At 67.8% G+C, this 112,042-nt stretch carries 108 protein-coding genes, 2 tRNA genes and 6 pseudogenes (2 of these 116 running past the window's edge); 71 read left to right on the forward strand and 45 right to left on the reverse strand.

All coding sequences use genetic code 11. From position 1 onward, the window contains the following. The 7 genes from ACWPN3_RS19810 to ACWPN3_RS19840 form a co-directional block, all read right to left on the reverse strand. On the reverse strand, window positions 1-9 hold the beginning of the coding sequence (locus tag ACWPN3_RS19810; protein ID WP_492240887.1) for an urease accessory protein UreE. Its footprint begins 474 nt before the window's first position; the window shows 9 of its 483 coding nt (coding positions 1-9); the start codon lies at window positions 7-9; its stop codon lies beyond the left edge, outside the window. Beyond that, a complete protein-coding gene (gene murI / locus ACWPN3_RS19815) occupies window positions 9-851 on the reverse strand; it encodes a glutamate racemase (protein ID WP_492240888.1) in 843 nt (280 codons plus the stop codon). The genes ACWPN3_RS19810 and murI overlap by 1 nt, the downstream gene beginning before the upstream one ends. A gap of 145 nt (window positions 852-996) precedes the next feature. Beyond that, the gene (ureC, locus tag ACWPN3_RS19820) at window positions 997-2,706 is read right to left on the reverse strand and encodes an urease subunit alpha (protein WP_492240889.1); all 1,710 of its coding nucleotides are present in this window, start codon (window positions 2,704-2,706) and stop codon (window positions 997-999) included. A 26-nt stretch (window positions 2,707-2,732) separates the two neighbouring features. After that, window positions 2,733-3,038, reverse strand: a complete 306-nt coding sequence (locus ACWPN3_RS19825; RefSeq protein ID WP_109096155.1) for an urease subunit beta — start codon at window positions 3,036-3,038, stop codon at window positions 2,733-2,735. A 13-nt stretch (window positions 3,039-3,051) separates the two neighbouring features. After that, window positions 3,052-3,354: an urease subunit gamma gene (locus ACWPN3_RS19830; protein WP_014248459.1), complete on the reverse strand. Its 303-nt coding sequence runs from the start codon at window positions 3,352-3,354 to the stop codon at window positions 3,052-3,054. Window positions 3,355-3,477: 123 nt separating this feature from the next. Next, entirely contained in the window at window positions 3,478-4,359 is an 882-nt protein-coding gene (locus tag ACWPN3_RS19835; protein WP_492241388.1) for an urease accessory protein UreD, read from the reverse strand. 81 nt (window positions 4,360-4,440) lie between these two features. Beyond that, complete coding sequence (locus ACWPN3_RS19840) at window positions 4,441-5,094, reverse strand: LuxR C-terminal-related transcriptional regulator (protein ID WP_247872799.1); 654 nt, start codon at window positions 5,092-5,094, stop codon at window positions 4,441-4,443. A gap of 457 nt (window positions 5,095-5,551) precedes the next feature. On the opposite strand from ACWPN3_RS19840, the gene ACWPN3_RS19845 reads away from it, so the two are divergent. After that, window positions 5,552-6,220 (forward strand): LuxR C-terminal-related transcriptional regulator, encoded by a 669-nt coding sequence (locus ACWPN3_RS19845; protein ID WP_109096158.1) that lies wholly within the window; start codon window positions 5,552-5,554, stop codon window positions 6,218-6,220. A 105-nt stretch (window positions 6,221-6,325) separates the two neighbouring features. On the opposite strand, the gene ACWPN3_RS19850 is transcribed toward ACWPN3_RS19845, so the two are convergent. Further along, on the reverse strand, window positions 6,326-6,898 hold the full coding sequence (locus ACWPN3_RS19850; RefSeq protein WP_492240892.1) for a type 1 glutamine amidotransferase domain-containing protein: 573 nt from the start codon (window positions 6,896-6,898) through the stop codon (window positions 6,326-6,328). A 132-nt stretch (window positions 6,899-7,030) separates the two neighbouring features. On the opposite strand from ACWPN3_RS19850, the gene ACWPN3_RS19855 reads away from it, so the two are divergent. Then, on the forward strand, window positions 7,031-7,387 hold the full coding sequence (locus tag ACWPN3_RS19855) for a hypothetical protein (RefSeq protein ID WP_109452382.1): 357 nt from the start codon (window positions 7,031-7,033) through the stop codon (window positions 7,385-7,387). 31 nt (window positions 7,388-7,418) lie between these two features. Here the strand turns inward: ACWPN3_RS19855 and ACWPN3_RS19860 are convergent, their stop codons facing one another. The 3 genes from ACWPN3_RS19860 to dcd all read right to left on the reverse strand — a co-directional run bounded on the left by ACWPN3_RS19860 (window position 7,419) and on the right by dcd (window position 9,852). Then, window positions 7,419-7,784, reverse strand: coding sequence for a DUF2948 family protein (locus ACWPN3_RS19860; RefSeq protein ID WP_492261695.1), 366 nt, complete (start codon window positions 7,782-7,784; stop codon window positions 7,419-7,421). A 169-nt stretch (window positions 7,785-7,953) separates the two neighbouring features. Continuing rightward, window positions 7,954-9,246, reverse strand: a complete 1,293-nt coding sequence (murA, locus tag ACWPN3_RS19865) for a UDP-N-acetylglucosamine 1-carboxyvinyltransferase (protein WP_492240893.1) — start codon at window positions 9,244-9,246, stop codon at window positions 7,954-7,956. A gap of 51 nt (window positions 9,247-9,297) precedes the next feature. Then, window positions 9,298-9,852 (reverse strand): dCTP deaminase, encoded by a 555-nt coding sequence (gene dcd, locus ACWPN3_RS19870; protein WP_109096161.1) that lies wholly within the window; start codon window positions 9,850-9,852, stop codon window positions 9,298-9,300. 165 nt (window positions 9,853-10,017) lie between these two features. Between dcd and ACWPN3_RS19875 the strand changes: the two are divergent. Continuing rightward, window positions 10,018-10,320: pseudogene (locus ACWPN3_RS19875) on the forward strand (GNAT family N-acetyltransferase); the annotation flags it as partial. Window positions 10,321-10,517: 197 nt separating this feature from the next. On the opposite strand, the gene ACWPN3_RS19880 reads toward ACWPN3_RS19875, so the two are convergent. Beyond that, a complete protein-coding gene (locus tag ACWPN3_RS19880; protein WP_492240894.1) occupies window positions 10,518-10,664 on the reverse strand; it encodes a hypothetical protein in 147 nt (48 codons plus the stop codon). Between the two features lie 22 nt (window positions 10,665-10,686). Beyond that, window positions 10,687-11,025: a hypothetical protein gene (locus tag ACWPN3_RS19885; RefSeq protein ID WP_109096163.1), complete on the reverse strand. Its 339-nt coding sequence runs from the start codon at window positions 11,023-11,025 to the stop codon at window positions 10,687-10,689. A 167-nt stretch (window positions 11,026-11,192) separates the two neighbouring features. On the opposite strand from ACWPN3_RS19885, the gene ACWPN3_RS19890 reads away from it, so the two are divergent. The 3 genes from ACWPN3_RS19890 to ACWPN3_RS19900 are packed head-to-tail and all read left to right on the forward strand — an operon-like array spanning window position 11,193 to window position 14,055. Further along, window positions 11,193-12,176: an NAD-dependent epimerase/dehydratase family protein gene (locus ACWPN3_RS19890; protein WP_492261696.1), complete on the forward strand. Its 984-nt coding sequence runs from the start codon at window positions 11,193-11,195 to the stop codon at window positions 12,174-12,176. 30 nt (window positions 12,177-12,206) lie between these two features. Beyond that, window positions 12,207-13,211, forward strand: coding sequence for an MraY family glycosyltransferase (locus ACWPN3_RS19895; RefSeq protein ID WP_492261697.1), 1,005 nt, complete (start codon window positions 12,207-12,209; stop codon window positions 13,209-13,211). A gap of 4 nt (window positions 13,212-13,215) precedes the next feature. Next, window positions 13,216-14,055 carry a glycosyltransferase family 2 protein gene (locus ACWPN3_RS19900; RefSeq protein ID WP_492240896.1) on the forward strand — a complete coding sequence of 280 codons (840 nt, stop codon included), beginning with the start codon at window positions 13,216-13,218 and terminating at the stop codon, window positions 14,053-14,055. Here ACWPN3_RS19900 and ACWPN3_RS19905 read toward each other — a convergent pair. Then, complete coding sequence (locus ACWPN3_RS19905; RefSeq protein ID WP_492240897.1) at window positions 14,017-15,066, reverse strand: glycosyltransferase family 2 protein; 1,050 nt, start codon at window positions 15,064-15,066, stop codon at window positions 14,017-14,019. The genes ACWPN3_RS19900 and ACWPN3_RS19905 overlap by 39 nt on opposite strands. Before the next feature lie 172 nt (window positions 15,067-15,238). On the opposite strand from ACWPN3_RS19905, the gene ACWPN3_RS19910 reads away from it, so the two are divergent. From ACWPN3_RS19910 to egtB, 10 genes are all read left to right on the forward strand, one after another. After that, window positions 15,239-16,183: a UDP-glucose 4-epimerase family protein gene (locus ACWPN3_RS19910; protein WP_492240898.1), complete on the forward strand. Its 945-nt coding sequence runs from the start codon at window positions 15,239-15,241 to the stop codon at window positions 16,181-16,183. 77 nt (window positions 16,184-16,260) lie between these two features. After that, window positions 16,261-18,195 carry a polysaccharide biosynthesis protein gene (locus tag ACWPN3_RS19915; protein ID WP_492240899.1) on the forward strand — a complete coding sequence of 645 codons (1,935 nt, stop codon included), beginning with the start codon at window positions 16,261-16,263 and terminating at the stop codon, window positions 18,193-18,195. Between the two features lie 161 nt (window positions 18,196-18,356). After that, a tRNA-Thr gene (locus ACWPN3_RS19920) sits at window positions 18,357-18,431 on the forward strand. A 36-nt stretch (window positions 18,432-18,467) separates the two neighbouring features. Beyond that, a tRNA-Thr gene (locus ACWPN3_RS19925) sits at window positions 18,468-18,542 on the forward strand. A gap of 133 nt (window positions 18,543-18,675) precedes the next feature. Beyond that, window positions 18,676-19,755, forward strand: a complete 1,080-nt coding sequence (aroC, locus tag ACWPN3_RS19930; RefSeq protein WP_492240900.1) for a chorismate synthase — start codon at window positions 18,676-18,678, stop codon at window positions 19,753-19,755. A gap of 7 nt (window positions 19,756-19,762) precedes the next feature. Further along, the gene (locus ACWPN3_RS19935) at window positions 19,763-20,344 is read left to right on the forward strand and encodes a hypothetical protein (RefSeq protein WP_492240901.1); all 582 of its coding nucleotides are present in this window, start codon (window positions 19,763-19,765) and stop codon (window positions 20,342-20,344) included. A gap of 64 nt (window positions 20,345-20,408) precedes the next feature. Continuing rightward, window positions 20,409-22,559, forward strand: a complete 2,151-nt coding sequence (gene rnr / locus ACWPN3_RS19940) for a ribonuclease R (RefSeq protein ID WP_492240902.1) — start codon at window positions 20,409-20,411, stop codon at window positions 22,557-22,559. Window positions 22,560-22,950: 391 nt separating this feature from the next. Next, window positions 22,951-24,519 carry a S41 family peptidase gene (locus tag ACWPN3_RS19945; protein WP_247872801.1) on the forward strand — a complete coding sequence of 523 codons (1,569 nt, stop codon included), beginning with the start codon at window positions 22,951-22,953 and terminating at the stop codon, window positions 24,517-24,519. Window positions 24,520-24,676: 157 nt separating this feature from the next. After that, a complete protein-coding gene (gene rpmG / locus ACWPN3_RS19950) occupies window positions 24,677-24,844 on the forward strand; it encodes a 50S ribosomal protein L33 (protein WP_012974790.1) in 168 nt (55 codons plus the stop codon). Window positions 24,845-25,073: 229 nt separating this feature from the next. Beyond that, a complete protein-coding gene (gene egtB / locus ACWPN3_RS19955; protein ID WP_492240903.1) occupies window positions 25,074-26,447 on the forward strand; it encodes an ergothioneine biosynthesis protein EgtB in 1,374 nt (457 codons plus the stop codon). Here egtB and ACWPN3_RS19960 read toward each other — a convergent pair. Continuing rightward, entirely contained in the window at window positions 26,371-27,756 is a 1,386-nt protein-coding gene (locus tag ACWPN3_RS19960) for a 3'-5' exonuclease (protein ID WP_492240904.1), read from the reverse strand. The genes egtB and ACWPN3_RS19960 overlap by 77 nt on opposite strands. Window positions 27,757-28,349: 593 nt before the next feature. Here ACWPN3_RS19960 and ACWPN3_RS19965 point away from each other — a divergent pair. The 9 genes from ACWPN3_RS19965 to ACWPN3_RS20005 all read left to right on the forward strand — a co-directional run bounded on the left by ACWPN3_RS19965 (window position 28,350) and on the right by ACWPN3_RS20005 (window position 37,307). Then, entirely contained in the window at window positions 28,350-28,799 is a 450-nt protein-coding gene (locus ACWPN3_RS19965) for a pilus assembly protein TadG-related protein (protein ID WP_098739305.1), read from the forward strand. Window positions 28,800-28,922: 123 nt separating this feature from the next. Next, window positions 28,923-29,318: a CidA/LrgA family protein gene (locus tag ACWPN3_RS19970; protein ID WP_492240905.1), complete on the forward strand. Its 396-nt coding sequence runs from the start codon at window positions 28,923-28,925 to the stop codon at window positions 29,316-29,318. Continuing rightward, window positions 29,315-30,037 carry an LrgB family protein gene (locus ACWPN3_RS19975; protein WP_098739303.1) on the forward strand — a complete coding sequence of 241 codons (723 nt, stop codon included), beginning with the start codon at window positions 29,315-29,317 and terminating at the stop codon, window positions 30,035-30,037. The genes ACWPN3_RS19970 and ACWPN3_RS19975 overlap by 4 nt, the downstream gene beginning before the upstream one ends. Window positions 30,038-30,463: 426 nt before the next feature. Further along, complete coding sequence (gene leuA / locus ACWPN3_RS19980; protein WP_492240906.1) at window positions 30,464-32,173, forward strand: 2-isopropylmalate synthase; 1,710 nt, start codon at window positions 30,464-30,466, stop codon at window positions 32,171-32,173. Between the two features lie 128 nt (window positions 32,174-32,301). After that, window positions 32,302-33,288 carry an ADP-glyceromanno-heptose 6-epimerase gene (rfaD, locus tag ACWPN3_RS19985; RefSeq protein WP_492240907.1) on the forward strand — a complete coding sequence of 329 codons (987 nt, stop codon included), beginning with the start codon at window positions 32,302-32,304 and terminating at the stop codon, window positions 33,286-33,288. A gap of 11 nt (window positions 33,289-33,299) precedes the next feature. Further along, a complete protein-coding gene (lgt, locus tag ACWPN3_RS19990) occupies window positions 33,300-34,121 on the forward strand; it encodes a prolipoprotein diacylglyceryl transferase (RefSeq protein ID WP_492240908.1) in 822 nt (273 codons plus the stop codon). Window positions 34,122-34,125: 4 nt separating this feature from the next. After that, complete coding sequence (locus ACWPN3_RS19995; RefSeq protein WP_492240909.1) at window positions 34,126-35,259, forward strand: class I SAM-dependent methyltransferase; 1,134 nt, start codon at window positions 34,126-34,128, stop codon at window positions 35,257-35,259. A 142-nt stretch (window positions 35,260-35,401) separates the two neighbouring features. Continuing rightward, a complete protein-coding gene (gene pgeF, locus ACWPN3_RS20000) occupies window positions 35,402-36,169 on the forward strand; it encodes a peptidoglycan editing factor PgeF (protein ID WP_109096180.1) in 768 nt (255 codons plus the stop codon). A gap of 202 nt (window positions 36,170-36,371) precedes the next feature. Next, entirely contained in the window at window positions 36,372-37,307 is a 936-nt protein-coding gene (locus tag ACWPN3_RS20005; protein ID WP_063635101.1) for a ribose-phosphate pyrophosphokinase, read from the forward strand. Between the two features lie 128 nt (window positions 37,308-37,435). Here ACWPN3_RS20005 and ACWPN3_RS20010 read toward each other — a convergent pair whose 3' ends face one another. After that, window positions 37,436-37,645, reverse strand: coding sequence for a helix-turn-helix domain-containing protein (locus ACWPN3_RS20010; RefSeq protein ID WP_492240911.1), 210 nt, complete (start codon window positions 37,643-37,645; stop codon window positions 37,436-37,438). Window positions 37,646-37,747: 102 nt separating this feature from the next. Here ACWPN3_RS20010 and ACWPN3_RS20015 point away from each other — a divergent pair, with 102 nt between their 5' ends. After that, entirely contained in the window at window positions 37,748-38,407 is a 660-nt protein-coding gene (locus ACWPN3_RS20015; protein ID WP_492261895.1) for an XRE family transcriptional regulator, read from the forward strand. A gap of 120 nt (window positions 38,408-38,527) precedes the next feature. Further along, complete coding sequence (locus ACWPN3_RS20020) at window positions 38,528-38,815, forward strand: hypothetical protein (RefSeq protein ID WP_492240913.1); 288 nt, start codon at window positions 38,528-38,530, stop codon at window positions 38,813-38,815. 6 nt (window positions 38,816-38,821) lie between these two features. Here ACWPN3_RS20020 and ACWPN3_RS20025 read toward each other — a convergent pair whose 3' ends face one another. Next, a complete protein-coding gene (locus tag ACWPN3_RS20025) occupies window positions 38,822-39,211 on the reverse strand; it encodes a carboxymuconolactone decarboxylase family protein (protein ID WP_492240914.1) in 390 nt (129 codons plus the stop codon). A gap of 290 nt (window positions 39,212-39,501) precedes the next feature. Between ACWPN3_RS20025 and ACWPN3_RS20030 the strand changes: the two genes are divergently transcribed. After that, window positions 39,502-40,296 (forward strand): TorD/DmsD family molecular chaperone, encoded by a 795-nt coding sequence (locus ACWPN3_RS20030; RefSeq protein ID WP_492261698.1) that lies wholly within the window; start codon window positions 39,502-39,504, stop codon window positions 40,294-40,296. Between the two features lie 170 nt (window positions 40,297-40,466). Continuing rightward, window positions 40,467-42,635 (forward strand): hybrid sensor histidine kinase/response regulator, encoded by a 2,169-nt coding sequence (locus ACWPN3_RS20035; RefSeq protein WP_492240916.1) that lies wholly within the window; start codon window positions 40,467-40,469, stop codon window positions 42,633-42,635. On the opposite strand, the gene ACWPN3_RS20040 is transcribed toward ACWPN3_RS20035, so the two are convergent. Together ACWPN3_RS20040 and ACWPN3_RS20045 are read right to left on the reverse strand one after the other, a co-directional pair. Then, entirely contained in the window at window positions 42,628-42,879 is a 252-nt protein-coding gene (locus ACWPN3_RS20040; RefSeq protein ID WP_109096187.1) for a hypothetical protein, read from the reverse strand. The genes ACWPN3_RS20035 and ACWPN3_RS20040 overlap by 8 nt on opposite strands. A 174-nt stretch (window positions 42,880-43,053) precedes the next feature. Continuing rightward, window positions 43,054-43,278: an SMc00767 family acetate metabolism repressor gene (locus ACWPN3_RS20045; protein ID WP_042443767.1), complete on the reverse strand. Its 225-nt coding sequence runs from the start codon at window positions 43,276-43,278 to the stop codon at window positions 43,054-43,056. Between the two features lie 382 nt (window positions 43,279-43,660). Here ACWPN3_RS20045 and ACWPN3_RS20050 point away from each other — a divergent pair, with 382 nt between their 5' ends. Then, window positions 43,661-44,029: a hypothetical protein gene (locus ACWPN3_RS20050; protein WP_247872806.1), complete on the forward strand. Its 369-nt coding sequence runs from the start codon at window positions 43,661-43,663 to the stop codon at window positions 44,027-44,029. Between the two features lie 4 nt (window positions 44,030-44,033). Here ACWPN3_RS20050 and ACWPN3_RS20055 read toward each other — a convergent pair whose 3' ends face one another. The 3 genes from ACWPN3_RS20055 to ACWPN3_RS20065 are packed head-to-tail and all read right to left on the reverse strand — an operon-like array spanning window position 44,034 to window position 46,707. Then, window positions 44,034-44,981, reverse strand: a complete 948-nt coding sequence (locus tag ACWPN3_RS20055; protein ID WP_492261699.1) for an ABC transporter ATP-binding protein — start codon at window positions 44,979-44,981, stop codon at window positions 44,034-44,036. Beyond that, window positions 44,978-45,973 carry an HlyD family secretion protein gene (locus ACWPN3_RS20060; RefSeq protein WP_492240918.1) on the reverse strand — a complete coding sequence of 332 codons (996 nt, stop codon included), beginning with the start codon at window positions 45,971-45,973 and terminating at the stop codon, window positions 44,978-44,980. The genes ACWPN3_RS20055 and ACWPN3_RS20060 overlap by 4 nt, the downstream gene beginning before the upstream one ends. Then, complete coding sequence (locus ACWPN3_RS20065; RefSeq protein WP_492240919.1) at window positions 45,970-46,707, reverse strand: TetR/AcrR family transcriptional regulator; 738 nt, start codon at window positions 46,705-46,707, stop codon at window positions 45,970-45,972. Before ACWPN3_RS20065 ends, ACWPN3_RS20060 begins: the two co-directional genes overlap by 4 nt. A 463-nt stretch (window positions 46,708-47,170) precedes the next feature. Between ACWPN3_RS20065 and nifA the strand changes: the two genes are divergently transcribed. The 16 genes and pseudogenes from nifA to ACWPN3_RS20145 all read left to right on the forward strand — a co-directional run bounded on the left by nifA (window position 47,171) and on the right by ACWPN3_RS20145 (window position 59,110). After that, window positions 47,171-48,982, forward strand: a complete 1,812-nt coding sequence (gene nifA, locus ACWPN3_RS20070) for a nif-specific transcriptional activator NifA (RefSeq protein ID WP_492261700.1) — start codon at window positions 47,171-47,173, stop codon at window positions 48,980-48,982. Window positions 48,983-49,105: 123 nt separating this feature from the next. Further along, window positions 49,106-50,002, forward strand: a complete 897-nt coding sequence (locus ACWPN3_RS20075; RefSeq protein ID WP_492240921.1) for an adenylate/guanylate cyclase domain-containing protein — start codon at window positions 49,106-49,108, stop codon at window positions 50,000-50,002. 184 nt (window positions 50,003-50,186) lie between these two features. After that, entirely contained in the window at window positions 50,187-51,752 is a 1,566-nt protein-coding gene (gene nifB, locus ACWPN3_RS20080; protein WP_492240922.1) for a nitrogenase cofactor biosynthesis protein NifB, read from the forward strand. A 46-nt stretch (window positions 51,753-51,798) separates the two neighbouring features. Continuing rightward, window positions 51,799-51,990 (forward strand): 4Fe-4S dicluster domain-containing protein, encoded by a 192-nt coding sequence (locus ACWPN3_RS20085; RefSeq protein ID WP_014248512.1) that lies wholly within the window; start codon window positions 51,799-51,801, stop codon window positions 51,988-51,990. A 52-nt stretch (window positions 51,991-52,042) separates the two neighbouring features. Next, a complete protein-coding gene (locus ACWPN3_RS20090) occupies window positions 52,043-52,570 on the forward strand; it encodes a hypothetical protein (protein WP_492240923.1) in 528 nt (175 codons plus the stop codon). After that, the gene (locus ACWPN3_RS20095) at window positions 52,567-53,391 is read left to right on the forward strand and encodes a 4Fe4S-binding leucine-rich repeat protein (protein ID WP_492261701.1); all 825 of its coding nucleotides are present in this window, start codon (window positions 52,567-52,569) and stop codon (window positions 53,389-53,391) included. Before ACWPN3_RS20090 ends, ACWPN3_RS20095 begins: the two co-directional genes overlap by 4 nt. Before the next feature lie 29 nt (window positions 53,392-53,420). After that, window positions 53,421-53,747 (forward strand): nitrogen fixation protein NifZ, encoded by a 327-nt coding sequence (locus tag ACWPN3_RS20100; RefSeq protein WP_492240925.1) that lies wholly within the window; start codon window positions 53,421-53,423, stop codon window positions 53,745-53,747. Between the two features lie 58 nt (window positions 53,748-53,805). Further along, the gene (locus tag ACWPN3_RS20105) at window positions 53,806-54,111 is read left to right on the forward strand and encodes a nitrogen fixation protein NifZ (protein WP_492240926.1); all 306 of its coding nucleotides are present in this window, start codon (window positions 53,806-53,808) and stop codon (window positions 54,109-54,111) included. A gap of 74 nt (window positions 54,112-54,185) precedes the next feature. Then, window positions 54,186-54,521, forward strand: a pseudogene (locus ACWPN3_RS20110) (aminotransferase class V-fold PLP-dependent enzyme); the annotation flags it as partial. A gap of 79 nt (window positions 54,522-54,600) precedes the next feature. After that, a pseudogene (locus tag ACWPN3_RS20115) lies at window positions 54,601-54,822 on the forward strand (aminotransferase class V-fold PLP-dependent enzyme); the annotation flags it as partial. A 73-nt stretch (window positions 54,823-54,895) separates the two neighbouring features. Further along, on the forward strand, window positions 54,896-55,279 hold the full coding sequence (locus ACWPN3_RS20120; protein WP_492261702.1) for an aminotransferase class V-fold PLP-dependent enzyme: 384 nt from the start codon (window positions 54,896-54,898) through the stop codon (window positions 55,277-55,279). Window positions 55,280-55,314: 35 nt separating this feature from the next. Next, window positions 55,315-55,524, forward strand: coding sequence for a putative nitrogen fixation protein NifT (nifT, locus tag ACWPN3_RS20125; protein WP_098739281.1), 210 nt, complete (start codon window positions 55,315-55,317; stop codon window positions 55,522-55,524). A 5-nt stretch (window positions 55,525-55,529) separates the two neighbouring features. Continuing rightward, the gene (locus ACWPN3_RS20130) at window positions 55,530-55,814 is read left to right on the forward strand and encodes a hypothetical protein (protein WP_492240928.1); all 285 of its coding nucleotides are present in this window, start codon (window positions 55,530-55,532) and stop codon (window positions 55,812-55,814) included. Beyond that, complete coding sequence (locus ACWPN3_RS20135) at window positions 55,815-57,026, forward strand: DegT/DnrJ/EryC1/StrS family aminotransferase (RefSeq protein WP_492240929.1); 1,212 nt, start codon at window positions 55,815-55,817, stop codon at window positions 57,024-57,026. It abuts the gene before it with no gap. Window positions 57,027-57,049: 23 nt separating this feature from the next. Continuing rightward, the gene (locus ACWPN3_RS20140; RefSeq protein ID WP_492240930.1) at window positions 57,050-57,937 is read left to right on the forward strand and encodes an SIR2 family protein; all 888 of its coding nucleotides are present in this window, start codon (window positions 57,050-57,052) and stop codon (window positions 57,935-57,937) included. A 117-nt stretch (window positions 57,938-58,054) separates the two neighbouring features. After that, window positions 58,055-59,110: a lipid A deacylase LpxR family protein gene (locus tag ACWPN3_RS20145; protein ID WP_109096651.1), complete on the forward strand. Its 1,056-nt coding sequence runs from the start codon at window positions 58,055-58,057 to the stop codon at window positions 59,108-59,110. Window positions 59,111-59,114: 4 nt separating this feature from the next. Here the strand turns inward: ACWPN3_RS20145 and ACWPN3_RS20150 are convergent, their stop codons facing one another. Further along, window positions 59,115-59,759, reverse strand: coding sequence for a DUF4337 domain-containing protein (locus tag ACWPN3_RS20150; protein ID WP_492240931.1), 645 nt, complete (start codon window positions 59,757-59,759; stop codon window positions 59,115-59,117). Between the two features lie 220 nt (window positions 59,760-59,979). Between ACWPN3_RS20150 and ACWPN3_RS20155 the strand changes: the two genes are divergently transcribed. From ACWPN3_RS20155 to ACWPN3_RS20200, 10 genes are all read left to right on the forward strand, one after another. After that, window positions 59,980-60,546: a septation protein A gene (locus ACWPN3_RS20155; RefSeq protein WP_109047266.1), complete on the forward strand. Its 567-nt coding sequence runs from the start codon at window positions 59,980-59,982 to the stop codon at window positions 60,544-60,546. A gap of 119 nt (window positions 60,547-60,665) precedes the next feature. Beyond that, window positions 60,666-60,974: a twin-arginine translocase TatA/TatE family subunit gene (locus tag ACWPN3_RS20160; protein WP_109096649.1), complete on the forward strand. Its 309-nt coding sequence runs from the start codon at window positions 60,666-60,668 to the stop codon at window positions 60,972-60,974. A 182-nt stretch (window positions 60,975-61,156) separates the two neighbouring features. After that, on the forward strand, window positions 61,157-62,269 hold the full coding sequence (locus ACWPN3_RS20165) for an SPOR domain-containing protein (protein WP_492240932.1): 1,113 nt from the start codon (window positions 61,157-61,159) through the stop codon (window positions 62,267-62,269). 261 nt (window positions 62,270-62,530) lie between these two features. Then, window positions 62,531-62,929: a response regulator transcription factor gene (locus ACWPN3_RS20170; protein WP_109096647.1), complete on the forward strand. Its 399-nt coding sequence runs from the start codon at window positions 62,531-62,533 to the stop codon at window positions 62,927-62,929. Further along, a complete protein-coding gene (locus ACWPN3_RS20175) occupies window positions 62,926-65,178 on the forward strand; it encodes a 3'-5' exonuclease (RefSeq protein WP_492240933.1) in 2,253 nt (750 codons plus the stop codon). The genes ACWPN3_RS20170 and ACWPN3_RS20175 overlap by 4 nt, the downstream gene beginning before the upstream one ends. After that, window positions 65,175-65,399 carry a hypothetical protein gene (locus tag ACWPN3_RS20180; RefSeq protein ID WP_492240934.1) on the forward strand — a complete coding sequence of 75 codons (225 nt, stop codon included), beginning with the start codon at window positions 65,175-65,177 and terminating at the stop codon, window positions 65,397-65,399. The genes ACWPN3_RS20175 and ACWPN3_RS20180 overlap by 4 nt, the downstream gene beginning before the upstream one ends. Before the next feature lie 9 nt (window positions 65,400-65,408). Then, on the forward strand, window positions 65,409-68,213 hold the full coding sequence (locus tag ACWPN3_RS20185) for an ATP-binding protein (RefSeq protein ID WP_492261703.1): 2,805 nt from the start codon (window positions 65,409-65,411) through the stop codon (window positions 68,211-68,213). 264 nt (window positions 68,214-68,477) lie between these two features. Beyond that, window positions 68,478-70,142, forward strand: a complete 1,665-nt coding sequence (locus tag ACWPN3_RS20190) for a PAS domain-containing sensor histidine kinase (RefSeq protein WP_492240936.1) — start codon at window positions 68,478-68,480, stop codon at window positions 70,140-70,142. A 52-nt stretch (window positions 70,143-70,194) separates the two neighbouring features. After that, window positions 70,195-71,916 (forward strand): PAS-domain containing protein, encoded by a 1,722-nt coding sequence (locus ACWPN3_RS20195; protein ID WP_492261704.1) that lies wholly within the window; start codon window positions 70,195-70,197, stop codon window positions 71,914-71,916. Further along, entirely contained in the window at window positions 71,913-72,308 is a 396-nt protein-coding gene (locus tag ACWPN3_RS20200; protein ID WP_492261705.1) for a response regulator, read from the forward strand. Before ACWPN3_RS20195 ends, ACWPN3_RS20200 begins: the two co-directional genes overlap by 4 nt. Window positions 72,309-72,417: 109 nt before the next feature. On the opposite strand, the gene moeB is transcribed toward ACWPN3_RS20200, so the two are convergent. From moeB to ACWPN3_RS20230, 6 genes are all read right to left on the reverse strand, one after another. Beyond that, a complete protein-coding gene (gene moeB / locus ACWPN3_RS20205) occupies window positions 72,418-73,575 on the reverse strand; it encodes a molybdopterin-synthase adenylyltransferase MoeB (protein WP_492240938.1) in 1,158 nt (385 codons plus the stop codon). 13 nt (window positions 73,576-73,588) lie between these two features. Next, window positions 73,589-73,873, reverse strand: coding sequence for a MoaD/ThiS family protein (locus ACWPN3_RS20210; RefSeq protein WP_247872849.1), 285 nt, complete (start codon window positions 73,871-73,873; stop codon window positions 73,589-73,591). After that, window positions 73,870-75,291, reverse strand: a complete 1,422-nt coding sequence (locus ACWPN3_RS20215; protein ID WP_492240939.1) for a TfuA-like protein — start codon at window positions 75,289-75,291, stop codon at window positions 73,870-73,872. The genes ACWPN3_RS20210 and ACWPN3_RS20215 overlap by 4 nt, the downstream gene beginning before the upstream one ends. Next, window positions 75,288-76,604, reverse strand: a complete 1,317-nt coding sequence (locus ACWPN3_RS20220) for a YcaO-like family protein (RefSeq protein ID WP_109096639.1) — start codon at window positions 76,602-76,604, stop codon at window positions 75,288-75,290. The genes ACWPN3_RS20215 and ACWPN3_RS20220 overlap by 4 nt, the downstream gene beginning before the upstream one ends. 129 nt (window positions 76,605-76,733) lie before the next feature. Next, window positions 76,734-78,071 (reverse strand): hypothetical protein, encoded by a 1,338-nt coding sequence (locus ACWPN3_RS20225; RefSeq protein ID WP_492240940.1) that lies wholly within the window; start codon window positions 78,069-78,071, stop codon window positions 76,734-76,736. A 183-nt stretch (window positions 78,072-78,254) separates the two neighbouring features. After that, a complete protein-coding gene (locus ACWPN3_RS20230; RefSeq protein ID WP_492261706.1) occupies window positions 78,255-78,800 on the reverse strand; it encodes a GNAT family N-acetyltransferase in 546 nt (181 codons plus the stop codon). Between the two features lie 361 nt (window positions 78,801-79,161). Between ACWPN3_RS20230 and ACWPN3_RS20235 the strand changes: the two genes are divergently transcribed. The 4 genes from ACWPN3_RS20235 to glyS all read left to right on the forward strand — a co-directional run bounded on the left by ACWPN3_RS20235 (window position 79,162) and on the right by glyS (window position 83,190). Then, on the forward strand, window positions 79,162-79,611 hold the full coding sequence (locus ACWPN3_RS20235) for a hypothetical protein (RefSeq protein WP_109445826.1): 450 nt from the start codon (window positions 79,162-79,164) through the stop codon (window positions 79,609-79,611). Window positions 79,612-79,743: 132 nt separating this feature from the next. Continuing rightward, entirely contained in the window at window positions 79,744-80,043 is a 300-nt protein-coding gene (locus ACWPN3_RS20240) for a hypothetical protein (protein ID WP_247873374.1), read from the forward strand. Window positions 80,044-80,186: 143 nt separating this feature from the next. Continuing rightward, window positions 80,187-81,083 carry a glycine--tRNA ligase subunit alpha gene (locus ACWPN3_RS20245; protein ID WP_492240942.1) on the forward strand — a complete coding sequence of 299 codons (897 nt, stop codon included), beginning with the start codon at window positions 80,187-80,189 and terminating at the stop codon, window positions 81,081-81,083. Between the two features lie 4 nt (window positions 81,084-81,087). Further along, window positions 81,088-83,190, forward strand: a complete 2,103-nt coding sequence (gene glyS, locus ACWPN3_RS20250) for a glycine--tRNA ligase subunit beta (protein ID WP_492240943.1) — start codon at window positions 81,088-81,090, stop codon at window positions 83,188-83,190. Between the two features lie 31 nt (window positions 83,191-83,221). Here glyS and ACWPN3_RS20255 read toward each other — a convergent pair whose 3' ends face one another. Together ACWPN3_RS20255 and ACWPN3_RS20260 are read right to left on the reverse strand one after the other, a co-directional pair. Further along, window positions 83,222-83,860 (reverse strand): chemotaxis protein, encoded by a 639-nt coding sequence (locus ACWPN3_RS20255; protein ID WP_492240944.1) that lies wholly within the window; start codon window positions 83,858-83,860, stop codon window positions 83,222-83,224. Between the two features lie 5 nt (window positions 83,861-83,865). Further along, window positions 83,866-84,225, reverse strand: coding sequence for a response regulator (locus tag ACWPN3_RS20260; protein ID WP_109445820.1), 360 nt, complete (start codon window positions 84,223-84,225; stop codon window positions 83,866-83,868). A 128-nt stretch (window positions 84,226-84,353) separates the two neighbouring features. On the opposite strand from ACWPN3_RS20260, the gene ACWPN3_RS20265 reads away from it, so the two are divergent. The 3 genes from ACWPN3_RS20265 to ACWPN3_RS20275 all read left to right on the forward strand — a co-directional run bounded on the left by ACWPN3_RS20265 (window position 84,354) and on the right by ACWPN3_RS20275 (window position 86,226). Next, window positions 84,354-84,854, forward strand: a complete 501-nt coding sequence (locus tag ACWPN3_RS20265; protein WP_492240945.1) for a putative toxin-antitoxin system toxin component, PIN family — start codon at window positions 84,354-84,356, stop codon at window positions 84,852-84,854. A gap of 133 nt (window positions 84,855-84,987) precedes the next feature. After that, complete coding sequence (locus ACWPN3_RS20270) at window positions 84,988-85,446, forward strand: hypothetical protein (protein WP_492240946.1); 459 nt, start codon at window positions 84,988-84,990, stop codon at window positions 85,444-85,446. 240 nt (window positions 85,447-85,686) lie between these two features. Further along, window positions 85,687-86,226 (forward strand): DedA family protein, encoded by a 540-nt coding sequence (locus ACWPN3_RS20275; RefSeq protein WP_492240947.1) that lies wholly within the window; start codon window positions 85,687-85,689, stop codon window positions 86,224-86,226. A gap of 86 nt (window positions 86,227-86,312) precedes the next feature. Here the strand turns inward: ACWPN3_RS20275 and ACWPN3_RS20280 are convergent, their stop codons facing one another. From ACWPN3_RS20280 to gltX, 10 genes and pseudogenes are all read right to left on the reverse strand, one after another. Continuing rightward, a complete protein-coding gene (locus ACWPN3_RS20280) occupies window positions 86,313-87,533 on the reverse strand; it encodes an HD domain-containing phosphohydrolase (protein WP_492240948.1) in 1,221 nt (406 codons plus the stop codon). 123 nt (window positions 87,534-87,656) lie between these two features. Then, the gene (locus tag ACWPN3_RS20285; RefSeq protein WP_109445814.1) at window positions 87,657-88,892 is read right to left on the reverse strand and encodes an SLC13 family permease; all 1,236 of its coding nucleotides are present in this window, start codon (window positions 88,890-88,892) and stop codon (window positions 87,657-87,659) included. 22 nt (window positions 88,893-88,914) lie between these two features. Then, window positions 88,915-89,739, reverse strand: a complete 825-nt coding sequence (locus ACWPN3_RS20290) for an MBL fold metallo-hydrolase (protein WP_492261707.1) — start codon at window positions 89,737-89,739, stop codon at window positions 88,915-88,917. A 218-nt stretch (window positions 89,740-89,957) separates the two neighbouring features. Further along, window positions 89,958-92,183, reverse strand: a complete 2,226-nt coding sequence (gene purL, locus ACWPN3_RS20295; RefSeq protein WP_109445810.1) for a phosphoribosylformylglycinamidine synthase subunit PurL — start codon at window positions 92,181-92,183, stop codon at window positions 89,958-89,960. Continuing rightward, window positions 92,180-92,869, reverse strand: coding sequence for a phosphoribosylformylglycinamidine synthase subunit PurQ (gene purQ, locus ACWPN3_RS20300; RefSeq protein ID WP_492240949.1), 690 nt, complete (start codon window positions 92,867-92,869; stop codon window positions 92,180-92,182). The genes purL and purQ overlap by 4 nt, the downstream gene beginning before the upstream one ends. Before the next feature lie 112 nt (window positions 92,870-92,981). Next, window positions 92,982-94,208 carry an ammonium transporter gene (locus ACWPN3_RS20305; protein WP_492240950.1) on the reverse strand — a complete coding sequence of 409 codons (1,227 nt, stop codon included), beginning with the start codon at window positions 94,206-94,208 and terminating at the stop codon, window positions 92,982-92,984. 214 nt (window positions 94,209-94,422) lie between these two features. Next, on the reverse strand, window positions 94,423-95,793 hold the full coding sequence (locus ACWPN3_RS20310; protein ID WP_109445806.1) for a TldD/PmbA family protein: 1,371 nt from the start codon (window positions 95,791-95,793) through the stop codon (window positions 94,423-94,425). A gap of 120 nt (window positions 95,794-95,913) precedes the next feature. Next, a complete protein-coding gene (locus tag ACWPN3_RS20315) occupies window positions 95,914-96,345 on the reverse strand; it encodes a DoxX family protein (protein WP_492240951.1) in 432 nt (143 codons plus the stop codon). A gap of 174 nt (window positions 96,346-96,519) precedes the next feature. Next, entirely contained in the window at window positions 96,520-97,896 is a 1,377-nt protein-coding gene (cysS, locus tag ACWPN3_RS20320) for a cysteine--tRNA ligase (protein ID WP_492240952.1), read from the reverse strand. A gap of 28 nt (window positions 97,897-97,924) precedes the next feature. Then, a pseudogene (gene gltX, locus ACWPN3_RS20325) lies at window positions 97,925-99,269 on the reverse strand (glutamate--tRNA ligase). A 180-nt stretch (window positions 99,270-99,449) separates the two neighbouring features. On the opposite strand from gltX, the gene elbB reads away from it, so the two are divergent. Beyond that, window positions 99,450-100,118, forward strand: coding sequence for an isoprenoid biosynthesis glyoxalase ElbB (gene elbB / locus ACWPN3_RS20330; protein WP_492240953.1), 669 nt, complete (start codon window positions 99,450-99,452; stop codon window positions 100,116-100,118). 135 nt (window positions 100,119-100,253) lie between these two features. Further along, complete coding sequence (locus ACWPN3_RS20335; RefSeq protein ID WP_109445798.1) at window positions 100,254-100,823, forward strand: hypothetical protein; 570 nt, start codon at window positions 100,254-100,256, stop codon at window positions 100,821-100,823. A gap of 216 nt (window positions 100,824-101,039) precedes the next feature. On the opposite strand, the gene nadE is transcribed toward ACWPN3_RS20335, so the two are convergent. Then, window positions 101,040-102,737, reverse strand: a complete 1,698-nt coding sequence (nadE, locus tag ACWPN3_RS20340; protein WP_492240954.1) for an NAD(+) synthase — start codon at window positions 102,735-102,737, stop codon at window positions 101,040-101,042. A gap of 264 nt (window positions 102,738-103,001) precedes the next feature. Here nadE and ACWPN3_RS20345 point away from each other — a divergent pair, with 264 nt between their 5' ends. Both ACWPN3_RS20345 and ACWPN3_RS20350 read left to right on the forward strand, forming a co-directional pair. Continuing rightward, window positions 103,002-104,006: a hypothetical protein gene (locus tag ACWPN3_RS20345; protein ID WP_247872936.1), complete on the forward strand. Its 1,005-nt coding sequence runs from the start codon at window positions 103,002-103,004 to the stop codon at window positions 104,004-104,006. Window positions 104,007-104,160: 154 nt separating this feature from the next. After that, window positions 104,161-104,571, forward strand: a complete 411-nt coding sequence (locus tag ACWPN3_RS20350; protein ID WP_109445792.1) for a nuclear transport factor 2 family protein — start codon at window positions 104,161-104,163, stop codon at window positions 104,569-104,571. A gap of 27 nt (window positions 104,572-104,598) precedes the next feature. Here ACWPN3_RS20350 and ACWPN3_RS20355 read toward each other — a convergent pair whose 3' ends face one another. From ACWPN3_RS20355 to ACWPN3_RS20365, 3 genes are all read right to left on the reverse strand, one after another. Next, complete coding sequence (locus ACWPN3_RS20355) at window positions 104,599-105,846, reverse strand: serine hydrolase domain-containing protein (RefSeq protein ID WP_492240955.1); 1,248 nt, start codon at window positions 105,844-105,846, stop codon at window positions 104,599-104,601. Between the two features lie 182 nt (window positions 105,847-106,028). Further along, on the reverse strand, window positions 106,029-107,771 hold the full coding sequence (locus ACWPN3_RS20360) for an ArnT family glycosyltransferase (protein ID WP_492240956.1): 1,743 nt from the start codon (window positions 107,769-107,771) through the stop codon (window positions 106,029-106,031). Further along, window positions 107,768-108,889, reverse strand: a complete 1,122-nt coding sequence (locus ACWPN3_RS20365) for a glycosyltransferase family 2 protein (protein ID WP_109445786.1) — start codon at window positions 108,887-108,889, stop codon at window positions 107,768-107,770. Before ACWPN3_RS20365 ends, ACWPN3_RS20360 begins: the two co-directional genes overlap by 4 nt. A 411-nt stretch (window positions 108,890-109,300) precedes the next feature. On the opposite strand from ACWPN3_RS20365, the gene ACWPN3_RS20370 reads away from it, so the two are divergent. The 4 genes and pseudogenes from ACWPN3_RS20370 to ACWPN3_RS20385 all read left to right on the forward strand — a co-directional run. Next, window positions 109,301-109,483, forward strand: a complete 183-nt coding sequence (locus ACWPN3_RS20370) for a Tar ligand binding domain-containing protein (RefSeq protein ID WP_492261708.1) — start codon at window positions 109,301-109,303, stop codon at window positions 109,481-109,483. Between the two features lie 8 nt (window positions 109,484-109,491). Beyond that, window positions 109,492-110,346: pseudogene (locus ACWPN3_RS20375) on the forward strand (methyl-accepting chemotaxis protein); the annotation flags it as partial. Between the two features lie 474 nt (window positions 110,347-110,820). Continuing rightward, window positions 110,821-111,310: pseudogene (locus ACWPN3_RS20380) on the forward strand (methyl-accepting chemotaxis protein); the annotation flags it as partial. Between the two features lie 160 nt (window positions 111,311-111,470). After that, on the forward strand, window positions 111,471-112,042 hold the 5' portion of the coding sequence (locus tag ACWPN3_RS20385; RefSeq protein WP_109445782.1) for an elongation factor P hydroxylase. 94 nt of this gene lie beyond the right edge of the window; only the first 572 of its 666 coding nucleotides appear in the window; its start codon is at window positions 111,471-111,473; its stop codon lies off the right edge, out of view.

The following is a 112,042-nucleotide window of genomic DNA, read 5'->3' on the forward strand; positions in this document are numbered from 1 at the left end:
ATCGGTCATCAGATAAGCCGTTCAAAGGGGGTCGGGTGGCCGAAGAAGCGGCCGGCCAGTTCGCTGACCAGCGCCGCGTCTCCGGTGGTGAAGAATTTCAGGCCACGCTCGGCCGGGTCAGGGCGGTATTCGGGGTGGCGGTCGAGATACTGCTCCAGCGAACGGGCGGTCAGCGTCGGCTGGCACAGCACTTCCACCCCCGGCGGCAGCGCACGGGCGAACAGGTGGCGGACCAGCGGGTAATGGGTGCAGCCCAGCACCACCGTGTCCAGCGGCTGGCTGCCCATCTTGTCCAGCAGGACGCGGACATAGCCGTTCACCGCCGGCTCGATCTCGTCGTCCGACGCGCCGCGTTCGATCAGCGGCACCAGATCGGGGCAGGCCTGCTGCACGACGCGGACGGACGGCGCCCGCTTGCCGATCTCCCGCGGGAAGGAGCCGGAGTTGACCGTCGCCGCGGTGGCGAAGATGCCGACGCTGCGCGGTTCGGCGAGATGGTCGGGCGGAACGGTGTCGATCATCCACGGCACGCGGGTGATCGCCTCCACCATCGGCACCAGCACGCCCAGCACGTTGCGGCCGGGATGGGCGGACGGCAGCCATTCCTGCTGGAGCCGGCGCAGCGCGACGGCCGCGGCGGTGTTGCAGGCGATGACGACCAGCCGGCAGCCCTGGGCGAACAGCCGGTCCATCCCGGCGATGGTCAGCCGGTAGATGTCGTCCTCGCTGCGCGGACCGTAGGGCGCGGCGGCATGGTCGCCGAGATAGACGAAGGGCCGACCGGGGGCCGCGTCCACCAGGGCGCGCAGCACCGTCAATCCGCCATGTCCTGAGTCGAATACACCGATCAACTGCTTGAGCCCTACCGAAAACCCCTTCTCCCCCCTGGGGAGAAGGTTGGGATGAGGGGGTTCGGCGCAGCCGAAAGAGTTCCGGCCTGCGCATCCCCCTCACCCTAACCCTGTCCCCAGCGGGGAGAGGGGATAAAAACGTGCTTCAGAACAGGAAATACCGCTGCGACATCGGCAGCACGTCCGCCGGTTCGCAGGTCAGCAGCTGTCCATCCGCCCGCACCTCGTAGGTTTCGGGGTCGACCTCGATGTGCGGGGTGGCGTCGTTGTGGATCATGTCCTTCTTGCCGACGGTGCGGGTGCCCTTGACGGCGATCAGTTCGCGGTGCAGGCCAAGCTGGCGGCCGACGTCCAGCTCCAGCGCCTTGGCGCTGACGAAGGTCACGCTGCTGGCCTGCATCGCCCGGCCGAAGGCGCCGAACATCGGGCGGTAATGCACCGGCTGCGGCGTCGGGATCGAGGCGTTGGGATCGCCCATCAGCGCGGCGGCGATGGTGCCGCACTTGATCACCATGTCCGGCTTCACCCCGAAGAAGGCAGGCGACCACACCACCAGATCGGCCAGCTTGCCGACCTCGACCGAGCCGACGACATGGCCGATGCCGTGCGACAGCGCCGGGTTGATGGTGTATTTGGCGATGTAGCGCTTGACCCGGAAATTGTCGTTGTCGCCGGTCTCCTGCGGCAGACGCCCGCGCTGGAGCTTCATCTTGTGCGCGGTCTGCCAGGTGCGGATCACCACCTCGCCCAGCCGGCCCATCGCCTGGCTGTCCGACGAGATCATGGAGAAGACACCCAGGTCGTGCAGGATGTCCTCCGCCGCGATGGTCTCGCGCCGGATGCGGCTTTCGGCGAAGGCGACGTCTTCCGGAATGCGCGGGCTGAGGTGATGGCACACCATCAGCATGTCGAGATGCTCGTCCACCGTGTTGATGGTGAAGGGCCGCGTCGGGTTGGTCGAGCTGGGCAGCACGTTGGCGAGGCTGGCCACCCGGATGATGTCCGGCGCATGTCCACCGCCCGCCCCTTCGGTGTGGAAGGTGTGGATGGTGCGGCCCTTGAATGCCGCGATGGTGTCCTCGACGAAACCCGATTCGTTCAGCGTGTCGGTGTGGATCGCCACCTGGACGTCCAGCTGGTCGGCCACCGTCAGGCAGGTGTCGATGGAGTCGGGCGTGGTGCCCCAATCCTCGTGCAGCTTCAGGCCGCAGGCGCCGGCGGCGATCTGCTCCAGCAGCGCGTCGGGACGGCTGGTGTTGCCCTTGCCGAAGAAGCCCAGGTTGATCGGCAGTCCTTCGGCGGCCTGGAGCATCCGCTCCATGTGCCACGGCCCCGGCGTGCAGGTGGTGGCCGAGGTGCCGGCGGCCGGGCCGGTGCCGCCGCCCAGCATGGTGGTGACGCCGCTGTTCAGCGCCTCGTCCACCTGCTGCGGGCAGATGAAATGGATGTGGGCGTCGATGCCGCCGGCAGTGACGATCTTGCCTTCGCCGGCGATCACCTCGGTGCCCGGACCGATGATGATGTCGACGCCGGGCTGGATGTCGGGGTTGCCGGCCTTGCCGATGGCGGCGATGCGCCCGCCGGTGATGCCGATGTCGGCCTTGACGATGCCCCAATGGTCGATGATCAGGGCGTTGGTGATGACGGTGTCGACGGCTCCCTGGTGACGCGAGCGCTGGCTTTGTCCCATGCCGTCGCGGATCACCTTGCCGCCGCCGAACTTCACCTCCTCGCCATAGACAGTGTGGTCGCGTTCGACCTCGACGATCAGGTCAGTGTCGGCCAGCCGGATGCGGTCACCGGTGGTCGGGCCATAGAGGGCCGCATATTCGGCCCGGTCGATGCGGTGCGCCATTGTCGTTCGCCCTTCCTGTCGGCCCGTCAGAGGGCGCCGTTGACCTTGCGGTTGAAGCCGATGACCACCCGGTCGCCGTCATAGGCGACCAGCGTCACGCGCCGGGTCTGGCCGGGCTCGAAGCGCACCGCCGTCCCGGCCGGAATGTCGAGCCGGAAACCCCTGGCCTGCTCGCGGTCGAAGGTCAGCGCGCTGTTGGTCTCGTAGAAATGGTAGTGCGAACCGACTTGGATCGGGCGGTCGCCGGCATTGGCGACGTCGAGTTCGACGGTGGCACGGCCGTCGTTCAGCACGATCTCGCCGGCCGCCGGGAAGATTTCACCGGGTTTCATCGGGCATCCCCTCTCAACGGATCGGCTGGTGGACGGTGACGAGCTTGGTACCGTCGGGGAAGGTCGCCTCGACCTGGATGTCGTGGATCATCTCGGGGATGCCCTCCATCACCTGATCGCGGGTCAGCACGGTGGCACCGTCCCGCATCAGTTCTGCCACCGTGCGGCCGTCTCGCGCACCCTCCACCACGTAATCGGTGATGAGGGCGACCGCCTCCGGGTGGTTCAGCTTGACGCCGCGCTCCAGCCGCCGCCGCGCCACCATCGCCGCCATCGCGACGAGCAGCTTGTCCTTCTCGCGCCCTGTCAGGTTCATCGGGGGATTGCCCTTTCGCCGCCCTGTTCGTTGCCGGCGATTATGCCACGCCGGGACGGCACGCCAAGTGCGTCGTATGACGTAGAGGGTTGAAAGTGCTGGCGCCAAAGCTCGGGCAGCGCCTCACACCTCCCACAGCCGCGGCAGGCGGGTGGGCAGACCCGCGGCTTCGGCGCGCAGGCCCGACCACAGCATCGCATAGGCGCGCCGCACGGTGCGGGCATCGCCGCCGAGGATGCGGACGATCAGCAGGCCGTCCAGCGCGGTGGCGCCGATGCGGGCGCCCTCGATCGGCTCGGCCAGTGCGCGGACCGCATCGAGGTGGCGGGCGGCGTCGGGAGCGGCATGGAGAAGGGTGGCGCAGGCGGCGGCGCCACCGAAGCCGGCGGGATGGGCCAGCGCCTCGGCGATGTCGTCGTCCAGATGCAGGGCGTCGGCCCAGACCAGGCGGCCGTCGCGGGCAACCTCCCAGGCGTCGCGGATCAGGCCGCGGGTGACCGTCTCGCCGAAGGCGGCGCGGCCGAAGACCAGCATCTCGCCGGCGATGGCGCGGCCGTCGCCCGACAAATCGATCCGGGTCAGGCGGCGCAGGCGGGAGCCTTCGAAGACGATGGCTTCCTGCGGCATCCATTCCAGCCAGCCGCCCTCCTCCACCGACAGGGCGGTGTCGATGCGGCAGTCTGCGCCGGTGGAGCGATAGACCTTCTCGGCCGCCTGGGTGGTGATCAGCGCCCTGGTGCCGGCCCCGACGGACAGGGCGATGTCCATGCGGTCGCCGCCGACCATTCCGCCCGAGGTTGTGGCGAGCACCGCGATGGGAAGGTCGTCCCGGCGCGGCGTCGGCATCAGCACCCGCAGCGGGTCATGGTGGTAAAGCGTCGCCAGCCGGGTCTCGCCGTGGCGATGCTCGAAGCGGACGGTGGCGGCGCCATGGACGGCGACCTTCTTTTCCTCGCGCGCCGTTTCTCCGCCCGCCGACTCTTCCGGCCTGTCGGCCACCGCCACCTGAACCAAGCGCCCGCTCCTGACTGGATCATAGGGTCGCCAGTCTGCCGGAAGCGGGGCCGTTCAGGCAATGCGGACTCTTCAGCCTTCTCCGGTGAAGCAGCCGTTGCGGGCGGCGACCACCGCCACCTGGGTGCGGTTGCGCACGCCGAGCTTCTGCATGATGGCGCGCACATGCACCTTTACCGTGCCTTCCAGCACGCCAAGGCCGCGGGCGATCTCCTTGTTGGAGTGGCCGGCCAGCAAAAGCTCGAACACGTCGCGCTGGCGGTCGGTCAGCCGGTCCAGGATGTCGTCGTTGCCGCGCGGCCCCTCGGCCAGCGCCCCGTTCAGCACGGCACGCGGCAGCGGCAGGAAGATGTCGCCGCTGAGCGCCAGCGAGATGGCATGCTCCAGCACCTCCGGCGGGCTGGTCTTCAGCACATAGCCGCGGGCGCCCATGCGAACGCTGTCGACGATGTCGGCCACCTCGTCGGAGTTGGTCAGGATCAGGACCGGTACCTCGCCCAGAGCCTCCTTCAGACGGCGCAGTCCGGCGATGGCACCACCGCCCGCGTCATCCTCATCCACGCGCGGCGGGCCGGGGTCGTATAGGACAAGGGCCAGCTCGGGAGTCTGGCGGCCGATGTTCAGCGCTTCATCCAACGACCCGGCCTCCAGCACGCGCGTCCCAGGACAGATCTCGCCGATGGACAGCGCGAAGCCATGGCGGACCATCGGCTGCTCGTCGACCACCAGAAAAATCCGCGTGGGATTGCCCGCGCTACGCGAACCACCGCGCGCTTGAAGCTCGAACTCCATCGTGTCCCCTTATTCTCAGCGGACCGCTCCTCAGTTAGGGCCAAGAACACCAAAAAGCCCCAATGGGAAAGCGGTTCATTCGCGCCGCTCCTTGGCGCAGCTACCCCTAAATATCGAATGAATGGATCTACGATCATTTTCACCGCAAATCCGATCTATTGGCTGTGACTTTCCTGTTCTCACCTTGCGCTGTTGGTTAATGAACCGTATAAATCATCGCAGCATGAAGCGTAAAGCCCGCTGTTCCGAACAATATTGTTCTAATTTTCTATGTTCGGAGTCCGTGCGGACCGGGCCAACCGGTCCGGTCCTTTTCCTGGACCTTCAGGCACGGAACAAAAGGGGGGATCGCCGCTGCCCGGAAAAAGGGCGGCTCAGCGGAGGATGATCGATGACGACATGGACTGTGATGCTGGTCGACCACGACCGGCTGTTTTCTGCGGCACTGGCAACGCTGATCGGCGGCGGCCCCTTCCGGGTCAGCACCCACGCGGCCAGCGCCGACGACGCGCTCGACCTGATTGCCGACGGCGAGGAACCCGACCTGATCGTGCTGGCGCTGCAGGATGGCATGCCGGAGGAGATTGCCGGCATCCGGAGGTTGCGTGACGGCACCTCCGCCCGGATTGCCGTGCTGGCCGATACCATCGCCGACCGCAGCCTGTCGCAGTCGCTGAAGGCCGGCGCCGACGCCTATCTGAACAAGAGCATGTCGAGCGAGAGCCTGCTGCGCTCCCTGCGGCTGGTGATGCTGGGCGAGGTGGTCTATCCCACCCATGTCGCCGGCCTGCTGATGGCCGCCGCCAACGAACGGCCGCAGCACAACCCCATCCCGATCACCATGCCGCCCAGCGGCGACCTGTCGAAGCGTGAGGTCCAGATCCTGCGTTGCCTGCTGGCCGGCCAGTCGAACAAGGCCATCGCGCGCAACCTGCACATCACCGAATCGACGGTGAAGATGCATTTCAAGAATGTGATGCGGAAGATCAACGCACAGAACCGGACGCAGGCCGCGGTGTGGGCCATCCAGAACGGCTTGTCGCCGCTGGTGACGGCGTAGGTTCTGGTTGGGGGAGGAATTCCCCCTCCCTTCCCATGTTTCGCATGGGCTCCTTCCCTCCCCCGCATCGCGGGAGAGGGATAGGCAGGGAGCAAATCTGCGCCCTTACTCCGCCGCGTGGCGATGACCGGCGTGGCGGCCTTCGCTGAACTCCTCGATCATCTTGCGGCAGAAGGCCGGAATGTCGTCCGGCTTGCGCGACGTAACCAGCCCGTGGTCGGTCACCACCTGCTCGTCCACCCAGCTGGCGCCGGCGTTGCGCAGGTCGGTCTGCAAGGACGGCCAGGAGGTCATGCGCTTGCCGCGCACGCCGCCGGCATCGATCAGCGTCCAGGGGCCGTGGCAGATCGCGGCGATGGGGCGGCCGGTCTCCACGAAGCTCTTCACGAATTCGATCGCCTTCGGCTCCAGCCGCAGCGAATCCGGGTTCATCACCCCGCCCGGCAGCAGCAGCCCGTCGTATCGTCCGGCATCGGCCTGATCGAGAGTCACGTCGACATCGACCATGTCGCCGCGGTCATGGTGATTCCACCCCTGGATCTGCCCGCTCTTGGGGGCGACCACATGAACGGTGGCGCCGGCATCGCGCAGCGCCTTCACCGGTTCGGTCAGTTCCACCTGTTCAAAGCCGTCGGTGGCGAGCACGGCAACGGTCTTTCCATCGAGTTTCTGGGCCATCGGGGCACGTCCTTCACTGAGGGTCATGCCGCACAAACCGGATTACCCCTGGATGGTTCCCTGGGAACCGTTCCGCAATTCCCATGTTGATTGTGACATACGAGACACACATCAGCGATGGGAGCCGAAATCATGAGGTTCCAGACCCTGTTGGCCGGCCTTGCGCTGGCGGCAACCCTGCCATTCGCCCATATCGAGTCGGCTCAGGCCGCGGATCCGCGCGGCGGCGACGACCTCGTCGGGCTCGAAGTGACCGGTCTGCTCGGCGAGGAGCTGGGCCAGATCGTTTCCGTTTCGCCCAGCGCCGACGGCAAGGACACCAGCATCCTGGTCGAGGCCAGCGGCATGCTGGATGTCGGCCACCGGTTCTTCACCGTCCGCCGCTCGCAGCTGTCGGCTGGCGAGGACGAGGACACGGTGACCTACAAGAAGACCGCGCAGGACGTGATTCGCCGTCTTCACACCGACACCCAGGTGGCGGAGCGCTGAACACCTGCGCTCCGGACCAGCCGCGAAGCGGTCAGGCCGGTTCGTCAGGGTGACAGGGTTTGCAGCCGGTGGGCCAGGGCTCGCCCAGATCCTCCACCATCACGCGCCAGGACGGCGCATCCAGCCGGACGCAGCCGCCGCCGGCGAAATGCAGGGCGACACCGCCCTCCACCGTCTCCATCGACAGCAGTTCCATGATGCGGCCGCGCTCCTTCAGGTCGAAGCCGCGCAGCTTGGCACCGGTGACCCCCTCTACCCGCAGGCCGCAATGGACCCGCTCGTAGGGGGCCAGATCGTCATCATCGGCGGACGGGCCGGGGCGCGGACTGTCGGCGGCCTCCCAGCGGAAGCGGTTGACGACCATGACGAACCGCTTCTCGTCGGGCTGAAAGCACATGTCGCCGACCGGCAGGATGGCGTCCTGCAGGCAGGCGGAGACGACCTTCAGAATCCTCCTCGTCTTCGGCGCGCAGGCGGATCGGGGTCATGGCTGGGGCCGTCATGTTCGGGGGCACCTCTCGGGAAAGGCCAACCTCAGGGGATGGCGGGAGGGGCGCCCCCGCCATTTACTCGTCGCCGCCGTGGATGCGCTCGATCTCCGCACCGCAGGCAGCCAGCTTCTCCTCCACCCGCTCATAGCCGCGGTCGAGGTGGTAGACGCGGTTGACCGTCGTCTCCCCCTCCGCCGCCAGCCCGGCGAGCACCAGCGACACCGAAGCGCGCAGGTCCGTCGCCATCACGGGCGCGCCGGTCAACCGCTCCACGCCGCGCACCAGTGCCGACGAGCCGTGGACCGTGATCCGCGCGCCCATGCGGGTCAGCTCCGGCGCGTGCATGAACCGGTTCTCGAAGATCGTTTCCGTGATCATCGCGGCCCCCGTCGCCGTGCACATCAGGGCCATCATCTGGGCCTGAAGGTCGGTGGGGAAGCCGGGGAACGGCTCGGTCATCACATCGACGCCATGCAGTTCACCGTTCGCGCGCGACACGCGGATCCCGTTCTCGATCTCCTCGAAGGCGACGCCGGCCGGAGCCAGCGCCTTGACCGCCGCTTTGATCAAATCGAGACGGGTGTTCATGATGTCAAGACGGCCACCGGTGATGGCGGCGGCCATGGCGTAGGTGCCGGTCTCGATGCGGTCGGCCACCACCATGTGGCGGGCGGCATGCAGCCGGTCGACACCCTCGATCACCAGTCGGTCGGTGCCGATGCCGATGATCTTCGCCCCCATCTTGACCAGGCATTCGGCGAGGTCGGTCACCTCCGGCTCGCGCGCGGCGTTGACGAGGATGGTGGTGCCCTTGGCGAGCGTGGCCGCCATCAGCAGGTTCTCGGTCGCACCGACCGACACCTTGGGGAAAACATATTCCGCACCGCGCAGACCGCCCGCCGGGGCCTTGGCGACGATGTAGCCGGCATCGATCCGGATGTCGGCGCCCATCGCCTCCAAACCCTTGATGTGCAGGTCCACCGGACGCGCGCCGATGGCGCAGCCGCCGGGCAGCGACACCTTGGCCTCGCCGCAGCGGGCCAGCAGCGGACCCAGCACCAGCACGCTGGCGCGCATCTTGCGCACCAGATCGTAGGGGGCGGTGGTGTTGGTGATGTCGCGCGCGGTGAAGTCCACGGCGCGGCCGGCGCAATCGCCGCCCGCCCCGGCCATGTGGATCGCCACGCCATGCTGCAGCAGCAGATTGCACAGCGTGTTGATGTCGGCCAGGATCGGCAGGTTGGTCAGCGTCAGCGTCTCGTCGGTGAGAAGAGACGCCGTCATCAGCGGCAGGGCGGCGTTCTTGGCGCCACCAACGGTGATGGAGCCGTTCAGCGGGCGGCCGCCGCGGATGCGGATCTTGTCCATGGACCTGTTTCTTTCGCGGATACGCTTTTGAAGGCGTTCAGAGAGGAGTGCTCAGAGCCGGGGCAGCGTGACGCCCTTCTGCCCCATGTATTTGCCGGACTTGTCGGCGTAGGACACCTCGCACACGCTGTCGCCCTTCAGGAACAGGAACTGGCACAGTCCCTCGTTCGCATAGACCTTGGCGGGCAGCGGGGTGGTGTTGGAGATCTCCAGCGTGACGTGCCCTTCCCACTCCGGCTCCAGCGGGGTGACGTTCACGATCAGGCCGCAGCGCGCATAAGTGCTCTTGCCCAGGCAGATGACCAGGACGTCGCGCGGGATGCGGAAATATTCCACCGTGCGGGCCAGCGCGAAGCTGTTCGGCGGGATGATGCAGACCTCGGTCTTGCGGTCGACGAAGCTCGAATCGTCGAAACGCTTCGGGTCGACGATGGCGTTGTCGACGTTGGTGAAAATCTTGAACTCGTCGGCGACCCGGGCGTCGTAGCCGTAGGACGACACGCCGTAGGAAATCACGCCTTCGCGCTTCTGGGTCTCGACGAAGGGCTCGATCATGCCCTTGGTCTCGGCCATCTCGCGGATCCAGCTGTCCGGCATGATGCCCATCGCGGGGGTACTCCTTGGCGTATCGATTGGATGGAGGGGTCGTTAAGGCTGGTTTGTAGCCGAGCACGCGGCGGCGCTCAAGGAAAGGTGGGCCGCTTGGCGCGCATGGACGGTTCTTTATCACGGCGCTGGTCTTCGCCGCCGCGGCGTCTAAGCTCGGCATCCATGAGCCAGAACTTCATCCTGTCCGTGACGGACACCCCCGCCCCGGCCGACCTGGCCGGAATCTACGAGGGCCTGCGCGCCTACAACGAGGCGTCGCTTGGCCGCGCCTATGACCGCCGCGATCTGGTGGTTGCCGCCCGCGACACGGACGGCGCGTTGAAGGGCGGACTGGTCGGCTACACCAACTGGGACTGGCTGTATGTCGACCTGTTGTGGGTGGACAACTCCACGCGAGGCAGCGGTCTCGGCGGCCGGTTGCTGGCCGCGGCGGAGGCGGAGGCCAAGGCCCGCGGCTGCCGCTGGTCGCGGCTCTACACCTACGATTTCCAGGCGCCCGGCTTCTACCCGAAGCAAGGCTACGAAGTCTGGGCGGAGATGGAGGGTTATCCGCCGGGGCACAGGCAGATTCTGGTTCAGGAAGGATTTGGCCTGAACGGTTTGGCCTGGGCGGAATCGTCCCTCCCCCCAAGCACGGGAGAGGGACGATTCCGGGAGAGGGACTACTCCCCCCGCTGCCGCGCCTGTTCCTTGCGCTTGCGCAGGTTCTCGCGCAGGCGGGCGGCAAGGCGTTCGTCGCGGCCCGATACCGCCGGCTTCGGCTTCACCGGGGCCGGCGGCGGGGCCGAGGTTTCGGCGGTGTCGTCCATCGGCGCGGCTCCACCCCGGATGTCAGTGGTCGGAATGGTGCAGGATCTGGTCGCGCAGCCCGGTGTCGTACTCGACGCCGGCAGCCGTCAGGATCGCGGCGGCGGGCGTGCGCTTCACGATGCCCTTGCGCTCCAGGATGGTCCAGACCGCGTCGTTCTGCAGGCCGGTGGCGTCCTTGGCGGCGACCACGGCATGGCCGAGATGGAAATGGTTGCCGTGGGCATGCGGCAGCGAGGTGATCTGGAAACCACCCTCCTCGTCCTCGGCCGGCTTGTTCTCCAGGCGGGCGATCTCCTGCAGCAGGGTCAGGGTGCGCAGCTGCAGCGGGTTCAGGTTCAGCGGATTCTTCTTCGGGGGCATCGATCGTCCCATCGGTCCTGATGTGTCGCGGTCGCGCAGTAGACCGGCAGGGCGGATGGGCTGTCAAGCGTGCGAACCGGTCACCGGAGGCCCGTGGATGGAGGCTGGCGCGCCAACCGCCGCTGGGGCATAAGACCGACGGACTATCTTCATAAGGGTGTCGGACCATGACCATCCTCGTCACCGGGGCCGCCGGCTTCATCGGATCGCATGTCGCGGCTGCGCTGCTGGACCGCGGGGAGAGCGTTCTCGGCATCGACAACCTGAACGGCTATTACGCGGTGGCGCTGAAGGAGGCGCGGCTGGCCCGGTTGACCGGCCGCGACGGATTCCGTTTCATCAAGGCCGACATCTCCGACCGCGCGACGGTGGAGGGTCTGTGGCCGCAGCTCAATGATGTGACCGGCGTCGTCCATCTGGCAGCACAACCGGGCGTACGTTACTCCATCGAGAACCCCTATGCCTATGTCGACGCCAACGTCACCGGTCAGGTGACGCTGCTGGAGGCGGCGCGGCGCATGCCGGGCTTGCGGCATTTCGTCTATGCGTCGACCTCGTCGGTCTATGGCGCCAACCGCAAGATGCCCTTCTCGGTGGAGGACCGCGTCGACAGCCCGGTCTCGGTCTATGCCGCCACCAAGAAGGCGGCGGAAATGCTGGCCTTCACCTACAGCCATCTCTATCAGCTGCCGATGACCGGTCTGCGCTTCTTCACGGTCTACGGTCCGTGGAGCCGCCCGGACATGGCGACATGGCTGTTCGCCGACGCCATCACCGCCGGCCGGCCGATCCGCGTCTTCAACGACGGCAAGATGAAGCGCGATTTCACCTACATCGATGACATCGTCGCCGGCGTGCTGGCCGCCCTCGACCGCCCCGCCCCGGTGGATGCGGAAACCGGCGCCCCGCACCGCGTCTTCAACCTCGGCAACAACCGCTGCGAGGAATTGATGCGCTTCATCGGCGTGCTGGAGCAGGCTTTGGGCCGCGAGGCGGTGAAGGTGATGGAGCCCATGCAGGCCGGTGACGTGCACGAGACCGCCGCCGACATCGAATTGAGTTGCCAACTGCTTGGCTTCGAGCCCAAGACCCCCATTGAGATCGGCCTGCCCCGCTTCGTGGAGTGGTACAAGGGCTACCACAAGCTCTGACCGTCCCTTTCCTCCACCATCCGAGCCACCATGACCTCCACCGCCTATTCGACCGCGCTGATCGGTGTCTTCCTGCTGTGTCTGGCCGTCGGCTGGTATCTGTCGACGCGGGTGCTGCGCTATCTCCTCGCCAGCAGCATCCTGGACATCCCGAACGAACGGTCGAGCCATCAGGCCCCCACCCCGCGCGGCGGCGGATGGGCGGTGATGCTGACCGTGGTGCCGGTCTTCGCCATCGCTGGACTCGTCCTGGGGCGGCCGCTGGAGACCGGGGCCGTTCTACTGGGCACGCTGGCCCTGATGGGAGTGTCGTGGATGGACGACCGGCGCACCTTGTCGCCGCTGCTGCGGCTGGCGGTGCAGGCGCTGGCGGTGGCATTTGGGCTGCTGGCGCTGCCTGCCGACCAACTGGTCTGGCAGGGCTGGCTGCCCTGGGGCCTGGACCGGGCGGCGACTGCCTTTCTGTGGCTGTGGTTCGTCAATCTCTACAATTTCATGGACGGCATCGACGGGCTGGCCGGCAGCGAGACCATCCTGATCGGCGGCGGCGTTGCGCTGGTGTCGCTGGTCATGGGCGATTTCGGCCTGACCGGGGTTGCCGGGGCGGCGCTGGCCGGAGCCGCGGCAGGCTTCCTGACCCACAACTGGCGGCCGGCGCGCATGTTCATGGGGGATGTCGGCAGCATCCCGCTCGGCCATATCCTCGCCTTTCTTCTCACCTCGCTGGCGGCGCGCGGCGACTGGGCGGCGGCGCTGATCCTGCCGGCCTATTACCTGACCGACGCCACCATCACGCTGCTGCGCCGCCTGCTGCGCGGCGAGAAGATTCGGCAGGCCCACCGCGAGCATTTCTATCAGAAGGCCGCCAAGGGCGTGGGCCGGCACGACCGTGTGGTGTTGACGATCATCGCCTACAGCCTCGTCCTGGTCGCCGCAGCACTGGCCGCCGGCAGCTTTGGCGCCTGGACGTTGGCACCGGGGGCGGTCGCCGTCGCACTGCTGCTGGCGACGCTGACTCGCATGGCGAAGGCGTGATCCGATGAGCAGCGCTTTCCTTGACCTGTCCGTTGTCCTCTACCATCCCGATCCGGAACTGCTGGCCCGCTCGCTCGACACCATTGGTGCCGCCGCCGACCGGCTGGCGCAGGGAGCCGGCGTACGGACCCGGCTGTGGATCGTCGACAATGGCGCGCCGGAGGGTAGCGACTCAGGCCCCAACCCATTCAAGGCGCTGCTCGACCGCTATGCGGAGACCGGCCGGCCGCCGGTGACACTGATCGCCGGGCACGGCAATGTCGGCTACGGCGCCGGCCACAATCTGGCGATCCGGCAGGGCGACGCGCCTTACCACCTGATCCTCAACTACGACATCCTGCTGGAGCCGGACGCGCTGCTGGCCGGCTGGCGCTACATGGAGGCGCATCCGCGCACCGTGCTGCTGACGCCCAAGGTGTTCGGCCCGTCGGGCGAGCAGGAGTTCCTGTGCAAGCGACGGCCGACCGTGCTGGATTTGGGTCTGCGCGCCTTCGCGCCCGGCTCCGTGAAGCGGATGTTCGCCCGGCGGCTCGACCGATACGAGATGCGCGACGTCACCCGCGACGCTGTCGTGACCGGGCTGGAGCAGGTCAGCGGCGCCTTCATGCTGTTCCGGCGCGAGGCGCTGACCCGGCTGGGCGGCTTCGACGACGGCTATTTCCTGTATTTCGAGGATTTCGACCTGTCGCGCCGGGCGATGGCGCTGGGAGAGATCGCCTATGTGCCGGATGTCCGCATGGTGCATTTCGGCGGCAAGGCGGCGCGCAAGGGCGGCGCGCACATCCGGATGTTCGCCCGCTCCGCCCTACGCTTTTTCAACACCCACGGCTGGCGGCTGGTCTGACCGGCGCGACAGCCGGCATCCCGGCCGGCCACGCGTCTTCAGCAGCAGAGGGTTCCAGGCGATCATGCGGGCAACCTGCCCAAGCGTCGCCTTGCGGTCGTGCTGGATGGCACGGCGCTTGGCGAGCATGCCCGGTAGTCCGCGCAGCGCGTCGCGGATGCCGCGGCCGATGGCGCCGGTGCGCCCGCTGCCCACGCTGCGGAACACCAGATAGACCACCAGCAGCGAATGGCCGAGGAAGGCCAGCGGCAGCAGCGGCAACGGCATGTTCTTCACCATCGTCCACACCAGGTTGCGGACGCCGTGATACTGGGCGAAGGTGCCGTACTGCTTGGACACGCCGCTGCTGACATGCTCGACCACCGCGTCGCCGACCTGCACCGCCGGTCCGCCGCTGAGCCGAATGCGGAAGCCGAGGTCGACATCCTCGCAATAGCAGAAGAAATCCTCGTCGAAACCGCCGACCGCCTCGAAATAGTCGCGCCGGTACATCGCCGCCGCGGCACAGGGCGAGAAGACCGCTCCGCTGTAATAGGGCGGCTTCAGCATGCGGCGGTAGTTGACCCGCCAGGCGAAGCCGAAGATCGAATACTGGTCGCCTTCGCCATCGATCATCCGGGGATCGTGCGAGAAGAGCTGGGTCGAGCCGAACATCGCCACATCGGGCTGCGCCTGGGCGGCGGCCTGCAGCCGCTCCATCCAGTCGCGGCGCGGAAAGGCGTCGGGGTTCAGCGTGACGATCCAGGGGACGGTGGCGCCGGCAGCACCGACATTGTTCGCCTTGGCAAAGCCGACATTCGTGTCCATCCGCACCATGCGAAAGCGCGGATCGGCGGGCAAGGCAATGCCGTCGACATCCTTTGAGGCATTGTCGACGATCACCACCTCGAAGGCGGGATCGGTCTGGTCGAGCAGACAGCCAATGACGCGATTGACGAAGTCTGCGCAATTAAAGCTGACGATGATGATCCGGCTGTGCCGATCATTTGCACCGTCGACGGTATGTGACATGTCTTGGTAGCGTCCTTATTCACGCGTCCCTCTCCAGCTTATAGCCATTCCGATCCCCGACCGAAAGCTGGAAAAGGGTCTTGGGGCTTTGTGCCGTGGCACCACCCGGCCAAACCGGATACTAAGGCATGCTTGACTGCACCAACCGAATCCAGCCTGGACCGTCCTTCCCATGCGCGTTCTTCTGACCGGCGCCACCGGCTTCGTCGGCCGCCACACCATCCCTCTGCTGGCCGCCCACGGGCACAGGGTGCGCGCCGCCCTGCGCACCCCGCAGGAGGGGCCATGGGAGCCGGCGGCGGTGGGCGACATCGGCCCCGGCACCGACTGGACCGCGGCGCTGGCCGGCATCGACGCGGTGATCCACATGGCGGCCCGCGTCCATGTGATGCGCGACCAGGCCGCCGACCCCCTGGCGGAGTTCCGCCGCGTCAACACCGCCGGCACGATCCGGCTGGCGGAGCAGGCGGCGGCGGCCGGGGTAAGGCGCTTCGTCTTCCTCAGCAGCATCAAGGCGATGGTGGATGAAAGCCGCCCCGCCCCGCTGGACGAGGCGACGATGCCCGATCCCCACAGCCCTTACGGCATCTCCAAGCTGGAGGCCGAACGCGGGCTGGCGGCAATCTCCGCCCGCACCGGCATGGAGGTGGCGGTGATCCGGCCGCCTCTGGTCTATGGCCCAGGCACGGCCGGCAACATGCGCGCCCTGGTCAAGCTGGTGGCGACCGGCCTGCCGCTGCCGCTGGGTGGCATCCACAACCGGCGCAGCCTGATCTATGTCGGCAACCTCGCCGACGCGGTGGTGACGGTGTTGGAACACCCCGACGCCGCCGGCCGGACCTTCCTGGTCCAGGATGGGGAGCCGGTTTCGACCGCCGATCTGGTGCGCGCCATCGCCGAAGCGCTCGGCCGACCGGCGCGGCTGGTCCCGGTGCCGCGCGGACTGATGGCGCTGGGAGCGGCGTTGACCGGCACCCGGGCGGTGTTCGACCGGCTGGCCGGCACGCTGACGGTGGATGACGACCCCATCCGCGAAAGGCTCGGCTGGCGCCCGCCCCATGACCTTGCGTCCGGGTTGCGCGCCACCGCGGAATGGTTCAAAGCTTCCCGCGGCTGATTTCCGGGCTGGAACAGCCATGGCCGGCTCCAGCCCGCCGGTTTCCACGGCCGAACGAATGAACAAGGTTTAGCGGCATGCGCATCCCGTCCGCACGGGCCTCCCTGGTTTTCCTGCACGATCTGGTGATGACCGGGGTCGCGCTGGTCGTCGCTCTCTACCTGCGGGTGGGCGGGTCCGCCTTCGGCCTGTATTTCGACGCCCTGACCATCGCGCTGCCGGTGCTGGTCGGCGTCTCGGCAGCGGTCTTCCTGCTGTTCGGGCTGTACCGCGGCATCTGGCGCTACGCCTCTATTCCCGATCTGATGCAGGTGGTGCGCGCCGTCACGGTGGCGGTCCTGTGCTTCGTGCTGGCGATGTTCCTGCTGACGCGCGCCGAACTGCTGCCGCGCTCCCTGCCGCCGATCCTGTGGCTGGTTCAGATGCTTCTGCTCGGCGGGCCGCGCTTCGCCTACCGTTTCCTGAAGGACCGCCGCTTCAGCTGGGCCGAGGCGGTGGAGGGCGTGCCGCGCATTCCCGTCCTGCTGCTGGGCGTCGGCGACGCGGCCGAGCTGTTCATCCGCTCGCTCGACCAGCCGGGCCAGTCGGCCTATCGCGTGGTCGGCATCCTCGACGACAAGGGACGGCGGGTCGGCCATGCCGTACGCGGCGTGCCGGTGCTGGGCGGTCCCGACGATCTGGAGCAGGTGGTCCAGACGCTGGAGCGCAAGCACGAGCGGCCGCAGCGGCTGATCGTCACCAAGGGCAATGCCGAGCTGAAGGGATCGACCCTGCGCAGCCTGCTCGACCGGGCGGAGGCGCTGGGGCTGGTCCTGTCGCGCCTGCCCAGCCTGACCGAGTTCAAGTCGGCGCTCGGCGAGGGCAAGGGTGTCGAGGTTCGACCCATCGCGCTGGAGGACCTGCTGGGCCGGCCGCAGGCGGTGCTGGACCGCGGCGCCATTTCCGGACTGGTCGGCGGTCGGCGGGTGATCGTCACCGGCGCCGGCGGCACCATCGGCAGCGAGCTGGTCCGCCAGATCGCCGCGTTGGGGCCGGAACGGCTGATCCTGCTCGATGCCGGGGAGTTCAACCTCTACAGCATCGAGATGGAGGTGCGGGAGAGGTTCCCCGACCTCGATCCGCGCCCGGTGATCGCCGACGTGCGCGACCGCGACCGCATCATGCGCCTGTTCCAGGAGGAGCGCCCTGCCCTGGTCTTCCACGCCGCGGCGCTGAAGCATGTGCCACTGGTGGAAGCCAACCCGTGCGAGGGCACGCTCACCAACGTCATCGGCACCCGCAACGTGGCCGATGCGGCGCGCGCCGCCGGCTGCCTCGCCATGGTGCTGATCTCCACCGACAAGGCGATCCGCCCGACCAGCGTGATGGGGGCGGCCAAGCGCTTCGCCGAGACCTATTGCCAGGCATTGGACGTGCTGCCGCCGCGCGACGGGACGGATCATGCCACCCGCTACATGACCGTGCGCTTCGGCAATGTGCTGGGTTCTTCGGGCTCGGTGGTGCCGCTGTTCACCCGGCAGTTGGCGAAGGGCGGTCCGCTGACCGTCACCCATCCGGACATGCGCCGCTATTTCATGACGGTGCGCGAAGCGGTGGAGCTGGTTCTGCAGGCCTCCGCCCATGGCGCCACCCGGGCGGAGGATCGCGGCAAGATCCTGGTGCTGGACATGGGCGAGCCGGTGAAGATCGCCGACCTCGCCCGCCAGATGATCCGGCTGGCCGGCTACCGCCCCGGAGTGGACATCGAGATCGCCTATACCGGCCTGCGTCCCGGCGAGAAGCTGTTCGAGGAAATCCTGACCGCGGCGGAGGCGCCGAGCCGCACCGAGGCCGACGGCGTCTTCCTCGCCTCCCCCCGGCTGATCGACTATGCGCTGATCAACCGCGCCGTGGGCGAGCTGGAAGCGGCTGCGCGGGCCGGCGACGGCGAGCGGGTTCTGTCGATCCTCGGCACCGTCGTGCCGGATTTCCGCGCCGAAGCGGTGCTTCCGCCGGCCGCGACGCAGGCTTGATCCGGGCACTTGTTTCGGGCGCGAAAAAAAGTGAGTGGCGAAATGATTTTAAGCGCTTGCATCCCCAAAAGGCCTGTGGCATAACCCGCGCCACTTCGGGGGGCGGTCAAGCCTGAACGCCTCACCCGGACGCATCGCCCCAGCGATGATCGGTTATCGGGGCTGCCGTAGCTCAGTGGTAGAGCACTCCCTTGGTAAGGGAGAGGTCGAGAGTTCAATCCTCTCTGGCAGCACCATTCCTCCGATCTTGCCACAAGGCGCCTGCATCTGGCGCTGCCGTAGCTCAGTGGTAGAGCACTCCCTTGGTAAGGGAGAGGTCGAGAGTTCAATCCTCTCTGGCAGCACCATTCCCCTCTTTTAAACCCCCTTAAAAATCAGCGCATCGCTTCCTTGACCTTGTCGCCGAAAGGCCGCAAGAAATCCGCGCAAATAGACGCTACGTCATTGATCCGCGCGGGTTCGTTTCGGGAGGATGTCACCATGGCCGGCAACAGCTTCGGCACGCTTTTCCGCTTCACCACTTGGGGCGAAAGCCACGGCCCGGCCATCGGCGTCGTCGTGGACGGCTGCCCGTCGCTGCTCGACCTCGTGGCGGAAACGGACATCCAGCCCTGGATGGACAAGCGCCGGCCCGGCCAGTCGCGCTACACCACCCAGCGCCAGGAACCCGATCAGGTGAAGATCCTGTCCGGCGTGTTCGAGGGCAAGACGACCGGCACGCCCATTTCGCTGCTGATCGAGAACACCGACCAGCGTTCCAAGGACTACAGCGACATCGCCGGCAAATTCCGCCCCGGCCATGCCGACTACACCTACTGGCAGAAATACGGCATCCGCGATTACCGCGGCGGCGGCCGCTCCTCGGCGCGGGAAACCGCCTGCCGGGTCGCTGCCGGCGCGGTGGCACGCAAGGTGCTGGGATCCGCCATCCAGGTGCGCGGTGCGCTGGTGCAGGTCGGCCCGCACAAGATCGACCACAGCCGCTGGGACTGGGCGGAGATCGACAATAACCCCTTCTTCTGCCCCGACCCGGTCGCCGCCACCCAGTGGGCCGAATATCTCGACGGCATCCGCAAGAGCGGCTCTTCGGTCGGCGCGGTGGTCGAGCTGGTGGCCTCCGGTGTGCCGGTGGGGCTGGGCGACCCGCTCTATGACAAGCTCGACAGCGACCTCGCCTGCGCGATGATGACGATCAACGCGGTCAAGGGCGTGGAGATCGGCAATGGCTTCGCCGCCGCCGAACTGACCGGCGAGGACAACGCCGACCAGATGCGCATGGGCGCCGACGGCCAGCCGCAGTTCCTGACCAACAATGCCGGAGGCATCCTGGGCGGCATCTCCACCGGGCAGGACATCGTCGTGCGTTTCGCGGTCAAGCCGACCAGTTCGATCCTGACGCCGCGCCAGACGGTGGACACCGCCGGCAACGACACCGACATCCTGACCAAGGGCCGTCACGACCCCTGCGTCGGCATCCGCGCCGTGCCGGTGGGCGAGGCGATGATGGCCTGCGTCCTGGCCGACCATCTGCTGCGCCGGCGGGCGGAACGGCAGGAGTGACCATCCGATGCCCGGACGCCGCCACGGACAGCGCCTGATCACAGCCCTGGCGATGTTGGCCGCCATCGCCGCTGCCGCTCCGGCGGCGATGGCGGAAGGCAAGCCGTTCCGGGAGTTCGACGAGAGCTTCAAGAGCTGGAAGCTCTACTGTCAGCTCTGGTCCGGCACACGGCAGGTCGAGTGCGAGCTGTCCGCCCGCGGCGTCAACGACCGCACCGCCCGGCTGGTCTGGCTGCGCTCGACCGAGCGCTGGCGCGAGGGGCTGCGCTTCCGCGTCTCCCCTGAGTCGCTGGATTTGGACAGGCTGGTCCGCATTTGGGCCGACCGGGCGGTGTTCAAGCCCGATTCCCCCTGCAAGCCCTTCCGCTTCGAAACCAACACCTGTGCCATGACCGATCCCGACCTCAACCGCCGCATGGTGGAGAAGATCGCCCCGGCACCGGAGGTTTCCATCGTCGGCCAGTCGCCGGCCGGGGAGAAGACGGAGGTCCGCTTCCCGCTGGCGGGATTCCGCGAGGCGCTGGAGCGCAGCGACGCCATCCGGGCGATGGTCGGCCGCAGCTGGGCGACTGCCCCCGGTGCAGAGTGATCCCGGTGCGGATTGATCCCTATATAGCCATACCTGCGACAAGAACCGACGGATCCCCCGCCCAGTGACCGACAGCCATTTCCCCAGCAAGGACGCCATCCTCGCCTTCATCCGGTCCAGCACCACCCCCGTCGGCAAGCGCGAGATCGCCCGTGCCTTCAAGCTGTCCGGATCGGCCGACCGGGAAACGCTGAAGGATCTGCTGCGGGAGCTGGAGGCGGACGGGACGGTGGAGCGCGGGCGCAACAAGCGCATGGCCCCGCCGCAGTCCCTGCCCGCCGTCGCGGTTCTGCTGGTCACCGGGGTCGATGCGGACGGCGAGCTTGCCGCCCGGCCGCTGACCTGGACCGGCGAGGGCAACCCGCCGCGCATCTTCCTTCTGCCGGAGAAGAAGTCGCGGGGAGAGGAAAAACCGCTGGCGGTCGGCGACACGCTGCTGGCGAAGCTCGCCCGGATCAACGACCGCCTCTACGAAGCCCGCGTTATCCGCCGCATAGATGGGGAACGCGAAGGCCGCATCCTCGGCGTCTACCGGCCGAGCGCCGATGGCGGGCGCATCCTCCCGACCGACCGCCGCCACAAGACCGAGTTTTTGGTGCTGCCGCCCAACCGCGGCGATGCCGAGCCGGGCGACCTCGTCTTCGCCGACATCCTGCCGGCCGGACGCGCCGGCCAGCCGCAGGCCCGTGTGGTCGAGCGGCTGGGCTCCACCGACGAGCCGCGCGCCTTCAGCCTGATCGCCATCCACGCCCACGGCATCCCCACTGTCTTCCCGCACGCAGCCTTGCGTGAGGCGGAACTGGCGGCGGTGCCGGCGCTGATGCAGCGGGAAGATCTGCGCGACATCCCGCTGGTGACCATCGACGGCGCCGACGCCCGCGATTTCGACGATGCCGTGTGGGCGGAGGCCGACGGCGATCCGGAGAATCCGGACGGCTGGCACCTGATCGTCGCCATCGCCGACGTGTCCTATTACGTGCGCCCCGGATCGGCGCTGGACCGCACCGCCTACGAGCGCGGCAACTCCGTCTATTTCCCCGACCGCGTCGTGCCGATGCTGCCGGAGGCGCTGTCGAACGGCCTGTGTTCGCTGCGGCCGGGAGAGGATCGCGCCTGCCTGGCCTTTCACCTGTGGATCGACCGCAACGGTGTGCTGGTCCGGCATCGTCTGGTGCGCGGATTGATGCGGTCGGCGGCACGGCTGACCTATGAACAGGTGCAGGACTGCCATGATGGCCGGCCGGACGAGGTGACGGGGCCGCTCGCCGACGGCGTGATCGCCCCGCTGTTCGGCGCCTATGCCCGGCTCGCCGCAGCCCGTGCCAAGCGCGGCACACTGGAGTTGGACCTGCCCGAGCGCCGGGTCCACATCGACGAGCGCGGCCGGGTCGCCGAGATCGTCAGGCGCGAGCGCCACGATAGCCACCGGCTGATCGAGGAGTTCATGATCGCCGCCAACGTCGCGGCGGCGGAGGTGCTGGAGCGGCGCACCATGCCCGGCCTCTTCCGCATCCATGACCGGCCTTCGATGGAGAAGATGGAGGCGCTGCGTGGTTTCCTCGCCGGGATTGGCCACCCGCTGACCAAGAGCGCCGACCTGACGCCCGACCACTTCACCCGCATCCTGCGCAAGGTGGAGGGGACATCGCACGCACCGCTGGTCAGCGAGGTGGTCCTGCGCGCCCAGGCCCAGGCCGCCTACAGCCCGGACAACATCGGCCATTTCGGGCTGGCCCTGCACCGTTACGCCCATTTCACCTCGCCGATCCGCCGCTATGCCGACCTGATCGTCCACCGCGCGCTGATCCGCACGCTGGGGTTGGGCGTCGGCGGGCTGGACGACGAGACGCTGGGCCGGCTGGCGGAGATCGGGGACCATCTGTCAGGCACCGAGCGCCGCGCCGCCACCGCCGAGCGCGACGCGGTGGACCGCTACACCGCCGCCTTCCTGGCCGACCGCATCGGAGAACGCTTTAGCGGCCGCATCTCCGGCGTCAGCCGCTTCGGGCTGTTCGTGCGGCTGGACGAGAGCGGCGCCGACGGGCTGGTTCCGGCCAGCAGCCTGCCCGACGACCGGTACGACCATGACGAGGCCGCACACACCCTGGTCGGGCAGCGTACGGGGCGCACGTACCGCCTCGGCAACCCGGTCAAGGTGATGCTGGTGGAGGCCGATCCGGTCAGCGGCAGCACGCTTTTCCGTCTGGCAGACTGAAGCCTGACTTGAGGGCCATTCCAGACCCGTTGCAGAATGGCAACGCTTGAGCCGGGATGCCGTCCAGGGGGCGACTCGTGGGCAGGCCAAGGTTCCGTGGCACCCGCGCCATACAAGCGTGGCCTTGGCGACACAGGATTGGACAATCCGCAACATTGTGGTGCGGCCCGCAATTTTGTCCCGCCCGCCCTCCTGAACGAAGGTGTATCTATCACCCATCCGGGATCGGGAACATCCTCCTCCGGTCCGGCTGCAGGAAAGGGAGGCCGCGGTTCGCCCCATGGCCCAGTTCGATCACAACGTGTGCGATCACGGCGTGTGCGACCAGAATGCACCGTCCCACGTGCCGTCTTTTCGGATCCCCGTCCTATCGGGCACCCTGATTTCAGGTGTGGCGCGCCGCTTCAGCCGCCCGCTTCGTCATCTGGCCTTCCAGTTTTCCGCCGCAGCCCTTCTCGCCACCACCGCTCTCGCCGGAACCCCGCAGGCCGCGAGCACCGCGCCGCAGCCGGTGACAGAACAGGTTTTCTCCGTCGGCTTCTCCAAGATCGCCGAAGTCTATCTGGAGCCGGTGTCCTTCAACCGCCTGGGAATTGACGGGTTGAAGGGGCTGACCGCGCTCGACCCCTCGGTGACGGTGGAGCATGCCGGCAGCACCGTACGCCTGTACGTGTCGGGCGCCCTGGCGGCGGAGTACGGCACCGCCGCCGATGGCGACGCCGCCGGCTGGGCGGTTCTGACCACCCGCATCATCGACCGCGCCCGCGTCTATTCCCCCACCCTGGCGAAGGCGACGCCGGAGCGGCTGTATCAGGTGGTGTTCGACGGCGTCACCGCCGATCTCGACGGCTATTCCCGCTACACCGGCGTCCAGCGCGCCAGCAACGAACGCGCCCAGCGCGAGGGGTATGGCGGCGTCGGCCTGTCGTTGGACACCACATCCAATGGTCGCGTCATCGTGCATGACGTGATGCCGCACAGCCCGGCCGAGCGCGTCGGCATCGTCGACGGCGACCAGCTTCTCGCCATCGACGGCGACCTGACGACGCGAATGAGCGCGGCGGACATGCGCGAGCGGCTGCGCGGTCCCACCGGCACGCTGGTCACGCTGACCGTCGCCCGCGACAATGGCGCCCCCCGCCGGCTGCCGCTGCGCCGCGAGCGGGTGGTGCCGAACACCGTCACCTATTCGCTGTCCGGCGACGTCGGCATCGTCAAGCTCGACCGCTTCAACGCCACCACGGCCTCCAGCCTGCGGTCGGCGGTGACATCCATCCGTCAGGCGGCGGGGCCGACGCTGCAAGGCATGGTTCTCGACCTGCGCGGCAATCCGGGCGGGCTGCTGGACCAGGCTGTCGCGGTCGCCGACCTGTTCATGCGCCGCGGCCGGATCATCTCCACCGAGGGGCGCAACCCCGAAAGCCGCCAGCGCTTCGACGCCAACCCCGACGACCTGCTCGACGGGCTGCCGCTGGTGGTGCTGGTCGACGGCCGCTCCGCCTCGTCGGCCGAGGTGGTGGCGGCGGCACTGCAGGACTCGGGTCGCGCGGTCGTGGTCGGCGCCTCCAGCTATGGCAAGGGCAGCGTCCAGACGGTCAACCGCCTTCCCAACGACGGCGAGCTGTTCCTGACCTGGAGCCGCATCTACACCCCGGCCGGCTATACCCTGCACCGCCAGGGCGTCCAGCCCACCGTCTGCACCAGCCGGGCCGGCCAGACCGACCCGGAAGCCCTGCTGTCCGACCTGCGCGAGGGGCGTCTGCGCCCGGCGCAGGTGGCGAGCTGGCGTTCCAAGGCGGCCGACGACGAGCATGCGCTGAGCGCCCTGCGCGAAGCCTGCCCGTGGAAGGAGCACGAGCCGGAACTGGACCTGAAGGTCGCCATGCGCCTGCTGGCCGAGCCGGGGCTGTACCAGCGCGCCGTCGCCACCGCCGTGGTCAACACGGTGGCGGAGCGCTGACACCAGTTTCGGGGGCGTCGCTGTGGCAATCGCCGTCGGACGCCAGATTCACCGCCCATAGGGCTTGACATTGCGGCGTCAGACGGTATTTTCCGCCGCTAACGACGCCGCCCCCGCCGGGCCGGCGGGGCACGGATTTTTTGTCGGGATCGAGATCATGGCCAAGCAGAACACCGTCCTCATCAAGCTGGTGAGCACGGCTGACACCGGTTTCTTCTACGTGAAGAAGAAGAACCCGAAGAAGACCACCGAGAAGCTGTCGTTCCGCAAGTACGACCCGGTGGCGCGCAAGCACGTCGAGTTCAAGGAAGCCAAGATCAAGTAAGTCTTGTCCGACACTGAGCTGTGCTTCGAGTGAACAAGGCCGCCTTCCGGGCGGCCTTTTCGTTTTTGGCCCCATGCGTCGCCGGCGCCATTCATCGGCCATTCCAGATGCGGCGTCCGGTCGCAGCCGCTATTTGCGGTGACCGTTCCACCACGGATGCATGCATTCCAAAAGGGGCGTTCCGGGTGGATACTCTCCGAAGAGATTCTGGATTTCGGAGGGACCGCCCGTGCCCGACACACATCCCATCCCGAGCGCAGGTCCGACCGCCGCGCATCTCCTCACCGAACGCCGGCAGTCCCTCGCAACCCTCTTCCAGAAGGCGCGTGCCCGCACCGCCGAACTGGTCGCCACCCTGTCGCCGGAAGACCAGATGGTGCAGACCGTTCCGGACGGCGCGCCGGCGAAATGGCATCTTGCCCACACCAGCTGGCTGTTCGAGGTGGCGGTGCTGATTCCCTTCAGCCCCGGCTACCGGCCGGCGGATCCGGCCTTCCTCGACCTGTTCGCCGCCAACAGCAACAGCGGTGCCCCGCCCACCCGCGTTCTGTCGCGCCCGACGGTGGCCGAGATCATGCGGCACCGCGACCAGATCAACGCCGCGGTGCTGCACCTGATCGACGGCATCGACGACGGGCTTTGGGACCCGGCCGAGTCGGCATTGATGATGGCCATCGCCCACGAGCGGCGCCATCAGGAACGCATGCTGCTGCACATCAAGCATGCCCTGTGGAGCAACCCGCTGCGTCCGGCCTACGAGCAGGCGCCCGACCACCCGCATCTGGGTGCCCCACCCGACGGATGGCTGGAGCAGCCCGGCGGCCTCGTCGAGGTCGGCCGGCCGATGCCGTTGCCCGGATTCGACCATGAAAGCCCACGCCACCGCGTCTGGCTGGAGCCCTACCGGCTGGCCGCCCGCCCGGTGACCTGCGGCGACTATCTTTCCTTCATCGAGGCTGGCGGTTACGGCGACCGCTCCCTTTGGCTGTCCGACGGTTGGGAGATCGCAAAGGCCGAAGGTTGGAGCGCCCCACTCTACTGGCAGCGCGGCGACTCCGAGTCGGGCAGCCGCTGGCAGGTCTTCACCCTCTATGGCATACAGCCGCTCGATCCCGACGAGCCGGTCTGCCATGTCAGCTGGTACGAGGCCGATGCCTATGCCCGCTGGGCTGGCAAGCGCCTGCCGCGGGAGGCGGAATGGGAAGCGGTCGCCGCCGGCTGCGACAGCATGGGCAACCTGTTGGGCACCGGCCACCGCCATCCGCGCGCCGGCACCTGCCACGGGACCGGCCCCTGGCAGATGTGCGGCGACGTGTGGGAATGGACCGCCGACGCCTTCACGACCTATCCCGGCTACCTCCGCCCCCACGCCGGGGACAAGGCGGCTCTGGACGAGGCGGTCAACGGCCGGCTCGCCAGCAACCGCATGGTGCTGCGGGGCGGCAGTTGCCTTACCCCCTTCGACCATGCCGGTCCGTGGACGCGCCATTACCTGCGCCCGGAGACCCGGCTGTCGATGAGCGGGTTCAGGCTGGCGGAGGATGTGCCGGCGACAGTTTCGCGTCGCCGCCGGCGACCAGCCCCCGTGCCTGCCCCTGGGTGACGACTCCGCGTTCCGTCAGGCGGGAGAGCAGCGCCACGGCAAGCTCGGCCTGGGCCAGCGCCTCGCCCTGGGGACCGTTGCGCGGGTGGCGGGGCAAGGCGAAGGCCTCCGCCAGACGGTCGGCCGATGCCCCGGCCAGGGCAGGGTCCAGCGCAGCCGCCAGCGCGCCGAGGTCGAGCGTCGGCGGCAGCGCCGGTTCGGCAATGCCGGCCAGGGCTGCCGACCGCGCCAGCGCGGCCACCGCCGAGTCGATGCCGATCCCGACCGCGATGCAGTTGTGCAGTGCCTCCTGGATCGCCGGCCACACCGCGGCGAAGGGGCGTTCGCCCGCCACCATGGCGGTGCCGATGCCGTGACGGGCCGTCGCCTCGGCAGGCACCGGTTCGACGGGGTCGATCAGCAACGCAAGCGACACCGTCCGAAAGATGCGCGACCCGACCAGCCGGACGGTACCGACCGCGATCGCCGGACCGCTGTCCGCCTCCATCCCCGCCGTCGCCACCCAAAGCGCAACGAACGGCAGGGCGGCCAACGGCTCCTCATCGCCGAGGGGGGTGGTGGGCTGGGCCGGGCGCAGGCTGAGCGTGCGCTTGCCGCTGAGGCCGGCGGCATGGGCCATGCCGCGGGCAGGGAAAGAGAGCAGAACACCGGCGCCGAGCCCAAGATCGGCCACACGCGCCGACAGCTCGCCGTCTTCGGTCCGGCGCAGCACGGCGGTGACGGGAACACCGCCGCCGCGCGCCCGCTCCATGGCGCGGGCCAGATCGTCACGCAGCAGCGACTTGCCGATGTCGGCCCCCTCCTCCACACCCAGCAGGCGGGCCGCGGCAGGGTTCAGCTGCTCCACCCGCCCCTGCTCGTCGAGGATCAGAAGGGGATCCTCGGACAGGGCCAGAGCCGCCCGCAAGGCCCGGTCGATGCGGCCGCCGCCCAGCGGGCCATGACCGAGTGGGCCATGACCGAGTGGGGTGCCGCCCAGCGGCCCCTCACCCAAGCCGCGCTCGCCGCCGCGGGCAAGACTGACCGCCTCGGCCAAGCGCGCCAGTTCGCCGAACATCGGTTCGAGATCGACCCGGTTGCGGGCACCCGACAGCCTGCCGGACAGGCGGTCGAGGTCGCGGAAATGGCGCGACAGTCGCGAGAAGACGAACCATACCGACAAAAGTCCGAGCCCGCAGATCGCCAGACCGCGAGTGAAGGCCGTTCGGTCGTCCGCCGCCAGCTGTGTGATCTCCACGCCCAGAAACACCAGCGCGGCCGCCGTCACGGCCAACCCCAGCATCACCACACGCCAAACGCCGCCCCTCATCGGGCCCTCTCCCCATCATTGCGCCCGGAGTCTAGCGGGCAGACGGGAAACGGAGAAGCCGCCCCGCGTGTTCAGTGCATCAGGACGATGGTGCAGGCACCCTCCACCTCGGCCATCAGGCCGACCGGCAGAAGCGCCACCGCCGCAACAGCCGGCGCAATGTCGAGGAGCGACCGGGCCGGCCAGAGTCCCGTGGAACGGTCACGGGCAGGAGACGGAAAAGACGGGGTCGGCGGCTCCGGCCTGGAGGGACTGGGATCTGCCCAACCTGCCGACGGCGATGACGAACAGCCCCTTAACGCGGCGCCCGAGGGCACCGCTTGGCTCACCTTTGACTCGGCACAGCTGCGAATCACGGTGGTTTTTAAAGTCGAGACAGCGCTTCCCGCCCCTTGCTGCGGGCTTTACCCTTTGCCGCCGCATCCGCGAATTTGGGTTACCGCCTTTGCGTAAAATACATAACAACTTGCGCCGCGATTTTTGCTGTCCTTCACCTGCATTTCTTGGTTTGCCTGCTTGTCGGATGATGCTAAGAGTGATGCATCCAATCAAAACACTCCTTTCCGCATAGGCAATTGCTTGGGAGGCCGGCAATGACTTTGGTCTATCGTCCCCTGCCCTATGGCGGGCACGAAGACCGGCGGACGGGTCGTCACCTGCTTCTGGTGGTCGCCCTGATCCTTGCCATTCCGACCGCGCTGGGCGCCGGCTGCACCGTCGATGCCCTGCGCAGCTATGCGGTGGAAGCCCGGCTGTCGCAAGCCGTCGATGCCGCCGCGCTGGCCGGCGGGCGCGTGATGTTCGACTCGCAGCGCGACGGACACATCCGCAGCTTCTTCGACAAGGCCTTTCCCAACGGCTTTCTCGGCTCGAACCTCTCCCCCCTGACGATTGCCGAGGATGCCGCCGCCGGCACCCTGACGGTCAGCGCACACGCCACCGTCAACGCCATCTTCCTGCGCCTGTTCGGCAAGAAGGAAGTGACTGTGGAAGCGCAGTCCATCGTCCGCCGCGGCCAGCACGTCCGCAGCAAGCTGCAATAACCTCCCCACTTTCTGAACGGGCATCATCGTCGATTCGCGACGCTCGCATTCGCGGAATGCAGCCCGGCGACTTCGCAACTGCGGTAGAAGGGACGCACAGCACCCCTTCCACCGGAGTCCGCGATGCTCGGAACCCTGACGCTCCTCCTGCTCTGCCAACTCGCCGGTGAACTGGCCGCCCGCCTGCTGCACCTGCCGGTTCCCGGACCGGTGCTGGGCATGCTGCTGCTGTTCGCCGGGCTGCTGCTGCGCGGCGGTGTGCCGGACACGGTGCAGGACACGGCGGGCGGGCTCCTGCGCCACCTGTCGCTGCTGTTCGTGCCGGCTGGTGTCGGGGTGATGGTCCATGTCACCCGCCTTGAGACCGAGGCGCTGCCCATCGTCGCCGCCCTGTTCGGCAGCACCCTGTTCGGCATCGCGGTGACGGCAAAGCTGATGGCCTTCCTGTTGAGCCGCACCGATCCGCGGCTGGAAGAGGAGCCGGCGGCAGGGAAGCAGGTGAAGGGAGATCGGGCATGAGCGCCGATCTTCACCAGATCTGGGTCTATCTGTCTGCCAGCCCGCTGGCCGGGCTGACGCTGACGCTGGTCGCCTATCAGATCGGCCTGTGGGTCTTTGAAAAGCTGGGACGGCGCCCGGTGCTGAACCCGGTGCTGATCGCCGTCGTCCTGATCGCCGGCACGCTCAGCCTGTCCGGCATCGATTACCGCACCTATTTCGACGGCGCGCAGTTCGTCCATTTCCTGCTCGGCCCGGCCACGGTGGCGCTCGCCATTCCGCTCTACAACCAGTTCCAGGAGGTCCGCCGCTCGGCCCTGGCTCTGGTGGTGGCACTGCTGGTGGGGTCCGCCGCCTCGGCGCTGAGTGCCGTGGCGCTGGTCTGGGCGTTCGGAGGCAGCAAGGCGACCATCCTGTCGATGGCGCCGAAATCCGTCACGTCCCCCATCGCCATGGGCGTGTCGGAGCAGATCGGCGGCCTGCCGTCGCTGACCGCGGTGTTCGTCATCATCACCGGCATCGTCGCCGCCAGCCTCGGCACCTGGGTGCTGAACCTCGTGCGGGTGAAGGACTGGCGCGCCCGCGGCTTCGGCATGGGCGTGGCGGCGCACGGCATCGGCACCGCGCGTGCCTTGCAGGTCAACGAGGTGGCGGGTGCCTTCGCCGGGCTGGGCATGGGGTTGAACGGGCTGGCGACGGCGTTGCTGCTGCCGACGCTGTACCACCTGATCTGGGGCTGACGCGTGAGGATGGGAAGGATGGAAGGGGCGCCGATGGTTGGTGCATCCCGCAGTCCGTTTTTCGCCAATCCGAGCTTGACAGCCATGCCGCACCTGCGCACAGTGCGCCCCATGAACACCATCGACCTGCAGAACGCCCTTCTTCGACTTCTCGGCCCGGCGCTTTAAGCGTCCGGGTTTGTCGCGTTCGCACATTAATTCCATCGGTCGAAGTGTCTGTTCCATGAGCGATGTTTTCAAAGGCGCCGGTATCGGCGTCGCCCGGCCGGGGCCGGGACTGCGACTTACCGACGGTCGCTGAGCCACATCCGGCGGCTCCGCGGCCGTACCCATCGCCGGTCCCTCCGCCTTTCAAAATCCGATCCGCCGCCCCCGCCCGCACAGAATACCGGGCCCCGGGGGCCGCCACTGGAGCCGAACGACGCCATGAGCACCGCGACCCAAACCAACACCGCGACCAACATTCCAGCTCTGCCGAAGTCCCCGTCCAAATACGCCCCCTTCCCCCAGGTGAAGCTGACCGACCGCCAGTGGCCGTCGCGCACCCTGGACAAGGCGCCGATCTGGTGCTCGGTCGACCTGCGCGACGGCAACCAGGCGCTGATCGAGCCGATGGGGCCGGACCGCAAGCGCGCGATGTTCGACCTGCTGCTGCGCATGGGCTTCAAGGAGATCGAGGTCGGCTTCCCCGCCGCGTCGCAGACCGATTTCGACTTCTGCCGCGAGATCATCGACGGCAACAAGATCCCCGACGGCGTCACCATCCAGGTGCTGACCCAGGCGCGCGAGGAGCTGATCCGCCGCACCTTCGAGGGCATCAAGGGGGCCAAGCGCGCCATCGTGCATCTGTACAACTCCACCTCGGAGCTGCAGCGCCGCGTCGTGTTCGGGTTGGACCGCCAGGGCATCGTCGACATCGCCGTCCAGGGTGCCAAGCTGATCAAGCAGCTGGCCGACGAGACCCCGGAAACCGAGATCGTCCTGCAATATTCGCCGGAGAGCTTCACCGGCACCGAACTGGACTTCGCCGTCGAGATCTGCGAGGCGGTGATGGAGGTCTGGCAGCCGACGCCTGAGCGCAGGATCATCCTGAACCTGCCCTCGACGGTCGAGATGTCGATGCCGAACGTCCATGCCGACCAGATCGAGTGGTTCTGCAAGACGATGAAGAACCGCGAGTCGGCGATCATCTCGCTGCACCCGCACAATGACCGCGGCACCGGCGTCGCCGCGGCCGAGCTGGGGCTGCTGGCCGGCGCCGACCGCGTCGAAGGCACGCTGTTCGGCAACGGCGAGCGCACCGGCAACGTCGACGTCGTCACGCTGGCGCTGAACATGTTCACCCAGGGCGTCGATCCGAAACTGAACATTGACGACATCAACGAGATCGTCCGGGTTTCCGAATACTGCACGCAGCTGCCGGTCCATCCGCGCCACCCCTATGCCGGCGAACTGGTGTTCACCGCCTTCTCCGGCTCGCACCAGGACGCGATCAACAAGGGGCTGAAGGCGCTGACCAAGTCCAACACCGGCAAGTGGGAGGTCCCGTACCTGCCCATCGACCCGCAGGATTTGGGCCGCAGCTACGAGGCGGTGATCCGCATCAACAGCCAGTCCGGCAAGGGCGGCATCGCCTATGTGCTGGAGAAGGACTACGGCCTGCAGATTCCGCGCCGCCTGCAGATCGAATTCTCCAAGGTCGTGCAGCGCGTTGCCGACGAGACCGGCAAGGAACTGTCGCCCGCCGACATCCACGCCGCCTTCCAGGCCGAGTATCTGGACGCCGACAGCCCGCTGGAGCTGGTCGAGCATTCGACCGAGCCGCGCGGCCCGAACTCCGGTGCCCGTGCCATGAGCGTGGTGATGCGCCGCAACGGCGAGATCATCACCACCAAGGGCAAGGGCAACGGCCCGATCGACGCCTTCCTGGACGCCCTGCGGCAGGGTTGCGGCACTGACCTGCATGTCGTCGATTACCGTGAGCACGCCATCGGCTCCGGCGAGGACGCCCAGGCCTGCGCCTATGTCGAGGTGAAGACCGGCGAGACGACCCTGTTCGGCGTGGGCATCGACGCCGACATTGTCACCGCCTCGCTGCGGGCCCTGGTCAGCGCCGCGAACCGCGCGACGCGGTAAGGGCTTGCCACTGCGGCCCTCTCCTTCCTGCTCTTCCGAGCGGGCGGAAGAGGGCCATTAACTTGCCCCCACCGTCCCACCCGCCTATAAGTCCCCACGAAACGCGTCGAGCAACAGCGGACAGCGCTATGATCGTGGTCACCGGCGGGGCCGGCTTCATCGGGTCCAACCTTGTCGCGGCTCTGGCTGCGCGCGGCATCACCGTCGTGGCGGTCGTCGACCGCTTCCGTGACGGCGAGAAGTGGCAGAATCTCGCCAAGCGCGAGGTCGCGGCCCTGGTGCCGCCCGAGCAGACGCTGGCCTTCCTCGACCAGCATGCCGCCGAGATCGACACCGTCTTCCATCTCGGCGCCATCTCTGCCACCACCGAGCGGGACGTCGACAAGATCGTCGCCAACAACGTCGCGCTGACGCTCGATTTGTGGCGCTGGTGTTCCTGGCGCGGATGCCGGCTGATCTACGCCTCCTCCGCCGCGACCTATGGCGACGGCTCCGCCGGTTTCGACGATGACGGCTCCTGCGACGGGCTGGCGCGGCTGCGGCCGCTGAATGCCTATGGCTGGTCCAAGCATCTGGTCGACCGCCGCATCGCCCGCGCCGTCGCCGGCGGCGACCTCGTGCCGCCGCAATGGGCCGGGCTGAAATTCTTCAACGTCTACGGCCCGAACGAAGCCCACAAGGGCGACATGATGAGCGTGATCGCCAAGCTGCATCCGCAGTTGACGGCCGGCCAGCCGGCGCGCCTGTTCAAGTCGCACAAGGACGGCTTCGAGGATGGCGGCCAACTGCGCGACTTCATCCATGTCGACGACTGCGTCGCGGTGATGCTGTGGCTCTACGACCATCCCGATGTCAGCGGCCTGTTCAACGTCGGAACCGGCAAGGCGCGCAGCTTCAAGGATCTGGCGCTGGCGACCTTCGCCGCGCTGGGGCTGCCTCCCCGGATTGAGTACTTCGAGATGCCCGAGCATCTGCGCGGCAAATACCAATATTTCACGCAGGCGACGACGGATCGCCTGCGCGCCGCCGGATTCGACCAGCCCTTCACCGAGCTGGAAGAGGGTGTCCGGCGCTATGTGCAGGATTTCCTGTCGCAGCCCGACCCGTATCGCTGACCGGAGTTCCCATGCTCGCCACCCTTCCCGTCGTGGCCTTTCCCACCATCGACCCGGTCGCCTTTTCCGTCGGCCCGGTCGTCGTCCGCTGGTATGCGCTGGCCTATCTGGCCGGCTTCGTGCTGGGCTGGCGCTATTGCATGGGGCTGGCGCGGCTCGATCCCGGCCGCCGGCCGAACCCCGAGGAGTTCGACGACTTCCTGACCTGGGCGGTGATCGGCACCATCCTGGGCGGGCGGCTCGGCTATGTGCTGTTCTACAACCTGCCATACTATCTGGAAAACCCGCTGGACGCGGTTCAGGTCTGGCATGGCGGCATGTCCTTCCATGGCGGCATGGTCGGCGTGCTGACCGCGATTGCGCTGTTCTGCTGGCGGCGCGGCATCTCGCCCTTCGTCTTCGGCGACATCATCGCCGCCTGTGCCCCCATCGGGCTGTTCTTCGGCCGCATCGCCAACTTCATCAATGGCGAGCTGTATGGCCGGCCGGCGCCCGATTTCGCCTATGCCATGGTCTTCCCGCGCGACCCGTTGCAGGTGCCGCGCCATCCCAGCCAGCTTTACGAAGCTGCCCTGGAGGGCGTGGTTCTGTTCATCCTGCTGGCAATCGCCATCCGCAGCCCGGCGCTGCGCAACCGGCCGGGCACGATCGGCGGGCTGTTCCTGATCGGCTACGGCCTGTCGCGCATCACGGTCGAGTTCTTCCGCGAACCCGACCCGCAGCTGGGCTTCCTGTTCGCCGGCGCCACGATGGGACAGCTGCTGTCGCTACCGATGGTGGCCATCGGCCTGTGGCTGGTCCTGCGCGGCCGGCGTCATGCCATTCCGGCCTGACGCCATGGCGGACGAAAGCGCCGGTCCGGAAACGCTGGCCCGCCTGCTGGCCCGCCGCATCGTGATGGACGGTCCGGTCAGCGTCGGCACCTTCATGGCGGAGGCGCTCGGCCATCCGCGCTTCGGCTATTACATGCGCCGCGACCCGTTCGGCAGCGGCGGCGACTTCACCACCGCGCCGGAAATCAGCCAGATGTTCGGCGAACTGGTCGGGCTCTGGTGCGTCGACAGCTGGGCAAGGCTGGGCGGCCCCGGCCCCTTCCATCTGGTGGAGCTGGGTCCGGGCCGCGGCACGTTGATGGCCGACGCGCTGCGGGCGGCCGCGGTGCTACCGCTGTTCCGCGACAACGCCATCGTCCATCTGGTGGAGACCAGCCCGTCCTTGCGGGAGCGGCAACGCCAGACGCTGCACCCCGTCCTGGGCGACGCGGTCCACTGGCATGACCGGCTGGAGGATGTGCCGGACGGCCCGACCGTCCTGATCGCCAACGAGTTCTTCGACGCCCTGCCGATCCGGCAGGTGCAGAAGACCAACTATGGCTGGTTCGAGCGGCTGGTCGATGTCGAGCCCGACAGCACCGAGGACGATCCACGCTTCCGCTTCGTGTTGGAGGCCTTCGGCAGTTCCGGCAACCGGCTGGTGCCGGATACGCTGTGTGAGGCGCCCGACGGCAGCGTCGTCGAGGTCTCCCCCGCCTCGCAGGCGGTGGCGCGGCTGATCGGCGCCCGGCTGGCCGCGGCCCCCGGTGCGGCGCTGGTCATCGACTATGGCTACGCCCACGGGCCGGCGGTCGGCGACACCCTGCAGGCGATGCGCCGCCATGCCTATGCCCCCGTGCTGGAGGCGCCAGGCGAAGCCGACCTGACGGCCCATGTCGATTTCGCCGCAATCGCTGCTGCGGCGCGGGAGGGCGGCGCCCAATCCTTCGGCGTGGTCGAGCAGGGCGAGTGGCTGACCCGGCTGGGCATCCGCCAGCGCGCTTCCGCCCTGGCGGCGAAGGCCAGCCCGGCCCAGGCGCAGGACATCCGCGGCGCGCTGGACCGCTTGATCGATCCCGCGCAAATGGGCAGGCTGTTCAAACTGGCCGCGTTCGCCACGCCAGGAGCCTTCGCCGACTCTCCCCCGGCCGGCTTCTGACCGGCGGACGCGGAAACCGGGTCAGAGACACCGCACCATAACCGCCAGAACCACAATCCGGGCGGACCGTGCATCGCGTCCCCTGCCCTGTCGGGCATGATTGCCGGGCATGGGGGCCACAGAACAGGGAAGGACGGCGTTCGTGATCACACTCGGCGCGCTGAACGACATCACCCACATCAGACACGCCTTTTTCACCCGCACCGGCGGAGTGTCCACCGGTCTCTACGCCTCGCTGAACTGCGGGCTGGGGTCCAACGACTCCGCCGCGGCCGTGCATGAGAACCGCGCCCGCGCCGCCGCGCGCATGGAGGTGGCACCCGCCAACCTCATCACCTGCTATCAGGTCCACAGCCCGACCTGCGTCTTGGTGGAAGAGCCCTGGACTCCGGAAACGGCACCGAAGGCAGACGCCATGGCGACCCGGCAGCCGGGGATCGCGCTGGGCATCCTGACGGCCGATTGTGCGCCCGTCCTGTTCGCCGACAGCAAGGCGCGGGTGATCGGCGCCGCCCATGCCGGCTGGAAGGGCGCCAAGGGCGGCGTCATCGAGGCGACCGTCGCCCGCATGGTCGAGCTGGGCGCCAAGCCGAACCGCATCGTTGCCTGCATCGGCCCCTGCATCGCCCAGCGCTCCTACGAGGTGGGTCCGGAATTCCCGGCGCCGTTCGAGGAGGAGGATGCGCGCAACCGCGATTATTTCGCTCCCGCGCGCAAGCCCGGCCATTTCTTGTTCGATCTGGCGGCCTACGTCACCCGCCGGCTGGGCGACTCCGGCGTCACGGTGATCCAGCGCTGCCCCAACGACACGGTGGCCGAGGAGGACCGCTTCTTCAGCTATCGCCGCTCCTGCCTGCGGGGAGAGACGGATTACGGCCGCGGCCTTTCGGCCATCGTCCTGCAGAACTGAAACGGCGCGAACGGGTTGGCGGAACGGCCATGGTCATGCCGCCCGCGCAGGGCGGCATTCCCCAATGGGGAAAGACCCGACCGTCATGGAACGTTTACATGGGGCCGACCCTTTGTTATGGTCCGCCCCGTTTTCAAGGGGCGCCGGCGCGCAAGCGGCGAACGTGCCTTGAGCCGTTTCCCTGCAAAGAGAGCCGACCCCGATGAAGGTGCTTGCCGGCAACAGCAACCGTCCGCTGGCCGAGGCGATCTCCACCTGTCTCGGCGTGCCGCTGACCAAAGCCAGCGTCCGCCGTTTCTCCGACATGGAGGTTTTCGTCGAGATCCTGGAGAACGTGCGCGGCGAGGACGTGTTCGTCGTCCAGTCGACCTCGTTCCCGGCCAACGACAACCTGATGGAACTGCTGGTGACGATCGATGCGCTTCGGCGCGGGTCGGCCCGGCGCATCACGGCGGTCATCCCCTACTACGGCTACGCCCGCCAGGATCGCAAGACCGGCCCGCGCACGCCAATCTCGGCCAAGCTGGTCGCCAACCTGATCACCCAGGCCGGCGCCAACCGCGTGCTGACGATGGACCTGCACGCAGGCCAGATCCAGGGCTTCTTCGACATCCCCACCGACAACCTGATGGCCGCCCCGGTCTTCGAGAAGGACATCCGCCAGTCCTTCGAGAGCATCGACGAGATCACCATCGTGTCGCCGGACGTCGGCGGCGTGGTGCGCGCCCGCGCGCTGGCCAAGCGCCTGGACGCCGATCTGGCGATCATCGACAAGCGGCGCGAGCGCGCTGGCGTGTCGGAGGTGATGAACATCATCGGCGACGCCAACGGCCGCCGCTGCATCCTGATCGACGACATCGTCGACTCGGGCGGCACGCTGTGCAACGCCGCCGTCGCCCTGATGGAGGCCGGTGCCAAGTCCGTCCACGCCTTCTGCACCCACGGCGTCCTGTCCGGCGGTGCGGTCGCCCGCGTCGCCGTGTCGCCGCTGGAGCAGTTGGTCACCACCGACAGCATCCAGGCGACCGAGGCGGTGCGCGTGTCGCGCAACATCCGCCAGCTGACCATCGCCCCCCTGCTCGCCGAAGCGATCATGCGCATCAGCGAGGAACGGTCGGTGTCGAGCCTGTTCTCCTAGAGTGTGATCGCTTCACGCTGGATTGCTTGAAGCGTGAATCACATGGAAGACTCTAAGAGCGGCAGCGTTACAGGAAAGGTCCTTTCCCACCGGGAGAGGGCCTTTTTTGTTGCGCGCGTTCCGCTCCATCACCCCTGCCCCTGTCCGTCACCCAGCCCATGGAAGTCGTTCGCCGTGACCCGCCCACCAGTGGCGGCGGCGATTCGGGCCATGACGGCGGGACGGGGGACGCGGCGGCCATGGCGGTAGCGGTTGACCGTCGCCTGGCTCGTCCCGATCAGGGCGGCAAAGGCCTCTTCCTTGGTTGCGGTCCGGTTGAGCCAATCGTCGAGCGTCATACCGCAATGGTTTAGACCAAGCAGGCTTCTGCGCGCAACTGGATTTATTCCGCTCTGATGGACTTTCCGAAGCCGTTTTGGTATGAAGGTCACATGACCACAATGCGCGAACTGCGGCAGGCCGCCGGGCTGAGCCAGGAAAAGCTGGCCGAGATGGCCGGCACCTCCCAGCCACAGATCAACAAGCTGGAAACCGGCCAGCGCAAGTTGACCGTCGACTGGGCGGTAAAGCTGGCCGGGCCGCTGGGCGTGGAGCCGGCGGTCCTGCTCGGTCTCGAAGGGCCGACCGCCGCGACGGCCCAAGCGCCTTCCCAGCGCCCCGCCCGCCCGTCGCTTCCGCCGCTCCTCCGCACGGCACCGCTTCCGCAGGCGCAGGCCGCGGCGTCGATGCCGGTACGGGCGGCGGCACGTGGCGGCGTGGACCAGGAAATGTTTCTGGAGGACGGGCCCATCGACTGGATCGCACGCCCCGACTATTTGAAGAACGCCCGCGATCCATATGCCATGTATGTGGTCGGCGAATCGATGATGCCGCGTTTCCGCCCGGCCCAGCTTCTGCACGTCAACCCGCACAAACCGCCGGCCGCGGGATCCGGGGTGGTGGTGGTCAAATGCAACAAAGCGGTGCTGGTGAAGGAGTTCGTGCGGCGAGGCGCCGACATGGTGATCCTGCGCGAATACCGGCCGGCCGACCGCGAATTTTCCGTGCCGCTGGAAGAAATCGACACCCTGCACACCGTGGTCGGCTTGCAGGAGCCCTGACCGACATACCACAACGGTATCGGCTTTTTCTGGTCCTTATAGTCCAAATTGGACTATTCCTTTGTTTGGCGAAGCGGCGGACATCTCCGGCGCACCGCAGTCGATCGAGGAGACAAGGCCATGCCACAGCTTTATCCGCGCTTCCATCCCGGCCCATCGGGCGGGCGGCTCGACAGCTTCAGCGAGCGCGGCGCCCACGAACTGGCCCGCCGCATCCGCACCGCCTGGGCCACCATCGGCTGGGACGTGGAGGTGCGGGTGGAGCGCATCGCCAGCGAGGAAGTGGGCGACGGCCGCAGCACCGCCCACTTCACCGTTCGCAGCGACCTGATCAACGGCTTGCCCCAGCGCCGCCTGTCCCAACGCCGACCGGACGAGGCGGCCCGGGCGCTGCCGCGCGCCGCCTGATGCGGCTCACTTCAACCGCTCGTCCAACTCGACCTGATAGCCGACGGCGAGGCGGTTGGTCTCGTTCGCCATGCCAACCACCGCCATCAGCTCGCCGAACTGCGCGTCGGTCATGCCCAGACGCCGCGCCGCCGCCTCGTGCGAGCGGATGCAATACTGGCAGTTGTTGGTGACGCTGACCGCGACGAAGATCATCTCCTTGACCAGCGGGTCCAGCGCACCGGGCGCCATCACCTCCTTCAGGCTCTCCCAGGTCCGTGCCAGGGTAGGCGGATGGTGGGCAATTGCCTTCCAGAAATTGTTCACGTCGGGGACGTTGCGCGTCGCCTTGATGTCGTCGTAGACGGCGCAGACCTCCGGGATCGCATCGGCCTGTTCGATCAGGGGAAGCGGCATGGCGGCGGGAACTCCTGTGGGGGATGGTGACTTGCGATAAGGCAGGACATCGTGTCGCAAGGCAACAGCCGGTCCACGTCTTTCCCCCGTCCATCGGCCAAGTTGACCGATGCCAGCCCCGCTGGTAGTAGAGACTTGCAACAGATCGCGCAAACGTTCGGACAAACGATCCGCCCGGAAGCCGCGGCGCTGGAAGAAATCCATAAGACACGAAATCCATTCGTGCAGCGTTCCCATGCGGCCCGGCCCCGGCACATGTCCGATCCGGCCCGAATGCCGGGAGGAACAGCGTGGACAGCACGGTTCTAGAGGCCGCCTTGCCACCCCATCGTCAGGACGGCCATCCCAAGGATGGTGCCGGCATCGCGGGAGCCCCTATTCCCAGCCCCCTCGATCTGGCCACCTCATCCCGGGGCCTGCGTCTACTCGTCCGCCTGCATGCCGAAGAACCGTCCGCCGCCTTGCTGGAGACGTTGCGACGCGAACCGGTCGGCCGCGGTCCGCTGGCACTCGACCGCGACGACTCGCAGCAGGCCGCCGCCCTGGTGGACGAGGTGGTGAGCGACCTGCCGGACCGGATCACCCGCAGCTGCCTCGCCCCGCTGGTCGCCGATTTCGCCGCCATCCACATCAACGGCGGGCTGCGGGCCTGTCCGACCGAAGGTCCGTGGCTGGAAGAGAAGCTGCGGGACGATGCCGCCGCGTCCCTGCTGCGCTGGCGCACGGGTCTGGGAGTGGAATTTGGCGGGCCGCCGCTGGACCGGCTGGCGGACGACCATGTCGCCGCGGAACTGGCTGTTCTGGCCGCGCTGCTCGACCGCGGGCGCCCGCTCGACGCCGTCCACTTCCTCGACCGCCACCCGCTGCGCTGGATGCCGGATTTCTGCAGCCGCGTCGCAACCCGTTGCCGCGAACCCTTCTTCGCCGGCATCGCCATCCTCACCAATGCCTATCTCGACGATCTGCGGGACCGGCTGGGCGATCTGTGCGGGCTGCCCCGCCCGGTGGATGACGGATCCGATGTCCGCCGCCGCCGCCGCTGGACGGAAGGTCGCTTTCCCCGCGCCTGCACCTGCGATCCGTAAACCGCCGAACTGCGACCCGCCATCGCCTCCCTGCCTTAAAGTCAGAGTTGCCCACCCTTCGATGCTTCGGCCATGGTGACCGGAACGGGGTTGGGCCAAAGGCCTGCCCAGTGGCCTGTCCTGTGCCGCCGAAGGCCGGCAAGCTTCCTTTTTCCTGGCAATGGTTGGTGATGCCCGTTCGCAACCTCGACAGTCGGACCGACCGCAGGGGGGCAGTGCGCCTGCTGCGCCTGCTGCTGGCTGTGTCGGTCGCGCTGCCGCTCGTTCTGTTCGCCGGCATCGGCTGGCGCGAGCGGTGGGAGGCTCAGGACGAGGCCGAGCGGAACAGCCGCAAGAACGCCCTGATCCTGCACGAACATGTGCTGAAGGTGTTTGACACCATGTCCCAGGTTCTGGACCGGGTGGACGAGCGCATCCATGGACGCAGCTGGCGCGAGATCGCCGAGTCGGAGCCGCTGCACCGCTATCTGAAGACTCTGAAAGGCGAACTTGAGCAGGTTGGCGCCATCGGGCTGACCGATCCCGACGGATTCGTGCGCAACTCGAGCCTCGTCTTCCCTGCACGCAACAGCTATATCGGCGACCGCGCGGATTTCCGGGAGCAGCGGGAAAAGGATTCCGGCCTGCTCATCGCCGGCCCGGTCGTCGACCCCACCAGCGGCAAACCCAGCTTCGGCATCAGCCGGCGCCGCAGCAGTCCAGACGGCCCCGACGGCAGTTTCGACGGGATGATCGCCGCCATTATCGATCCCGATTATTTCGCCAGCTTCTACCGGCGGATCATCGGCACCGAAGGGGAATCCATTGCGCTGATCCGCGATGACGGCGCGATGCTGATGCGCTTCCCGACCCTGGACCCGACACGGCCGAACGCGACCCTGCCGACCCTGCCGGCCGACCGCGGCCTGCGTGCCGAAATCCGCCGCCAGCCGGACGAGGGAATTTTCCGCACCGGCAACAGCTTTGTGCAGGGGCTGGAGCGCGTGTTCGCCTATAAGCGGGTCGGCGCCTTCCCGATCTACGTCGTCTATGGGCTGGACGGGACTCAAGTCACCCGCTCCTGGTGGCGGAACATGGCTCTGGACGCCGCCTTCGTGGCTCCGGCGACGCTGGCGCTGGCGCTCCTCGCCTGGCTCGCCTACAGCCGCGCCGCGTCCGAAAATGCCGCGGTCCGGCGCTGGGCGGAGGAGGTGCGCAACCGCGAAAGGCTGGAGGAGGCGCTGCGCCAGAGCCAGAAGATGGAGGCGCTGGGCCAGTTGACCGGCGGGGTGGCGCATGACTTCAACAATCTGCTGACCGCAGCGCTCACCAACCTGCACCTGCTGGCCCGCCATCTGCCGGCCGACGGCCAGCGCTTCCTGGGCGGGGCGCGGACCGCGCTGGAACGGGCGGAGAAGCTGACACGGCAATTGCTGTCCTTTTCGCGCCAGGATGCCGTCAACCCGACGGTGGTCGATCTGGGCGACAGCCTGCGCCGGATGTCCGACCTGCTGGCCCGCTCCATCCGGGCGGACGTCGTACTGGAGTGGGACATCGCCCCTGTGCCGATGGCGGTCGCCATCGATCAGGTGCAGTTGGAGATGGCCGTGCTGAACCTGGTGCTGAACGCCCGCGATGCCATGCCCGGCGGCGGCCGAATCCGCATCGCCGCTGCGCCCGGTCCAGAGCCACGCACCGCCCGCATCGAGGTTTCCGATTCCGGCGCCGGCATGCCGCCCGATGTGATGGCCCGGGCCTTCGACCCCTTCTTCACCACCAAGGGGGTCGGCAAGGGAACGGGGCTCGGCCTGTCGATGGTCTATGGATTCGCCCGGCAGTCCGGCGGCAGCGCCACCATCGACAGCCGGCCCGGCGAGGGCACACATGTGTGCATCGACCTGCCGCTGACCGATGCCCGGCCGGAGGAGCCGGCCCCTGTCCCGGCGGCCCCGGTCGCGGACATCCGCCCGCTGCGCATCCTAGTGGTGGAGGACAATCCGCTGGTGCTGATGGCGACGGTGGAAGGACTGACCCAGGAAGGCTTCTCGGTCGAGACCGCGGAAGACGGCGTCACTGCGCTGGCTCTGCTGGAGACCGACCGCAACTTCGATCTTGTGGTGTCGGACGTCGTGATGCCGGGCGGCGTTTCCGGGGTCGACCTTGCCCGCCACATCCGCGAGCACTGGCCGCAGTTGCGGGTCCTGCTTGCCTCGGGCTACAGCCCCGAATCGCTGGCCACCATGGGCGCCGACACCGCATCGGTGCTGGCGAAGCCCTTCACCCCCGACCAGCTGGCGGCGCGAATCCGGTCGCTGACCAGGACCGGGCCGGGCGGCGGTGCGGCGGACGGGATCAGGTAAGCGCGCTGACGAACATCGGCGTCCACAGCGCCATGCACCACACCAGGCCAAGGCAAAGGCCACGGGTCAGATCGTCGAAGGTCGGCTGTTCCAGCCGGTTCAGCTTCCACATCGCATTGACTTCGCCCGGCGTCAGCGGCCGGTCGCCGGACCCGGTGTCAGGATCGAAATCGGACTGAAGCGTACGGCGATCGGTCTGCTCACGGCTGGCGGCTGCGCGCCGTTCGGGGTCGCGTGACGGCATGGCTGGGGCCTCGCATCGATAGCGGAATGCCCAACAAGTTTGTGACCGCCGCCGCCGGCGACCAGCCTTCCTTCCGTCCACGCCGGAATTTTGTCGACATACGAAAAAAGGCCGCCATCCGCTGGACGGATGCGGCCTTTTCGCCAAGCGTCCGGCCAGATCGGCCGGACGGGATCACTTGCCGGGACGGATCACCGGGGTGAGTTGATCGCCCCAGTTGCCGGTCTCGTTGTGGTAGCGGGCGGTGCGCATCAGCTCGACCGTCACGCCGGCCTCGACCGCCTTGACGACGGCGTCGTTCAGGCGGTGCAGGTTGTTGGCGACGATGCGGATGGCGCTTTCCTGCTCCGGCGTCAGTTCCGACCGGTCATCCGGCGGCGCGTCCTTGAAACCCGACATGCGTTGTTCCTTCCCCTGGATTGGGACCGCCCCGGCGGGACCGGCTGCGGTCCAGAACTTGGTCATGATCTTGACCGGCCTTTCCGGCCGGTTTTCATCATGTACCACATTGTGTGCGCCGCGACAAAGAGCACGACGCGCCAAGCGCTTGCGACCATTGGCCTCTTGCAACCGGCAAACCGACGCCCTGACGTTGCGGCGGAATCGGCCGGTCGAAAGTCCCGCCCATGCCGGACACTCCGCCAAAGGTTGTTTTCTTACAAACAAAAGAAATAAAGCTTCAGTGTTGCAACAATCTCTTGGATTAACTCAATGGTTGACTATCCGCGATTGCGATGTACAGATCTCATCACGATCCAATTTTCCCCTGACGGAGATCATCTTGAAGAACGTTGCTGCCAAGGCCCTGCTCGTTGCGTCCTCGCTGTTTCTGATGCATGGCGCGGCGCTCGCCGGCCAGCAGGACTTCACGATCGTCAACAAGACCGGCTATCCGCTGAAGCACATCTACGTTTCGGAAAACAACAACAACAGCTGGGACGAGGATATCCTCGGCCGCGACGTCCTGAACGACGGCGAGTACTTCGAGGTTGCCTTCGCCAAGGCCGAGAGCACCTGCAAGTGGGACATGAAGGTCGTCTATGACGACGGCGAGTCGGCGGTATGGCAGGGGCTGAACCTTTGCCAGCTCTCCAAGCTGACGCTGAAGTGGAACAAGAACACCGGCGTCACCTCGGCCCAGACCGAGTAACCCGTCACCGGAAATTGTCGGTGCTGCGGTTCATCAGATGGATAAAGACGTCTTCCAGCGTCGGTTCCGTCGCGGTGATCCGCAGCTCCGGCTGCCCAATCCAGGGGGCGAGCGCCCAGTCCAGGGCTGAAGAGTTGGTTCCGCTGACATGCAGGCGGCTGCCGAAGACCGCCACCATCTCCACTCCCGGCTGACCGTCCAGCGCCGCGGCGATACGGTGCAGGCCGCTGCCCGCGACCAGACGGGTGTGCAGGCCCGACCCGGCAATCACCTGATCGACCGTTCCATGCGTCATCAGCGTGCCGTAGGCGATGTACGCGATGCGGTGGCAGCGTTCCGCCTCGTCCATGTAATGGGTGCTGACCAGAACCGTCAGACCCTCGCCGGCCAGCCGGTGAATCTCATCCCAGAATTCCCGCCGCGCCTTGGGATCAACGCCCGCCGTCGGTTCGTCCAGCAGCAGCAGCTTCGGCTCGTGCAGGATGCAGGCGGCCAGCGCCAGACGCTGCTTCCAGCCGCCGGACAGTTCCCCCGCCAACTGCGTGCGACGGTTGGATAGGCCCAGCCGGTCCAGCGCCTCCACCACCCGCCGCCGCCGGTCGGGCAGCCCATACATGCGGGCGACGAAGTCCAGATTCTCGGCGATGCTCAGGTCCTCCCAGAAGCTGAACTTCTGGGTCATATAGCCGACCTGCCGCTTGATCGCCGCACTCTGCCGCCGGATGTCGAGGCCAAGGCAGGTGCCCTCCCCTGCATCGGGAGTTAACAGGCCGCACAGCAGCCGGATCGTCGTGGTCTTGCCCGACCCGTTGGGGCCGAGAAAGCCGTAGATCTCGCCGGTTTCCACCCTGATCGACACATCGTCGACCACGGTCTTGCTGCCGAAGCGCTTGACTAGGCCGCGCACGTCGATGGCCGGGCCGCCATTGGCCGCCAAGCTGTCCACCGTCATTGCCCCGCCCCCGCCGGCCGGCCATCCGCCAACCAGACATCGACCGGCAGCCCAGGGTTCAGCGGCCGGCCCGATGCCGGTTCCATCCGGGCTTCCACCCGGAAGACCAGCTTCTCCCGGCTGCCGACGCTGTAGATCACCGGCGGGGTGTATTCCGCCTGCGAGGCGATCCGGCTCACCCGTGCGGACAGGCCGGCTGGGCAGCCGTCGCAGCGCACCGACAGGGCGCCGCCCGGCACCACCCCCGCCAGTGCGGTCTCCGGGACGAACAGCACCAGCTTCACCCGCTCCGGCGGCAGGAGCGACACCACAGGGGAGCCGGCCGGCACCCACTCGCCGGGATTGTACAGCGTGTCCTCGACCAGGGCCGCCGCCGGGGCGACGGGAGCCAGATCGGCCAGCCGCCGTTCCGCCTGGGCAAGCGCCGCCTCCGCCTGGGTCACCGCCTCGTCGGCAGCGCGCAACTGTTCGGGCCGGGCCGCCAATGCGGCGACCGCCACTTGGGCATCCGCCTCCGCCAATTGGCCACGGTCCCGGTCGAAGGCGGCGCGCGCCTGATCGAGCTTGTCCGGGGACGAGACCTTGCGGGCGACCAACTCCTGCTGGCGGGCCAGCTCGGCGGTGGAATAGCGCAGCGCCGCCTCCGCCCGCGCCTTCTGCGCGGTCAGCACCGCCACCTCCTGCGCCCGCTTGCCGGTGGCGAGGTCGGCGCGCTGTGCCCGCGCCTGTGCCAGCGCCGCGGCAAGCCGGTCGCGCTCAGCCCTGGCGGTAGCGCGGTCGATGGCGAACAGCGGCGCTCCTGCCGCCACCTGTGCCCCGCGGGCGACCGACAGGCTTTCCAGCATGCCGGCGCTGGGGGCGGCGATGCGCAGATACTCCCCCTCGACATAGCCATGGGCGAGCGGCGGCGTCCCGCCGGCCGCGATGGGCAGCCCCACCGCCAGAGCGATGGCCACCAGCCCGTCCAGGAGGCTTCCGAGAAATCCGCTCATGGCGCATCCTCCCCCGCCCCTGCCCGCTCTGCCCGAAGATCGACATCACGCAGCAGGATCCGGCGCAGGTTGTCGATGTGGACCTCCACCAGCGCTGCCACATCCATGGGCGGTTCGCCATTGACCCCGTCGAAGGAGGTTCGCCACACGGCGCTCATCAACAGCGGTGCGACGATCAGACGCACACTGGGATCGAGTTCCATCGGACGGAACTCTCCGCTCTCCATGCCGCGCCGCAACAGGCCCCCGAGCACGCCGAAGCCGCGGCGGATCACCTCACGGTGGTAGAAGGCGGCAAGCTCGGGGAAATTGCCGGCCTCGGCGATCACCAGACGCGGGATCACCGCCATGCGTGTCGTGGCGATCAGCCGCGCCACCATGCGCAGCAGCCGCTCCAGCACCGGAAAGCATGGCCCGCCGGCTGAGGCGACCAGCGCTTCGGCCTGTTGCAGGTTCGGCAGGATGGCGGCCCGGATCACCGCCTTGAACAGCTCCTCCTTGCTGGGGAAGTAGAGATAGAGCGTGCCTTTGCTGACCCCAGCGCGGGCCGCCACCTCCTCCAGCCGCGCCGCGGCGAAACCGCGGTCGGCAAAGATCTCCATCGCGGCGGCGACGATCTCCTGCGGCCGGGCGTCCTTGCGGCGGCGCCAGCGCGGCGGTTCGCCGGACGCAGCCGGATCGGAGGCAGGTTCGGGACGGGAATCGGACGGAGAACCGGATTCGCGGGAGGGCATGGCGCGCCTCTCTTTATAACTGACCAGTCAGTTATTAACATGACACCACCATTCCACCAATGGCTAAGGTCATTGTGCGCCGCAGCAGAATCTATGCAAAAGGTCTTGCCTTTCGGCGAGCAGTCACGGACACTTTCCACCGGCTGGCAGCGTACGAACGGAGTCGCAGCCATGCCCGGCCTGGAAGACGGGCTCCAAAACAGGACATGAACGGCATGGCCGGACCAACGGCCGCCGCGGTTTTCGGGGGGTACGGATCAAGGCGCTGACGCCGGGACCCGACGGCTTGCGATGGCTGGACCCTCCCGTCCGGCATTGGCCCGGGTCCCCAGCCGAGCGAGGGGATCGAACATGCCGAGTGCTGCCCAGTCCGCGTCATCCTCCAGCCTGGAGCTGCTGACGATCTACGAGGTCAGCAAGATCCTCGGGTCGTCGCTGGATTCTGGAACAGACCCTGCGCGAGGTGCTGCGGGCGCTGTCCTACCAGCTGCAGATGCATCGCGGCCGTGTCTATCTCCAGGGCGAGGACGGGGCCCTGCGCCTCGTCGCCGCGCAGGGCCTGCCCAAGGACTCGCCGGCGCAGGAGATCGACTACAACCAGGGTGAAGGCATCAGCGGCCGCATCCTGAAGACCGGCATGCCGGCGGTCGTGCCCAACCTCGCGGAGGAGCCGCTGTTCAACAACCGCTCCGGCGGGCGCGACGATCTGGACGAGCAGGTAGCGTCGCTGGTCGGCGTGCCGATCAAGGCGGCCGGCGCCGTCATCGGCGTGCTGACCATCGACCGCATCTCCGACGACGGCCCCAGCGGCCATTTCGGTTCCGATGTCCGTTTCCTGACCATGGTCGCCAACCTGATCGGCCAGACCGTCCGCCTGCACCGCACGGTGGCGGAAGAGCGGCGCTTCATGATGCGCGAGACCTTCCGCGTACAGAAGGAGTTGCGGCCGGTGGTGGCGCCGGTCAACGACGTGGTCTGCACCAGCCCCAACATGGTCGATGTGCTGGCCCAGGTGCACCGGGTGGCGCCCTTCAAGTCGACCGTTCTGATCCGCGGCGAGAGCGGCACCGGCAAGGAGCTGATCGCGCGCGCCATCCACAATCTGTCGCCGCGCAAGGACGCTCCCTTTATCCGCGTCAACTGCGCAGCATTGCCCGAATCGCTGCTGGAATCGGAGCTGTTCGGCCACGAGAAGGGATCCTTCACCGGCGCGCAGAAGGACCACAAGGGCCGGTTCGAGCTGGCCTCCGGCGGAACGCTGTTCCTGGACGAGATCGGCGACATCTCCTCCAACTTCCAGGCCAAGCTGCTGCGCGTGTTGCAGGAGCAGGAGTTCGAACGGGTCGGCGGGTCGAAGACGATCAAGACCGACGTGCGGCTGATCTGCGCCACCAACCTGAACCTCGAAGAGGCGGTCGGCCACGGCAAGTTCCGCGCCGATCTGTATTTCCGCATCAACGTGGTGACCATCCACCTGCCGCCGCTGCGCGAACGGCGCGGCGACATCGGCATGCTGGCCAAGCATTTCGTCGGCAAGTTCGGCCGCGACAACGGCCTCAACCTGGACATCGCCCCGGACGCGCTGGAGGTGCTGAACCGCTGCACCTGGCCCGGCAACGTCCGCGAGTTGGAAAACTGCATCGAGCGGGCGGCGACCCAGTGCCGCAACGGCACCATCCGCGTGCCCGACCTGTCCTGCAGCATGAATCTCTGCAACTCGTCGGTTCTGTTCCAGTACCGCACCATGGGCGCCGCCGTCGGCGGGCTGGCCCCGTCGATGAGCGGAACGCCGACCAATCCGTCGGTCGCTCCTCCCGCGCAGGGGCGTCCGCAGACGCCTGCCATGCCCCAGGGGGCGCCGCAAGGGATGCCGCCGGCAATGCCGGCCCCCGCCAACGGGGCGGCGCATGGAGCAGCCAACGGAGCGCCCAACGGAGCACAGTGGCCGGCCTGCGCATCGGGTTGCGGGGCGGGGCCGATGCCGGTCTGCGGCGCCTCGAAACCGCTGCCGCCTTCGGCCATCGTCCCCCTGCCCACCCCACAGCCGGCGGCATCCGTCCCGGCGGTCCCGTCCGCCCCGGCTCCGCAACCGGCCTCGGCCGGGCCCGACCTGCCGCTCGACGAACCGGAGTCGGGCCCGCTGCGCGACCGCCTGATCTGGGCGATGGAACGGACCGGCTGGGTCCAGGCCAAGGCCGCCCGGCTTCTGGGCATGACGACCCGTCAGGTGAGCTACGCGCTGCGCAAGTACAACATCGAGATCAAGCGGTTCTAGGTCCGGCAACCGGGGGGCCGGACATCCGTCCGGCGGCACCCCCGTCGCGCACCCTGCGGTTTCGTGTTACCCTGCCGGGCCTTCGATTCGATGGCGTGCTCCCCGGTCGAACGGATTTCCGTCTTGCCTTCGCTTGAGAAGCCCCTCGCCCTGCTGTTCGTCGACATCGCCGACAGCACGATGCTGTACGAGCGCGTCGGCAACGTCGCGGCGGCGGCGCTGACGCAGCGGGTGCTGACCCATCTGCGCCGATTGGTGGATGAGAATCGCGGTGGGGTCATCAAGAGCCTGGGCGATGGTCTGCTCGCCGCCTTCCCATTGCGCGACGACAGCGCCCGCACCGCCTGCGCGATGATCGGCATCGAGGGCCAGTACGGGCTGCGGTTGCGCATCGGCATCCATTTCGGTTCCGTGATCGAAGGGGTCGGCGACCTGTATGGCGACGCCTGCAACGTCGCCGCACGGGTGCAGCAGATCGCCCGGCCGGGCGAGATCCTGGCGACCCTGGCTCTGGTGGAGGGCTTGTCGCCCGACCTGCGCGGCCGGACCAAGCCGCTGAGCAACGTCGCGATGAAGGGCAAGACGGCACCGATCGCCGTCCACCAAATCCGCACCGGCGACGATGCCGAGGACGCCATCGACAGCACCACGCTCGGCTTCTCGCTGGTGTCGGAGGTCGGCCGCAGAATGGTGACGCTGCACCTCGCCTATCGCGGGCAGGACATCACGCTGAGCCAAGCCCTGCCGCGCGTCACCATCGGGCGGGAGGACAGCAGCGGCCTGCGCATCGCCTCGCGCCAGACCTCCCGCCAGCATGCGGTGGTCGACTTCACCCGCGAGAGCTTCCTGCTGACCGACCATTCCACCAACGGCACCTTCATCCGCAGCGGCGGGTCGCCGCCGCTGGTGCTACGCCGGGATGCGACCAAGCTGGTCGGCAGCGGCCTGATCGGCTTTGGGGCCGAGGTGCTGGACGAAGGGCAGGACCATGTCGTCGCCTTCCGCGCCGAGCTGCCCTGACCGGTTTGTCGGCACCCCGACAAAGCCCTCCGCCCACCCCGCCATTGTCGCAATGACGACAGCGTCCGCACCGCCGACAAATCCAGGCAAGCCTTTGTAATTCCATCGTTTCCTCTTTTGGCCCCGAACTTGCTTCTCATCGTTCCGTCCAACGGTGTCGTCCGGCACGGCAGGGAAGGAGTCGATGATGAGCAACGTGGTTTCGCTCGACAGCATCTTCGGGCTGGGGGAACTGGCCCCGCCGGCCGTGATGCCCGCAGCACCCGAGGCGGCGTCCGGCTGTTCGTCGTCGTCCTGCGGATCGTCGGACGGTCCGGCCGACATGGACCCGGCGGTGTGGGAGAAGGTGAAGAACCATCCCTGCTACTCGGAAGAGGCGCATCACTATTTCGCCCGCATGCATGTCGCGGTCGCCCCGGCCTGCAACATCCAATGCAACTACTGCAACCGCAAATACGATTGCTCGAACGAGAGCCGGCCGGGCGTGGTCTCCGAAAAGCTGACCCCCGATCAGGCGCTCAAGAAGATCCTCGCCGTCGCCCAGGAAATCCCGCAGCTGTCGGTGATCGGCATAGCTGGCCCCGGCGACAGCCTGGCCGCCGCCGGCAAGAACACCTTCGCCACCTTCGAGATGCTGCAGAAGAAGGCGCCGGACCTGAAGTTGTGCCTGTCCACCAACGGTCTGGCCCTGCCCGACCATGTGGACACCATCGCGCAGTACAACATCGACCACGTCACCATCACCATCAACATGGTCGATCCGGAGGTCGGCGCGCAGATCTACCCGTGGATTTTCTACAAGCACAAGCGCTGGACCGGGCTGGACGCCGCCAAGATCCTGCATGAGCAGCAGATGCTGGGGCTGGAGATGCTGACCTCGCTCGGCATCCTGGTGAAGGTGAACTCGGTCATGATCCCAGGGGTCAACGACGAGCACCTGCTGGAGGTGAACAAGGCGGTGAAGAGCCGCGGCGCCTTCCTGCACAACATCATGCCGCTGATCTCCGACCCCGCCCATGGGACGTATTTCGGCCTGAACGGCCAGCGCGGCCCGACCGCGCAGGAGCTGAAGGTGGTGCAGGACGCCTGCGAGGGCGGGGCCAAGCTGATGCGCCACTGCCGCCAGTGCCGTGCCGATGCCGTCGGCCTGCTGGGCGAGGACCGCGGCGAGGAATTCACCGCCGACAAGATCGAGGCGATGGGCTTCGTCGAGTATGACGACGAGGCCCGCCGCACCTACCGCGAGCATGTCGAATCCGAGCGCGCCGACCGCCACGCCTCGAAGGCCGCAGCCCAGGCCGATGTCCGCGACAGCGTCGGCACGACGGTCGATCCGATCCTGATCGCCGTCGCCACCAAGGGCGGCGAGCGCATCAACGAGCATTTCGGCCACGCCAGGGAATTCCAGATTTACGAGGTCGGACCGGCCGGCGCCAAGTTCGTCGGGCACCGCCGCGTCGACCAGTATTGCGAAGGCGGCTCCGGCGATGTCGACACGCTGGACGGTGTGCTGGCCGCCATCAACGACTGCACCGCGGTGTTCGTCGCCAAGATCGGCGGCTGCCCGTCCAAGTCGCTGGCCGATGCCGGGATCGAACCGGTCGACCGCTTTGCCTTCGACTACATCGAGGAATCTGCGCTGGCCTACTTCAAAGACTACGCCGAGCGGCTCGGCCAGGGCGTCGTCCAGTCCCGTGCCGGCCAGGATGCGGTGATCCGCACCGGGGCGCTGACCGCGCGCCGCGCCTGACACCCTTTCCCCCTCCACAGCCATCCCATCACCCAAGGAGAGAGCCATGGCCTACAAGATCAAGTCCGCCGAATGCACCGTCTGCGGCGCCTGCGAGGCCGAGTGCCCGAACATCGCCATCAGCCTGAAGAAGGGCACCTACGTCATCGATCCGGCCAAGTGCACCGAGTGCCAGGGCCAGTTCGACAGCCCGCAATGCGCCGCCGTCTGCCCGGCCGACTGCTGCGTCCCGGCGTGATGTGACTCCCCCTCTTCCCTGGGGGAGGGGGGAAACCCAGGAGCACCGCGCCATGCTGGACGAGGTGGATGAGGACTGGCTCGCCCGCCGCTACTACGGCGGGGATCTTCCGCCCGAGGCGGAACGCTGCCTGCATCTGGCCGCCGCCAGCTATGCCGACAGCGAAGCGGCGCTCGTCCATCTCGCCCGCGCGGCGGAGGTCGCCCCCGGCCATCGCCTCGTCGATCTCGGCCATTACAAGTTCCACTTCTACAAGGCCAACCTCGGTCCGGCGCTGGTCTATGGCGAGCGCATGCTCGGCCACGCGATGGCGGCACTCGGCGTCAACCATACGGACTGGCGCAGCATCACACCGGCCACCGCGGATTTCCGCGGGTTGGAGCCGGCGCCCCGCCTGTTCCTGTTCGCCCTGGTCGCCATCGGCTACCTGCTGCTGCGCACCGGGCGGCTCGACGCCGGGCGGGAGGCTCTGGGCAAGGTCCGCGACCTCGATCCCGACGACCGTTTCGGAGCCGCCCGCCTGATCGCCGTCGCCGACCGCCGCGAGCATGAGGACGAACTTGAGGAGGCCGGCGCATGACCGACGACATCCTCGAATCCCTGGACTGGCGCGGCGAACCGGTGGATTGCACCGCCTGCGCCCACCGCGACCGCCGGCTCGATCCGGCAACCACGGCCCTGCCGCCCAGCGGCAAGCTGCCCGGTCATTGCCTGCCGCTGAAGACCTGTGTCGAGGACCGCTACGCCAAGCGCATCCAGCGATTTTTCGAATGGAACCCGGATCTGTCGGCCGGCCATCTCGACCATCCGTATTTCGAGGTCCGGGCGAATGCGGCGCGTTTCGCCCCGATCTTCCAGCTTCCCCGGCTGATGGGCGATCCGGACGAAACGGTGCGCTCCGTCCTGGCCCGCCGCCTGCCGCGCCGGCTGCTGATGAAGCTGCGCGACGATCCCGACCGCGAGGTGCGGATCGCCGTCGCCACCCGGCTGGAGGACGCCGACCTCGCCCCGCTGATGCGCGATCCCGACTGTTCGGTCCGGCTCCGGGTGGTGCGGCGGATTCCAGACGGCATGCTGCCGGCGATGATGCATGACGAGGATCCGGAGGTTCGGGTGGAGGTCGCCCGCCGCCTCGCCATGGACTGGCTGCCCAGCCTCGCCTGGGATGACAGTCCGCGGGTTCGGCTGGTTGTGGCCCAGCGGCTGCCGCCGTCGAAGCTGCACGTGCTGCTGACGGATGCCGACTGGATGGTCCGCCTCGCCGTTGCCGGGCGGATCGATGCTGGACAGCTCGGCCCCCTGCTCGACGACCCGGAGGAGGAGGTGTGCGCCATCGCCCGCCAGCGCGCCGCCGGTCTCGCTGCAGGTTTCACGATCGCCAACGACCTCCCGCCCCTCTAGCGGCCCCTAACGGACGGAGCACCCGCGCCATGACCGACACCGAAGCAGCCGCACCATACCGCCGCGAACGCGCCCGCAGTGCCGAGGATGCCAATGAGCTGGTCGGCCCGCCGGTGCTGGAGCAGGGGTTCAAGGTGAAGGCCCTGCGCGACGTGCGCAACGACGGGACCTATCCCGGCCGGCCGGTCGGCGACTTCCTCATCCGCGAGGGCGATGTCGGCTATGTCATCTCCATCGGGACTTACCTGCAGATGTACTACATCTATGCCGTTGATTTCTTTGAGAAACGGGTCGTCGTCGGCATGCGCGCGCGCGAACTTCAGGTGATCGACGCCCACTGCAACGACCCCCAGTGAACCCAGCCCGGAAGCCCCAGGCCAAACCAGCCGGTCCCCACCGATAAGGAGCCTCGCGATGTCCGACGTCGAAGCCGCCGCCAAGCCCGGTTTCATTCCGCCGCGCGAACCGCTGTACGACTGGGGCCTGCGGGTCACGGTGCAGGAGGATTTGTTCAACGACGGCAGCCACCCGCAGGTGCCGGACGGCGCGCTGCTGGCGCCCAGGGGCACGCCCGGCACCATCGTCCGCGTCGGCCGCACCGAGGAAGGCAGCCTGCCGGTCTATCTGGTGGAGTTCCCCGGCGGCACCGTCGTCGGCTGCCTGGAAGAGGAAATCGCCCCGGCCGACGGGTCGCGGCGCGGCGTGCCCGGTGTGATGTGATGGGGGGCGATGCGATGACCGTCTACCTCGACAACAACGCCACCACCGCCCTGGCTGCGGAGGTGCGCGAGGCGATGCTGCCGCACCTGTTCGGCGAGTTCGCCAATCCGTCCAGCCCGCATTCCGCCGGCATGGCCGCCCGCCGCGCGGTCAGCGAGGCCAAGGCCCAGGTCGCCGCATTGATCGGCGCCAAGCCGGCCGATCTGGTGATGACCGGCAGCGCCACCGAGGCGACCCACGCCGCCATCCTGGGTGCCTTGCGCGTGATCGAGGAGGCCGACCACCGCCGCGACCACATCGTCACCACCGCGGTGGAGCATCCGGCAACGCTGGCCCTGTTCGACGACCTGCGCCAACGCGGCTGGCGCGTCACCATCCTGCCGGTGAACCGCGACGGCCTGCCCTCCCTGGTCGATCTCGCCGCCGCGGTGACGGAGGCGACGGCGCTGGTCTCCATGATGTGGGCGAACAACGAGAACCGGCGTGCTGATGCCGGTCGAAGGGGCGTCGGCCATCGCCCACGCCCATGGCGCGCTGTTCCACAGCGACGCGGTGCAGGCGGCGGGCCGGGTCCCGGTCGATTGCGGCATCGCCGACTACCTCACCCTGTCCGCCCACAAGATGCACGGGCCGAAGGGCGTCGGCGCGCTCTATGTCCGCAAGGGCGCCCCCTTCCATGCACTGATCCACGGCCATCAGGAGCGCCGCCGCCGCGGCGGAACCGAAAACGTGCCGGGCATCGTCGGCTTCGGCGCCGCCGCGTCGCTGGCCTCGCTCTGGTTGGATGAGGCGGATTCTGATCGCCTTCCTGCGCGACCGGCTGGAACAGGGCATCCTCGCCCGCTGGCCGGGTGCGGTTGTGAACGGCGCCGGTGCCGCCCGTCTGCCCAACACCAGCAACATCCGCTTCGCCGACGGGCGCGGTCATCCGGTGGACGCCGAAGAACTGCTGATGCGGCTCGACCGCGCCGGCATCGCCGTGTCGATGGGGGCCGCCTGCTCCTCCGGCGGCAACGAGCCGAGCCATGTGCTGACCGCCATGGGACTGAACGGCGCCGAGGCCGCTGCCAGCCTGCGCTTCTCGCTGAGCCGCTACACCACCGCGGCGGAGGTGGACGCCGTGCTGTCGGAACTGCCGGCCCTGCACGCCCGGTTGGTCGCAGCCTGAAAATATAATTAAAACAATAGGATGGAGTTTCGGTGATGAAGGTGATGATCCGCAAGGCGTCCGAACAGTACACGATCTACGTCGCCAAGAAGGACTTGGAGGAGCCCATCGTCGAGATGGAGAAGCCGGGCCTGTGGGGCGGCTGGGTCAAGGTCGCCAACGGCTGGACGCTCGATCTGCCGGAGATGCCGGCGGAAACCCGCCTGCCGATCACCGTGGAAGCCAAGAAGCGCGGAACGGAGTGACCCCCATGGCTCTGTCGCCTGAGCGCATCGACAGCATCGCCACCCTGGCCGGCAGACTGTTCGCCGGCGGCGGCAAGCTCGACGCCGTGGTCCGCAGCGTGCGCGAGGCCAACCCGGACCTTAAGACCGTCACCGGCGCCATGGCCGCGGTGATGGCGGAGGATCCCTTCCGGGAAGGGGCGGGCTTCGACCTGCATCTGGTGGACGGCAACAACCACTGCTGGCTCATCACCGACAAGCCGGAGCTTGCCACCGGCGTCGTGATCGCCCAACGGGACGAGGACGAGTGAATGAGCGAAGCCGCCGTAGCATGGGACCCCGCCGCCTCCGACGATGACGGAGTGGACGACTATATCCCGCTGACCGATCCGGACATCTCCGGTGCCGAGGTCGAGATGCTCGGCCGCCTGCTGTCCTCCGGGTCCTTGAGCGACGGGCGGATGGTGCGGGCGTTCGAGGACGGCTTCGCCGCCTATGTCGGCCGCGACCATGCGGTGGCGGTGTCCAGCGGCACCATGGCGACGCTGCTGATGCTGAAGGGCTATGGCATCGGCGAGGGGGACGAGGTGCTGTGCAGCCCGTTCGGCTGGCATCAGGTGCAGCATGCGGTGGCGCTGTCCGGCGCCACGCCGGTGCTGGTCGACATCGACTATTGGCAGCACACCATCAACCCGGAGAAGGCGGCGGCGCTGGTCACGCCGAAGACCCGGGCAATCCTGGCCGGCAACGTCAACGGCCACCCAGCCCATTGGGACGAGCTGCGGGCGCTTGCCGATGCCAAAGGGCTGATCCTGCTGGAGGATTCGACCGAGGCCGTCGGCTCGACCTACAAGGGGCAGATGGTCGGCACCTTCGGCGACGCGGCGGTCTTCGACTTTTCCGAACCCGGCATCCTGCTGGCCGGCGAGGGCGGGATGATCGTCACCGACGACCGCGACCTCGCCCACCGGCTGCGCTACATGCGCCGACGAGAGACGGAGCACCGCAACACCGTGGTCATCACCCGCACCCTGCCCTGGCAGGCGGGGATGAGCGACCTGAACGCCGCGCTCGCCCTGGTGCAGTTGAAGCGCCTGCCGGAGATCCTGACCCGCCGCAATCTGGTCATCGCCTACTACGACGCAGCCATGGCGAGCTTCGAGGGGATCAAGCCGCCCTATCGCGGACCGGGGGCCGAGGTGGTCAACCCGATGGTCTATTGCGTCCATCTCGGCACCCGCTTCAGCGCGTCGGGCCGCCGGTCGATCATCGAGGATCTGGACACCCACGACATCGACGCCAGCGACTACGGCCAGCCGCTGCACACCCAGCAATATTACATCGAAGCGCTGGGCGAAGATCGTGCCGGGCGCGGCGCCTGTCCGGTCTGCACCAAGACCGCCGACCGCGTGCTGGCCCTGCCGCTGCACCGCAAGATCACCCGCGACCAGGTCGCCTTCATCGTGGAAACGCTGAAGGACGCCAGCATCAACACCGGTGCCGGCGCCGCGATCTATCTGTGAAGCCCCGAAGGGAAGAGGCATCCATGACCGTCACCACGCTTGCACCCGATTCCGACTCCGTCACGGTCCCGGACGCCGCCGCGGCACTGGCCGACATCGCCGCGGCGCTTGCGGCGCGGCAGGTGGTGCCCTATCTCGGCCCCGGCGCCTTCGACCTGCTGCCGCCCGACCAGTGTCCGATCCCGCGCAACTCGGCGGAGTTGGTGCAGCGCCTGAACGCCAAGGTCGCCGCCCCCGGCCGCATCCGCGCCAGCCTGACCGCGGTCGCCCAGTTCATTGAGACGCGCAAGCACCGCAAGACGCTGGAGGCCATCCTCAACGACATCTTCCGCCAGACGGTGCCCGCCACACCGGTGCATGCCCTGCTGGCAGCGATCCCGGCCCCGCCGCTGCTGGTCGATGTCTGGTACGACAGCGTGCTGGACGGTCTGCTGAGCGCTGCCGCCGACCGGGCCTGGGGACAGATCCAGGGGGTGTCGCACCCGCAATCGACCGGCGAATGGGTGCGTTACTACGGCCCTGACGGTGCCGAAGCCTCCGCGGAGGCAGCGGCCGGCTGGGACACCGTGCTGTACAAGCCGTCGGGGGCAGCGACGCCGGCCGGCAACTACCTGATCTCCGACAGCGACTATGTCGAGATCCTGACGGAGATTGACATCCAGACCCCGATCCCGGCCATCGTCCAGGACCGCCGCGCCGGCCGTCATTTCCTATATCTGGGCTGCCGCTTCGACCAGGAGATCCAGCGCACCTTCGCCCGCCAGATCGCCAAGCGCTCCTCCGACAGCCACTGGGCGGTCATCCCCGGCGAGCTGTCGAAGAACGAGGCACGCTTCCTGGCGCTTCACGGGATCAAGCGCATCGACATGACGCTGGAGGAAGCGGTGGAGGGATTGCGGACGCGGGTGTGAGCATGCGGGGAGCATCCTCGACCCAGGCCCCGCCCCCTACCCCCAAAGAGGCCGCACCGCAGCGCAACACAGCTCCCCTCCATCCGTTATCTCGCGAAACGGATGGAGCGTGCGGGAATGGTGACGAAGAGCGGCCCCACTTTGGCCGCAGCATTTGCAACCCTGTTGCTGACTGCATCGGCAGCGATGTCGTCGGCCACCGCGCAGGAAACCACCCCTCCCCCCGGCGACGAACCGGCGACCTCCGGCCCGGCCATCGGGTTCTGGATCGACAACGACCTGTTCGGCGGCGGGACCGACCGCTATTACACGAACGGGTTCCAGTTCTATTACTTCTCCGGGGCCCGGCCGACCTACGGCAACATCGACTGGCTGGCCAACCTTGTGCCCTGGATCGAACCGGGCGGCGTGCGGCGCTACGGCTTCGCCTTCGGCCAGAACATCTACACGCCGAGCGACCTGACCGCCCGCAACCCAAACCCCAAGGACCGGCCCTATGCCGGTTGGCTCTATGGCCGCGTGTCGGTGCTGAACGAGGCGCCGCGGGCGGTAGACCGCATCGACCTCGACCTCGGCATGGTCGGTCCGGCTTCGCTGGCGGAGCAGACGCAGAAGACGGTCCACAAGATCGTCGACGGTGCCACCTATCCGGAGGGCTGGAACTACCAGCTGCGCGACGAGCCGGGTGTCGTGCTGAGCTATGAGCATGTCTGGCGCGACGAGAAGCCCAACAGTCTCGGCCCGCTGGAATGGGATTTCAGCCCCCATGTCGCCGCTAGTGTCGGCAACGTGCTGACCTTCGCCGCGACGGGGGCCACCGTCCGGCTCGGCGGAAACATGCCGCCGCCGGTCGGTGCGCTGGTGACGCGCCCGACCTCCAGCATCCCCTACCAGGACAATCCTTACTCCGAACGGCCGGGGCGCTTTTCCTGGTACGTCTATGCCAGCGCCGAGGGCCGGGCGGTGGCCCGCAATATCTTCCTGGACGGCAACAGCTTCCGCGAAAGCCGCTCGGTCGCCAAGCACCCGCTGGTCGGCAGCATGCAGGCCGGCCTGACCCTGCGCTACGGCCGCTACGGCCTGACCTACGCCCAGACCCTGCAGACGCCGGAGTTCCAAGGCCAGAAATCGCTGACCAACTACGGCTCCCTGCGTCTGTCGGCCCAGTTCTGAGGGATCAGAGGAAGGGCAGCGGCAGGATCAGGGTGAAGCCGTCCACCGCCATCAGCACGCCGGCCGCCGCCAAACCGCGGCTGGCCCACAGGATGAAGCCGCGGTTGGTGATGGCGAAGACCGATGCCAGCACGATGGCCAGTTGCAACATGCCCTCGGCGAAGTCGAAATAGGGGTCCTGCGCCGCGGCATGGTCGCGCCGCACCTCCGCCGCCTTGGCCTTGTTCAACAGATCCTTGCGGCTGTTCTTGCCCTCGTCAGCCTCCATCCGGTCAGCCGACTGGCGGTATTCGGTGGAGCGCTGCAAGGCTTTGGCCTGGGCATCGGCCGGCATGCCGGCGGACAGCAGTTCCAGTTCGTCGGCGGCCAAGCGCAGGCTGATCTGGCGCTGGGTCTTGGACTGGTAATAGGCGAAGCTGTCCGACGCCTCGATTGCGCTGGCCATCAGCTCCTTGCCTGCATTGGAACCGGCGACGCTGACGATGGCGAGCACCGCCGCCAGGACGGAGATGTAGATGGCGGTGGACATCTTCACCCCATGCCCGCCCTCGTCATTCTCTTCGGCATGGTGGTGTCCCGCGGGGCGGTGCATGGCCCGTTCCCGCTCATGGGCTTCGTCGATCAGGTCCTTCACCTCGGCGGCTTCCATGGTCCCCTGCCCTTCGTCCGGTCCCCCGCCGTTCGGCGGATGACGAAAGAGTTAGCGAAACACTCGACGCGAGAAAAGCCCCGCTCGCGTTCCGGCGTCGGGGACCGAGCGATGTCACCGCCACATTTTCCTTTTCACGGGCGGGTGTGGGCTCCCGAATGTCTCGTGCGTCAACATTCGCCCCTTTCATGGGCGACCGGTTCGGGCTATGTCAGGGACCATGAACCAGTTCGCACGCCTGGCGATCGAGGCCGGCCCGCTCGCCGCCTTCTTCGTTGCCAATTCACAGGCCGGCATCATGACCGGCACCGCGGTCTTCATGGTCGCCATCACCATCGCGCTCGCGGTGTCCTGGCGGCTGGAACGGCGCATCCCGATCATGCCGGTGGTCGGCGCCGGATTCGTGCTGCTGTTCGGCGGCCTGACTCTGTGGCTTCAGGACGACCTGTTCATCAAGATCAAGCCAACCCTGGTCAACCTGCTGTTCGCCATCGTCCTGTTCGTCGCCCACATGACGCGGCGCAACGTGATGAAGCGCCTGCTGGGCACGGTTCTGAACCTTTCGGACGACGGGTGGCGAACGCTGGGCATTCGCTGGGCGTGGTTCTTCCTGCTGCTGGCCGTGCTCAACGAGGTGGTGTGGCGGAACTTCGCCACCGACACGTGGGTCAATTTCAAGGTGTTCGGCATCATGCCGCTGACCCTGCTGTTCAGCGCTTTCCAGGCACCGCTGATCATGCGCCACCAGCTGCCGGATGAGCCGGCGGAAAGCGGCCCGGCAGCCTGACGGCACCAGCTTTGTCACGACTCCCGGCCTTGCCCCTCTTGTGCGGCGCGGAAGGGGCACTCACATTGGTGGCGACCGCGACGACATCCATTCCGACCGTTTTTCAGAGGTATTGATCGATGGGCAGTTTCAGCATCTGGCACTGGTTGATCGTTCTGGTCATCGTGCTTCTCCTGTTCGGCGCCGGCAAGCTGCCCAACGTGATGGGCGACATCGCCAAGGGCGTGAAGGCCTTCAAGGCCGGACTGAAGGACGAGGACGAGGCCCAGCCGCCTGCCGCGACCACCACCGCCCAGACGCCGGCCCAGGCTCCTCCGGCCGCGATCAACCCGGCCCCGGCACAGCCGGCCGCACCTCAGCCGGCGCCGACCGCCACCACCACGACCACCGCCCAGCCGGTCGATCCGACCCGGCCGCATCAGGGCTGAGGTCTCTTCTTTTGTGCCGCCCGACTGCCGGGCGCGACCGCATGGCGGTTTGAAGGGGCGGCAAAATACGATAAAGAGAAGGGGCTTTCCGCAGCCGGTCCGTGTTCCGCGGTCCCGGCGCCCGGAAGGCCCCTTTTTCTGCTTTCAGCCGGCCCGCCATGACGGGCAAGCGCAGGTCGACCGTGACGCTCAAGCCACCGTACCGGCAGGCTCCAACCCTGACGACACCGACTTTCAAGGACGAGATGAAGGCCAACGGCAAACCTTCCGACACTCCGCCGCCGGAGAACGAGGACATCGCCAAGCTGCTTCGCGCCTTGAACGAAGATCTGCGGGCCGACCCGCAGGATGACGACGTGGAGTATGAGGAGGAGGAGCCGGCAGCCCGCAGCCGCCTGCCGCTGGGCAAGATCGCGATGGCCCTGGTCGCTGCCGGCGGCATTGCCGTCGGCGTGGTCTATTTCGGCTCGGGCGATCCGGCGCCGGTGACGACGGCCGCCAACAGCGGGGCGCCGATGGTGCCGGCCCCCGCCATCACCCGCGCCCCTGCCAACCAGACGCCTGCTAACCCGGCACCCGGCGCCGCGTCGAACGCGACCGGAAGCCTGCCGACACCTGCCACCACCCCGACGCCCACCACCTCGCCGACCGCCGCGACGCAGGCTCCTCCGGTGCAGTCCGCGCCGGCACAGACGCCCGCCGCCGCCCCGCCGCCGCCGGTCGCCGCTTTGCCAACCAGCCCGCCCCCGGTCCTGAAAGTGCCGGAGCCACCGTCCGTCCCGGCCACCGCCCCCGCCGCGGCTCCGAAGCCGCGCGCTGCGGCCCCGATGGAAAGCGCTCCCGCGGTCCAGAAGCCGGAGTCGCCGAAGCAGGACGCTCCGGCGGACACCGGATCGTTGCAGGCGATGCTGGCGCCGCCCAAGGAGCCGGCAAAGCGTCCGCCCGCCGCGACACCGGCGGCCCCCGCCACCCCGCCCGCCGCGTCGCCCGGCAACGGCGAGCCCAAGCAGGCCGCCAAGGCCGCCGCTCCGCCCACCCCTGCCGCCCAGGCGCCGGCCGGACGCTACACCGTGCAGGTCGGCAGCTTCTCGGTGACGGGGAACGCCGATTCGCTGGTCCAGCGGCTTCAGGGCAACGGGTTCCAGGCCTACACGGTGGACTGGACCGACGGTTCGAACCGGTCCTGGCGCGCGGTGCGCGTCGGCGGCTACCCCGATCCGGCCGCCGCCAAGCGGGAGGCCGAGCAGTTGAAATCGAAGATGGGGCTCAACCCCGTCGTCGTGTCGACGCGCTGATCCCGGGCCGGCGACGGGCGCCGGCCGGTTTTTGCCCCTGCGACATCGTGTCATTGAAACGAAAGCCCGGCGGCGACATTTGGTCGCGGTCGGGCTTTTTCTTTCCGGCTTCACCCCGTTCTTTGGTCGGGGGAGCCGGGAGTGCCGCTTGATCCCCGCTTGTCTTTGCTCGTACCATGGACATTCCAGGGCACGAATGCATTGCCCCGGCCGCAAATTGGGAAGCCGGCATAAGACCGGCGCACCGGAGGACGCCCCGCCATGAAGCCGACCATCCTGGTTGTCGACGACGAGCCCAGCATCGTCCTGTCGCTCCAGGTTCTCATGCAGCGCGCCGGGTTCGACGTGCGCATCGCCCGCGACGGGGACGAAGCGCTGCGCTCGGTGGAGACCTTCACCCCCGACCTGATCCTGCTCGACGCGATGATGCCGAAGCGCGACGGCTTCGACGTCTGCCAGACCCTGCGGACCAACCCGGCCTGGAAGACGCTGCCGATCATCATGCTGACGGCGCGAAGCCGCGACGTCGAACGGCAGAAGGGGCTGGCGCTGGGCGCCACCGACTACATCACCAAGCCCTTCTCCACCCGCGACCTGCTGACCACCGTCCGCCGCCATCTGGGCCTGACCGCGACCGGCAGCGCGGAGCCGGCACCATGACCGCCCCGGCACTGGATGGACCATGCCCGGACCGGAAGAGCGGCGGCGTTCCTCCGCCCGCCCGCCTGCCCCGCCGAATGATCCCGCTGGCCTTCCGCGCCGTCGGCATCGGTCTGGTGGTGGTGGCGGTCGGGCTGGCGGCGGCGGTGCGCGGGTCGGACGCATCGGACCCGTTGCTGACCTACGCCGTGGTCATGACGGCGGCTTGCGCCGCCGCGGTTTGGGGGCTGTGGCTGGCGGTCGACCGCTATCTGCTGCGCGCCGCGGAGACCCTGAGCCGCGAGGCTGGGCTGATCGCCCACGGCAATGCCGAGGCGGCGGTCGGCGGCCGGGTGCCGCTGGCCCGCTATGGCGACCTGCTGCCCATCGCCCGCGCGGTGAACGATCTGTCGGACAAGATGGCCCAGGTCCGCCGCGACATCGCCCGCACCGTCGCCGACTCCACCGCCAAGGCGGAAGAACAGAAGACGCAGCTCGCCGCCGTGCTGCGCGATCTGCACGAAGGTGTCCTGGTCTGCAACACCCGGCACCAGATCCTGCTCTACAACCAGACCGCCCTCGACATCCTGCATCTGACGGGCGAGCTTGGGCTGGGCCGCTCGCTGCTGCACTTCGTGGTCGCGGAGCCGGTGACCCACACGCTGGAGCGGTTGACCCTGCGGGTGCGCGAGGGACGGCACGTCAACCACGAGCATGGGACCACCGCCCAGTTCGTCGGCGCCACCACCGACGGCCGCATCCTGCTGGAAGGGCGGATGAGTGCCATCCTGCAGGATCCCGACCCGGCGTCGGACGAGCCGCCGACCATAACCGGCCCTGTCATAACCGGCTACGTTCTGACCCTGTCAGACGCCACCAGCGAACTGGCGGCGCTGGGCCAGCGCGACTCCCTGCTGCGCGAGGCGACGGAAGGGTTCCGTGCGCCCATCGCCAATCTGCGGGCGGCGGTGGAGACGCTGTACGACGCACCCGACCTCGGACCCGGCGAGCGCGCCGCCTTCGAAAGCGCGATGCTGGACTCCTGCGACAGCCTGTCGCAAAGGCTGGAGCGGGTGACCAACGCCTACCGCAATGTCGTCACCGGCAGCTGGCCGATGAGCGACATCCATTCCAACAACCTGATCACCCTTGTCGCCCACCGGGTGGGGGCCGAGTCCGCGACCACGGTGACGCTGACCGGTCTGCCGCAATGGGTGCATGGCGACAGCCACAGCCTCGTCCTGCTGTTCGCCTATCTGATCGGGCGGGTGCAGGCGCTGACCGGCGCCACCGCCTTCGATCTTGAGGCTGCCGGCCCGCAGGACGGCGACCGCTGGGTCTATCTCGACCTCGTCTGGCAGGGGCCGCCTGTGTCCAGCGCCACGCTGGACGGCTGGCTGGACCAGACCCTGCCCGACGGTCTGGGCGGCCTCAGCGCCGGCGACGTCTTGCAGCACCACCGCAGCACCGCCTGGAGCGAGCCGCTGTCCACCGACAGCGCCCCAGATACCGCCCGCGATACCGCCCGCGCCCGGTTGCGCGTGCCGTTGCCGCCGGCGCAGTCGCCGCGCACCGTCCAGCCGCGGCCGAAGGCCGGCGCCCGGCCGGAATTCTTCGATTTCGGGCTGCTGCACCAACCGCTGGCGACCAGCGAGCTTGGCCGCACGCCGCTGGACCGGTTGCATTACGTGGTGTTCGACACCGAGACCACCGGCTTGTCGCCCAGCACCGGCGACGAGATCATCCAGATCGCCGCCGTCCGCGTCGTCGGCGGGCGCATCCTGACCGGCGAGACCTTCAACACGCTGGTCGATCCGAAACGGCCGATCCCGCCGGAATCGGTCCCCTTCCACGGCATCACCGACGGGATGGTGGCGGGCAAGCCGACCATCGACGCCGTGCTGCCGCAGTTCCGCGGTTTCGTTTCCGGTGCGGTGCTGGTGGCGCACAATGCCGCCTTCGACCTGAAATTCCTGAAGATGAAAGAACGGGCGGCCGGGGTGGCCTTCGACTGTCCGGTTCTCGACACCATGCTGCTGTCGCGCATGCTGCTGGGCAATGACGGCGACCACACGCTGGACGGCATCGCCGAACGGCTGGGCATCGAGGTGGTGGACCGCCACACCGCGCTGGGCGACAGCTTGGTCACCGCCGCGGTGTTCCTACGGATGATCGAGATGTTGCGCGAGCGCGAGGTGCGGACGCTGGACGATGCCATCCGCGGGGCCAACATTCTGGTCGAACTTGCCGCACGGGAGCGCGCCTTTTGAGCGCGCCCGAGCCGATGCCGGGCCATGAGCCGGGCTCCGCCCGGTACCGCGACCGGATGATCGGCCTGTTCCTGCTGGCGGCCGCCCTGTTCAGCCCACCGCTTCTCGGCCTGTTCAGTGTGAAGGGAACGATCCTGAGGGTGCCGATACTGTATGGCTGGGTCTTCGGCATCTGGGCGGCGGTGATCGCGCTGGCGGCACTCGCCGGCCGGGCACGCTAGGAGGGCGGCATGGAGGCCGGGCTGGATTGGGCTGCCGTCCTGATCGCCGCGCTGGTCTATCTCTCCGCCCTGTTCGCCATCGCCCATTGGGCCGACCGGCGGGAAGCGGCGGGGCGTAGCGTCATCGCCTCGCCCACCGTCTTCGCCCTGTCGCTCGGGGTCTATTGTACCACCTGGACCTTCTACGGGTCGGTCGGGCGGGCGGCGACACTGGGCATCGGGTTCCTGCCGGTCTATCTCGGCCCTACCCTGCTGATGCTGCTGGCGCCGCTGCTGTTGCGCAAGATCCTGCGCATCGCTAAGGCGCAGCGCATCACCTCCATCGCCGACTTCCTCGCCAGCCGCTACGGCCACAGCCCCTTGCTGGGCGGTCTGGTGGCATTGACAGCCACGGTGGGTGTAACCCCCTACATCGCTTTGCAGCTCAAGGCGGTCGCCGTCAGCTTCGACGCGCTGACCGGTGGCGGGCTGGGCGCACCCACCGAGCCATTCCTCGACCAGGGTTTTCTCATAGCGGCGGTGATGGCGCTGTTCGCCATCGTCTTCGGTGCCCGCCAGATCGACGCGGCGGAGCATCATCCGGGCATGGTCGCCGCCATCGCGCTCGAATCGCTGGTGAAGCTGGTCGCCTTCCTGGCGGTCGGCATCTTCGTGGTCTGGGGCCTGCACGGCGGGCTAGACAGCCTGTTCGCCGCAGCGGCCGCCCGCCCGGACCTCGCCCGCCTGATGGGCAGCGAGGCGGCGCTTGGGCATGCCGCGTCCGGCGGCGGTCCATGGGGCGCCTGGGTCGCCACCACCATCCTGTCCGCCGCGGCGATGCTGTGCCTGCCGCGCCAGTTCCAGGTGATGGTCATCGAATCGACGGACGAACGCCATCTCGACAGGGCGATCTGGCTGTTCCCGCTCTATCTCCTGCTGATCAACCTGTTCGTTTTGCCGGTGACGCTGTCCGGCCTGCTGACGTTCGGCGGAGGGATGGACCCGGATCTGTTCATGGTCGCCCTCCCCCTGAACGGCGGTGCGGGTTGGCTGGCGCTGCTGGCCTTCCTGGGCGGGCTGTCGGCGGCGGCGGGGATGATCGTGGTCGAGACGGTGGCGCTGTCCACCATGCTGTGCAACGACCTGGTGATGCCGATCCTGCTGCGCACCCGGCCGCGGGCGCTGGCACGCTCAGCCGATCTGGCACCGCTCCTCCTGGCGGTGCGGCGCATCGCCATCGTGGCGATCCTGCTGTTCGGCTACGGCTATTTCCGGCTGGCGGGCTCGGCCTACGCTCTGGTGTCGATCGGGCTGATTTCCTTCGCCGCGGTGGCACAGTTCGCCCCGGCACTGATCGGCGGCCTTTACTGGCGGGGAGCGACCCGGCGTGGCGCCATCGGTGGCGTGGCGGCGGGCGCGCTGGTCTGGGCCTATACCCTGCTGCTGCCCAGCTTCGCGCGTTCGGGCTGGTTGCCGTCCGGCTTCATCACCGAGGGGCCGTGGGGAATCGCCGCCCTGCGGCCTTACGCGCTGTTCGGGCTCGAAGGTTGGGACTCGCTGGCCCATTCGCTGTTCTGGACCGCGCTCGCCAACATCGGCGCCTATGTCGGCCTGTCGCTGTTCGACCGGCAGGGTGCGGCGGAGCGGGTGCAGGCCACGGCGTTCGTCGATGTCTTCCACTCCGCCCCGGATGTCGCGACACCACGGCGGGAGGCGCCGCCGGACTGGCGCAGTGCGGCCAGCGTCGGCGATCTCACCCGCGTGGTCGCCCGCTTCCTCGGTCCACAGCGTGCCGGGCGTGCCTTCGACGGCGCCGATCCGGACGAGCCGGCCGGACCGGACCGGCTGCGGCTGGCCGAACGGCTGCTGGCCGGCGCCATCGGCGGAGCATCGGCCCGCGTCGCCCTGGCCTCCTCCGTCTCGGCAGGTGCCGTGGAGGCGGCGGAGCTTCTGCGCATGCTGGACGAGACCAGCGACGTCATCGCCCACAGCCGCGCGCTGGAACGCAAGACGGCGGAACTGGAACGAGCCACCGACGCGCTGCGCGCCGCCAACGAGCGGCTGACCGAGCTGGACCGGCTGAAGGACGACTTCCTGTCCACCGTCACCCACGAACTGCGCACGCCGCTGACCTCGATCCGGGCGCTGAGCGAGATCCTGCACGACGACCCCGAGCTGGACTCCGAGCAGCGGCAGGAATTCCTGGCCGTCATCATCAAGGAGAGCGAGCGGCTGACCCGCCTGATCAACCAGGTGCTGGACATGGCGAAGATCGAGGCCGGTGCGCTGGACTGGCGAATTGGGACCATCGATGCCGGACAGGCCTTGGCGGAGGCGGTCGCCGCCACGGAGGCGCTGTTCCGCGAGCGCGGCATCGCCCTGTCGGTCGACATCCCGGAACGGCTGCCACCGGTGCGCGGCGATGTGGACCGGGTGATCCAGGTCGTGGTCAATCTGCTGTCCAACGCCGCCAAATTCACCCCACCCGGCGGCCGGACCCAGCTGGTCGCCCGGCTGGCGGACGGGGTCCTGCGGGTGGCGGTGATCGACAGCGGCCCCGGCGTGCCGGCGAAGGACCGTGACCTGGTGTTCGACCGCTTCCGCCAATCCGGCGACGCGCTGACCGGCAAGCCGGCCGGCACCGGGCTGGGGCTGGCCATCGCCAAGCGGATCGTCGAGCATCTGGGCGGCCGGATCGGGGTGGAGGACGCGCGGGACGGACCGGTCGCCGAGTTTGCCACCGGGGCGTCGTTCTGGTTCACTTTGCCGCTGGCGGTTTCCCCGTCCGGCCAGGGCGCCGGAGAGCCGCCGGTCATGATTCGAAAGATTGATTAGACTCTAATCGTTTACAATCGTCTGGCCGTGCTGCAATCCCGTGCTATCCTTTCCGGCATGTACGTTCCATATGGATCAGGGGATTTCCGCTTGCGGTCCGGCCCAGCCATGCGCCCATGGCGGCATACAACCGATGGGGTGCCATACGCCACGGCCCTTCCCGTTCGGGCGATGCACGCTTATGGTGGGGCCCACGGATCGGCGTATGACGCGGCTCCGACGGAACGGCCCGCCTGTCCGGCGGGTTGGCGGTAGGAAGGCGGGATGGGCAAGATACTGGTTGTCGACGACGAGCGGGACGTCCAAACGCTGATCTTGCAGCGCTTCCGCCGCGCCGTCCGGACCGGCGAACTGGAATTCCTGTTCGCCCATGACGGGCAGGAGGCGCTGGCGACCCTGCGCGCCCGGCCCGACATCGACATGGTGCTGAGCGACATCAACATGCCCGGCATGGACGGGCTGACCCTGCTGGATCATCTGCCGCAGGTGAATTCCGACATCCGCGCCGTCATGGTGTCGGCCTATGGCGACCTTGGCAACGTGCGCGCGGCGATGAACCGCGGCGCCTTCGACTTCATCATCAAGCCCATCGACTTCGCCGATCTGGAAGCCACCATCCACAAGACGCTGGAGGCCTGTCAGTCCGTGCGCCGCCTGCGCGACGCGCTTCAGGAAACCCGCACGGCGGAGGCGGCGTCGCGCGCCCAGGCCGCCCGCATGCGCCGGGTCCTGGACGGCAGCCCGATCGGTGTCGCCATCATCACCGAAGCCGGCGATCTGGTCTATTGCAACCAGCGCTGCACCGACCTGTTCGGCGTCCCCGCCGACACGCTCCAGCACCATTGCGCCCCCACCCTGTTCCGCCATGTCCAGGAACGGCTGCCGAACCGGGCATCCGGGATGGACGCCTTATCGGTTTCGGACGAGATCCATTACGTGCGCGAAGACGGGCGCACGGTGTGGATGGCGATGTCCGTCGATCGCACCAGCTACGAGAACCAGCCGGTCTTCATCGTCTGGCTCTACGACATCACCGAACGCAAGGTTCAGGCGGAAGCGCTGCGCCGGGCCAAGGATTCGGCCGAGCAGGCGCTCGCCGACCTGGAGCGCATGCAGTCCGACCTGATCCGGGCGGAGAAGATGGCGGTGATCGCCCAGCTGATCGCCGCGGTCGCGCACGAGATCAACACCCCCGTCGGCATCGCCCTGACCGCCGCCACCCATTTGCAGACGGCGTCGGAGGGGATCATCATGACCTTCAACGGCGGACAGCTGCGCAAGAGCGACTTCCAGGATTATGTCGGCACCGCCAGCGAGGTCTCCACCCTGCTGGTCGCCAACATCGAACGCGCCGCCGCCCTGATCCAGAGCCTGAAGCTGGTGACGGAGGGCAAGGCCAGTTCGCCGCGCAGCCGTGTCGGCCTGCGCGACTACCTGTCGGACATCGTGCTGGCGGTGCAGGTGCAGCCGGCCGCCGCCGGGCATGAGCTGGTGCTGGAATGTCCGGACGGGCTGGCGCTCGACACCTATCCCGGTGCGCTGACCGAGGTGCTGCTGGCCCTGCTGACCAACGCCTTCGCCCATGCCTTCGAGGCGGCGCCCGTCCCCGTCGGCTTCGGTGCGAGCGAGAGCGAGCAGCCGGAGGACAGCATCCGCCGTCCGGGACAGGTCACGGTTTCGGTCCGGATGATGGGCGACGAGCGGGTGGAGCTGCGCGTGTCCGACAACGGCCGGGGCATCCCCGCCGACATCCAGCCGCGGTTGTTCCAGCCCTTCACCACCACCCGCCGCGGCGCCGGCAGCATGGGGTTGGGGCTGTATGCCGTGTTCAATCTCGTCACCGGCAAGCTTGGCGGGGAGATCGATATCGACAGCGAGGTCGGCCGCGGAACCTGTGTGATCCTGCGGCTGCCACTGGACGCCCCCTGACCCTTCCGGATCAGTGACAGAGCCCTGCGGACGACATCTTCGGGACCCACTCATGGACGACAAAGCCGATCTGCTGCGAGCCCTGCCCCCGCTGTCGTCCTACTCCCCGGAGGAGTCGGTCGTGGCCTCGCTGGACCGGGCGCAGAACTATCACGACCAGCTGGTCGCGGCGATGCCGGGCCTGATCGTCCACCGGGACGGCGTGATCCTTCATTGCAGCGGCACGCTTGCCCGCCTGCTGGGCTACGAATTGGTCGGGGAGGTGATGGCCCTGTCCGACATCATGGCGCTGATCCCGGAGGACGCCCGGCTGGCGGAGCGCAACGCCTATGCCCACTGCCAGCAGGGCCCGATCCAGCCGCTGGCCCGCCGCATCAAGCGCCACCGGGCCGACACCAGCATCCAGTGGTTCGACCAGCTGCTCGAACCGGTGGACTGGGGCGGCGCGCCCGCGGTGATGGAGATGCTGACCCAGATGCGCCCCCAGGCGGCCAATGCCGAGATCCCGCATCAGGGGCAACTGTTGCAGGCGGCCATCGACGCCATGCCCAACGGCGTGCTGATGCTGGATCGCAGCTTGCGGCTGGAGGGCGCTAACAGCGAGTATTTCCGGCTGTGGGACTATCCCCCCGGCATGTTCCCTCCCGGCACCCCGGTTGCCGAGACCCTCCATTACAACCACCGGCGCGGCGATTACGGCGATGTCCCCTGCGAGGAGACGGTGGCGGAGCTGTGCACCCGCTTCCTGGTCAAGGGCGTCATCAATTCCGAACGCCAGGTTCCCTCGAACGGCCGCATCCTGGACATCCGCACGGCTCCCCGGGCGGACGGCGGCTATGTGATCACCCACCACGACATCACCGACCGCAAGCGCATCGAGGATGAGCTTCGCCAAGCCAAGGAGCGGGCCGAGGCAATCCTGAAGGAGCTGCGCGAGACCCAGCAGCAGCTGATCGTCCAGGAGAAGATGGCCTCGCTCGGCCAGCTGACCGCCGGCATCGCCCACGAGCTGAAAAACCCGCTGAACTTCGTCAACAACTTCGCCGAGCTGTCGGGCGAACTGCTGGACGAGCTGCTGGAACTGCTGGAGCCGCTGAACGACCATCTGGAGGGAGCGACCCGCACCGACGTGGATGAACTGGTCGACAGCCTGCAAAGCAACCTGCGCAAGATCGCCGACCATGGCCGGCGCGCCGACAACATCGTCAAGAGCATGCTGGCCCATTCTCGCGGCGGCGGCGGCGAATGGCAAACCACCGACCTGAACGCCTTGGTGGAAGAGGCCGTGGCCCTGTCCTACCACGCCGTGCGCGCCCAGGACCGCAGCTTCAACGCGACTCTGGACTGCCGATTCGACGCGGCGGTGGGTGAAGTGAAGCTGGTTCCACAGGACATCTCGCGTGTGCTGGTTAATTTGTTCACGAACAGCTTTTACGCGGTCCGCAAAAAACAGCTGACCTGCGGCGATCCTGCCTACGTACCGGCACTGACAATAACAACCGAAACGAGAGGAGGGGACGTTTCCATAAGAATTCGCGACAATGGCATCGGCATGACTACCGCAGTGATCGAAAAGCTTTTCACTCCGTTTTTCACCACGAAGCCTACCGGAGAAGGAACGGGCTTAGGACTTTCACTCAGCTATGACATCGTGGTACATCAACACAGGGGCCGTTTCGACGTATCCAGCATCGAAAACGAGCATGCCGAGTTTACGATCACGCTGCCACGAACCGTGACGGCCATGTCGCTAGGGGAGCGCCGAAAGACATGACCCTGGGAATCCTCGTCGTCGATGACGAACCGGATATCGAGGATTCGTTTCGCCAGCGTTTTCGCGCAGAATTGCGCCGTGGTGAACTGGTGCTTCATTTCGCCGCGTCTGGCGAAGAGGCACTCAAAAGCTTGAACACCGGCCTGCAACCGGAAGCTGTTCTTGTCCTCAGCGATATCAATATGCCTGGGATGAGTGGACTCGACTTCCTGCGGTGTCTTCGTGCGGAAGCACCGCATGTTCCGGTGATCATGGTCACCGCCTATGGCGACTCCGAAAACCGCCGCCGCGCCTTGGACATCGGTGCGACCGAACTGGTGACCAAGCCCGTCGATTTCGTTGCCCTGAAGAAGCTGGTCCAGAGCGTCATCGTCCAGAAGACGGCCGCTTAACGCCCAGCCCCGCTCCCGGCGACCCCGGAGCCGACCCCCGCCGGGCCGACCCCAGGGCTGATTAAGGGCCGGCCCGATTGCCGGACAGGGAGCACGCCGCCTCTCTCCATCACCCCGCGCACACTGCCGCGATGTCGCTCAATTCCGGGTGCGCCCCGGCCGAACAGGACGGGCAATCCGGATCGACCGGAACCGCGATCTCGTTGAACTCGCCACGCAGGCCGTCATAGAGCAGCAGCCGGCCGGCCAGCGGTTCGCCGAGGCCGAGCAGCAGCTTGATCGTCTCTGCCGCCATGATGGTGCCGATCACGCCGGGCAGCACGCCCAGCACACCGGCTTCGGCGCAGGACGGCGCATATTCGGCCGGCGGCGGTTCAGGGAAGAGGCAGCGGTAACAGGGGCGCACGCCCGGTGCCGCTCCGCCGAACACCGACACCTGCCCTTCAAAGCGGAAGATGGCGCCATAGACGTTCGGCACGCCCAGCCGCAGGCAGGCATCGTTGACCAGATAGCGTGTCGGCAGATTGTCCGAGCCATCGACCACCACATCGTGCCCGGCCAACAGCTCCAGCACATTGGCCGCTTCCAGCCGCGTGTCGTGCGACACCACCTCGATCGTCGGGTTCAGATCGAGCAGGGTGCTGCGGCCGCTCTCCACCTTGCGCTGGCCCAGCCGGCTTTCGGCATGCAGGATCTGGCGCTGAAGATTGCTGCGCTCGACCCGGTCGTCGTCGATCAGGGTCAGGCGTCCGACCCCGGCGGCGGCGAGGTACAGCGCGATGGGCGAGCCCAGCCCGCCGGCGCCGATCAGGGCGACACGGCTGCGCAGCAGCCTGTGCTGTCCGGCCTCCCCCACCTCCGGCATGGTCAGGTGGCGGCGGTAGCGCTCGCGCTGGGCGGCATCGAGCTGCGGCGGCACCTCCACCGGCAGGCCGCTGGCCTTCCAGGCGGAAAAGCCGCCGGAGACCGACCGCACGTCCCGATAGCCCAGCCGCAGCAGATCCTCCGCCGCGAACAGCGACCGGGTGCCGCCGGCACACATCAGCAGCAGAGGACGCGCCGGATCGGGCGCCTTCTCCTCGATCCGCAACTCAAGGAAGCCGCGCGGCAGGCGCAGCGCACCGGCCGGGCTGCCCGTCGCCGTCTCCTCATCCTCGCGGACATCGACCAGCAGGGCACCGTCCCGTTGCAGGGCCAGCGCGTCAGCGACGGCGACTTCTGCGATGCGGGCGCGCAATTCGGCGAGGCGCCGGTCCTTCAGGCTCATGACGCGAGGCTCCTCAACCGCCAGCCAGGGCGACCATCAGGGTCAGGGTGGCGCCGGCCGGCAAGGCCGCTTCCAGCCCGCCCAGCCGCCGGACATCGTCGCGGCCGAGATAGACATTCACGAACCGGCGCAGGTCGCCCTCCGCGGTGAACAGCCGGTCGCGGAAGGCATCCTGCCCGGCGGTCAAAGCCGCCAGCGCCTCGCGCACCGTGGCGCCCGGCACCGTCACCTGATCGTGCCCGCCGACGAAGCCGCGCAACGGGGTCGGCACGCGGATGGTCACCTCAGCGTTCGTCACGTCTGCATCTCCTCTTCCGGCATCGCCTCTCCAGCAGGCTCCTGCGCCGCCGCCTGGACGAGCGCCGCTTCCGCCTCCACCGCCAGCTGGCGGAACAGATCGCGCACCTGCTTGGCCCGCATCAGGTCGATGCGCAGGTCCAGCAGGTCCTTGAAGCCATATTCATACGACCAGACGTCGGCCGGCGCATCAACCCGGCAGGCGGTGCTGGCAACATGCTCGGCCAGCAGTTGCTCCACCGTTTCCTTGGGCTGGCGGCTGGCGTCGCCGAAATGCAGCTCCATCACGCGCTCGACCAGCGCCGCCTCTTCCGCGGTGGATTCGTAGAGTCCGCGCAGGCGCAGCTCGTTCAGCACCGGCTTCGTCGTCCGCGCCAGGAATCGGCGCGGGACCAGCCAGAGCCGCATCGCCCGTTCGATGGCCAGCTCGGTCATCAGTTCGCTGAACTCGTCATCGGTCAGGTCGTTGCGGCGGCACCAGTCGGCCAGCGCCTCCGCCCCCACGAGTCCGCGCATGGCGCAGAAACGCCGGGTTTCCGTCCGCACCGCCGCCTCGTCCACCGTGACGCCCATCACCTCCGCGAACTGGCGGATCAGCAGGCGGCCGAGTGCGGCGTTGTTGATTTCCGCAAAGTCCGGCCGGTGCAAGGCGGCGTGGGAGGCGATCTCCGACAGCGGGACCGTGTTGCCGCCGTGGCAGACGCGGCGGTCGCGCTCGTACAGGACATCGAAATAATGGGACGCGTTGAAGTCGAACGGCGCCGGCCGCGGCGGCATGATGAGGCTGCCGAGATGGCTGAGCAGAACCTCCGCATCGCGGCGCTTCTGGTCGATTCCGCCGCTTTCCAGGAAGCGCTCCAGCCGGTCCGTTTCCTCCGCGCCCAGTCCGGCTTCGGCGAAGATGCGGTCGCGGGTGCGTTCTGTGAAGTACAGCCCCTTGGCCGCGGCGATCACCCGGTCGTGCAGGGCCCGGTCCGCCGCCCCGGCAGCCAGTGCCGCCGCCATGCTGGCACGCAGGTTCACCAGCGGCTCCGACAGCGGGAACCAGCCGTCTTCCGGACCGGCATGGGCCAGCGCCACCTCGTCGTCGCCGGTCAGCCGGCCGTCGACATAGCCGCGTGCGACTTCGCCGACCGGCACCATGCCGAAGGGATGGCATTCGGCCGCCCGCAAGGCGCCCATGCTGGACGCGCCATAGACCGCCACGCCCTTGTGCAGGGCATAGAGGATCTCCTTGTGCCAGACCGACAGCGACTGACCGAACACCCCGTCGATCAGGGCGATCACGTCCGGCCGGTGGATGGTCATGGCGCTGATGATGTCGGCCTGCGCCGCCGGGGGCAGGAACACCGCATCCGGCAGAATCGCGCGGGCATCCTCCACCGGCATGGTGGGGCCCAGGAACACACAGATCTTCATGCGACCGATCCCATTTGCGCTTGAGACGCATGTGCCTTCAGAGCGTCCGCGAAAGCCAGCGGCCGGGCACCCGGAGTGTAGAAGTCGAACTGGTAGCCTTCCAGCCCCGGCACCAGAATCCGCACCACCGGAATGCCGATCTCCGGCAGGGTAAGGTCGAAGACGAGCGCCTGCTCGATCCCGGCGCGGTGCAGGACGGTCAGCAGAACGGTGATGTCGCCTTCGAAAGTCGGGGTGGCATGGTTCCGGTGACGCCGCCCGTCGGTGTTGATCGGCGTCGCCTCCAGCGCCGCGATCTCGGCATTGCCGTCGGCATTCTGATTGCGGACCAGGTCGCGGCGGAAGAAGTCGTCGCGCGAACCGGCGATCAGGACCAGCCGCGACTGCACCGCCTCGGTCAGGGCGCGGCACATGGCAACGGCCGGCTCCAGATGGCTGCCATAGCCGCGGTTCATGCCGGTCTTGCGCATCTCGCGGTCATAGACGATTGCCATGTAGCTCGGCACGCCCAGGTCCGTCGTGACGTCGAACAGCAGCGGACGGATGCCGGCCTGCTCGAACCGGTGCAGCAGGTCGCGCACGGTCGGCGCGTCGATGCTCTCCAGATTGACCCGCGGCGTCGGCCAGTTGAGCCGATCGCCGGCATAGCGCCAGCAGGCCACGGAGTCGCGCTCGATCACCTCGTAGAGGCCGGCGGCGACCGCCTCCAGGATGTGGTTGCCGCTGGCCAGACCGTTGGTGCCCATGGCGTAGAAGCTGCGGGCCCCCGGCTTGGTCCCCGGCGGCATGCTGTGCAGCCCGACCGAGGTCCAGGGAGCGGCGACCGGCCGCCCGCTCATCAGGTCCCAGCCCCAGGTCCAGATCTCCGGCCGGTCGGGACGGAAGGAGCCGTGCTTGGTTCCCGGCAAGCGGTCCAGCGGGATGCGTCCATCGGCCGGCAGGTCGTTCCACGCCGCCTCGACATGCGGCAGGCGCAGATGCTCGGCATGGTGGAACTCGATCGCCTCCATCGCGGCAGAGACTGTCGCTGCAGCGAGGCTGAAACCCTTGCCGGCACTGCCCGACAGGGTCGGGCTGTTTGGCCGGTGCCCGATGACGGTGTGGATGCCCAGACGGTCCAGCCCGGTCACGTCGGCCAGCCGCGTGATGCCGCAGCGGGCGAAATGGGGCGAGATGCGGGCCAGCGTCTCTTCCGGCGTCGCCGTGCGGTGGGTGCCGATGAAGAAGCGCTTGGCGGCGCGGTGGACGGTGTCGCCCAGGCGGATGCCGGGGAACTCCGGATAGACGGTGTCGGGCGATGCGCTGTCAGCCATGGGATGGATCAGGACTCGCGGTTCCGGCCGGTTCGGAGGGAGATGGATTGTCGCCCCGCAGGGCGCGGGACGCGTAATGACAATGAGGGGCCGGCCGTCTCCCGTGAGGATAGGCCGGCCCCGATGCGATTACGCCTCGGTCTTGGGATCGTCGCCAGCCGCTGCCGGGCCCTGCGATGCGGAGGCCGACGCGCCAGGAGTGGCCGCAGCGGAGGTTGCCGAAGCGGACTGCGCCGCAGCGGACGTCGCCGACGCGGAGGTTGCCGATGCCGACATCGCCGATGCGGAATGAGCGGAAGCAGGAGCGGCGACCGCCGAGAAAGCCGGAGCCGGGACAGCCGACGCAGACTGCGCGGCAGCCGAGAACGCCGACGCCGGGGCGGCGACCGCCGAGAAGGCCGGGGCCGGAACAGCCGACGCAGACTGCGCGGCAGCCGAGAACGCCGATGCCGGGGCGGCGACAGCCGAGAAGGCCGGGGCCGGAACAGCCGACGCAGACTGCGCGGCAGCCGAGAACGCCGATGCCGGAGCGGCGACCGCAGAGAAGGCCGGGGCCGGAACAGCCGACGCAGACTGCGCGGCAGCCGAGAACGCCGATGCCGGAGCGGCGACCGCCGAGAAGGCCGGAGCCGGGACAGCCGACGCAGACTGCGCGGCAGCCGAGAACGCCGATGCCGGGGCGGCGACCGCAGAGAAGGCCGGGGCCGGAACAGCCGACGCAGACTGCGCGGCAGCCGAGAACGCCGATGCCGGGGCGGCGACCGCCGAGAAGGCCGGAGCCGGGACAGCCGACGCAGACTGCGCGGCAGCCGAGAACGCCGATGCCGGGGCGGCGACCGCCGAGAAGGCCGGAGCCGGGACAGCCGACGCAGACTGCGCGGCAGCCGAGAACGCCGATGCCGGGGCGGCGACCGCCGAGAAGGCCGGGGCCGGAACAGCCGACGCAGACTGCGCGGCAGCCGAGAACGCCGATGCCGGGGCGGCGACCGCCGAGAAGGCCGGGGCCGGGACAGCCGACGCAGACTGCGCAGCGGCGGAGGTCGCCGACGCGGAGGTCGCCGAGGCCGAAGCAGCCGAAGCGGAGGCGGATGCCGACTGCGCGGAGGCGGAGAAGGCGGGCCCCGGAGATGCCGACGCAGAGGTGGCGGAAGCCGACGTGGCCGAGGCGGAGGTCGCAGAGGCCGAAGTGGCAGAAGCGGAGGTGGCGGAAGCCGACGTCGCCGAAGCCGAGGCGGCAGTCGCAATCGACTCGACCGCCACGGCGCTGTCCAGACCGCTCTCTTTGCCGGTCAGGGAGTTGAAGGCGTCGGCAGCGGCGCTGTGGACATGGTCGGGAAGGACACCGCCGAACCCGCTCTGTGCCAGCAGGGCTTGCTTGCCCTGAATATCGAGGGCGTTCAGCTGATTACGGAATTCGCCGTCGGTGGCGAGGCGCTTAATGAGGGCGAGTGCCTGTTCCTTGGCCATTTACGGGCCCCTCCTGCAATCGGTCAGCCAATAGGATTGCTGCGAATGGAATGCAACGGCTAAACCAATAGCATAGGCAATCCGCAAAAATTCTAGTGAAAATGCACAAGAATCGGCGATTGCCTCGGAAATTTTAAGTCCGGCACCGCCGCTCCCGACACCGGCAAGGTAGGTCGCATGGCATTAGCGCAATACGCCCTCCGCAATACGCCGCCTTGCACGCCATTCCTCGCGTGTCTGGTGCCAGACATCCGCCTCCGGCGGGTTGACCGGTTCGGGCAGTAAGGTTGTCCCACGCACCTCCGCCCCCAGTTTGAGCGCCACCGCCTGCGAGGCCGTGTTGCGGGGATGGATGGTGTGAATGACTTCGGTCCAGCCGAGATGGTCGAACACCCAGTCGATGGCTGCGGCAGCGCTCTCGACCGCATAGCCCCGGCCCCAGCGATCCGGCATGATCGCCCAGCCGATCTCCGGCCCCGGCCAGCCATCCGGCACCCACGGCCCAACACGGCCGACCCAGCGGCCGGTCTCCTTCTCGATGACGGAGAACATGGCGAAGCCCTGGATCGACCACGCACCCGCCATCGACAGGAAACCGCGCCAAGCCACCGGACGCGACTGCACGCCACCGATGAACTCGGTTCCCTCCGGATTTGCCATCATCGCCGCCCAGTCATCGAAATCTTCCGCCCGGGTCGGCCGCAGGATCAGGCGAGCGGTTTCCAGCATCGGTTCATCCCTGGGGACCATCATCGCGCCGCCTCGATCATCAGCAAAAAGCGCAGCCATGCCGCGAGAACCCTCCTACACACCGCCCGAGGGAAAGATCGGGGCGAAAACTTCACAACCGAAGCGTATTTATCGAAACCCGTTCGGCAACGGATACAAGAAACATCATTCACAAGCATCGAACCTGCGTCCAGAGCGAACTGTCGGCACCACCACTGCACAGCATGACCTTGACCGAACACAGTAGGCTTTCTGGGCTAGAGCGACGCCGCTGATCGGATCCCATATAATGGGGCGATGCCCGGCCGTTCCATGCGGCCCGGGCGGACAAAAAGAACAGACACTAGTACGGAGCATAACGATGTCGCGGTTTCGGATGGCGATTCTGGCCCTGGCGGCGGTGAGCGGCGCGACCCTGGCCCTCTCCGGTTTCAGCGGCGGCGCCGCAGCCCAGTCCAAGCTGGATTCCTCGGGCAAGCCCGTTTGGGACGAAAGCCACAATCAGCGTCCGACCGCGGCCAGCGACCGCGCGCTGCCGGCCGGCGTGGTGACCCTGCGCACGGCGACCTCCGCCCCCGGCCTGCTCGGCGTCTATGCCGTGAACGGCCTGCCCTTCGACATCGTGCTGAGCCGGGTCGACGCCACCCAGTGCATCAACATCGTGCCGGAGGATTGCGGACTGCTCGGCACCGACATCCGCGTCGCCACCGGGACGGAGGTTCTGGTGCGCAGCGTGCGGCAGGCCGACATGACCCGCACCTATGGCGTCGTCCCGGTCTACAACTGGCGCCCGGCCGTCGCCGCCAAGTAAGCCTGTCGCTATCGCAGGACCGCCGCACGCTCTCGCGGCGGTCCCGCCACCCCCCACTCTCCCGTCTATTTCCTTGACTTCCCGTCACCTGCGGGCTGAATGCGCGGGAGATCAGACGGGTTGCCGGCGATGATGTCCTTGTCCAAGATTATCCTTCTTGCGCTGGTGATCGGCGCGGTCTGGTTCGGCTGGCGCTGGGTCAACCGCGTGCAGGAGATCGGCCGCGCCCGCAACGCCGCCCGTCGCCAGGATGCCCCCCCTCCGCACGGACGGCGCGACGGCACGGCCGGTGGCGCGTCCGCGCGCAGTACCGGCGCGCCCGTCCCGGCCATGGAGGCGGAGGACATGGAGAAATGCCCGGAATGCGGCGCCTATGTCGCCCCGCGCTCCGCGGTGTCCTGCGGCCGCCCGGCCTGTCCCTACGGCCGCTGACACGGTTGCCGACGGGGCAATCGCCTCCCGCCCTCCCCCGATACGATGCCGCGGCGACGCGATCTGCCGCGCTGCGGCTTGATTTGACGAAGGCGCCCGCCTATCGTGCGGCGCGTTTTCAACATTTCTATTGTGGACCGTCCATGGCCTCCCAGATCGGGACTTCCGACGGCGGAACTTCCGCCGACCGCCGCGGCCTGTCGTTCCAGGCCCTGATCCTCAAGCTCCACCAGTTCTGGTCGGAGCAGGGTTGCGTCATCCTGCAGCCCTACGACATGGAGGTCGGCGCCGGCACCTTCCACCCCGCGACCACGCTGCGCGCGCTGGGTCCTGAGTCCTGGAAGGCGGCCTATGTCCAGCCGTCGCGCCGCCCCAAGGACGGCCGCTATGGCGAGAACCCGAACCGCCTGCAGCACTATTACCAGTACCAGGTCATCATGAAGCCCTCGCCGGCCAACGCGCAGGAGCTTTATCTGGACAGCCTGCGCGCCATCGGCATCGACCCGGCGCTGCACGACATCCGCTTCGTCGAGGACGATTGGGAAAGCCCGACGCTGGGCGCCTGGGGACTGGGCTGGGAAGTGTGGTGCGACGGCATGGAAGTGACGCAGTACACCTATTTCCAGCAGGTCGGCGGCATCGAATGCGACCCCGTCGCCGTCGAGCTGACCTATGGGCTGGAGCGCCTCGCCATGTATGTGCAGGGCGTGGAGAATGTCTACGACCTGGACTTCAACGGCCAGGGCGTGAAATACGGCGACGTGTTCAAGCGCGCCGAGATCGAATACTCGAAGCATAATTTCGAGTTCGCCAACACCGACATGCTGCTCCAGCATTTCAAGGACGCCGAGGCCGAATGCCAGGCTCTGGTGGCGCAGAACCTTGCGCTGCCCGCCTATGACCAGTGCATCAAGGCGTCGCATCTGTTCAACCTGCTGGACGCCCGCGGCGTGATCAGCGTTGTCGAGCGCGCAGCCTATATCGGCCGCGTGCGCACGCTGGCCAAGGCCTGCTGCGAAGCCTGGACGGGGGCGAAGTAAAAACATGGCTCAGATCCTGAATAACGAACTTCTCATCGAGGTGTTCTCGGAAGAAATTCCGGCACGCATGCAAGCGAAAGCTGCGCTGGATTTTCGCCGTCTGATCGTTGAGAAGCTTGCGGCCGCTGGTTTGGGCTTCCAAGCTGCCGTAGAGCAGTCCACCCCTCGTCGGATTGCGCTGGTGGTGAATGGACTTCCGGACCGCACCGAAGACGTCAAAGAAGAGAAGAAGGGTCCGCGCGTCGGTTCGCCGGAGCAGGCCGTCGCCGGCTTCCTGAAGTCGGCCGGTCTCGACAGCCTAGACCAGTGCGAGCAGCGCGACACCGGCAAGGGCGTGTTTTACTTCGCAGTGACCGAGAAGAAGGGCCGCGAGACCGCCCAGGTGCTGGCGGAGATCATCCCCGCCGCCATGGTCGCACTGCCCTGGCCAAAGTCGATGCGCTGGGGCACCGGCACCGCGCGCTGGGTCCGTCCGCTGCACTCGATCATCGCCCTGTTCGGCGGGCGCGTGCTAGACGGCGGCTATGACATCGGCGGCACCCAGGGCCGCATCGCCTTCGGCAACAGCACCCGCGGCCACCGCTTCCTGGCGCCGGATGCCTTCACGGTGGAGAGCTTCGCCGATTACCGGGAGAAGCTGCTGGCCGCCAAGGTCGTGCTCGACCGTGAGGAGCGCAAGGCCAAGATCAAGGCCGATGCCGAGGCGTTGGCCACCGCGCAGGGCCTGACCCTGTCGCCCGACGACGCGCTGCTGGAAGAGGTCGCCGGCCTCGTCGAATGGCCGGTCGTGCTGATGGGCAGCATCGACGAGAGCTTCATGGACGTGCCGTCGGAGGTTCTCATCACCTCCATGCGCACCCACCAGAAGTATTTCGCCGTGCTGGACGCCGACGGCCGGATGGCCCCGCGCTTCGTCGTCGTGGCGAACACCGAGACGCTGGACGGCGGCAAGGCCGTGGTTGCCGGCAACGAGCGCGTGCTGCGCGCCCGCCTGTCCGACGCCAAGTTCTTCTGGGACCAGGACCGCAAGACCAAGCTGGAAGCCCGCGTCCCGGCGCTGGAGAAGATCACCTTCCACGCCAAGCTGGGCACGGTGGCCGAGAAGGTCACCCGCGTGCAGCTGCTGGCCGCCGAGATCGCCCGCGCCATCGGCGCCGACAGCGACGCCGCCAGCCGCGCCGCGCTGCTGTGCAAGGCCGATCTGGTGACCGAGGTGGTCGGCGAGTTCCCCGAGGTCCAGGGGATCATGGGCCGCTACTACGCGCTCGGCCAGGGCGAGAGCGCCGACGTCGCCAACGCCATCGCCGACCATTACAAGCCGCTGGGTCCGTCGGACAACTGCCCGACCGCGCCGGTTTCGGTTTCGGTGGCGCTCGCCGACAAGATTGACACGCTGGTCGGCTTTTTCGCCATCGACGAGAAGCCGACGGGCTCGAAGGACCCCTACGCGCTGCGCCGTGCCGCGCTGGGCGTGATCCGGCTGGTGCTGGAGAACGGGCTGCGGGTGAAGTTGGGCGAGATCTTCGCGGCGGCCCATGGCGCCTACAAGGTCAGCGGCTTCGCCCCGGCCGGCAGCGTCGGCGGCGACCTGATGTCCTTCTTCGCCGACCGCCTGAAGGTGGTGCTGCGCGAGCAGGGCGTCCGCCACGATCTGGTGGATGCGGTGTTCGCGCTCGGCGGCGAGGACGACCTGGTCCGGTTGCTGGCCCGCGTGAAGGCTCTGCAGACCTTCGTCGGTTCAATTGAGGGCACTAATCTGCTAGCGGCCTATAAACGCGCCTCCAATATCGTCCGCATTGAGGAGAAAAAGGACAGCGCGGCCTTTGATCAGGCAGTCAACGAAACCGGGTTGGTTCAGGACGAGGAAAAGGCACTATACGTAGCCCTTAAAGGCGCATTGGCCGATGCTGCCCCTCGATTGATTGCGGAAGACTTCACTGGCGCCATGGCGGCGCTTGCCACACTACGTTGGCCAGTGGACGCCTTCTTCGACAAGGTCACGGTGAACGCGGAGGACAAGGACCTGCGCGCCAACCGCCTGCGCCTGCTGACGCAGATCCGCATGACGCTGAACGCGGTGGCCGACTTCTCGAAGATCGAGGGATGATGAAATCGGGGGGCGTTCGCGCCCCCCTTTTTTACAGCCCCGCCAAGGCCCGCCGGATCGCCTCGCGGAAGGCATCGAGCGATGCGATGTCCAGCAGGAACAGTGCATGACCGCTGGCATCGCCGGCGGCGAGCGCCATGTCGATGCGCACGAACAGCACCGGATCGGTGCCGGACCCGATGACCGCCGCCGGTGCGCCGGCGCCATAGCCCGGAACCGCCCCCAACAGCTCACCGCCGATCAGGTTGGACAGGCTGGCGAGGCAGCCGTTCAGGATGATGTTGCCGATCTCGGTCAGCGCGTCCTGCTCCATCTCGCCCGGCGCCTCGGCGGCGGGATCGACGGGGACGAGGCGGCCGACCAGGGCCAGCGTGCCGCGCTCGGGGAAGATCAGCATCGCTTCGCCGGTGAAGGGACCGGTGAAGGCGCCGCGCACCGCGCAGACTGGCTGCTCGCCATCCAGCTCGTCGCCGACCTCGCTGGTGATGCGGGCACGGGTCGAGACTGCGAAGGACGGTACCGACAGATGCACCTCCTCCCCCAGCATGGAGCTGAGGGCGGCGGCGGGCTCGCCCATGCCGATGTTGAACAGTTCGGCGATGGCGTCGGCCTCGTCGGCGTCGAGACGGAGCGGGTCTTCCGCCGATGGAACCGATCCGGGCTGTCCCATCGCCATCACTGCCCGGCCGCGGCGAGGAAGTCGCGGATCTTGTCCGAAGTGATCGGCTTGGCGATGAAGCGGACGCCCAGCGCCTCGGCCTTGCGCCTCAGCGTGTCCTGGACGTTGGCGGTCAGCAGCCCAATCGGCAGGCCGACGAAACGCTCCTTCAGCCGTTCGGCGAGAACAAGCCCGTCCATGCCCGGCATGTTGTAATCGACGATGGCAGCGACCGGCGGCGCCTCGCCGACGATCTCCAGCCCCTCCTCGCCGCTCGCCGCGGTGACGATGGTCCAGTCGGGCCGCAAGGAGGCGATAACGCTGGAAACCATGTTGCGCGCAAGTCGGCTGTCGTCGACGACGAGGATGCTGGTCATGCCGATACTTCCGTCCTAAAGAGTCCGTTCACACCTTACCGGCTTATTACCGCAAAGCGTTCCTGCCCACAACAGACGCCTCATATCAGGCCCGACAACTTCAACCGACACAGCCCTGCAATATATCAATGCTCAGTCCCGACAAAGCCGTCCCCGACATGCTTGGCTCCGCCACCCGCTCTCCCGTCCGGGCCGTGCTCGACACCAACATCCTGGTGGCCTATGCGCTGCTGGGACGTGCTGCTGCCCGGCGCCACGATGCGATCCGCCGGTGCGTGGAGCGGGTGCGTGCCGACCGCGGCCTCGTCGGCAGCAGCGAAACGCTGTCGGAACTGCGGGAGGTGCTGATGCGCCCAACCTTCGACCGCTACGCCGCCGCGACCGACCGCCGCGCTTTTCTGGATCGGATCGCCGAGGAGATGACCCTGGTCGCACCGGCCGCGGTCGGTCGGCTGTGCCGCGATCCGGAGGACGACATGTTCCTGGCCGCCGCCGTCGGCGGCTCGGCTCCCTGGCTGGTGACGGTCGACCGTCAGCTCCTGTCGGTGCGCCACGCCGGCACCACGCGCGTGCTGCGGCCCGAGCGATTCCTGGAAGCGGTGGCTTTCCAGGATGCCCTGCAGCCATAGACCGACAGAATCCACTCGACAAACTGACCGCGATTTCTAGAATGAAAAGAGAACACATCGCAAACTGCGAGTGAACGGGATTGGCTGCCGCAGCGCTGGCGGCATCGATGGAGCGCAGGGGGCATCTGCAGCGATGAGCGTCCAACGGCTATTGTTCGACGACCTGCCGGAAAGCGAGCCGGTGCGCAAGCCGCGCCGGGCGCGGGCTTCCGCGACGGGTGCCGCCCCCTCGACCATGGCCGCCCAAGTCGCCGTGGACGTGGTGCGGGAAGCCGCACCGCTGCCCCGGACGGCGGCGATGGCGGCGAGCGTCGCGACCCTGCCGCTCGCCCCCCCGGCCCCGCCGCCTCCCCCGCCGGCCTTCGACCCGGCAGCACTGTCCAACGCGGAATTGCGGGCACTGGTGCAGGCGCTGCCCGATCAGCGGCTGGCCCATCTGCTGATCGAAGCGGCGCGCGAACTGAAGCGCCGCGCCGCCCCCGACTCGGGGGATACCGACTGCGAGGACGGAGAAGGTGCGACGGAGCCGAACCCCGCCCTGCTGCGTGCCGCGCGGCAGGCGATGGGAGAGCTCTCGGGCGAGGATTTCTGACACGCCAGTCTCACTGCCCCAGTCTCACTGCCGGGTGCGTCCCTTCGTCAATAAAGTTTCCGAGACAAACCACACGGCTTTATGTCATGATCCCTTCCAGCCCACGCTTTACATGCCGCATCGCACAATAAAGCGGTATCAAAGCGCCACCGGGCACGCCGAACCCACATGCGACGTCTCCCGGAGGGAGCTTTGGACTGGATTTCGTGGTTGCAGGAATGGGGGAACGCCTTTTACCCGATGGCCTTTGTCTGGGCCTTTTTTGAAGGTGAAACATTTGTAATCTTTGGCGGGATGGGCGCCAAGCTCGGTATCGTCAATCTTTACTGGCTGGTCGGGTCGGTGTGGGTCGGCAGTTTCCTGGGCGATCAGGTCTGGTTCTGGCTGGGCCGCCGTTGGGGCAAGAAGGCGCTGGCCCGTTTCCCCTCCGCCGATGCCCACGCCTGCCGGGTGCTGGGCTGGCTGGAGAAGTACGGCGTCGCCTTCATCCTGGTCTTCCGCTTCCTCTACGGCGTCCGCAACATCGCGTCGGTCGCCATCGGCACCTCGGGGATGCCGTGGTCGCGCTTCCTGTTCTGGAACTTCATCGCCGCCGGCATCTGGGCCTGGAGCTTCGCCGGCGCCGGTTACCTGTTCGGTGAGGCCGCCGCCGCCATCGGTGAGGATGGACCGAAGATCCTGCTGCTGACCGGTCTTGCCATCGGCGGTCTGTGGCTCGCGATCAAGAGCATCCGCTGGGTCCGCCGCCGCGCGCTCGCCGCGACCAACCCGGCCGAGTGACTCCCGCGCCTGAGCGCGGTTGAGCCTGAGACAGGGCCGGGGCGGGAGGTCGTTGACCACCCGCCCCGGCCCTCTTTCGTCAGCCCTCAGGCATCCTGCATTTCCTGATCCTTCAGCCGCTCCCAGATTTCGCCGAACTCCGCATGGCGGGCGGCGAACAGCGCCAGCAGGCGCGGATCGAAATGGACCTTGGGATTCAGACGGTCGTCACCGTTCAGCAGGATGTCCACCGTCTTCTCATGGCTGAATGACGGCTTGTAGGGCCGGGCGCTGCGCAGCGCGTCATAGCAGTCGGCAATGGCGACAATGCGGGCGGCGAGCGGGATTGCCTCGCCCTTCAGGCCGAACGGATAGCCGGTGCCGGCCCATTGCTCGTGATGGTACAGCGCGATCTCGGCGGCCATCTTCAGCCGGTCCGATGCGACCAGGATGTCGTGGCCATAGACCGGATGGCGCCGCATTTCGGCAAGCTCGCGCTCGTCGAGCCGGCCCCGCTTGTGCAGGACCGCCTGATCGACGCTCATCTTGCCGACATCGTGCAGGGCGGCGGAAAACCGGATCTCCCGGCAGAAGGCGCGGCTGCAGCCGGCCCAGGTCGCCAGCAGGTAAGAGTATTCGTTGACCCTCAGGATGTGGTTGCCGGTGTCCTCGTCATGCACCTCGGCGGCGCGGGCCAGCAGATTGACCGACACCATGAAGGCACGCTCCGTTTCCGCCTGGAGTTCGGCGACACGGCGGCGCTCCTTGGTCAGGGCGCGGTTGCGTTCGGTCAGCCGCTCCAGCGTCGCAGCGCGTTCCAGCGCCCGCCCGACGATGTGATTGACCGGGGCGATCATCTGCTCGTGATCGGGCAGAAAGGCCGGCGGCCCCTCCAGCGGGCGGCGGTTGATCAGCTGCACCACGCCGATGGGCCGGTCACGGAACCCCTTCAATGCGAAGGCCATGATGGACCGGGTGCGGAAGCCGGTGCGCTGGTCGAAGGCGGAGTTGAAGCTGTAGGGCCGGTCCGCCGGAATGGCATAGGCATCCGCCAGCAGCAGCGTCTCGCCGGTCGCGGCGACATAGCCGACGATGGAGGCTTGGCTGACCGGCACCGAAAACAGCGTCGGCCTGGCGCGGACCACGTCGTTCTGCACGCTGACAGCATCGAGATGCCGGTGCCGTCCCTGCCCGCGCAGCATGAAGACCGTGCCGGCCTCGGCACCGGTCAGCTCGCGGCATTTGCGCAGCACCCGATCGCTGAGCGATCGCAGCGACTGGTTCGGGGCACTTTCGATAAATTCAAGGAATTGGCCGACCAGACCCACAGCGCTCCCCCACCCCGGCGCACGACAATGGCGCTCCGAACAGAGTACCCCATTTGTCGCACCCGGCAGAAGGGGCTTGCGGTTACGAAAGTCACGCGCCGATCACAGGTCACAGCCTATCCATCACAGCCCCATCCACCCGCCGGCCCACAGCCAGACCGCCGCCACCGCCATCGACAGCAGCGCCATCGGCACGCCGCAGCGCGCATGCTCGACGAACCCCAGCTTGACGCCGGCGGCGGCAGCCCGCTCCGCCACGATGATGTTGGCGAGGCTGCCCGGCAGCAGCAGGTTGCCGGCGAGGGTCGACAGCAGCGCCAGCCCATAGAGCGCCCCTTCCGGCGGCGACGGCCAAGCGGCCAGCAGCAGGATCACCGCCGGAACGTTGCCGATGGTGTTGCTGCCGGCCAGCGACAGCGGCAGCATCACCGCCAGCCGGTCGGGAAGCCATCCGGCCGCGCTCAGGTCGTTGACCAGCGCTGTCGGGATGCCGGTCAGGCCCAGCGCATGGTTGATCGCGAAGAGCGCGCCGAACAGCACCAGAAGGTGCCAGTCGACCATGCCCAGCATGTCGCGGCTGGCCATGCGGCGGCTCACCATCATGATGCCGGCGATCAGCAGCACCGCATGCTCCTGCGGGATGTCGCGGGTGAACAGGATCAGCAGAACGAGCGTCGCCGCCACCGCCTTGCCCAACTGCCAGCGGTCGAGCTTCGGCGCCGCCTGCACGACGCCCTCGTGCCCTTCCTGGGGCATGCCGAAACGGCCGCGCCAGACCAGCCAGACGGTCGCATAGGCGATGGCCATGGCGGCCAGCGCCGGGCCGCCGCAGATCGCCAGGAAGCGCCAGAAATCGAGATGCCCGACCTGCCCGATCAGGATGTTCTGCGGGTTCCCGATCATCGTCGCCGCAGACCCTGCGTTGGCGGCGCCCGCCAGCCCGATCAGGTAGGGCCGCGGGTCCAGCTTGCGCGCCTGGAGGCCCAGGCACAGCATCGGCGTCATGGCGAAGACGACCACGTCGTTCGCCAGCACCGCCGACAGCCCGCCGGCGACCAGCACGATCACCGCAAGGAGCCGCGCCGGCGACTTCGCCGCCTGCGCCACCTTCAGCGCGCACCAGTCGTAGAAGCCGCTGCCGGCATATTGCGCCGACAGGATCATCAGACCCAGCAGGATGAAGATCGTCGGGAAGTCGATGGCCGACACGGCGGCGGCGGTATCCAGCGCCCCGGTCGCCAGCAACAGGATCGCTGCGACCAGCGCGATGCCGGTGCGGTCGATGCGCAGGCCGGGAAAGCCGCCCAGCGCCATGCCCAGATAGGTGGCGGCGAACAGAATCAGGATGGTTGCGGTCATAATGCCCGATGCACAGGGAATGTCAGTCGAGGGAAATGGTGGTGCCTTCGCGCGCGGCAAAGCAATTTGCGAACTCTGCCTTGGCCGCCGCCTCGATCCGCTCCATCGTCGCGTCGTCGTGGTCGGGATCGTGGTGGAACAGGCCCAGCGTCTTCACATGGGCCGCGCGGGCGATCCGCACCGCTTCCATCCAGGTAGAGTGGCCCCAGCCGATCCGCTGCCGCCATTCCTCATCGGTGTAGGTCGAGTTGTAGAGCAGCAAATCCACCCCGTCGACAAGGTTCAGGATGTTGCGGTCGGGGTGATCCGGCACATGTTCGGTGTCGGTGACATAGGCGACCGACCGTCCCTGATACTCGATCCGGTAGCCGGTGGCGCCGTCGGGATGGTTCAGCGCCGCGGTGTGGATGCGCACCCCGCCCTCCAGCTTGAAGCTGTGGCCGGGCGGCACCTCGAGGAAGCTGAGATCGCCACCCATGGTGCGCAGCGGCACCGGAAACAGCGGCCGTTCCATCTGGCGCGCCATCACCGATTCGATGTCGGGACCGCCGTTGAGATGGCCGGAGATGACGCGAAGACCGAAACCCTTGGTGTAGGCCGGCGCGAAGAAGGGAAAGCCGCTGATGTGGTCGAGATGGGTGTGGCTCAGCAGCAGCGTGGCGCCGGTCACCCCTTCGGCCAGAAGCTTGCGCCCCAGCATCCGCAGCCCGGTGCCGGCGTCGATGATGATCCGCTGCTTGCCCGCCTGCACTTCGACGCAGGAGGTGTTGCCACCGAACCCCAGATGCGAGGCCATTGGGCAGGGAATGGTGCCGCGCACGCCCCAAAAGGTGACTGAAAACCCCATTCCCCGCCTCCAGGCGCGCTCATATGCCGATCCGACCCTTTGGAACGGCGAGTTTAACGCGATTTTCCGGTCTGTACACGACAGAGCATGAACGGCGGAAGGCGCCTGCCGCTCCCCAGCCGGAAAAAGAAACGGGGCCGCTTCGCATGAAGCAGCCCCGTCGATCTCGATCGGTCACCTTGATCGGGCTTGGCCGTTTTCCTTACGACCCGGCCGTCTTACAGCTCGGCGGACATGTAGGCCGGCAGCCAGCCTTCGTTCGCCTCGCGCAGACGCTTCAGCGAGACGATCTCGCCGCCGCGGCCCGACAGCGACGTGCCGCGGGTTTCGCCTAGCACGGTGACCGGAACGCCGGCGGCCTTGGCCTTCTCCTGCACCGTCGCGGCGACGTCCGGACGGACGGCCAGGACGTAACGGCCCTGGTCCTCGCCGAACAGCGCGCGGACATGCTGCCCGTCGAAGCCGGTCAGATAGGCGCCGATGCCGCCGGCCAGCGCCATCTCAGCGATGGTGACGATCAGGCCGCCGTCGGCCGCGTCGTGGCTCGACACCACCAGACCCTCGTGGATCAGGCCGCGGACAAAGTCGCCGTTGCGACGCTCAACCGCCAGATCGACCGGCGGGGGTGCTCCCTCCTCGCGGCCGAGGATCTCGCGCAGGAAGATCGACTGGCCGATGTGGCCCTTCGTCTCGCCCACCGCGAGGATCACGTCGCCTTCATTTTTGAAGGCAACGCCCACGGCGATCATCGCGTCCGGCATGATGCCGACGCCGCCGATGGCCGGGGTCGGCAGGATGGCCTCGCCGTTGGTCTCGTTGTAGAGCGAGACGTTGCCCGACACGACCGGGAAGTCGAGCGCCTTGCAGGCCTCGCCGATGCCCTGAACGGCGCCGACGAACTGGCCCATGATCCGCGGCTTCTCGGGGTTGCCGAAGTTCATGTTGTCGGTGATGGCGAGCGGCAGGGCGCCCACCGCCGACAGGTTGCGCCACGCCTCGGCCACGGCCTGTTTGCCGCCCTCGACCGGGTCGGCGAGGCAGTAGCGCGGGGTGCAGTCGGTGGTGATGGCGACCGCCTTGGTCTGGCCCGGCACGCGGACGACCGCGGCGTCGGCCTGACCCGACATGAAGCGGGTGTCGCCGCCGACGAGGCTGTCATACTGCTCCCAGATCCAGCGCTTGGAGGCCAGATCGGGGCAGCCGAACAGCTTGGTCAGCGTGTCGCCCAGTTCCTCGGAATAGCCGTCGAACACGCTGTCGGCGACATCCGAAGCCTTCGGCGTCGGCTCCCACGGACGGTTGTATTCCGGGGCGGCGTTGGACACCGGGGCGATCGGCATGTCGCACCAGGTCTCGCCATACATCTTGATGACGAGGTTGCCGGTGTCGGTCAGGTGACCGATGACGGCGAAGTCCAGCTCCCACTTGTCGAAGATGGCCTTCGCCACCTCCTCGCGGCCGGGCTTCAGGATGATCAGCATGCGCTCCTGGCTTTCGGAGAGCATGATCTCATAGGGCGTCATCGCCTCTTCGCGCATCGGCAGGGTGTCGAGCGTCAGTTCGATGCCCAGGCCGCCCTTGCCGGCCATCTCGACCGACGACGAGGTCAGGCCGGCGGCTCCCATGTCCTGGATGGCGACGATGGCGTCCGTCTCCATCAGCTCCAGGCAGGCCTCGATCAGCAGCTTCTCGGTGAAGGGGTCGCCGACCTGCACGGTCGGGCGCTTCTCCTCCGAGTCCTCGGTGAACTCGGCCGACGCCATGGTGGCGCCGTGGATGCCGTCGCGGCCGGTCTTGGATCCGACATAGACGACCGGGTTGCCGATGCCGGCGGCGGCCGAATAGAAGATCCTGTCGGTCTTGGCGACACCCACGGTCATGGCATTGACCAGGATGTTGCCGTTGAAGGCCGGGTGGAAGTTGGTCTCGCCACCCACGGTCGGCACGCCGACGCAATTGCCGTAATGGGCGATGCCGGCGACCACGCCCGACACCAGATGGCGGGTCTTGGAATGGTCGGGCGAGCCGAAACGCAGCGCGTTCATGTTGGCGATGGGGCGCGCGCCCATGGTGAACACGTCGCGCAGGATGCCGCCGACGCCCGTCGCCGCGCCCTGGAAGGGCTCGATGTAGGACGGGTGGTTGTGGCTCTCCATCTTGAAGATGACGGCGTCGCCGTCGCCGATGTCGACCACGCCGGCATTCTCGCCGGGGCCGCAGATCACCTGCGGGCCGGTGGTCGGCAACGTCTTCAGCCAAACCTTCGACGACTTGTAGGAGCAGTGCTCCGACCACATGACCGAGATGATGCCCATCTCGGTGAAGGTCGGGGTGCGGCCCAGGATGTCCAGGGCGTTCTGGTACTCCTCGGCGGACAGGCCGAACTCCTTGGCGAGTTCGACGGTGACCGGACGCTCCTGCGCCCTGGTAGCTTCAGCGCTCACGACAGGGCCTCCACCAGACCTTCGAACATGGGCTTGCCGTCGGTGTTGCCGTGCAGGGACTCCACCGCGTCCTCGGGGTGCGGCATCAGGCCGAGCACGGTGCGCTTGGCGTTGAAGATGCCGGCGATGTCCGTGACCGAACCGTTGGGATTGCCGCGCGGATCGGCGCGGGCCTCGTCGGCGATGTAGCGGAAGGCCACTTGGCCCTCGCCGTCCAGACGCTTCACCGTTTCGGCGTCGGTCCAATAGTTGCCGTCGCCATGGGCGATCGGGTAACGCACGACCTGACCCTTGGCGTATTTTGCCGTGAAGGGGCTGTCGGTGTTCTCCACCCGCAGATGCTGGACGCGGCAAATGAACTTCAGTCCGCCGTTGCGCATCAGCGCGCCGGGCAGCAGACCGGCCTCGGTGATGATCTGAAAGCCGTTGCAGATGCCGAGCACCCGCACGCCCTGATCGGCCCGCGCCTTCACCTCGCGCATGATCGGCGAATGCGCCGCCATGGCGCCGGAGCGCAGGTAATCGCCATAGGAGAAGCCGCCGGGCACGACGATCAGGTCGACCTTGGGCAGTTCGGTGTCGCGGTGCCAGACCAGATGCGGCTTGGTCCCGCTGACGGCCTCCAGCGCGGCGACGGCGTCGCGTTCGCGGTTGGAGCCGGGGAAAACGACGATGGCGGCCTTCATGGGGCGGTCAAAATCCGGCGTCGTGAGGGGGAGGAGTTCGCGCCGGACACTAAAGCCGCCGCCCCGGCAAAGCAAAAGTCGCCCAGGGGGCGGCGGCGTTGTGCGCGGCGCATTACATGCCGGGCGCGTCCTCCTCCGGGTAGGCGGTGATGTGGTGCAACGACAGGTCGGCGCCCTTGTACTCCTGCTCGGGATCGAGGCGGATGCCGACGGTGACGCGCAGCAGGCCGTAGACCGCCAGACCCGAGGCCAGACCGAAGCCGGCGCCGCCCAGCGTACCGACGATCTGGCTGAGGATGGACACGCCGCCCAGGCCGCCCAATGCCTCCTGCCCGAAGATGCCGGCCAGCAGGCCGCCCGTCAGGCCGCACAGACCGTGCAGCGGCCAGACGCCCAGCACGTCGTCGATCTTCCAGTCGATCTGGCACTTGTTGAAGGCCCAGACGAACAGCAGGCCGGCGATGCCGCCGGTGACCAGCGCGCCCAGCGGATGCATCACGTCGGACCCGGCGCAGACCGCCACCAGACCGGCCAGCGCGCCGTTGTGGACGAAGCCGGGGTCGGTGCGGCTGATCACCAGCGAGGTGACGATGCCGCCGACCATCGCCATCAGCGAGTTCAGCGCGACCAGACCCGTCACGCCGTCCAGCACCTGGGCGCTCATCACGTTGAAGCCGAACCAGCCCACGCACAGCACCCAGGCGCCCAGCGCCAGGAAGGGGATGTTCGACGGCGGAATGGCGATCAGCGAGCCGTTGGGCCGGTAGCGGCCGCGGCGGTTGCCGAGGTTCAGCACGGCACCCAGCGCCACCCAGCCGCCGAAGGCATGCACCACCACCGATCCGGCGAAGTCGTGGAAGGGCTGGCCGAAGGTCGCGGCCATCCAGCTTTGCAGGCCGAAGCGGGTGCCCCAGACCGTGCCTTCCAGCAGCGGGTAGAACAGCGCGATCAGCGCCAGCGTGGCGCCGACCTGCGGCCAGAACCTGGCGCGCTCGGCGATGCCGCCCGAGACGATGGCCGGCACCGCGGCGGCGAAGGTCGCGAGGAAGAAGAACTTCACCAGGTCGTAGCCATAGGCCGCGAAGCCGCCGCTTCCCTTGCCGACCAGCGTGTGGGCGTCGGCGAAGAAATCGATGCCGTAGGCCACGGCATAGCCGACGAAGAAATAGGCGATGGTCGACATGGCGAAGTCCGACAGGATCTTCACCAGCGCGTTCACCTGATTCTTGCGCCGGACCGTCCCGACCTCCAGCAGGGCGAAGCCGCAATGCATCGCCAGCACCATCACCGCGCCCATCAGCACGAAAAGGACGTCGCCACCCGTCTTTGCCGCATCCATTTGCACAAACCTTCAGCATTTCGCCCAAAAAAACGGCAGATTGCTAACAGATCAGGCAGATGTGCGCAAGGGCCTGGCTGACGTTTGGACAGGCAGAGTGGCGGAAATGCAGCACAAAAAGCGGGCGAACCCGCTTTGGGTTGCCCGCTGTCTGCGCAAGAACGATGCCAAACGATGAAGAGACGGGCGGAGCTGCCTCCGCCCTAAGCAACGGCTACATGCCGGCGATGGTCATGCCGTCGATGCGCACGGTCGGCGCATCCATGCCAAAGCGCAGTTCCAGGTCGTCGGCCGCCTCCATGTTCAGGAACATGTCCTTGAGGTTGCCGGCGATGGTGATCTCGTTGACGGGATAGGTGATCTGGCCGTTCTCGATCCAGAACCCGCCGGCGCCACGGCTGTAATCGCCGGTGACGCCATTGACGCCCATGCCCATCAGGTCGGTGACGTAGAAGCCGTCCTTGATCTCCGCCAGCATGTCGGCGCGGCTGCGCTTGCCGGCAGCCATGTAGACGTTGGCGGGGGCCGGGCCGGGCGGGCCGGAGGTGCCGCGGGCGGCGTGGCCGGTGGTGGTCAGGCCGAGCTGCCGGGCGGAGCGCAGGTCGAGCAGCCATGTGGTCAGCACGCCGTCCTCGATCAGCGTGCGCCGCGACACTTCGACGCCCTCGGCATCGAAGGGACGGGAGCGCAGGCCGCGCTTCACATGCGGGTCGTCGACGATGGTGATGGAGGACGCGAAGATTTGCTGCCCCATCCTGTCCTTGAGGAAGCTGGTGCCGCGGGCGATGCTGGGGCCGCTGATTGCGCCGGTCAGGTGGCCGAGCAGGCCGCGCGACACCCGCGGGTCGAAGAACACCGGCACCTTGCAGCTCTTCACCCGGCGCGGGTTCAGGCGGCGGACGGCACGCTCGCCGGCCTCGCGGCCGATCTCGGCGGGATCGCGCAGGTCGGCGCCATAGACCTTGCTGTCATAATCATAGTCGCGCTCCATCCCGGTGCCGGTGCCGGCCAGGACAGAGGCCGACAGCGATTGGCGCGATACGCCATAGCTGCCGGCGAAGCCGTTGGAGGCGGCAATCGCGATGGTCGAGCGGCTCCAGCCGGCATCGCCCCCTTCGGAGTTGGTGACGCCCTGGACCGCCAGCGCCGCCTCTTCGGCGATTCGCGCCCGCTCGATCAGCGTTTCCGCCGACGGCTCCTCATCATCGCAGATGTCGAGGTCGGGCCAGCTGCGGGACAGTTGGTCCGGATCGGCGATGCCGGCGAAGCCGTCCTCCGGCACCACGCGGGCCATGGCGATGGCGCGCTCGACCAGTTCGTCCAGCGCCTTGCCGCTGCGGTCGGTGGAGGAGACGATGGCCTGCCGCTTGCCGACGAACACCCTGAGGCCGAGATCGCCGGATTCGGAGCGCTCAAGCTTCTCGGTCTTGCCCAGCCGGTGGGCGAGGGACACGGATGCGCTGTCGAACAGCACGGCATCGGCGGCATCCGCACCGGCGGCACGCGCCTTGGCGATCAGGTCGTCCAGCAAATTCAGGACCCCGGAGGACTCCGTCTTGTGCTGGTCGTTCGGCGAAACGGTCATCAGGCTCTCCGGTTGGTCTCCGTCCTGTCTACCAAATGGGACGGCGACGCGGAACGGGGAAGAGGCAAATTGCCCCCTCCCCGCTCCGCGCCGCCATCGAATACCGGTTTTGGTTGCGGATCAGGCCAGTTCGCGACGGTCGGCCTGGGCGCCCAGCGCCGGAACCTTCAGGGCGAAGGCGCCCTCGCCCAGCAGCGACTGCACCACCAGCAGGACGGTCCAGAAGGCCGGGAACTCCCAACCGCCACCTTGCGCATTGAACACCCAGCCATTGCCGACATGCTGGAGCGTCGCTCCGATCATGATCGGCAGAAGGGCGAGCGCGATCCAGCGGGTGTAGACGCCGGCAATCAGCAGCAACCCGCCGCCGATCTCGCCCAGGATCACGAGATAGGCGAAGACGCCGGGATAACCGATGCTCTCGAAATAACCGACGGTGCCGGGAATGGTGAAGGTCAGCACCTTCAGCACAAGGCCGTGCGCCAGGAACAGCAGGCCGAGGCCGACACGCAGCAGGAAGGCGGCATAGGGGGCGGTGCGAGTGTCGATCATGGTCAGGGTCTCCTCGATCAGGTGGGCCAGATGGGCCGCGTTTTGTCTGAGGAGAAGATTAGGCCGGATCGGCACGCGGGATAATCCGCAGAGTTGGTGAAGGTTTGTTGCGGCCTTGGAAACAATGCCGGACAGACCGCCCTTTCCCTCAGCGGAAAAGGGCGGATTTGCGCATTACCCCCGCTTCCAGGTCGTACCTTGCGGACCGTCTTCGAGGACAATGCCCTTGTCGGCCAGTTCCTTGCGGATGCGGTCGGCCTCGGCGAAGTTCTTCGCCGCGCGGGCGGACTTGCGGTCGACGATCAACTGCTCGACCTCGGCGTCGCTCAGCCCTTCGCCCCCACCGGTCGGCGCCCAGCGGAACCATGCCTCCGGCTCCTGCTGCAACAGGCCGAGCTGTTGTCCGGCCGCCAGCAGCGCGCCTTTGGCCGCGGCCTTCTCGGCATCGCTCTTCGCCTTGTTCACCGCGGTCGCCAGCTCGTGCAGATGCGCGATGGCGAGCGGACTGTTCAGGTCGTCCTCCAGTGCCGCCAGCACGTCGAAGGGCAGCTCGGCCGGAATCGCCGCCGGCTCGCCGCGCAGCGCTTGATACCAGCGGTCGAGCGCTCCCTTGGCCTGCCGGATGCCCTCGCGGGTGAAATCCAGCGGCTGGCGGTAATGCGCGCTCAGCAGGGTCAGGCGGATCGCCTCGCCCGGGAACTCGTCCAGAAGATCGTGGACGGTGAAGAAGTTGCCGAGCGACTTCGACATCTTCTCGCCTTCGACCGTCACGAAGCCGTTGTGGACCCAGGTGCGGGCCAGCCGGTCGGTGCCGTTGGCGCAGCAGCTCTGCGCGATCTCGTTCTCATGGTGCGGGAAGATCAGGTCCAGACCGCCGCCATGGATGTCGAAGGTCGCGCCGAGATGCTCCTTCGCCATGGCGGAGCATTCGATGTGCCAGCCCGGACGGCCGCGGCCCCAGGGGCTGTCCCAGCCGGGCTGGTCGGGGCTGCTGGGCTTCCACAGCACGAAGTCGGAGGCATCGCACTTGTAGGGCGCCACCTCGACCCGCGCGCCGGCGATCATGTCCTCGAGCGAGCGGCGGGACAGCTGGCCATAGCTCGGCATCGACGGCACGGAGAACAGCACATGCCCTTCCGCGGCATAGGCGTTGCCGCGCTCGATCAGCGTGGCGATCAGCGCGATCATCTGGCCGATATGCTGGGTCGCCCGCGGCTCGATGGTCGGGCGCAGCGCGTTCAGCTCGTCCATGTCGGCATGGAACAGATCGGTGGTGCGGGCGGTCAGCGCGTCGATCGGTTCGCCGCTGTCCCGCGCCCGGTCGATGATCTTGTCGTCCACATCGGTGATGTTGCGGACATAGGTCACCGCCGGATAGAGCCGCGACAGCAGCCGGAACAGCAGGTCGAACACCACCACCGGCCGGGCGTTGCCGATATGGGCCGTGTCGTAGACGGTCGGACCACAGACATACATGCCGACATGGTCCGGGCGAAGCGGCTCGAAGCGCTCCTTACGGCGGGTCAGCGTGTTGTAGAGGTCCAACGGCACGGTCCGAACTCCCAGAAAATATAGTGTTTCAGGCGGTTTCGCCGGCCAAGCGCCGGAGGCTGCGCGCCCGTCCGATCAGGGGTAGCAGGTTCTTCAATTCCGGTCCATGGTCGCGCCCGGTCAGCGCGCGGCGCAGAGGAAGGAAGAGATTCCTTGCCCTTGCGGCCCGTCGCCCCCTTCACCGCATTGGTCCAGGCGCCCCAGGTGCCGAGGTCCCACGGCCCGTCGGGCAGCAGCGCCGCCGCCTGGGCCAGGAAAGCGGCATCCTCCACCAGCGGCGTCACCGGCGCATGGGTCACCGCCCACCAGTCCTGCGCGTCGCCCAGCCGCGCCAGATTTGGCCGCACCGCGTCCCAGAAAGCGGCGTCGGCGCCGGTCAGGCCCAGCGCCTCCAGCCGGGCGGCCACCGCCTCGAACGGCGTCAGGTGCAGGATGCGGGCGTTCAGCCGGCCCAACTCCTCGGGGTCGAACTTCGGCGTTCCGCGGGCGATCTTCGACAGGTCGAACTCCGCCACCAGCTCGTCCAGCGTCAGCCGCGCCTCGATGGGGTCGGAGGTGCCGAGCTTCGCCAGCAGGCTGTTGACCGCCATCGGCTCGATGCCGTCCTCGTCGCGCAGGCTGCCGACCGACAGGCTGCCCAGCCGCTTCGACAGCCCCTGCCCGCCGGCATCGGTCAGCAGCGGCAGATGGGCGAAGGTCGGAACAGCCGCACCGAGCGCTTCAAAAATCTGGATCTGCACCGCGGTGTTGGCGACATGGTCCTCGCCGCGGATGATGTGGGTGATGGCGAAGTCGGCGTCATCGACCACGCTGGTCAGGGTGTAGAGCGGCCGGCCATCCTCGCGGATCAGCACCGGATCGCTCAGCGACGTGCCCTCGAACCGCACAGGCCCGCGGACGAGGTCGGTCCATTCCACCGGAGTCGGGGTCAGCTTGAAGCGCCAATGGGCCTTGCGGCCCTCCCCTTCCAGCCGGGCGCGGTCCCCGTCGGTCAGGCGGAGTGCCGCACGGTCGTAGATCGGCGGACGGCCCTGCGACACCAGACTGGCGCGCTTGAGGTTCAGTTCCTCCGGCGTCTCGTAGCAGGGATAGAGCCGGCCGGCGGCCTTCAGTGCGGCTGCCGCCTCGTCATAGCGCGGATAGCGGTCGCTTTCGCGGGCGAAACGATCCCAGGTCAGGCCCAGCCAAGTGAGGTCAGCCGCGATGGCGTCGGCGAATTCCTGGGTGGAGCGCTCCTCGTCGGTGTCGTCAAGCCGGAACATGAAGCTTCCGCCGGTCTTGCGCGCAAACAGCCAGTTGACGAGGGCAAGCCGCACATTGCCGACATGGATGCGGCCGGTCGGGCTGGGGGCGAAACGGACGGCGGTGGACATGGCAGGACTCGGGTTGCAAACGGGACAGGCGGGCAGTCCTAGCACGGTCGGCGCGCCTTCCGAAAGCGGTCCGCGACCGATGCATCTGCGCAACAGGTCGGGCATTGCATCGGTTGCCACGGTAGGCGCGGGAAACGGGCTGCGTTAGCTTGGCGGCAAATCCAATCTCGGAGACATCCTATGGCGGACAAGAGCTTGCGCATCGGCGTCGTGCTGTCGGGCTGCGGCGTGTATGACGGCACGGAAATCCACGAGGCGGTCTGCACCCTGCTGGCCATCGCCCGGGTGGGGGCGGTCGCGGTATGCTACGCTCCCGACATTCCGCAGGCCCATGTCGTCAACCATTTGACCGGCCAGGAGACCGGCGAGAGCCGCAACGTGCTGGTCGAGTCGGCCCGCATCGCCCGCGGCAAGATCACCGCGCTCAGCGAGTTCTCGGCCGGCGACGTCGATGCGCTGATCTTCCCCGGCGGATTCGGTGCCGCCAAGAATCTCAGCGACTTCGCCTTCAAGGGGGCCGACTGCTCGGTCAACCCGCAGGTGGTGGCCGCCGTCGCCGCCATGCGTGCCGCCGGCAAGCCGATCGGCGCGCTGTGCATCGCGCCGGCCATCCTCGCCAAGATCCTGGGCCAGCAGGGGGTGGAACTGACCGTCGGCAACGATCCCGGCACCGTCGCCGCCCTGGAAGCGATGGGGGCGGTCCATCGCACCACCACCCATGGCGAGATCGTGGTCGATCCGGGGCTGAAGGTGGTCACCTCCCCCTGCTACATGCTGGACGCCACACTGGCCCAGATCGCCGAGGGGGCGGAAAATACCGTCAAGGCTCTGGTCGATCTGGTGAAGTAACGAAGACGAGTTCACGACGAAGGGGGTAGCGATACCTCCTTTGTCACGGCCAATGTCACAAAGCTGGGCAATAATTCATTAACCGCCTTCCCACACCCTTTGCCTCGGTTTCTTTTTATCAGGCGAGGGTTGGCGATGACCTGCATTGTGGGATTGGTGGACGGCGATCGCGTGTGGATGGGCGGCGACAGCGCCGGGGTGAACGGGCTGGACATCACCGTCCGCGCCGACACCAAAGTGTTCCGCAACGGCGACAGCCTGATCGGCTTCACCAGCTCCTTCCGCATGGGCCAACTGCTGCATTACCGGCTGGAGGTCCCATCCCGCGACCATGACGCCGACCTGTTCCGCTACATGGTCGTCGACTTTGTCGATGCCGTCCGCAACTGCCTGAAGGATGGCGGCTACGCCCACCGCTCCAACGACGTGGAGACGGGCGGTACCTTCATGGTCGGGCTTGAAGGCCGTCTGTTCACCGTGCAGTCCGACTATCAGGTCGGCGAGGCGGTGCGCGGCTACCACGCCATCGGCTGCGGATCGGACTATGCGTTGGGTTCGCTCGCCTCCACCGTCGGCCAGCCGCCGGAAGAGCGCGTGCTGAAGGCCCTGGAATGCGCCGAGCTGTTCAACGGCGGCGTCCGTGCGCCCTTCACCATCCAGTCCAGCCTGCGCCGCCCGCAGCTGGCGTTGACCGAAGCCGCGTAAGCTCCGACTTCGACCTCTTTAACCTTTGACCGAGGTCAAAAGAAATGGCGAAGGTTGTTCTACGGTCATTCAAAGCTACGTGACGTATGGCTCCCTGTCCTGCCGTACTGCAGGACAGGGACTTACCACAAAAAAACTTTGGACCGCGGGGACGATGCCTGCATGACATCGGGATGGGCGTGAAGAAGCGCCGCTCTTCCCTTCACCCTGCCCGCTCTACGGCAGATCGGTGAAGCCGCCGGCAATCGGAAAGCGCCGCAGCCGCGTCGCCGGCCGGCGCGACACCTGCGGACCCGGCGGAGCCCTGCGACGGCCCGCTTCCGCCTGAACCACCAGCCGCCAGACCGCCATCACCGTCTCTGCGGCATGGCCGCGCGCCATGAGGCCGGCAGGTGCCAGCCCCTCATCGATCAGAGCAGCCAGCAGATCGTCCAATGCCTCCGCCGGCGGCAGCCCAGCCGGGGCTTCGGCCTTCATCCGGCGTGTCAGCACCCGCTCCGGCACCACGAGCCCGGCCGGCCCGCGCGAAGCCGCCGGCTGGTTGCCGTTGCGCCAGCGCGCCAGTTCCAGCACCGCCGTCTTCGGCACGTCGGCCAGCACGGCATAGCCGAACCCCGTCTCTTCCGGTGCAAGGCCGAGCAAGCGGTCGGTGCGGTCGACGCTCGACAGCAGCAGGGCGCCCATCCGCTCCGCCAGCGCCGCCAGGGTCGCGGCACGCAGGCGGGAATGCATCCGGTCGACCGCCACGGTCGGTTCGCGGCCGGCAAAGGCGGGTGCCAGCAGCGAGTCGGCGGCCTTCAACAGCGGCGCCAGCGCAACATTGTCGAGGCGGCAGCCCAACAACTCCACGATCTCCGCCGCGTCGTCCAGGCTGTCGGCCAGGGTTCCGGCAAACTCCGCCTCCGGACTGCCCGGCAGCGGTGCCCGGACCGCCAGCACCCGCTCCGGCCCCAGCGCATCGACGGCAATGGCAGCGACCAGCGCCGAGTCCAGCCCGCCGGTCAAACCGACCACCGCTCCCGGCGCGCCGGATTTCGTTACGGCATCGTGCAGACCCAGCACCAGTGCGCCATAAAGCGCCTCAGTTCCTTCGGCCGGAGCAATCGTTTCGGCATCGGAACTGTCCCAACCGTCATCGTCTCCGCGCTCCCACCGGGTCAGCAGAAGATGTTCGGCGAACAGCGGAGCCTGGGCGACCAGCCGCCCGCCGGGAGCGAGCGCGAAGCTGCCGCCGTCGAACACCCGCTCGTCCTGCCCGCCGATGAGGTTCACGATGGCCAGCGGCAAGCCGCATTCCACCACCCGCGCGACGGCGGCCTGGACCCGCTCATCGGCGCGACCGGGAGCGAAGGGACTTGCCAGCATGGCCACCAGCAGCTCGGCACCGCTTTCCGCCAGCGTTTCCGCAACGTCGCCGGTGGCCAGGTCGCCGCCGACCAGCAGGCCGATCCGCACCCCGCGAACATTCACCGGACCCGGCATCAGACCGCTATCGAAACGATCCTCCTCCGGCCCACCGATTTCGCCGAAGTCCGTTACGGCCTGGAAACGAACCGCAGAAATCTTACCGCCATCCAGCAACAGCGCGGCATTGTGACGCTTCGATCCATTGCGCCCCAACTCCCCAGTCACCGATTCCCCGCGCCAGGGCACGCCGACCAGCAAGGCCGGTCCACCGTCGGCGGTCTCCTCCGCCAGCGCCTGCACCGTTGCCTCCACCGCGTCGAGGAAGGCGGGAAGTGCGGCCAGATCCAGCAACGGGGCACCGGACAGGCCGGCGGCGGGGCAGACGACCAGATCGGCGCCGCGCGCCGCGGCCTCAGCCCTTGCGGCGCGGAGTCGATCGGCATTCGCGGCGAGGTTGCCGGCGGCGGGATTGATCTGGGCGAGGGCGATGGACAGTCGGTTCGTCATGATGGCTGGCTCCCTTCTTCCGGGTCCTTTGGCGATAAGGGTAGCAGCCCCTTCTCCTTGGTGAAAGCCGCGGCTCGTCGCAGCTCATCACGCAGGCGGAACAAGTGGCGGCAAGTTATCGGATGTAGTTTCACAGTCGTCGACACTTAGTAAGGAAACGAATTTGTTTCAATCATTGAAAGAAATCCATGAAATTAACAAACGGTAAAGGTTGCCGGCATCATGCTTCCGCTTGCACACAAACAACGCGATGCGGGGGCATCCATGTACTACACGGAGCTCAGCGGCCCGAACGGCAAACCGTCGGTGCTGTCCACGGCTGTGCAGAACGGCTCGTCAAAGACGGCCGGCACGGTGAAGGACGCGCTGGCCAAATCGGACGCGAAAACAGTGGACGGCGACAAGGCAGACAAGAAGTCCCAGTCGCCGGCCTACACCATCAGCCAGTCGATGGAATCGCTGCTGGACAGCATGACCGGCAAGAGCGGCGCCCAGGCCGCGGGCGGGGCAGCGGGCGGCGGGAGCGCCCTGGCGTCCGGCAGCGGCGTGGACCGTGCCAAGCAGGCCCAGTCGCTGATGCAGTCGGCACTGGATCATGGCAAGGGTTTGGCCGGCATGTTCGGCAAGGGCATTGACGCCCTGAAACAGGGTCTCGGCGACACGCTGAGCGCGCTCGGCGTTCCGCAGAACCGGATCGACGATGCCGTGAAGGGCTTCGGCGACGGGCTGAAATCCAAGCTGGACGGCATGAATCTCAGCGACCTGTCGGTGGACATGCAGGCCACCCAGTCCCAATGGTCGATCGAGTCGCACGGGATCGACCTGGAAATCCAGGACGGCGACCGCAGCGTCAAGATCTCCTTCGCGAAATCGACCCTGGACTTCCGCCGCGACGACCAGCGCCTGCAGGCCTCGCTGGGCAAGGGCGGCGACATGGCACTGAGCGCCACCGGCATGACCACCACCGCCACCGGCAAGTCGACCGGCATGATCGTGCGGTCGGAAGGCTTCAGCGAGGATGAGATCAAGGACATCCTCGGCAAGCTGAACGACATGGCCGCCAAAGGCGGCGGCGGTGACGGGATGAAGGGGCTGGCGGTGCTGAAGCCGACCACCTCGAAGGACGGCGTCACCAAACTGACGCTCGACCTGTCCAATCCGATCGCCGGGCTGTCGGCCGGCAAGGCCGCCACGGCGGCGGCCGGAGCGGCGGCCAGCGGGTCGGCCTCGACTCCTGCAAAGTCGCAGGGCGTCGATCTGACTGCCTGAGCCGGTCCGATGCGTTCATTGTCACAGCGCCGGCCCGGATCCGTCCGGACCGGCGCTTGCCCATGAGTGATGGCTTCTTTACAAGCGGTCGCGGTGCCGGGCCCGCTGGGCCGGGCGCCGTCCGATCTCCCGGAACCATCGCCCGGATGAAGACATGACCGACCGCGACACGCTGCTGGCCCTGAACCAAGCCTTCTACAGGGCCTTCACCAACCGCGACGCCGCCGCGATGGAAGCCCTCTGGGCGGAAACGCTGCCCATCTCCTGCATCCATCCCGGCTGGACCGCCCTGTTCGGGCGCGACGCCGTGCTGACAAGCTGGCGCGACGTTCTGCGCACACCCAGCGGCATTACGGTGGCGGCTCGGAACGAGCGGGTCACCCTGCACGGCAACACCGCACTGGTGGTCTGCGAGGAAACGCTGGGCGATGCCGTCCTGGCGGCCACCAACCTGTTCGCCCGCGAAAACGGCAACTGGCGTCTCGCCCATCATCAGGCTGGTCCCATCGCTCCGGCCCGCGCCGATGTCGAAATCCCGGTCAAGCCGCTGCGGCGCCTGCACTGAACCGTACCGCGGCTGCACGACCGGGCCTCAGGGCAGACTCGCCACCTCCGGCCGCGCTTCCAACCGGCGGACGAGGTCGATCACCACATGGTCGGCGGTGACCTGATCGGGATCGCTGTTGGTCAGGGCCACAACGCCCCAGCGATGCGCCTTCGAGAAGGCGATGTAGGCGTTGAAGCCGCCGGTGGAGCCGGAATGCCAATGGATCGGCGTGCCGTCCGTGGCCCAGGCGACGAACCATCCGAGCGCCATCGCTCCGCTTCCCAGGCTGCCGGGGTCGGCCAACGACCGGCCATCGACCTGCACCGACTGCGCCAGCGCCAGGGTGGCTGCCACCGGCGGCGCACAGCCGTGACCGTCCGGCCCAACGGCGGCAGCGCCTGGGCAATCGCCGAGATTGGCGGAGAGCCAGCGCAGCAGATCGTCGGCCGAGGAATAGAGGCCGAAGGCAGGCAGCATCGCCGGCGCCTCCCAATCCGGCACGGTCCGGCCGTGGGCATGGCCAGCCGCCTTGCGCATCCGCTGCTCCGCCGTCGGGTGCAAGGTGGTGTCGCGCAGCCCGAAGCGGTCGGTCACCACCCGTTTCAGTAAGGTCTCGTAAGGCTGGCCGGCGGCGGCGGCCAGCGCCTCGCCCAGCACCGACATGCCGGCATTGGAATAGCTGAAACGCAAGCCCGGCGGCACCGGCAGCCGGTAATCGGACAGCCACAGCGCCAGCTCGCCCCGCGACAGCGGTTTATAGGGATTGCGCGGGTCCTCCAGCCGGCTCCAGGAGAAGCGGGAGGTTTCCGGCACGTTCGGCAGGCCGGCGGTGTGGGTGGCAAGATCGCGCAGCCGGATCGGACGGCCGTCATAGTCCGGCACATGGGAGACCGGGACCGCGCCGACCCGGCGCAGATGGCGCTGGAGCGGGTCGGTGGGGTCGATCCGGCCCTCCCGCATCAGGTCCGCCATGATGGTGCCGGTGAAGGGCTTGGTCAGCGACGCGATCTGGAACAGGGTACGCCCGTCGGCCGGCCCGCCATCGGGGCGCCCGGCATCGCCACGCCCGACCACCAGCGTCCGGCCGTCGCGGATGACGCCGACCACCAGGCTGCCGGTTCCGGCCGCCGGCTGCCGCTCCTCCACCGCACGGGTGACCGCATCGACCAACGGGTCCGGAGCCCGGTCCAGCCCGATGGCCCCGGTCGGACCGAGCGGAACGCTCCACAGCAGCAGGCACAAAGCGCCCCAGAGCAATCCGTGCCGCAGCCCGTGTAGCAGTCCGCGCCGCATGCACACCTCCACCCCGTCCCAATCGCGAGGCTGGAGAGTGGGCAGACGTACGACCGGCGGACAGGTCCGCGAAGGGCGATGCGGCGAAAGACGGGACGGGAGCCGCCGGGGTACTCCCCAGCCGCTCCGCCACCGCCCATCAGGTCAGGCTTGGCAGGCTGGCGCCGGTTTTCCGTCAGCGCCTATTCGGTGGGGATTTCGGCCCTTGGCGGACGGCGGTCCTTGACCACCGACAGCGGCACGTCGTCGGCGGCGATCTCCAGGATCGGATGGCCGTCCAGCAGCGACGGGCAGCGCTTCACCTGGGTGAAGGCCAGGAAGAAGTCCGCCTTGCGCCAATCCGGCTCGATCCCGTTCACCAGGCGCAGCCAGGGCGGCAGCTCGAACCGCACCGCCAGCGTGTTGCCGCAGACGGTCAGCGTGTATTGCCGCGGCGGGGCATGGCCGTCATTCTCGCGCTCGACATACTCGATCAGCTCCTGCAATGCCTCGTGCAGGGAATTGCCCCAGTAATCCAGCTCAAACTTGCCGTCGGCGCCGCGTACGCCCCCGACGAACTGGTTGTAATAGACGTACTGGTTCGGATGCATGGCGCCCAGCTGCCAAGCGTACACCACGGCGACCACGGTCATCGCGGCGGCGAACCCCTGCCCCAGCGCCCGGCCGCCGTGCTGCGACAGCGTCCACAGCCGGTCGGCGGCGATCGCGGCCATCACCACGAAAGGCGGCGCCAGGAACAGGAAATGGCGGATGCCGTTGTAGACCGACGGCCGCATCAGCACGAACAGCAGGATCGGCAGGAAGCCCGCCAGCACCAGCGGGGTGTAGCGGACCACGGTGAAGGCACCGGCGCGCCGCCAGCCGCCGCGGGCCAGCCACACCGCCGCCATGATGACCGCGGCCCCGACACCGATCACCACCGCTTCCGGCAGCTTCACCGCCAGATAGACCGGCAGATACAGGGCGGGCGGGTCGTTCGAGTGGACCAGCTCGCCCATGAACAGCGTCTGGATGTCGATCGGGAAGTGGGAGACGACACGCAGCGCCTCCAGCGGGTTGCGGAACGGCCGCTGCACCACCCAGGGCCAGAACACCGCCATGATGGCGTAGGCGACCGGGATTGCCGGCCACAGGGACAGGAAGGCGCGCCGCGCATCGGCCAGCGCCCAGCGGTGCCCCTCCTGCCGGGTGACCAGCGCGAAATGCAGCGCCATGGCGACCGCCAGATAGAAGCCGGCCAGCACCGCACCGACGCGGATCGCCAGCGTCATGCCCAGCACCAGCCCGAACTTCAGCACGGCGCTCCGGCTGGGACGCGGCATCTGCTTCAGGATGCGGGTGGCGAAATAGAGCGTCCACACCATGCCGGCCGCAAAAGGCACGTCCTTGGTGTTGTTGAACATGGCGCCGTAATAGACGCCGCTCAGCGACAGCAGGGCCGCCGCGATGAAGCCGGCGCGGGGACCGGCCAGCAGCCGGGTGTAACGCCAGGTTCCGGCAATGCCCAGCACGCCGACCAGCGCGCAGAGCAGGTGCCGCGTCTCATACTCCTCGAAGGGGGAGAAGGGCACGATCACCGCGGTGACGAGGTCGAACAGCCCACCGTAATAGGCCAGATCCTTGAAATGGAAGGCCGACCGGTCCTGAAAGCCGCTGAGGTAATAGGAGAGCAGCTTCTTGCCGTAGATGTGCTGCACCTCCTCGTCGGTGCTGATGCCGTAGCTGAGGAAGGTCAGCGCCGCCAGGATCAGCACGCCCAGAAGAAGCGCGCGCGACAGTCCGTCCCACAAGGCCGCCTCGCCACGCGGCAGCGCGCGGCCGGCCGCCGTGGCGGTGGAGGGTGCGGCGCTAGCTGGACGCGGACGGCGGGAAGCGCCACCGGCATCCTCCGCGTCGCCGGTGTGCAGACGGGACTCGATGCTCATCGGCGCGGCTCCTGCCCCGCTGTTCCGTCGCCGAAGCTTTCGCCGACAGGGTCCAGGTCATGCTCGTGCCGGCCGTCCGCCGGACCGAAGCCGTGGGCGGAGCGGACGATGAACAGCGGACGCCCCTTCACCTCGGCGAAGACGCGGCCCAGATAGTCGCCGATGATGCCCAGGGTGATCAGTTGGAGGCCGCCCAGGAACAGCACGGCGACCAGCAGCGACTCATAGCCGGGCACGTCGATGCCATGGATCAGCGTGCGGATCAGCCGGATCAGGATATAGACGAAGGCAACGCCGGACATAGCCATGCCGACCAGACTCCAAACCCGCAGCGGGAAGGTGGAGAAGGCCGTCAACCCGTCGAAGGACAGGCGCAGCAGCTTGACGAAGCCCCATTTGGTGTCTCCTCCGGCACGCTCGCCCTGCTCGTAGGGGATCGCGGCCTGACGGAAACCGACCCAGGCGAAAATGCCCTTCATGAAGCGCGTGCGCTCCGGCATCCGGTTGATGACCTCGACGACGCGGCGGTCCATCAGGCGGAAATCGCCGACCTCGCGCGGCAGCTTGATCTCCGACAGATGGTCGAAGACCCAGTAGAACAAACGGGCGAATAGCCGGTGCTTCAGGCTCTGCCCGACACGGGCATGGCGCACCGCGACCACCACGTCGAACCCCTCGCGCCACTTGGCGATAAAAGCCGGCAGCAGTTCCGGCGGATGCTGCAGATCGGCATCCATCGGTACGATGGCGTCGCCGGTGGTGTGGCTGAGCCCGGCGGAAAGCGCCAGTTCCTTGCCGAAATTGCGCGACAGGTCGACGACCTTCACCCGGGGCTCGCGGTCATGGACGTCCAGCAGCCGGTCGACGGTGTCGTCACGGCTGCCGTCGTTGACGCACACCACCTCCCAATCCATTCCGAGCCCGTCCAGCACCGGCACCAGCCGGGCGAACAGGGCGTCGATGTTGGGGCCCTCGTTGTAGAAGGGAATGACGACCGACAGGCAGCCGCGCCGTGGACGGCCGTATCGGTCCGCCGGGGGGCGACTGGCCGCAGGACGGGCGGGAACGGTGCGGGCATCCGGGGAAGCCGCGGAAAGGGGCGCGTCGGGAATGGACATGGCCAGCCGTCGGATCAAAGCGTCAGGGACCGGGAGATGGGGGATCGGCGACGACCCCGGACGGCCGCTGCGCCCTTTGGCATATATCACGATACGGGGGGATGTTCAAAATGCCTCTCCTGTGACCGCCGCGGCACAAAAAATGGACTGTTCGCCCGTGAAAGCGTCCGGACGCCCACCACCCGCAGTCCAACGAAACAGGCAAACATCCGGCGTTGCGGTTTATTCCAACGATGCAGAACGACTGCTTTCCCCTAGGTCATTCATGGGTCTCTTCGGTTACCGGCGCGCAAGGCCGGCCCATACCGGGGCATGTGGCATGCTTCCTGAAACCGGCTTTTTGGAACAGGTCGCAATTGCTGACCTTTTTAGGTTCCGCGCAGCACCCCCGTGCCGATGGAGGCCCCGGCCATGAGCCTTTTCAATCGCTTTTCCGTAGGAACGAAGATCACGGCGGCCAGCGCCGGTATTCTGGTGTTCCTGGTGCTGATCGGCGGCATAGGCGTGGCGGCCCTGTCGGAGGCCGGCGGCGCGGTGGACACCTACCGGCGGCTCGGCCAGCAGACCAACGAACTGGGCGCATCCAGGCCCTGATGCTGGAGATGCGCCAGCAGGCCACCCGCTTCCTGCTGACCGGCGATCCGGAGGTCGGCGCGACCGTCCGGCGCACGGCACAGGAGGCGGCGCAGACCATCGACAAGACCCGCGCCTTGGTCACCGACCCTGCCCTGTTGCAGACCGCCGACCATATGGCGCAGGAGATCGCCCAGTATCAGGAGGCCTTCGCCGCCACGATGGATTTCCAGGCCCAGCGCAGCAAGGCCATCTCCGAACTGGACGAGATCGGCCCGCGGCTGGAAAGCGCACTGGACAACATCATGGACAGCGCCAGCACCGGGGGTGACACCGACGCTGCCTATTTGGCAGGCATGGCGTTGCGCCACATGCTGTCGGCCCGGATTTCGGCGACGCGCTACAGCGTCGACGGCTCTCCGGCACTGGCCAGCCAGACCCGGTCCCAGTTCACCGACGCCGCCAGCCGTGGCGGTGCGATGATGGCGAAGCTGACCGACATGGACCGCCGCAAGATGGCGATGTCCTACACCGCCATGCTGCGCGTCTACATCACCGGCTTCAACGGCGTGGTCAAGGCGACCACCGAGCGTGACCGGCTGGTCAACGAGGTGCTGATCCCCGTCGGCGACTCCATCGCCAAGGAGGCGGAGCAACTGACCGTGGCGAGCGTCGACGCCCAGAAGAGCCTGGGCATGGCGACCGGCGCCTTCATCGACAAGGCGCGGGGCGGGATGACGGTTGCCTCGCTGATCGCGGTGGTGCTGGGGCTGGCGACGGCACTGCTGATCGGCCGCGGGCTGTCGCGGCCGGTGGTGGCGATGACCGACCGCATGACCCGCTTGGCCGGCGGCGACCGCAGCGTCGACATTCCCGGCCTGCAGCGCGCCGACGAGATCGGCGGCATGGCCAAGGCGCTGCAGGTCTTCAAGGACAGCCTGATCGACAGCGACCGGCTGGCCGAGGCCCAGCGCGCCGACCACGAGGCCCAGCGCAGCCGCGGCGAGCGCATCGACCGGCTGACCCAGGAGTTCGACCGGCTGGTGTTGCAGGCGCTGGGCCGGGTGTCGGCGGCGGCAACGCAGTTGCAGGCGACCGCCCAGACCATGTCGGCAACCGCGGAGCAGACCACCCGGCAGGCCGATGCGGTTGCCAATGCCTCGCATGAGGCGACCGGCAATGTGGAGACGGTGGCCGCGGCAACGGAGGAGTTGACGGCATCCATCGCCGAGATCGGCCGGCAGGTGGCGGAAAGCACCCGGATCGCCGGACAGGCGGTCGCCACCGCCGAGAAGACCGACGGCACCGTCCGCGGGCTTGTCGATGCCGCCCAGCGCATCGGCGAGGTGGTGCAACTGATCACAGACATCGCCAGCCGAGACCAACCTGCTGGCACTGAACGCCACCATCGAGGCGGCCCGCGCCGGCGAGGCCGGCAAGGGCTTCGCCGTGGTGGCGTCGGAGGTGAAGAGCCTCGCCAGCCAGACCGCCAAGGCGACCGAGGAGATCGGCAGCCAGATCGCCGGCATCCAGGACATCAGCCGGCAGGCGGCAGGCGCCATCGCCGAGATCGGCCGGGTGATCGCCGAGATCAACCACATCTCCACCACCATCGCCGCCGCGGTGGAGGAACAGGGTGCCGCCACCAAGGAGATCAGCCGCAACGTCCAGCAGGCGGCGCGCGGCACGCAGCAGGTGTCCGGCAACATCGCCGGCGTGTCGGAGGCCGCAGCCTCCACCGGCGATGCCTCGCGCGAGGTGCTGACCGCCGCCGACGGGCTGAACCATGAGGCAACCGACCTGCGCGGCTTCGTGTCGCGCTTCCTGTCCGACATGCGCGCAGCGTAAGAAATCGCAACCGTTCCAAGCGGCACCATGACAGTTATGGCGCCGGCAGGCCCCGAAAAGACCGGGACTTGCCGGCGCCATTGTCTTGCCGGGCAGCCCTGCTGCTCTGCACGGTTACATTCCCCTTGCGCCGGGACGCCCCCTTGGGCACATAGGCCTCATGATCCTGACCCCCATCGCCATCGACGACATGCCGAAGGCCATCGCGGCCTTCGACGCCCATCTGGACGGCCATGCGCAAGCGCGCGCCGCCTTCCGCCGGATCGCCGCGACCTGGCCCGTGCGGCCGGACGCCGAGCCGGGCGGTGGCGTCGACACGCCGGCCCACCGGGCGGATGCGGTGCGGCTGGCCCATGCCCACGGCATCGACACGCTGGACGAGCCGCCCAGCCGCTCCTTCATGTGGGACGGCAAGGTGATCCGCACCGATGTCGAAGCAACGGTGATCGTGCATGAGGTGGCGCACTGGCTGTGCGCGGCGCCGGAACGGCGGACGCTGATCGATTACGGCCTGGGTCCGGGCCCGGAGACCACTGCCCGCAAGGAGGCGCGCGCCGACAAGCGCCTGTGCTTCGAGGACTGCATGCATGAGGAGCAGCAGACGTCTCTGCTCGGCGTGCTGTGGGAGGTCGAACTGGGCCAGCCGGGGATTCTGGCTTTCCTGGAGCAGAACTGGATGGAGCATTGGGAGCGGTCGAGCACCGCCGCCTTCTTCATCCGCCATGCCGAGGA

The organism is Azospirillum sp. UENF 111221, assembly GCF_058780625.1.

Bases quoted from the DNA above. Each gene is read 5' to 3' on its own strand.
- ureC (WP_492240889.1), bottom strand. From the start codon at position 2,706: ATGGCGCACCGCATCGACCGGGCCGAATATGCGGCCCTCTATGGCCCG.
- ACWPN3_RS19825 (WP_109096155.1), bottom strand. From the start codon at position 3,038: ATGAAACCCGGTGAAATCTTCCCGGCGGCCGGCGAGATCGTGCTGAAC.
- ACWPN3_RS19830 (WP_014248459.1), bottom strand. From the start codon at position 3,354: ATGAACCTGACAGGGCGCGAGAAGGACAAGCTGCTCGTCGCGATGGCG.
- ACWPN3_RS19845 (WP_109096158.1), top strand. From the start codon at position 5,552: ATGACGACATGGACTGTGATGCTGGTCGACCACGACCGGCTGTTTTCT.
- ACWPN3_RS19850 (WP_492240892.1), bottom strand. From the start codon at position 6,898: ATGGCCCAGAAACTCGATGGAAAGACCGTTGCCGTGCTCGCCACCGAC.
- ACWPN3_RS19855 (WP_109452382.1), top strand. From the start codon at position 7,031: ATGAGGTTCCAGACCCTGTTGGCCGGCCTTGCGCTGGCGGCAACCCTG.
- ACWPN3_RS19860 (WP_492261695.1), bottom strand. From the start codon at position 7,784: ATGTGCTTTCAGCCCGACGAGAAGCGGTTCGTCATGGTCGTCAACCGC.
- murA (WP_492240893.1), bottom strand. From the start codon at position 9,246: ATGGACAAGATCCGCATCCGCGGCGGCCGCCCGCTGAACGGCTCCATC.
- dcd (WP_109096161.1), bottom strand. From the start codon at position 9,852: ATGGGCATCATGCCGGACAGCTGGATCCGCGAGATGGCCGAGACCAAG.
- ACWPN3_RS19880 (WP_492240894.1), bottom strand. From the start codon at position 10,664: ATGGACGACACCGCCGAAACCTCGGCCCCGCCGCCGGCCCCGGTGAAG.
- ACWPN3_RS19885 (WP_109096163.1), bottom strand. From the start codon at position 11,025: ATGCCCCCGAAGAAGAATCCGCTGAACCTGAACCCGCTGCAGCTGCGC.
- ACWPN3_RS19890 (WP_492261696.1), top strand. From the start codon at position 11,193: ATGACCATCCTCGTCACCGGGGCCGCCGGCTTCATCGGATCGCATGTC.
- ACWPN3_RS19895 (WP_492261697.1), top strand. From the start codon at position 12,207: ATGACCTCCACCGCCTATTCGACCGCGCTGATCGGTGTCTTCCTGCTG.
- ACWPN3_RS19900 (WP_492240896.1), top strand. From the start codon at position 13,216: ATGAGCAGCGCTTTCCTTGACCTGTCCGTTGTCCTCTACCATCCCGAT.
- ACWPN3_RS19905 (WP_492240897.1), bottom strand. From the start codon at position 15,066: ATGTCACATACCGTCGACGGTGCAAATGATCGGCACAGCCGGATCATC.
- ACWPN3_RS19910 (WP_492240898.1), top strand. From the start codon at position 15,239: ATGCGCGTTCTTCTGACCGGCGCCACCGGCTTCGTCGGCCGCCACACC.
- ACWPN3_RS19915 (WP_492240899.1), top strand. From the start codon at position 16,261: ATGCGCATCCCGTCCGCACGGGCCTCCCTGGTTTTCCTGCACGATCTG.
- aroC (WP_492240900.1), top strand. From the start codon at position 18,676: ATGGCCGGCAACAGCTTCGGCACGCTTTTCCGCTTCACCACTTGGGGC.
- ACWPN3_RS19935 (WP_492240901.1), top strand. From the start codon at position 19,763: ATGCCCGGACGCCGCCACGGACAGCGCCTGATCACAGCCCTGGCGATG.
- rpmG (WP_012974790.1), top strand. From the start codon at position 24,677: ATGGCCAAGCAGAACACCGTCCTCATCAAGCTGGTGAGCACGGCTGAC.
- ACWPN3_RS19960 (WP_492240904.1), bottom strand. From the start codon at position 27,756: ATGAGGGGCGGCGTTTGGCGTGTGGTGATGCTGGGGTTGGCCGTGACG.
- ACWPN3_RS19965 (WP_098739305.1), top strand. From the start codon at position 28,350: ATGACTTTGGTCTATCGTCCCCTGCCCTATGGCGGGCACGAAGACCGG.
- ACWPN3_RS19970 (WP_492240905.1), top strand. From the start codon at position 28,923: ATGCTCGGAACCCTGACGCTCCTCCTGCTCTGCCAACTCGCCGGTGAA.
- ACWPN3_RS19975 (WP_098739303.1), top strand. From the start codon at position 29,315: ATGAGCGCCGATCTTCACCAGATCTGGGTCTATCTGTCTGCCAGCCCG.
- leuA (WP_492240906.1), top strand. From the start codon at position 30,464: ATGAGCACCGCGACCCAAACCAACACCGCGACCAACATTCCAGCTCTG.
- rfaD (WP_492240907.1), top strand. From the start codon at position 32,302: ATGATCGTGGTCACCGGCGGGGCCGGCTTCATCGGGTCCAACCTTGTC.
- lgt (WP_492240908.1), top strand. From the start codon at position 33,300: ATGCTCGCCACCCTTCCCGTCGTGGCCTTTCCCACCATCGACCCGGTC.
- ACWPN3_RS19995 (WP_492240909.1), top strand. From the start codon at position 34,126: ATGGCGGACGAAAGCGCCGGTCCGGAAACGCTGGCCCGCCTGCTGGCC.
- ACWPN3_RS20005 (WP_063635101.1), top strand. From the start codon at position 36,372: ATGAAGGTGCTTGCCGGCAACAGCAACCGTCCGCTGGCCGAGGCGATC.
- ACWPN3_RS20010 (WP_492240911.1), bottom strand. From the start codon at position 37,645: ATGACGCTCGACGATTGGCTCAACCGGACCGCAACCAAGGAAGAGGCC.
- ACWPN3_RS20015 (WP_492261895.1), top strand. From the start codon at position 37,748: ATGCGCGAACTGCGGCAGGCCGCCGGGCTGAGCCAGGAAAAGCTGGCC.
- ACWPN3_RS20020 (WP_492240913.1), top strand. From the start codon at position 38,528: ATGCCACAGCTTTATCCGCGCTTCCATCCCGGCCCATCGGGCGGGCGG.
- ACWPN3_RS20025 (WP_492240914.1), bottom strand. From the start codon at position 39,211: ATGCCGCTTCCCCTGATCGAACAGGCCGATGCGATCCCGGAGGTCTGC.
- ACWPN3_RS20035 (WP_492240916.1), top strand. From the start codon at position 40,467: ATGCCCGTTCGCAACCTCGACAGTCGGACCGACCGCAGGGGGGCAGTG.
- ACWPN3_RS20040 (WP_109096187.1), bottom strand. From the start codon at position 42,879: ATGCCGTCACGCGACCCCGAACGGCGCGCAGCCGCCAGCCGTGAGCAG.
- ACWPN3_RS20045 (WP_042443767.1), bottom strand. From the start codon at position 43,278: ATGTCGGGTTTCAAGGACGCGCCGCCGGATGACCGGTCGGAACTGACG.
- ACWPN3_RS20055 (WP_492261699.1), bottom strand. From the start codon at position 44,981: ATGACGGTGGACAGCTTGGCGGCCAATGGCGGCCCGGCCATCGACGTG.
- ACWPN3_RS20060 (WP_492240918.1), bottom strand. From the start codon at position 45,973: ATGAGCGGATTTCTCGGAAGCCTCCTGGACGGGCTGGTGGCCATCGCT.
- ACWPN3_RS20065 (WP_492240919.1), bottom strand. From the start codon at position 46,707: ATGCCCTCCCGCGAATCCGGTTCTCCGTCCGATTCCCGTCCCGAACCT.
- nifB (WP_492240922.1), top strand. From the start codon at position 50,187: ATGATGAGCAACGTGGTTTCGCTCGACAGCATCTTCGGGCTGGGGGAA.
- ACWPN3_RS20085 (WP_014248512.1), top strand. From the start codon at position 51,799: ATGGCCTACAAGATCAAGTCCGCCGAATGCACCGTCTGCGGCGCCTGC.
- ACWPN3_RS20090 (WP_492240923.1), top strand. From the start codon at position 52,043: ATGCTGGACGAGGTGGATGAGGACTGGCTCGCCCGCCGCTACTACGGC.
- ACWPN3_RS20095 (WP_492261701.1), top strand. From the start codon at position 52,567: ATGACCGACGACATCCTCGAATCCCTGGACTGGCGCGGCGAACCGGTG.
- ACWPN3_RS20100 (WP_492240925.1), top strand. From the start codon at position 53,421: ATGACCGACACCGAAGCAGCCGCACCATACCGCCGCGAACGCGCCCGC.
- ACWPN3_RS20105 (WP_492240926.1), top strand. From the start codon at position 53,806: ATGTCCGACGTCGAAGCCGCCGCCAAGCCCGGTTTCATTCCGCCGCGC.
- ACWPN3_RS20120 (WP_492261702.1), top strand. From the start codon at position 54,896: ATGAGGCGGATTCTGATCGCCTTCCTGCGCGACCGGCTGGAACAGGGC.
- nifT (WP_098739281.1), top strand. From the start codon at position 55,315: ATGAAGGTGATGATCCGCAAGGCGTCCGAACAGTACACGATCTACGTC.
- ACWPN3_RS20130 (WP_492240928.1), top strand. From the start codon at position 55,530: ATGGCTCTGTCGCCTGAGCGCATCGACAGCATCGCCACCCTGGCCGGC.
- ACWPN3_RS20135 (WP_492240929.1), top strand. From the start codon at position 55,815: ATGAGCGAAGCCGCCGTAGCATGGGACCCCGCCGCCTCCGACGATGAC.
- ACWPN3_RS20140 (WP_492240930.1), top strand. From the start codon at position 57,050: ATGACCGTCACCACGCTTGCACCCGATTCCGACTCCGTCACGGTCCCG.
- ACWPN3_RS20145 (WP_109096651.1), top strand. From the start codon at position 58,055: ATGGTGACGAAGAGCGGCCCCACTTTGGCCGCAGCATTTGCAACCCTG.
- ACWPN3_RS20150 (WP_492240931.1), bottom strand. From the start codon at position 59,759: ATGGAAGCCGCCGAGGTGAAGGACCTGATCGACGAAGCCCATGAGCGG.
- ACWPN3_RS20155 (WP_109047266.1), top strand. From the start codon at position 59,980: ATGAACCAGTTCGCACGCCTGGCGATCGAGGCCGGCCCGCTCGCCGCC.
- ACWPN3_RS20160 (WP_109096649.1), top strand. From the start codon at position 60,666: ATGGGCAGTTTCAGCATCTGGCACTGGTTGATCGTTCTGGTCATCGTG.
- ACWPN3_RS20170 (WP_109096647.1), top strand. From the start codon at position 62,531: ATGAAGCCGACCATCCTGGTTGTCGACGACGAGCCCAGCATCGTCCTG.
- ACWPN3_RS20175 (WP_492240933.1), top strand. From the start codon at position 62,926: ATGACCGCCCCGGCACTGGATGGACCATGCCCGGACCGGAAGAGCGGC.
- ACWPN3_RS20185 (WP_492261703.1), top strand. From the start codon at position 65,409: ATGGAGGCCGGGCTGGATTGGGCTGCCGTCCTGATCGCCGCGCTGGTC.
- ACWPN3_RS20190 (WP_492240936.1), top strand. From the start codon at position 68,478: ATGGGCAAGATACTGGTTGTCGACGACGAGCGGGACGTCCAAACGCTG.
- ACWPN3_RS20195 (WP_492261704.1), top strand. From the start codon at position 70,195: ATGGACGACAAAGCCGATCTGCTGCGAGCCCTGCCCCCGCTGTCGTCC.
- ACWPN3_RS20200 (WP_492261705.1), top strand. From the start codon at position 71,913: ATGACCCTGGGAATCCTCGTCGTCGATGACGAACCGGATATCGAGGAT.
- moeB (WP_492240938.1), bottom strand. From the start codon at position 73,575: ATGAGCCTGAAGGACCGGCGCCTCGCCGAATTGCGCGCCCGCATCGCA.
- ACWPN3_RS20215 (WP_492240939.1), bottom strand. From the start codon at position 75,291: ATGAAGATCTGTGTGTTCCTGGGCCCCACCATGCCGGTGGAGGATGCC.
- ACWPN3_RS20220 (WP_109096639.1), bottom strand. From the start codon at position 76,604: ATGGCTGACAGCGCATCGCCCGACACCGTCTATCCGGAGTTCCCCGGC.
- ACWPN3_RS20225 (WP_492240940.1), bottom strand. From the start codon at position 78,071: ATGGCCAAGGAACAGGCACTCGCCCTCATTAAGCGCCTCGCCACCGAC.
- ACWPN3_RS20230 (WP_492261706.1), bottom strand. From the start codon at position 78,800: ATGCTGGAAACCGCTCGCCTGATCCTGCGGCCGACCCGGGCGGAAGAT.
- ACWPN3_RS20235 (WP_109445826.1), top strand. From the start codon at position 79,162: ATGTCGCGGTTTCGGATGGCGATTCTGGCCCTGGCGGCGGTGAGCGGC.
- ACWPN3_RS20240 (WP_247873374.1), top strand. From the start codon at position 79,744: ATGTCCTTGTCCAAGATTATCCTTCTTGCGCTGGTGATCGGCGCGGTC.
- ACWPN3_RS20245 (WP_492240942.1), top strand. From the start codon at position 80,187: ATGGCCTCCCAGATCGGGACTTCCGACGGCGGAACTTCCGCCGACCGC.
- glyS (WP_492240943.1), top strand. From the start codon at position 81,088: ATGGCTCAGATCCTGAATAACGAACTTCTCATCGAGGTGTTCTCGGAA.
- ACWPN3_RS20255 (WP_492240944.1), bottom strand. From the start codon at position 83,860: ATGGGACAGCCCGGATCGGTTCCATCGGCGGAAGACCCGCTCCGTCTC.
- ACWPN3_RS20260 (WP_109445820.1), bottom strand. From the start codon at position 84,225: ATGACCAGCATCCTCGTCGTCGACGACAGCCGACTTGCGCGCAACATG.
- ACWPN3_RS20265 (WP_492240945.1), top strand. From the start codon at position 84,354: ATGCTCAGTCCCGACAAAGCCGTCCCCGACATGCTTGGCTCCGCCACC.
- ACWPN3_RS20270 (WP_492240946.1), top strand. From the start codon at position 84,988: ATGAGCGTCCAACGGCTATTGTTCGACGACCTGCCGGAAAGCGAGCCG.
- ACWPN3_RS20275 (WP_492240947.1), top strand. From the start codon at position 85,687: ATGGCCTTTGTCTGGGCCTTTTTTGAAGGTGAAACATTTGTAATCTTT.
- ACWPN3_RS20285 (WP_109445814.1), bottom strand. From the start codon at position 88,892: ATGACCGCAACCATCCTGATTCTGTTCGCCGCCACCTATCTGGGCATG.
- ACWPN3_RS20290 (WP_492261707.1), bottom strand. From the start codon at position 89,739: ATGGGGTTTTCAGTCACCTTTTGGGGCGTGCGCGGCACCATTCCCTGC.
- purQ (WP_492240949.1), bottom strand. From the start codon at position 92,869: ATGAAGGCCGCCATCGTCGTTTTCCCCGGCTCCAACCGCGAACGCGAC.
- ACWPN3_RS20305 (WP_492240950.1), bottom strand. From the start codon at position 94,208: ATGGATGCGGCAAAGACGGGTGGCGACGTCCTTTTCGTGCTGATGGGC.
- ACWPN3_RS20310 (WP_109445806.1), bottom strand. From the start codon at position 95,793: ATGACCGTTTCGCCGAACGACCAGCACAAGACGGAGTCCTCCGGGGTC.
- ACWPN3_RS20315 (WP_492240951.1), bottom strand. From the start codon at position 96,345: ATGATCGACACTCGCACCGCCCCCTATGCCGCCTTCCTGCTGCGTGTC.
- elbB (WP_492240953.1), top strand. From the start codon at position 99,450: ATGGCGGACAAGAGCTTGCGCATCGGCGTCGTGCTGTCGGGCTGCGGC.
- ACWPN3_RS20335 (WP_109445798.1), top strand. From the start codon at position 100,254: ATGACCTGCATTGTGGGATTGGTGGACGGCGATCGCGTGTGGATGGGC.
- nadE (WP_492240954.1), bottom strand. From the start codon at position 102,737: ATGACGAACCGACTGTCCATCGCCCTCGCCCAGATCAATCCCGCCGCC.
- ACWPN3_RS20345 (WP_247872936.1), top strand. From the start codon at position 103,002: ATGTACTACACGGAGCTCAGCGGCCCGAACGGCAAACCGTCGGTGCTG.
- ACWPN3_RS20350 (WP_109445792.1), top strand. From the start codon at position 104,161: ATGACCGACCGCGACACGCTGCTGGCCCTGAACCAAGCCTTCTACAGG.
- ACWPN3_RS20355 (WP_492240955.1), bottom strand. From the start codon at position 105,846: ATGCGGCGCGGACTGCTACACGGGCTGCGGCACGGATTGCTCTGGGGC.
- ACWPN3_RS20360 (WP_492240956.1), bottom strand. From the start codon at position 107,771: ATGAGCATCGAGTCCCGTCTGCACACCGGCGACGCGGAGGATGCCGGT.
- ACWPN3_RS20365 (WP_109445786.1), bottom strand. From the start codon at position 108,889: ATGTCCATTCCCGACGCGCCCCTTTCCGCGGCTTCCCCGGATGCCCGC.
- ACWPN3_RS20370 (WP_492261708.1), top strand. From the start codon at position 109,301: ATGAGCCTTTTCAATCGCTTTTCCGTAGGAACGAAGATCACGGCGGCC.